The following is a 115,343-nucleotide window of genomic DNA, read 5'->3' as shown; positions in this document are numbered from 1 at the left end:
ATCAAGGTAAAAGTCATTGCTATGGTGGCGGTTACTATCGGCGCGGTCATTTGAATAATGCCCTGGTATATGACCAACAATGGCATGTCAGTAAGGTACTGAATCCAGACAATGCCAGTATCGATTATACAATAGGTCTTACCGGGCCATTCGCCGTCGGCAGCCCAGTGGTGATGTGCTTTCGTACACAGATTTTCGTCACCCGCAGTGACGTGGTTCTGGTCGGCGGGATCCAGTCTGGTCAGCCCACATTACTCGGGATTTATGATAGCCAGGGGAATACTATTCCCACGCCACCGGGCAGGAGGGGTTATGAGTAAGTTTATCGTGCTGGTCATTGACAGCTTTGGCGTAGGGGCCATGCCCGATGTCGCTGAAGTTCGTCCACAGGATATAGAGGCGAATACCTGTGCCCATATTTTGCAGACCTACCCCGAATTGCGTTTACCCAATTTGGAAAAAATAGGGCTAATCAATGCGCTACATATTGGTTCGCCAGATTTTCACGGCAGCGTGATGCAAGATAACCCCGAGGCCAGTTTTGGTGTCGCGCTGTTGCAACATGAGGGTGGAGACACCTTTATGGGCCACCAGGAGATCATGGGCACCCTACCCCGCTCACCTTTAAGCATGCCATTCTCCAGTGTAAAAACGCGTGTGGCTGATGCATTACGCCAGCAGGGTTATCAAGTTGAAGAGCGCAGTGCACCTGATGATAGCAGCAATTTGCAATTTCTATGGGTCAATAACTGCGTCGCAATTGGCGATAATCTTGAAGCAGATTTAGGCCAAGTATTTAATATTTGTGCTAATTTAGATGCTATTAATTTTGAGCAGGTCGAAAAGATAGGTCGGATAGTGCGGGGTTGTGTGGCAGTTAACCGCGTCATTGCCTATGGGGGGGGGCTGATGAATAGCCACGCAATCATCAGCGCAGCTGAAGTTAAGCAACAACATTATATTGGTATTAACAGCCCAAAATCAGGTGTTTACGATAATGGTTTTCAGGTTATTCACCTCGGTTATGGCGTTGACGCCGATGTTCAGGTACCTCATCAGCTTGAAAAAGTGAATATTCCCACAGTGCTGGTGGGTAAAGTCGCTGATATTGTTGCCAACTCAGCAGGGCGAAACTACCAGCAATTGGTTGATTCACAAACCATTCTGGATATTACATTGGAAGAAGTGCAACGTGCAGGTAGTGCCTTCATCTGCACTAATATTCAGGAAACTGACCTGGCGGGCCATGGGCAGGATGTTGCGCGCTATGCAGAATGTCTGCAATTGGTCGATAACATGCTAGGCAGAATAACTGCAGCTATGTTGCCAGGTGATTGCCTGGTCGTGATGGCAGATCACGGCAACGACCCGACAATCGGCCATAGTAAACACACCCGGGAACAGGTGCCGCTGCTGGTCTATCATGCGGGAATGGCGCAATCGCCGCAAAAGGCCATTCGCTTGGGAAGCCGAGAAACAATGTCAGATGTTGGTGCGACAGTCTGTGAGTTTTTTGCGGCAACTGCACCACAAAACGGCCACTCTTTCTGGCGGCAGCTCACTGGCACTAGCAAATAATGGGATATATTCAGGATACTTAAGGGGAAGTAAGAATGCTTAAAATCGCTATTGGTGGGCAACTGAATAAAAACGAAATACGAGATTGTTTAGCTAAATATGGCGCAGATAAAATTTCCTGTGAAATTTTTACTGACATGGATGCCGCCATGAAAGTCAAAAATGGCAGTTTCGACTATTACGTGGGCGCTTGCCAAAGTGGTGCCGGCGGCGCTCTTGCTATGGCTTACGCCCTGATTGGCCGCGATAAGTGCGCCACAATAGCGAATGCTCTGACCCAGCCCTCAGAAGCCAATATCAGCCAATTGATAGATCAAGGTAAAAAAGCATTTGGCTTTACCAATGATCGCGTTGAAAACTCTGTTAAAGCCTTATGCGCCGTTTTATTGGTGGACAAATAACGCTGTGAATATATACAGTAAGCCACTTTGACTGAAAAAGACTGACGCAATTGACAACAATAATAAACAAATTAGCCGGGGGCCTATTGGCCTCGATGGGGTCGTGATATGGAATCGTTTAATTTAGTTAAGATTATTCTTTTCGCTCTAATGGGAGGGTATGCCACTTTTCTTGCCAACAAGTCTATCGCGGTTTATCACGATGGATTGCGGCCTATTATGCCGGAGTTTATGAACGGCAATATGAGCCGAAAAGAGCTGGCGGGTATCTCCTTTGCTATCAGTATTGGGTTCATCACCGGTTTCGCCATGCCAATTACGTTGGCAACGGGGATTATTGTCATTCATATTGTTTTGCTGACAGCGGATATTATTGGTGTATCACTGAATAATACTAAGCTAGCCGTATTAATTGGTACTGTTTATGGGGCGTTAATCACTATCGCGCTGGATGGGCTGATTAAGGGCTTCAGTTATCTACCCGTCAATTTCCTGGATGCCCTCGCGTCAGTAGGCGACCCAATAATTTATGCGTTTGTCGCCTTCCCTGCTATTGCCGTCGGTTATCAATTCGGCAAAAAAGCGGGGTTAATCACCATTATTATCGCCTTCCTGGCCCGTGTTGTGATTGAACGAATTAACCCCGTCACTATTGCGGGTAATGAAGTGGCACTCAGCCCAGAAGGCATTGCGATGCTGTTTGGCATGATTTGCTTACTGTTCTTTGCTTCCCGTGATAAACGCCACGGCGAAGAAATAGAACATAGCTTGTTTGACGACAATATTAAGCGCATTCGGAAAAACGCGATTTATCTACTCCCAATGGCGGCATTAATCACCATCACTGCCCACTACCATTGGATTGCCGGTGAGCCAATTGCAGCAGCATTGCTTGGAAAAGGGCAAATTACCTCAGCAGCTATCGTCGCCATTGTTCAAGCTCTGGCTTTCATGCCACTAATTATCACCACCGCAATGATAAGTGGCGTATATGGCACCAACGGCTGGTGTGACTGGTTCCTCGGCTTAGGCTACCTTGCGCCTAACCCAGTGGTTGCAGGCATACTTGGGGCTGGTGCTATGGGCGTTGAAATTACCAGTCTGAGCCGAATTGGCAAGGCGATGAACCGTTTCCCATCGTTAAAAATGTCCGGTGATAATATTCGTACCGCCATGACGCAAATTCTTGAAATTGCACTTTTGGTGGGCGGGGTTAATGCCGCAAATCAAATCTGGCCCGGCACCGGCATTTTTGTAGTCGTCAGCTTGTATATCCTCAACGAGATTTGTGGCCGCCCGGTCATGAAACTAGCGGCAGGCCCTATCGCGGCTATTATCGTAGGTATTTTGGCGAACATTTTTGCTGTTTTGGGGTTGCACGTGGTCGCTTAATCGCAAGCAAGCACCTCACCCACTTTAAAAAAGTCCGCAAACTTCGGTTTGCGGTTTTTTTTATTTATTCGGACTTGAAACTCGGACTTGAAAGTGAAAAACGAATGGAGCATAATTATTGTTATAGTATAACATAACAATTGGAGTTTTTATGAAACCTGGCATCCACCCTAATTATCGGACTGTGGTTTTTCACGATACCAGTGCGGACACTTATTTCACTGTCGGGTCAACCATCGCCACATCGCGAACCATTGAACGCGATGGGCAGACCTATCCATATGTCACACTGGATATCTCCTCGGCATCGCATCCGTATTACACCGGTAAACAAAAAGAGTTTTCAAAAGAAGGCAGCACTGCGCGTTTCCATAAGCGGTTCGGCAGCTTCCTGACGCCAAAAAACAGCTAATTCTGAGAGTTAATTATGCAAGTATTGAGTTCATTGAAATCGGCAAAAAACCGTCATCCCGATTGTAAAATCGTCCGTCGCCGTGGTCGGGTGTATGTTATTTGCAAAAGTAATCCACGTTTTAAAGCCGTTCAGGGAGGTACTCATAAAAAACGGTGATGTTGAATATGTTGCAGTCAAAAGCCCCGTTGCTGCCCAACGGGGCTTTTCTATTTGTCATAAAGGATTGATAACTCAGCCCCTTAGTTTCCCTTGAGGCTGAGAAATTTTCTTCCGATAACTACTTCATGCTACCCACAATAGTGTCCACATTGTGTTTAAAGGCTTGTGTGTAAGTCGCTGCTGGGCCGTCGGCTACAGATAATGCCTCGGGATAAAGCTCTCCGCCAGCTTGTGCGCCACTGGCTTCAGCAATTTGTTTAACTAGCCGAGGATCAGTTTGGTTTTCAATGAAATAGGTTTTTATTTTCTCTTTTTTGATTTGATTAATCAGCGCAGCAACTCCACTGGCACTGGCTTCAGATTCTGTAGAGAAACCAACAGGTGATAAGAAATTAACCCCATATTCCTGACTAAAATAACCAAATGCATCATGGCTGGTTAGAACCTTGCGCTGCCCAGCGGGGATCGCGGCAAACTGCGCCTTGGCATAAGCATCCAATTTCTCCAGTTGTTGAATATATTCCCCCCCGCGCTTACGGAAATAATCTGCATCTTCAGGATCGGCGATAATCAATGCATTCATTACGTTGTTAGCATATTTAATACCATTCGCCATACTGTTCCAGGCATGAGGGTCGGTCACCATTTTGCCCTCTTCATCCATCTTGCGGGTATCAACCCCGGTTGACGCGATGACGACCTGCCCTTTATAACCGGAGGCTATGATCAGCCGTTCTAACCAGCCTTCCAGCCCTAACCCACTGACAAACACCACATCGGCTTTGGACAATTGCTTACTATTTTTCGGCGTGGGTTCAAAACCATGGGGGTCCCCATTTGGGCCAACTAAGGTCACCACATTGACATGTGAGCCTCCAACCTGTTTGACGATATCACCTAAAATAGAAAAACTGGCGACAGCCTCGACCGTTTTCGCCATTGCCAGCGGACTTGACAGTAGAGCAGCTACCGCCAAACTAATAGGTAAATACTTCATTTAACTCTCCTTTAATGACACGGGGGTTCTTAATAAGAAATAGTTCTCAACGGCGCGCAGTAGCTAAAACTCCACCGCGCCTTCCAAATAAAATAGATAAAAAGAAAATCAGACTGGCACTCAGGACAATAGCTGGCCCGGCCGGCAATGAGGCGTAATACGACCACAGCAGCCCGACGAGACTGGCAATCATGCCAATCGCCATGGCAATGCCCAAGGTTTGAGGTAAGTTTTTGGCCCAAAAACGCGCACTGGCGGCGGGGAGCATCATTAGCCCGACTGACATCAGCGTGCCCAGAATTTGAAATCCAGCCACTAAATTAAGCACGACTAATGACAGAAACAGCGCATGAACCACCATCAACCAATGCCCCATACTGACCCGCAGGAAAACAGGATCAAATGACTCCACCACTAGCGCGCGATAAATAGCCGCTAAAGCCAACATAGAGAAAGTGGTTATTACCCCAACCATGGTCATGGCGTTGGCATCAACAGCGAGAATAGAACCGAATAACACATGGAGCAGATCCATACTGGAGCCGCGCAAAGAGACTAGCGTGACCCCTAAAGCCAAAGAACCCAGATAGAAACCGGCAAAACTGGCATCTTCTTTTAACAGTGTTCGGCGGCTCACCCATCCCGACATCATGGCAACCGCCAGCCCGGCAATAAATCCCCCGACGCCCATGGCCACCAGTGACATACCCGAAATCAGGTATCCGATAGCCGCCCCAGGTAATACTGCGTGCGACAGAGCATCACCGACTAAACTCATTCGTCGTAATAATAAGAAAACCCCCAATGGCGCAGAACTGAGTGACAGAGCTAAACACGCGATCAATGCCCGGCGCATAAAGCCAAAATCCAAAAAAGGATCAACAAGTAAATGAAGCAATATCATGGATTGATCGCCCTCAGAGAGTTGGGCGGTGCGGAAAACGGGCAAGATGAACCCTGAGAGTGGTGCCACTGGGCTAAAACCTGATCAGAGGATTGCCAGCAATAGCCTTGAGATGTTAGCCGCAATGCATGAGGGAAATGGTCGGCCACCATCGACATATCATGCAGGACAGCAATTATGGTTCTCCCCTCATTATGTAGCTGATGAATAACCTCAAGTAACAACCCGACAGTTTGGCTATCAATACCAGTGAAAGGCTCATCCAACAAAATCAGTTGCGCTTGTTGTACTAAAAGACGAGCAAATAGCACCCGCTGCAATTGTCCACCCGAAAGCTCACCAACCGGCTGGCGAGCCATATCCTGCATTCCGACCGCACTTAATGCCTGTTTGATTCGTTGCCGTGATTGGTGATTAATTCCACCCAATAATCCACTTTGTGGCCAACACCCCATCGCCACTACATCTTGGACAACAATAGGAAACTGCCTGTCTAACTCAGCTTGTTGAGGAAGGTAGGCTATTTGCGGGGATCTCCCGCCAGTAAATGTCACTTTCCCCGCAACAGCTGGTTGTAAGCCCGCCAAAGTTTTAAGTAAAGTGGATTTACCCGCCCCATTGGCTCCAATAATTGCAGTAAGCGAACCTGCGGAAAAACAACCATTAATTGATGGTGTTAGGGCACGGTTTTCATATCCAATCTCAATATTTCTCAAATTTATCATGGCAATACATTCGCCCAATAAATGGCACACCACAACAACACACAAAGTAAGGCAACACCGACAATGCGCTGTAAGGAAGAAAGTGAAAATAACGTCCAGTGCGGTAGCGGGGTAAATCGAGCAGAGAATTTATTCATGTCAGAGAAGAATAAGCGATTAATGATATATTATAACATCACATTACTTAGTCAAATTCAAGTGTGCATCTCTACCATAAATATTTCAAAGGTAACAATTCATGACGGGGTATCGATACAACATCAACAGAGGTGGATAAAAATCCGGTGCTGTTGATAAAATAAGCAGTGCGAACATGCTTAGTTACAGCAAATTAAAGTATTTTTACTAATATCTTACTGGTGAGGGTGGGCATGATTTTGGTACTCTAGCAGCAGAACTCTTCGTTAACGCTCGCAAAACGGTAATTTACACAATAGAAAACCAGCCTTACGGGAGTCCCTCCTCTTGATAAAACCGGCATAGCATTCTAAATTAATAGAAGTAGACTGAGTTAAGCGTGAGTAATAACCTTAAATATGCAAAACTCTATTTAAGTTTTTTAATTTTATTGTCGAACAGTGTTATTGAATACGACCTTAATAACGTCACTCAATGCTAACTAAGCGGTTTAGTAGATAAATCTCATTAAATTTGAAATTTTTACTTCAAATCATGCGAATAGTTACTGAAAACAGATATCATCGCATTTTTTGTAACAATGGCAGTGTGTTAATGAATTAATCTTGTCACCATGAGCGGACAATTAATGAACAATGAAATAGCTGGGGACTTTTTCTCAGGGCGTTACCCGATTTCATTACTGAGGAATGTTATCAAGAATAACATAGGTGAAATTGAAGAAAGCTTGGTTTCTGGGTTAATGTATTATTCGGAGAATGCCCAGTACACCACTGGTTCATTAGAAATTCTTGATATTATAAATTTGAAAGATAACCATTATTCAATGACTTACTCTTATCAGTGGTATATTTTCAACTCCTGCTTAGATATCAATACTGAAGAGTTGTTAACAAATACTGTAACATTTATTGTACACCCAGAAAAAATCACTTTTGATATAATTAACAATGACAGACCTTCAACCGCTGATGAATTGTAAGATTAAGTAATAAAGTTGCGCGATGAGCGGAGAAATGATTTATATTTATAGCAAGAAACGTTTATTTACTTTACCGATAAGCTTTTGCATTTATATGATTACCGATCTACTCACATTGTGTTATCAACACCGAATTAAGCGTTTACGGAGGGGATGATATGGATGAGTACTCACCGAAGCGGCATGACATTGCCCAATTGAAGTTTTTATGTGAGAGTTTGTATGATGAAGGCATTGCCACCCTTGGTGACAGCCACCATGGTTGGGTAAATGACCCGACTTCTGCCGTAAATCTACAATTGAATGATTTGATCGAGCATATAGCTTCATTTGTGATGAGTTTTAAAATAAAATACCCTGATGGCGCAGACCTTTCAGAGTTAGTGGAAGAATATTTAGACGATACATATACTCTGTTTAGTAGTTATGGGATCAATGACCCTGAATTGCGTCGCTGGCAAAAAACCAAAGAGCGTTTATTCAGACTTTTCTCAGGGGAATACATCTGTACCCTGATGAAAACTTAAAGAATAGTTTCACTATATTATTTTTATATCGAGAAGAAGATTCACCATGACAAAAACTGACTACCTGATGCGTTTAAGAAAATGTACAACTATTGATACATTAGAACGTGTAATTGAAAAGAATAAGTACGAACTTTCAGATGATGAGCTGGAATTATTTTATTCAGCTGCAGACCATCGCTTAGCTGAGCTCACAATGAATAAACTTTATGATAAAATTCCACCTACTGTGTGGCAACATGTGAAATAGTCTGCTTAACGCTGGTTAAGACACACAACGTTGAGCCGATAATTGTTATCGGCTTCAATGCAGTCAGCGGGTTGTAAGTGTTCAATTTGAGATAAAACACCCAGGTATTGAAGGTTAACTTTAATCCCGCGTTATTGCGCATCTGTGTTTAAATGAAGCGTGTCTAGATGAAGTCATGGGGGTTTATCAGAACATTGAAGTGATGCTGTATTGTTGTGCTATTTAATTTATCAAATCCTCCTGGCCACTAATAATTTAAAAACATTATTAGTTATAGACCAAATCTAAGATGCAAATTAAAAATCTAACTTGCAAATAAATAAGAAAATTCTTGTATTAACTTTCAATAAACGGTCGGTTAGCACTATAGACATGGGGGGCAAAAAGATTTATCGCTGATAATGATTAGTTGATAACTACTGGTTGATAACTACTGGTTGATATTGTGCTGGCGAAGAGAGTTGATAAGCCGAATGATTTTGATAATGAATGACTCGCCAAAATTGGTGGAGGCCCTGCCAGCTACATCCCGGCACACACCTCGCCTGCTACGGCTGCTTCCTTCCGGATCTGACCGAGTTCACAAGTTAGTGTTGCGGGAGAACCAACAGGACCTCCATTGACGTTAACGGCTCCTTTTACTCTGGAGCGGTGGGCATTATCGACTATGGACCTCGAAATAGCAAGACAACACGCGCTAACTGATTATTTCTTGCCCAGCATACTTAATCTTCGGGCGAAATCTATTTTCTTGTGGCAAAAAAATCTCTGATGATGTTATTTATTCTCCTCATTCTATTTATATCACTCTCATTTTCTCTATCGCGCCACACTATTTGCTAACACAGATAACCAATAAGAAAGAGGACGCAGTGACATCACCAAGAACTGAGCTATCAAGCCCGGATGACGCTGAAACGCTAAATGACGCAGCAGAGCAAAATCACCCGCCAATAATCGACAGCTTCCGTCAGCGAGTATTTCAGGTTGTGGCGGCGATTCCATTTGGGCAAGTGACCACTTATGGCGATATTGCCCGGTTGATAGGCTCACCCAGAGCTGCGCGGCAAGTTGGCGGCGTTCTGAAACGCTTACCTGAAGGCTCTACATTACCTTGGTATCGGGTGATTAATCGTCACGGGGAGATATCGTTAATCGGAGAAGATTATCTTAGACAGAAAAATGCATTGCTGGCTGAAGGTATTGAAATAAGTCCCGCTGGGTGTATTGATTTACAGCAATATCGCTGGCGCTACAGTGAGCTTTAGCGCCACAGTTCAAGACACTGCAGCGCATAAAGCGGCATGAGAATTACTGTATCGTCCCAGTACCGGTCGTTGTGGCTGTAGGTGCAGTTTCAATTGCAACAGAGGTCACTGGAACCAGTAGCAGATTCGCCTGAGTGCCAGTGCCGTTGTTAATCACTTCTTGAATGGTATCAGTGATAAACAGAAGCTGACCATTACGTGTAATAGCCGCACTTACGATGATACGGGCATTTGGCTGGATCTCAGTTGGGTTAAACGGCAAGGTAAAACTAAACGGAGCCTGTTTACCCTCAGTACGAATTGCTTTCTGAGAAATAACCCGAGTTGGCGCATCAGCCAGTGAAGCATCCGACAGCGTTACCGTGACGATAGCATCAGGTGGCAAAGCAATACGCTCGCGGATATTCACTGTCCCCTGCACAGCAGGTTGAGCAATAGGTGCCGCAGTGGCTCCTGCGGATGCCGGAACGGGAACATCAGCCCCTTTGTGGGCGCACCCCGCTAAACTAACGACCAATGCTGCCCCACCCACTATCTGCCAGAATTTCATTAATTGCCAAGGTTTCATAGGTCGCACTCCTTCTTATTATTAAGATGCCAGCTATTCATATAAGAGTTGGCGTTTAATAAGTGGCTTCAACCACCTAGCAAGCTAATTATAGCACAATCATCTACTCCCTGCCGATTCTCTCCCAATTGAGCCATTTATCAGACTATTCCTTATCAAGCTATCTTCAATCGTACAGCTGTTTCACAGCAATATATTGACGACCGCCCAATGGATTCCGCACACTGTGTATGAACTCAATCATCAGGGACTACAACATGAGCCAGGCATTAGAAAAACTGCTCGATCTGCTCGATTTGGAGAAAATTGAAGAAGGGATCTTCCGGGGCCAAAGTGAAGATCTGGGCTTGCGCCAGGTATTTGGTGGTCAGGTTGTCGGTCAGGCTATTTATGCGGCAAAACAAACCGTCCCTATTGATCGGCTCGTCCATTCATTTCACAGCTATTTTCTGCGCCCAGGGGACAGCAGCAAACCCATCATTTATGACGTAGAAACATTACGCGATGGCAATAGTTTCAGCGCCCGTCGGATCAGCGCGATTCAGAATGGTAAACCTATCTTCTATATGACGGCGTCGTTCCAGAGTCAGGAAAATGGTTTTGAACACCAAAATACTATGCCAGATGTCCCACCGCCGGAGGGATTGATGTCGGAAACCGAGATTGCCCGCCAATTTGCTCATCTGATCCCCGAAAAAGTGCGGGAGAAGTTTATTGGCAATCAGCCGATTGAAATGCGCCCGGTGAAATTCCATAACCCACTGCAAGGTTCAAAAGCAGAACCTAACCGCTACGTCTGGTTCCGCGCCAATGGCCAAATGCCGGATGACTTGCGCGTTCACCAGTATTTGCTGGGTTATGCTTCTGATTTCAATTTCTTGCCAACGGCCTTACAGCCTCACGGCATTGGCTTCCTTGAACCAGGCGTGCAAATTGCCACCATTGATCATTCCATGTGGTTCCACCGCCCATTCCGGCTTGATGATTGGCTGCTATATGCAGTAGAAAGCACTTCAGCCTCTGGGGCTCGTGGTTTTGTTCGCGGGCAAATCTATAATCGGGAAGGAGTCTTGGTCGCCTCTACCGTGCAGGAAGGTGTAATTCGTTTACATCGGTAATCGCCATCAATAATAAGGGGCGATGTCGCCATCGCCCCTGTTGCTACCATCATTATTATTTATTCTGCTGCCATTCTTAGTTTACTGATTATAGGCATTTTCGCCGTGGCTATTAACATCCAGACCTTCGCGTTCTTGCTCTTCGGGTACCCGCAGGCCAACCACCAGGTCAGCAATTTTGTAGGCGACGAAAGCAACGACACCAGACCAGACCAAACACACACCCACGCTAAATAATTGCACACCGACTTGATGCCCCATGGTGACGCCAGCCGCGTAACCGGTACCGCCTAATGAAGCAGAGGTGAAGACGCCGGTCAGGATACAACCGACAATCCCGCATACACCGTGGACACCAAACACATCACAGGTATCATCCACCCGCAGCCATTTCTTCAGCAGAACCACACCCCATAGACCGGCAACACCACCCACCAGGCCGATAATCAGTGCGCCGCCAACACCGACAGTCCCTGCCGCCGGTGTAATCGCCACCAAACCGGCGATACAACCTGAACAAGCACCTAACAGTGATGGTTTACCACGTAAAATCCACTCAGCAAATACCCAAGAAAGAATGGCACCCGCTGTCGCGACAACTGTATTCAAGAAAGCTAATGCAGCAATTTCGTTAGCGGCGCTAGCTGAACCGGCGTTGAAACCAAACCAGCCGATATACAGAATTGCAGTCCCGGTGAACACCATCGGTAAGTTGTGTGGTTTGAAAGCTTCTTTACCAAAACCGGCACGTTTACCCAGTAAGTAAGCCCCTACCAACCCGGCAATCGCGGCATTAATATGCACCACTGTGCCGCCCGCGAAGTCCAGAGCGCCGTCCAGTGCCAGGAAACCGCCGCCCCAGACCATGTGCGCCATTGGCAGGTATGAGAAAGTGAACCACAACACGGCAAAAATAAGCACCGCAGAGAAGCGGATTCGCTCAGCAAATGAACCGACCACCAATGCAACTGTGATACAGGCGAATGAAGCCTGGAACACCACATGGATATATTGGTAGAAAGTGCCACTCAAGCTAGTCAGGCCAATACCTTTGAGCATCGCCATATCAAAGTTACCGAAGAATGCGTTGCCGGTACTGAACGCCAGACTGTAGCCATACAAAATCCACAAAACACAAATCAGCGCAAAGGTCACCATGACCTGAGTCATCATCGACAATACGTTTTTGGAACGCAGCAGGCCGCCGTAGAACAGGGCAATACCGGGGACCGTCATAAACAGCACCAACGCGGTGCAAATCATCATAAAGGCATTATCTGCTTTGTCAGCTACCACCGGTGCAGCAGCCATTGCCAAAGAGGGCAGCATTGCTACCGAACTCAGGCCCAACACGGATAAAAGTTTTTTCATCATCAACCCATCCCTATTCACTAAATTTGAGCCTGCAAATTACAGTGCTGCTTCGTCTGTTTCGCCGGTACGGATGCGAATAACACGTTGCAATTCAGCAACGAAAATTTTGCCGTCACCAATTTTGCCGGTATAAGCGGCCTTACTGATAACATCAATAACTTCATCCAATTGATCATCAGCAATCGCGATATCAATCTTTACTTTGGGTAAAAAATTGACGCTGTATTCCGCTCCCCGATAGAGTTCTGCATGTCCTTTCTGGCGACCAAATCCTTTCACTTCGGTTACGGTCAACCCTTGAATACCTACAGAGGACAAGGCTTCACGCACATCTTCTAGCTTAAATGGTTTGATAACCACGGTAACCAGCTTCATATTTGCCCCTTCTCGAATTAAATTGAATTCATGTCTGCCACAAAAGAAGTAAAGCAAAGGCTATGCCATAAATAATATTGACGAGAATTTAATGCAAAAATGGCGGGTTGATGGGGGTTGAGATGTACAGCACGACAGCGGTGTCACTAGATAGAGAGGATTGAACAGTTTTTACGCACCAAATTAGTGCGACGCGCGTCGCAAAAGTGCACCACGATATCTTCGCGCGCTTGTGTTGTCTGATCGATCGCGTTGTCTGATTATGGTGCGGCAATGCTTCTTGATAGGTATTCGCTGGGCTATTGGCTGAAAGAAAAATAACAGAAATGAAATGGAAAATAGCGGGAAGCTGCGAGGACATCGCCCCCGCAGCTTATTCTTTAACTTATCGTAGTTTCGATTTGGTCAATGGCCGCCAAATCTTCACTGACTAATTGCAATTGATACATTTGATAATAGCGCCCATGTGCCGCCAGCAACTCTTGATGCTTACCCTGCTCAACGGCTACACCACGGTGCAATACCAAAATAGTATCCGCCTCGACAATGGTCGAAAGGCGGTGAGCTATCACCACCAAAGTGGTGTTTTTGCGGATCAATTGCAAAGCTCGCTGAATGGCTTGCTCTGTGCCAGAGTCAATATTAGCCGTCGCTTCATCCAAAATAAGAATCTGTGGTGCCTGCACCAATACTCGTGCCATCGCCAAAAGCTGCTTTTGCCCGACTGACAAGGTGTTGCCCTGCTCTCCAAGCAAACTGTGCAACCCATCTGGCAATTCACGGACCAGCGGAGCCAATTGCACAGTTTCCAGCGCATCCCACACTTGCTGCTCACTAATATCACGGCCTAATGTCACATTAGCAAAAAATGAATCGGCTAATACCACTGGATCTTGTTGCACCATAGCCACACCCTGGCGCAATGTTTGATGTGATAATTCAGATAGTGGCCGACCATCAAGTAAAATCTCACCTTGCTGCACCGGATAATAGCCCATCAACAAATTTGCCAGGGTGCTCTTGCCACTGCCAGTATGCCCAACCAGCGCGATAAACCCATGCGAAGGCACATCCAGGGAAATATTTTGCAGCACCATTTTATCGTGGCGATAAGCAAAGCTGACATTATTAACCTGAATACGGCCGCTCGTCAGTGGACGGTCATCAGTGCCATAGCCTTGTTGGGCGCTGTCCATCAGCTCGAAAATACGCTCCCCTGCAACCACTGCTTGCTGCATGACCGACTGCTGTGATGTCAATTCAATCAATGGTTCATTGAGACGACCAAGGTAGTTGATAAACGCATACAGCACCCCGACCCCCACAGAACCCTCTGGACTGAAGCCGAAAAGCAGCAATAAACCACACAACACCATGGCTGAAAATAGACTCAGCAATGGGCGCAATAAAAAACCTTCCAGACGCAACGTTTGCATCCGCGCCTTATAATGAGCGAGATTGGTAGACGCCATGCGCTCACCAAAACGTACTTGCTGGCGAAACTGTTGGATAACGCCCATTCCGTTAATGACTTCATTAAAACCGTCATTAATATCCGCTAAATAGGCTCGAACCCGGCGGACGACCGGTGTGCTATAACGTTGATAAATCGCCATAACCACCAGCACTGCGGGAAAAATACAGATCGAAATCAGCGCCATGCGCCAATCCAGGCTGAACATTGCCACCAGCATCGCGCCAATTAGTGCCGCACTTTTCAATACCGTCGACACCACCATCACATACAAATCTTTTATGACTTCGGTGTCGTTCGTTACGCGGGAAATCAATTGCCCGACAGGTTGGGTATCAAAAGCACTGAGAGGCTGGCGCAAAGCTGCATCCATCACTTCAATCCTGAGCCGTTGAACCACACCGACTGCCGCGCGATTAAACAATAATGCTTGAAAATAGTGCAATGTGGCTGCCAGTAATTGCAGTAGCAAATAAGCCAAAGCCAACCCACTGACCAACCCCAGCGGCAAAGTGCCTTTCGCCACCACGTGGTCAATGAAATAACTGATCAACAGTGGGCCACTGACCTCAGCAGCCGCAGCAATCCACAGCATCAGAACCGCCAACCCTAATGGCTTGCGATAAGGGGAACCATAGGAAAGCAGGCGTTTTAGTGTCGGCCAAAGTTGCTTAACTTTACTCATCGGTTTTGGCCTCCGACTCACCGTCATCCAATGCCGCCTCCAATTGCTGATAGCGATACATTTCCCGATACCACCCAGACTGATTCACCAAAACATTATGAGTACCGCGTTGCATCACCCCGCCGTGCTGCATCACCAGAATTTCGCTGGCTTCAGTTAAGGCAGAAAGGCGGTGTGCGCTGATAATCACGGTACGATGTTCGCCCCACTCGCGCAGATTCTTTAAGATTTCATGTTCGGTTTGACCATCAACCGCAGAGAGCGCGTCATCGAGGATCAGAATTTCAGTCTCCAATAGCAGCGCTCGGGCGATAGAAATCCGCTGTTTTTGTCCACCGGACAACATCACACCGCGCTCGCCCACTTCCGTGTCATACCCCTGAGGAAGACGTAAAATATCTTCATGCACACTGGCTAAGCGGGCAGCCCGTTCGATTTGATCTTGGGTCGCATCAGGTTTACCCAGTGCAATGTTGCCCGCGACGGTATCAGAGAATAAAAATGGCGTCTGGCTGACCACGGATAAGCGCCCACGCCAGTCATGCAAACGGATATCAGACAGCGGATGCCCTTGATAGCAAATCGCGCCGTCATCAATATCAAATTGCCGCTGAATAAGTGCCAGCAAGGTGCTTTTGCCAGACCCCGTTGGCCCACATAACCCAAGTATCTGTCCTGGGGCTAGTTTCAGTGCGACATCATGCAGAGCGGGCTGTTTGGCTTCTGGATAATAGAAATGACGAATATTCACCGCCAAAGTACCGCGCTCGCTCGACAGTTCGATGTCACCATCTTTCACCACTGGCGCTTCTTCCAGCAAACTACGAATACGGCTATAAGCAGCACTGCCGCGTTCAACAATATTGAACATCCACGCCAGCGCCAACATCGGCCAAATCATTAAGCCTAAATACATAACAAAGCTGGTCAACTGCCCCAAGGTGATGCTGTGGTTAACCACCATCCAGCTACCACCGCCAATAGCCAATAAATTTGCGATACCGATAGCAATATAAATTGTCGGATCAAAACGAGCATCAATGCGGGCGACATACATATTTTTAGCACCCGCTTCTTCAGCAACCCGCGCAAATTGTTGTGATTGGTTCTCTTCCAGGCCAAAAGCTTTAATCATGCGAATGCTGGTGAGGCTTTCCTGCGCCTGATTATTAAGCGCAGAAAATGCCCCCTGAGCTGATTTGAAACGCTGATGCAGTTGGTCGCCGTAATATTTGATGACCACCGCCATGACCGGCATGGGGAGCAATGACAGCAAAGTTAATTGCCAGCTGATTTGGGTGCTCATGACAATCAATACCGCACACCCCATCACCAGCGAATCCACCAGTGTTAATACCCCCTCACCTGCGGCAAAGACCACGCGATCGACATCATTGGTAGCGCGCGCCATTAAATCACCGGTGCGGTGACGTAAATAAAAACCTGGGGCTTGTCGGCTAAGTTGGCGATAAAAATTGCCGCGTAATTCCACAGCCAATTGATAGGAAGCACCAAAAAGTAAAACGCGCCAAACATAACGCAGCAGATAGACCACGATAGCCGTCACTAGCATCACGCAAACCCAGACCAATAACATATTGGTCGACATCTGTTTTGTGCTGATGCCATCAACAATTACCCCTACCAACTTAGGTGGTAATAATTGCAGGATAGCAATAATGATCAGCAATAGTACCGCTCCCACATAGCGGCGCCACTCACGGCGGAAATACCAGCCTAATTGTGCAAACAATCTCACTCAGTTTTATTCCATGGTCTGACACCGAATAACATCGGTATTTGCTCGCTAAATGCGACAGGGCAGTAGAATACCATCGTTAAAATGGTTTTTTATACCCAATAGATGCCAAGCAACCCACACTCCGCAGTTTGAAAAATGACAGGAATCACTCAGGTACAGGCAACGCAGTGGTGTATTTAATTTTTTCCATTGCAAAGCTGGATGTTACATCAATCAACCCCGGCACACCGTTCACCATGCGTTTGTAAAAGTTGTCATAACTCTTCATATCAGCGACTTCAACCTGCATCAAATAGTCGTACTCCCCCGCCATTCGATAAAATGCCAGCACCTCTGGCATTTGCTTGGTGAACTCGACGAACTCCTGATACCAATCGCTATTATGCTGCTGTGTTTTGATCAGCACAAATGCCGTGAGTCCTAATCCTAACTTTTCGCTATCTAACAATGCCACTCGCCTGCGGATAAACCCATCATCCTCAAGGCGCTTCAAACGTTTCCAGCAAGGTGTAGAAGTCAAATTGACAGCTTCGGCCAGCACTTGCAGTGATTGCGTGCAATCTTCTTGCAACATACACAGGAGCTTACGGTCAGTTTTATCTAACATAGCGAATAACCATAGAATAAATTTCTACCATTTGGCGATAAAGAAGTAAAAATGGCAACGTTTTTTTCTTTGATAACCGTTAACCTAGTCATCATTAGTTTACTACCTACATCGCAGGCCATAAAATGACCAACACTTGGGTAAAAAATGCTATCAGTGAAATAGAAGCTGATTTTCAACGCTCCGCTGATACCCACCTAATCCGCTTAAATCTGCCCGAATTTCCCGGCATTTATCTCTATTTAAAAGATGAAAGTACACATCCAACCGGTAGCTTAAAGCACCGTTTGGCCCGCTCTTTGTTTCTCTATGGCCTATGTAATGGCTGGATCAAAGAAGACACCACAATAATAGAAGCCTCATCAGGGAGCACCGCGGTGTCAGAGGCCTATTTTGCCCGCCTGATTGGTTTGCCATTTATTGCAGTAATGCCAAGTTGTACTGCTCGACGTAAAGTGGAGCAAATCACTTTCTATGGTGGGCGCTGCCATTTTGTCGACCATGCCGGGCAAATTTATGCTGCATCCGAGCAATTGGCACGTGAGCTTAACGGCCATTATATGGACCAATTCACTTATGCTGAGCGGGCAACTGATTGGCGTGGGAATAATAACATTGCCGATAGTATCTTCCGCCAAATGGCCCGCGAACCACACCCAACTCCTAACTATATTGTCATGAGCGCCGGCACTGGCGGCACCTCCGCCACTTTGGGGCGCTACATTCGCTATCAAGGGCATGACACCCAACTGATGGTGGTCGATCCGGAAAACTCAGTTTTTTATGATTGTTTCTGTCACCGTGACCGTACAGTTACAGGCAGTTGTGGTAGCCGGATTGAGGGGATTGGTCGGCCACGTGCTGAGCCTTCATTCATCCCAGAAGTGATCGACAGCATGTTACGGGTTCCTGATGCCGCCAGTGTTGCCACCATCCATTGGTTGGAGGGTATATTGGGCCGCAAAGTGGGTGCATCCACCGGCACTAACGTTTGGGGAGCATTACAATTAGCTAAACAAATGCGCGAGCAGGGCCAAACAGGTGCTATCGTGACGCTACTCTGTGACAGCGGCGAGCGTTATCTCGATACTTATTACGATCCTCAGTGGGTAAGCAACAATATCGGCGATTTAGCATCTTATCGCAATGAATTAAACAACCTTTAACTCATTGATAAAAGGGCCTTAATATAGGCCCTTTGAGGAAGAAAAAAAACCGGATGGTTATCCGGCTGGCTAATAGCTACACCCAAGGTTCAGTTTGAAGAACCAAGGGCATATGACCTCAGAATTCGGGGGAATAGGTGAGGTGTGGTGAACTTAGCCAATGTTGCAAATAGTGAGCTACGCCTTGTTCCTCGCAGCGACCAATAATCTGTAATTGAGGTAACTCTTGCTTCAATTGCGGTAATGCATTTCCCATCACTAGCCCACGGCCGACTCGCGACAACATTTCTTTATCATTCATCGCATCGCCAAACGCCATGCAATCAGCCAAGGTTAAATCAAGATGATGGCTTAATCGCTCTAAAGCCGCCCCTTTATTACAACCACGAGGCAACATTTCGAGGCACTCCTCGGCCGAGAAACAAAAATCAGCTTTGTCGCCCATTTGCTGCTCAAGCTGAATCTTAAGTTCAGCTAGCTCTTGATGTGACGCAATAAAGCAAACTTTGTGATTACCCGTCATCGGTAATGCATCCAGCGTGGTCAGTTGGAACTGAAAACTACTGGTTTTATGGGCCGCCAGTAATGCTGGATCATTGTAATTAGTGAACCAACCATCATCACGGAAGATATGAACACTGGCATTTGTCTGCCATGGGGTACGCAGCACAAACTCCACCAGCTCTGCCGGTAAATCCATACCATCTAAATGCACTCCATCCATGTCACACACTCGAGTGCCATTGCCAGTAATTAAATAACCGTTAATGCCTGAATGAGACAGAATACCTTTCATATCAAGGTAATGCCGACCAGTGGCAAATGTCAGGATCACTCCGCTCTCCACTAACTGGTGTAACGCATTCAATGTCGCGCCGCCAATCTTATGGTCGCGCATTAGCAAGGTTCCATCCATATCAAAAGCGGCTAAACGGTACATTTAAAACCTCATAAAGAGTGAAACTGGTGATATGTATAAAATTATGGCGTAGTATTTACGGAACTAATAGTGAACAAATAATTTAAACTATTCCGGATTTAATTATGCGCATTATACATCGGCTCACCCAATATCAGCGCCTATACCAAAAGTTCGGAGATAACTTAGCGGCGACTACCGTCGGTGAGGTTGCTGGTCTGCTGTTTTGCAGCGAACGTCATGCTCGTACCTTAATACAACAGCTACAGGCTAATGAGTGGCTCAGTTGGCATTCACAGGTGGGTCGGGGAAAACGGGCACAACTGCAATGTCTGAAAAACCCCGATGCACTTCGGGCAGCCTATCTACAGGTGTTTCTCGAACAAGGTGATAGCCAGGCTGCACTCGAATTGGCTCAACTGGCACCCGACCGCCTACAAGCCTTGCTGAACCCTCATATGGGCGGGCAATGGCAAGCAGACAGCCCTGTATTGCGTATTCCTTATTACCGTACACTTGAACCCTTAAACCCACTCACCACCATAGGGAGGGCCGAACAACACCTGATTTATACCTTACACGCGGGCCTGACCCGTTTTAACACCGGTGACCCTCAGCCCAAACCGGATCTGGCTCACCACTGGCAAGTCAGTGATGATGGTTTAACCTGGCGCTTCTTTTTGCGCAGTCAGTTGCGTTGGCATAATGGGGAACGCCTTCACGGCCAGCAATTATTGCAGACGCTGATGTTACTGCGGGAAAATACGCGCAGCCAACCCAGTTTTGCCAATATCCTGACCATCACCCTCCCCCACGCTTTATGTTTGCAATTTACACTTTCTCAGCCGGATTACTGGTTAGCTCATCGATTGGCTGATTTACCCTGCCGCTTATTTCATCCAGACCACCCCCTGCTAGGCGCAGGTCCTTTTAAGTTGGCGACTTTCGAGCAGCATCTGGTACGGCTAGAACAACATGAATTCTACCATTTGCAGCACCCTTATCTGGAGATTATCGAGTATTGGATAACCCCGAGTCTGATGGAGCACTCAGCCGACGGGGGTTGCCAACATCCGGTGCGTATTACCATCGGCCAAGAAGAGGACTTCCCTTTAGCACGCCCCGTACAGCGCAGTATGAGCCTGGGATTTTGTTATCTGGCAATTAATCAGCACCGCTGTGATATGACTTCGCATCAAATAGCCAAGTTGCTGATGTTAGTGCAAACCTCCGGCATATTGGAGGAGCTATCAATCCGACGCGGAATCATAACGCCAAGCCATGAAATGCTGCCGGGCTGGCCAATCCCGAAGTTTAAGGCTGATGAAGACCCCCAGTTGCCAGCCCATCTGATACTGATATATCAGCCACCAATGGAGCTAAAAAGTGTCGCTGAGCAACTAAAAACAGTATTGGCAGCACAAGGTTGTACATTAGAAATCCGTGCTAGCGACGATAAACAGTGGAAAGATACCCGCCAAATTGAAAAGGCAGATTTATTATTAGCAGACCATTTAGTCGGTGAATCACCTGAAGCCGCAATGGAAAGCTGGCTCCGGCTTGATCCACTGTGGCGTGGCATACTCTCACCACAGCAACAGGAACAGCAGCAAGACACGTTAGCTCACATTCAGCAAATCGAACTGGCTCCAGAACGTTTTCGCCAATTACGGGAACACTATAATAACCTGATGTTGTCCGGGCTGATTCTGCCGCTGTTCAACTATCAATATCAGGTCAATGCCCCACCACGAATTAATGGTGTAATATTAACAGCTTACGGTTGGTTCGACTTCAGCCAAGCATGGTTACCCCCACAACAACCTGATAACCAAACTCAGGCAGCTACCTTTTCTAGCACTATCTGAGTACCATACTGCCAGTTTTTAATTTTGCTGTGAGATTAGCTAGTTAAAGCTCACAGCCGTACGAGGTAACAGTATGAAACGTGCCGTAGTTGTTTTTAGTGGTGGGCAAGATTCCACAACCTGCTTAATTCAAGCATTACAGCAGTATGATGAAGTCCACTGCATAACGTTCGATTACGGGCAGCGACACCGTACAGAAATCGATGTTGCTCGCGATTTGGCAATTCAACTGGGTGCTAAAGCGCACAAAGTGTTGGATGTGACGATGCTCAATGAGCTAGCGGTCAGCAGCCTGACTCGAGACAGTATTCCCGTCCCAATCCACAATGAAGAGGCTGGAGATTCACTTCCCAGCACATTTGTTCCTGGCCGTAATATTCTTTTTCTGACCTTGGCGGCCATTTATGCTTATCAGGTACAAGCCCAAGCGGTTATTACTGGCGTCTGCGAAACAGATTTCTCCGGTTACCCAGATTGTCGGGATGAATTCGTTAAGGCTCTTAACCATGCAATAGATTTAGGTATAGGTCGAGATATAGCATTCATCACCCCGCTGATGTGGCTTGATAAAGCCGAGACATGGGCATTGGCAGATTATTATCAGCAACTTGATCGCGTCCGTCATGACACCCTAACCTGCTACAATGGGATTCAGGGTGATGGCTGCGGTCAATGTGCTGCCTGCCACTTACGCGCCAAAGGGCTAGAGTTCTATCTGGCTAATAAATCTAAAGTTTTATTGAGCTTAAAACAAAAAACCGGGCTGGTTTGATCTTGTACTCCAGTGTGACTACCTGAGCGAAATCACTGCCCTGCGCTCACGACCTCGCTCAATCAGAGCGAGGTAGGTCTAGATTAATCACAGTTTCCTTTTAGCGCCCTCGATTAACAAATTCCTGAAGCTTTTCGTGCAATTCCCCATCAATGGGTAATGCCTTTTGGCTATGCAGGTCGATACAAACAAAAGTCAACTCTGCATCAGCTATCGGAATTAACTCAGGTTCCAGCGTGACAATTTGTTTCATCACACCACTTTTCCCATTCAACTTTAACAGTTGGCTATCTATCCGCAATAGGTCACCCAAGACTGCGGGTTTACGATAGTTAATATTGATATTAACTACGATAAAAGCGATTTGATTTTCAGCCATCCATTGCGCGGCTGGCTCCCCTTCAAGCCATTTCCAACGCGCTTCTTCGAGAAACTCTAAGTAGCGGGCATTATTAACATGTTGAAAAACATCAATATGGAAACCCCTGACTTTGATATGAGTATGCATGGCAACGAGTTTCTCCAAACAGTTAATCGTAATAATAAAGTGACAACCACAACTGGTATGACCTCGAAAGAAAGACTAGCAGAGGAAAGTCACTTCATAGAATGCTTACTATATAATTAGGATTAACATCACAATAATTCAGATTAACGTCACAGTTTTACCGGACAGTTGCGCCTTACATTATGGAATACTGGGCATTGTTTGTGATGAAAGAGCCAGACAAATACTCACTAATACCCGTCTGACTCTTTTATAACTGACGTCTACATTCTCAGCTTGCCGCGATTTCTCTCTAAGAAAGAGGGGCCAATACCCGGAACTTCAAGTAATTGTTCTGCATCAGTGAAAAAACCGAACTGCTCGCGATAGTTCACAATGGCTTCGGCTTTCTTCCTGCCTATCCCGTTGAGGGACTGTGCCAACTGTTCCGCATCAGCGCTATTAATATTGATTTGGCTCTGTGTGTTATCCAACGGATTGCCCACCGTAGCAGTTACAATCATTTTATCATGTGTGGTTTTTACCGGGGTTTTGGGTGCAAGATTACTCTTGGCCGTGATTTTGTCGGATGGGTTGAGAGCTTTACCCTCCGAGAGGCTGGGAGCGGCATAAGCCAAAGGCTGGATATTAAAACCTGCTAATAATGCGGCTATGACAAATAATTTTCCGATGAATTTCATGCTGTATCCTCCTTGTGTTTGACAGCATACCTACCTTGCCTCAGCCTCCGATTTGCCGCAAAGGGCAGATTTTAGATATGCGAAAGGCCGCCAAAGCGACCTTTCGTTGTTACATCGAATTGCAAATCAATGCGGAGCTTATTGCAATGATGACTTTATTGAGGTTGTTGTTGCTCCGCAGGACCCATCTTAATAGTGGCCTGTTTGCGCAAGTTCGCCATCAGTGCATCAAAGGTCACACCGCTAGACCCTTCTTCCATCTTCGCGACGAAGGCCTTCATCTCGCTTTCCGGCAATTTACCCGGAGTCACCGATAACAGCTCGATCAAGACGATATTTTCTTGACGGTCCTGAGACAAGCCATACACCGGCTGGTCTTTTTGCGGATGAGGCAAGCTAAAGATAGTCTGTACTAATTGGTCATCATCTAGTGCTCGTGACAAGGTTTTCTGCTCACCGAAGCTAATACCAGCGGCTTTCATCGCTTCTTCGCCTTTGCCTTGCTTCAGCGCAGTCAGGATCTTCTCACCATCAACACGGGCCAATTGTTCTGCTTTCTGACGTTTTACCAGCTCGGCAACCTGATCACGAACTTGATCAAATGGCTCAATACCTTCAGGTTTGTGGCCGTCAATGCGGATAACAAAAGCACGGTCGCCATCAACGGTGATGACATCAGAGTTGCTGCCAGGTGCGCCATTCTCACCCACTAAGCCACCCTCAAAGATTGCTTGCACCACAGGTTTGAAATTAACCTCAGCTGGCACAGCATCACGGGTGAACCAGTCAGTTTGCTTAGCTTTAGCACCTGCGGCTTCTTCTGCCGACGCCAGAGATTCGTTGTCACTGGTAGCAGCTTCGCTTACTTTTTGCTGTAAGGCGTAATAAGCATCAACTGCTTTTTCCTGCTTAACCTGTTTAGCCAGTGCATCATGAACTTCTGACAACGGTTTTACCTGTGCAGGTTTGATATCGTTAAGACGAACAATCAAATAACCCACAGAAGATTTCACCACATCAGACAACTGACCTTTTTCAGTCAGATTGGCTTGTTTCAGCTCATCCGCGGTGGTTTCCGGCTCCAACCAACCCAATTCGCCGCCATTTTTGCGGGAAATAATGTCAGTCGATTTCTCTTTTGCCATAGCGGCAAAATCAGCGCCTTTTTTCAACTCATCCAATGCAGTTTTGGCTTCAGCTTCAGTTTTAAACTGAATAACACTGTAGTTACGTCGCTCTGGCTGGGTATAGGTGCTTTTATGCTGCTCGTAATATGCGGCGATATCTTCTTCAGTGATCGTGATTTTGTCCTGCATCGCAGCGGCATCCATCGCAATGAAACTGATTTTCATTTGTTCAGGTGCAATGAAGCTATTTTTATTCTGGTCGTAATACGCTTGCAGTTCTTCATCAGTGACTTTCTGCTGCGCTTGAAGAGCTTTAAGGTCTAGCGTTGCCAGACGGACGTCACGCTGTTGTAAAATCAACGCTGACATCGCCTGTGCTTCGACAGGCAGTACAAAGCCAGTATCACCAAAGGCTTGTAGCAATTGCTGATTAACCAGCTGCTGGCGCTGTAATTGAGCGAATTGGTCTGGGGTATAGCCCATGCGATTAACCAGCTCAAGATATTTGCTGTTGTCAAACTTACCATCAGTCTGGAAATAAGGTGCCTGGCGGATGGCATCTTTCACTTGTTCGTCACTGGCAGTCAGGCCTAATTTTTTAGCATATTGGTCGAGCAACATATTGTTGACCAATTGCCCAAGTACCTGCTGACGCAGTTGTAGCATGTAGCCTTCATTCGCAGCCAATGCGGAGAACTGTTCACCTAATTGCTGTTGCAAGCGGCCACGTTCACTCTGCACAGCCTGTTCTAACTGACCACGACTAATCTCTTGGCCATTAACTTTGGCTGCAAAGTCGTTGGAACCGCCAATCAAATAGCTGCCAACCCCAGTCAGGATAAAGGACAACATGATCAAGGCTAGAATGATTTTGAGCACGACGTTATTAGCAGCCGCGCGTAAATTGTCCATCATAATGTGACAATACTCCGCTGTAATATGGATAAAAACTGTTGCGCAGGTCTAAATAAACCCAGCATTCCTTGCGACAGCCCTTCATGCTGCTGCGCGAAAAAAAAGCGCATCATTAACGATGCGCCTTGTATCTTACCTTACCAGCTCAACTGCGTCAGGTTATTGTTTGCGTCAGGTTATTGTTTAACACAAACAATATTCGGCTACAGGTGATAATTGGCGCGGCAATCAGTTTACAGCGTCTTTCAAGCCTTTACCGGCGCGGAAACCTGGAACTTTAGCGGCTGGAATACTGATTTCTTTGCCTGTCTGAGGGTTACGGCCAGTACGTGCAGAACGCTCACGTACTGCAAAAGTACCAAAACCAACCAGAGCTACGTCATCCCCTTCTTTCAAAGATTCAGTAACAGAAGCAATAATTGCGTCCAACGCGCGTCCAGCGGCCGCTTTAGAAATATCAGCACCTGCGGCAATTTTGTCGATTAGTTGTGACTTATTCACTCTTTCATCCCCTTTAGAATTCTATTGTCGCGCCGAAAATCCCTACGGACAACACGACAGCGCAGCTGTTATATCAACCCTGCCCGACCTTAGCAAGCAGCCCAAAGGCTTAAACTTTTGTCAGACAGATGAACTAACTTAGCGGCACAGAAAATAGCTGGCAAGTAGCATTTCACTTCCCAGCATCAGTTTTATCAATACTTTTTGCGATCCGTCACTATTTTGACGCTACCGGCTGTGCCCCGAAGGCTGGATTTTGCAAAGCAATGGCTAAAACATCATCAATTCGTTTAACCGGATGAATTTCCAGATCGGCGATAACATTGTCCGGAATCTCTTCCAAATCACGTTTGTTATCATCTGGAATCAGCACCACTTTGATCCCACCACGGTGAGCCGCCAGCAGTTTCTCTTTCAAACCACCGATTGGCAATACCAAGCCACGCAAAGTGATTTCGCCAGTCATGGCAACATCGGCACGCACCGGGTTACCCGTCAGACAAGAAACCAGCGCGGTACACATCGCAATACCTGCGCTTGGGCCATCTTTCGGCGTCGCGCCTTCAGGCACATGCACATGGATATCGCGTTTTTCGTAGAAATCAGGGTTAATGCCTAATTTATCCGCACGCGCACGCACCACGGTCAATGCAGCCTGAATGGACTCTTGCATAACTTCGCCCAGTGAACCGGTATAAGTCAGTTTACCTTTACCCGGCACACACGCGGTCTCGATGGTCAGCAAATCACCGCCCACTTCTGTCCATGCTAAGCCCGTCACTTGCCCTACACGGTTTTCAGTATCAGCACGGCCATAATCGACTTTCTGTACACCCAAGAAGTCTTTCAGGTTGTCGCCAGTGATTTCAATGTGCTTAACCGTTTTATCCATCAGCAGGTTTTTGACTGCTTTACGACACAGTTTGGAGATTTCGCGCTCCAGACTACGCACCCCAGCTTCACGGGTGTAATAACGGATAATACTCATGATCGCGCTGTCATCAATGGTCAACTCACCTTTCTTGATGGCATTACGCTCAAATTGTTTTGGCAGCAAATGCTGTTTAGCAATATTGAGTTTCTCATCCTCGGTATAGCCAGATAGACGAATAACTTCCATACGATCCAACAACGGGGCTGGAATATTCATGGAGTTAGAGGTCGCCACAAACATCACATCCGAGAGATCGTAATCCACTTCTAGGTAGTGATCGTTAAATGCCACGTTTTGTTCTGGATCTAACACCTCCAGCAATGCAGACGCTGGATCGCCGCGCATGTCAGACGCCATTTTATCAATCTCATCCAACAGGAAAAGCGGGTTTTTCACCCCGACTTTTGCCATTTTCTGGATCAATTTACCTGGCATGGAACCGATGTAGGTACGGCGATGACCGCGAATCTCCGCTTCATCACGCACGCCACCCAATGCCATACGCACATACTGACGGCCTGTCGCCCGAGCAATAGATTGCCCCAAAGAGGTTTTACCCACCCCAGGAGGCCCCACCAGACACAGGATTGGCCCTTTGATTTTGCTGACTCGGCTCTGTACTGCGAGGTATTCTAAAATACGATCTTTAACGCGTTCCAAGCCGTAATGGTCGGTATCCAGAACTTCCTGCGCTTTTACCAAGTCTTTTTTAACTTTGCTACGGCTGTTCCACGGCACCTGCAACATCCAATCAATGTAACCACGAACTACAGTGGCTTCAGCCGACATCGGCGACATCATTTTCAGTTTTTGCAGTTCAGCTTCGGTTTTTTCACGCGCATCTTTCGGCATTTTAGCCGCTTCAATTTTGCGTTTTAGCGCTTCATGCTCATCAGGTGCATCGTCCATCTCGCCCAGTTCTTTCTGAATGGCTTTCATTTGCTCATTCAAATAGTACTCGCGCTGGCTCTTTTCCATCTGCTTTTTGACACGATTACGAATCCGTTTTTCGACCTGCAACAGATCGATTTCAGACTCCATCATCGCCATCAGATATTCCAGACGTTCGGTCACATCGAACATTTCCAGAACAGCTTGTTTATCATTTAACTTCAACGGCATATGAGCCGCGATAGTATCAGCCAGGCGTGCTGCATCATCAATACTGTGCAACGAAGCCAGGACTTCTGGCGGGATCTTTTTATTCAGCTTGATGTAGCCTTCAAACTGATTAATCGCCGTGCGAACCAACACTTCCTGTTCACGATCGTCCATCACCGGCGATTCAAGATATTCCGCCTGCGCAGCAAAATGCTCGCCGCTGTCGGAAAGCGTGGTGATACGCGCACGCTGTAGCCCTTCAACCAGCACTTTTACCGTGCCATCAGGCAATTTCAGCATTTGCAAAATAGAGGCTACGGTGCCGACTGAAAACAGATCATTGATACCAGGCTCATCCGTCGAGGCTTCTTTCTGTGCAACCAGCATGATCTTTTTATCATGGTCCATTGCAGCTTCCAGGCACCGAATTGACTTTTCCCGGCCAACAAACAGTGGGATCACCATATGCGGATAAACCACCACATCGCGCAGAGGCAATACGGGGATTTCTATGCGTTCGGAACGCTCAGGGTTCATAGAGCTCTCTCTTAGTTTAGCTTCCGCCAGATTACTGGGAATCTCGTGAAACACGAGTCATCACGAGTTTCACTAAATAGGTAATTGAGTATATGGGGACGAATGTCTTACATTCAACGATTACAATGCGAGGAAAAAGAAATGGGGGATAAAATCCCCCATTGTCATACTAACCATCTGGATTATTTGGCTAATTATTCGCCAGAAGCTTGAGCTTCAGGCTGGCCATAAATCAGCATCGGTGCAGATTGGCCAGCAATAACTGACTCATCTACCACTACTTTTTCCACGCTGTCCATAGACGGCAAATCGTACATGGTATCGAGCAAAGCACCCTCTACGATAGAGCGCAAACCACGAGCACCGGTTTTACGTGCCATCGCTTTCTTAGCAATCGCCGTCAGCGCTTCATCACGGAATTCAAGTTCAACGCCTTCAAGATTGAACAATGCCTGATATTGTTTAGTCAGCGCATTTTTCGGCTCTTTCAGAATCTGAATCAGGGCGTCTTCGCTCAATTCACTCAAGGTTGCAACCACTGGCAAACGGCCAATAAATTCAGGGATCAAACCGAATTTAATCAGATCTTCCGGCTCAGCCTGGCTCAATAATTCGCCTTCTGTTGCCTTTTCTGATTTGCCTTTTACCGTAGCGCCGAAACCAATACCCGTTCCGGTGTTAATGCGCTGCCCGATAACTTTGTCCAGACCCGCAAAAGCACCACCACAGATAAACAGAATTTTAGAGGTATCAACCTGTAAAAACTCCTGCTGTGGATGCTTACGACCACCTTGTGGTGGTACGGCAGCAATTGTCCCTTCGATCAATTTCAGCAAGGCCTGCTGCACACCTTCGCCCGAAACATCGCGGGTGATTGATGGGTTATCAGACTTACGTGAAATCTTATCAATTTCATCGATATAGACGATACCGCGTTGCGCTTTCTGAACGTCGTAATCACATTTCTGCAATAGCTTCTGAATGATATTTTCAACATCTTCGCCCACATAACCGGCTTCGGTCAGTGTGGTCGCATCTGCCATGGTAAATGGCACATCCAGGAAGCGAGCTAATGTTTCCGCCAGCAGCGTTTTACCACTACCTGTCGGGCCGATCAGCAGAATATTACTTTTACCCAACTCGATACCATTGCTGGTGTCGCCATTGCGTAAACGTTTGTAATGGTTATATACCGCAACGGCCAACACTTTTTTCGCCGGCTCTTGCCCGATGACATAATCATCCAGGTGGCGACGAATCTCGTGCGGCGTTGGCAGCGAACTACGCTCCCGGTGCGGCGCAACTTCTTTGATCTCTTCGCGAATAATGTCGTTACACAAATCGACACATTCATCGCAGATATACACTGACGGCCCGGCAATTAGCTTACGCACTTCATGCTGGCTTTTGCCGCAGAAAGAGCAATACAGCAGCTTTCCAGAACCGTCTTTGCGCTTATCTGTCATCAGTAAACCTCTTCTTCAGTATCTGTCACACCTGAAACCATGCGACAGGGAGACTATTCTCGCTATTTCTGTACGCCACGTTAGCTTGCAACGGACAGCCGATATAATGAGTAGGGCACAAACAATACGCAATTGGCTTTATGCAGCACTACGATTTGTTCTATTTACATTCACTATCTATTTATACTAACTATAGTATATCGGCTCACAGAAATAAGTCGTTAGTCACGACGGGTGAACACAGAATCAACTAAACCGTATTCTACAGCCTGTTCAGCAGACAGGAAACGGTCACGCTCAGTGTCTCTCTCTATTTCTTCAAGAGATTTTCCCGTGTGAAGTGCCATCAGCTCATTCATACGCGATTTCACTTTTAAAATCTCTCTGGCATGAATTTCAATATCTGTAGCTTGGCCTTGGAAACCACCCAACGGTTGGTGAATCATGACCCGTGAATTCGGCAAGCAGAAACGTTTACCCTTAGCGCCCGCAGTCAACAGGAATGCTCCCATTGAACACGCCTGGCCCATACAGATAGTGCTAACATCTGGCTTAATGAATTGCATGGTGTCATAAATTGACATCCCAGCAGTAATCACCCCGCCTGGCGAGTTGATATACAGGAAGATGTCTTTTTCTGGATTCTCTGCTTCCAGAAACAGCATTTGTGCTGTGATCAAGTTGGCCATATGGTCTTCAACTTGGCCAGTCAGAAAGATAATGCGCTCTTTAAGCAGACGGGAGAAGATATCGTAAGAACGCTCTCCACGTGAAGTCTGCTCAACCACCATAGGCACCAGAGCCATGTTAGGTGCAAATTGATCTCGTTCGCCACTGTATGACATTACCGTCTCCTAATAGAATTTACTTTGGCGCCATTCATAACCGATTCTACTTGAGATAAGCAATGATGACTATGTTCATGCGTGCAAACAGCCCGGTTATACCCGTCATACTTCAAGCTGCATGTGCGTTGGCTACACTCAATAACCCGAATCACTTACAACAGTAAGCTCATCGGGGTTATCTCCCTTGCCGCTTTCCTGCAACTCGAATTATTTAGGGTAGATACAGACTCATTCGACGGTGGTAATCAACCAGTGTTTCAGATGAACGTCTGTTAGATTAATTGGGGGATTAATATTCATTTTCAAGCCCCAATGAAACTTTTTTTTAGTCTAACAACCCTCTTTTTAACCTGAAACTCACTCACAATCTCTGCCGTAGTCCCGACGCCCTAGTGATTATTTACCGGTTAACACTTTTCAAATATAGCGCAAATTACAGCTAAAGATGTCAGATTAATCATACTATTGAAGGATTATTGTTACTAAAAGAAAAAGCCCGCGACCAGAAGGCTACGGGCTTTTTCAATACACCAGATAAATTATATCCAGTTTGATGCGCTAAAAAACATTACGCAGTAGTGGTCTGATTCATCAGCTCACTAAAGGTCGTTGGTTTTTCAGTAACTTTGGCTTTAGCTAGCAGAGTTTCTACTGCTTGTTCTTCCAGAGCGACATTACGCATATTGTTCATCAGCTCTTTGTTCTTGCTGTAGAACTCAACAACTTCTTGCGGATCTTCGTAAGCAGATGCCATTTCTTCGATCAGCGCTTTAACACGATCTTCATCAGCTTTCAGTTCGTGCTGACTGATAACTTCGCCCAGCAACAGACCAACAACAACGCGACGTTTAGCTTGTTCTTCGAACAATTCACGTGGCAATTCAGCAGCTTGTTTCTCGTTACCACCGAAACGCTGTGCAGCCTGACGGCGCAGAACGTCGATTTCACTTTCTACCAGTGCAGCTGGAACGTCGATTTCGTTAGCGCTAACCAGACCGTCGATTGCCTGAGTTTTAACACGGTTGCGTACCGCGCCTTTCAGCTCGCGCTCCATGTTTTTACGCACTTCAGCACGCAGACCTGCTACTGAACCATCAGCAACGCCGAAACGTTTGATGAATTCTTCAGTCAGTTCTGGCAACTCACGCACTTCAACTTTCTTCAACACGATGTCGAATTTAGCTGATTTACCTTTCAGGTTTTCTGCGTGGTAATCTTCTGGGAAGTTTACGTCGATGGTGAACTCTTCACCGGCTTTGTGGCCGATTACACCTTCTTCGAAACCTGGGATCATACGACCCTGGCCCATTGCTAATACGAAATCAGTTGCTTTACCGCCTTCGAAAACTTCACCGTCGATAGAACCGGTGAAATCCAGAGTTGCGCGATCTTCAGCAGTTGCTGCGGCGTCAGTTTCTTTCCAGGTTGCTTGTTGCTTACGCAGAGTTTCCAGCATGGTATCAACGTCAGCGTCGTTTACTTCAACAACTGGCTTTTCTACTTCAATGCTTTCCAGATCTTTCAGCTCAACTTCCGGATACACTTCGAACTCAACGGAATAAGTAAAATCTTCACCCTCTTTGTACTGGCCTGGCACATAGTTAGGTGCGCCAGCTGGGTTGATTTTTTCTTTAATGATCGCATCAACGAAATTACGTTGCATCAGATCACCCAGAACGTCCTGGCGAACAGATGCGCCGTAGCGCTGCTCAACGATGTTCATCGGCACGTGGCCTTTACGGAAACCGTCGATACGAACATTTTTAGCGGCTTTCACTAATTCGCTTTTTACGGCTTTTTCAATGCTGTCAGCAGCAACAGTAATTGTTACACGGCGGCCAAGGCCTTGGGTGGTTTCAACAGAAACTTGCATCTTGTTACCTCAAAAAAATCACAGTGCTCGGTCAACTCCAGAAGCTGCCAACGAAGCAGCACCACACCCTTTCCAGGAATGATGCAAACTTTGAAAACACCCTCTAAGAACCGGGACGGCCGCATTATACAGAACCGAGTATCCCAGATGTCAGAAGCGTCCCGAAACCATTCCGGAAAAATAAGACGCGACATTATAGCGGCGCACAGGTTATGAGTCGAGGAAAGCAAGCGAATGTTGTCGCGGTAAAATTCACGCGTGAATCGTTCCCTCGGCTAAAACTCCTGTAGCGCACTAATAAAATAAAGGTGTCGCCTATACAGAAACACAAGCGGCCCTAAGGCCGCCTGCAAAATTCTCATCTACTAATACCCTAAATCAGGCCAGAATGACTACTGTTATCAAGCTTGATTTAATTTATCTGACCGTTTAAGCCAATGTTCCTGCTCCGCGGCAAGAGGGTGAAGCCGGTACGGTATCTTGTAATCCAGCCCACTCTTTCAGGGTGTAAGTGTGCAAAGCCAGCGCATGAACCGTACTCGCTAACTCTTCAGCCAACGCACTATAAATCGCGCGGTGGCGAGTAAGAAAGCGTTGGTCTTGAAATTTATCGCTAACGATCACAATTTTAAAATGACTTTCCGAACCCGCAGGAACATTGTGGCGATAACTTTCATTAATGACCTCCAGATGAGCCGGTTCGAATGCCGCTTTTAGTTTTTCTTCAATTTGTTCTCGAATCAAAATCATCATGATCTCCTTACTGCTAAGGCAGAAAACCGCCTACTCTCTATTACAATTAGGTTCTATTGCAATACAGGTTCTATTGCAATATTAGTGTATTTTCGCTGTTTTATAACATTTCAGATACAAAATATCCTGAATATCTCACCGCTATCGGCTCAAACGAAGGGGCTAATCTCCTCATTCAACCCAAATGCTATTTGTAAGAACTTTGAAGTAAATAAAAGGTCACTTGGGGGAAAACGTATTTTTTGGTGAAATTCTCTACATCAGGATCTTCCACCAGCCACTCGCAGTGCTATGATGTCGCCACTGCAAACTCGCAAAATAACATGGCTGCTATCCCGCTCTGATTATTAAAGAATTCCATAACTATTGAGAAAGTGAACATGCTAAAGAAAATTCTTTTCCCGCTGTTAGCTGTTTTTATTCTGGCGGGCTGTGCTGCCAGTAACAACACATTGAATGTCACTCCGAAAGTGGTCTTGCCACCTCAAGATCCAACCCTGATGGGGGTGACTATCAGCATTAATGGGGCTGATCAGCGCCAAGATGCTGCGTTGGCTAAGGTGAATCGTGATGGTCAGTTGGTGGTATTAACGCCATCGCGTGATCTGCGTTTCCTGTTACAAGAAGTGCTCGAAAAGCAAATGACGGCTCGCGGCTATATGATTGGTACTAATGCGCCAGTTGACTTACAAATTGTTGTCAATCAACTGTTTGCTGACGTACAGGAAGGTAATCTTCGCTATAACATTACCACCAAAGCCGACATTTCGATTACTGCTACCGCGAAAAACGGCAATAAGCAGGTTAAAAACTACCGCGCCAGCTATAACGTCCAGGGCGCCTTTACTGCGACCAACGAAAAGATCACTGATGCCGTTAATACCGTGTTGAGTGATGTGATTGCAGATATGGCGCAGGACACCAGTGTCAGCAGCTTTATCAAACAAAATGCCCGCTAATCTGCCGTTTGCTTAATATCATTATTACTGCTTAACAGAATGCTCTGCCCCGCTCATGGGGTTGAGCATGTAGGTCTCACATGCCCAATCGCTATTCGAACCTTTTTACCCAACGTAATTCTCTTGTTCTTTTGTTGTTGGGATTTGCCTCAGGCCTGCCTTTAGCCCTGACCGGCGGGACATTGCAAGCTTGGATGACAGTCGAAAACGTCGACCTGAAAACCATTGGTATTTTTTCCTTAGTCGGCCAAGCTTACGTTTTTAAGTTCCTTTGGTCCCCATTAATGGACCGCTATACCCCTTCATTTTTGGGGCGTCGCCGAGGTTGGTTGATAATCAGCCAATTGCTATTAATCATCGCCATTATCGCCATGGGCTTTATGGAGCCGGCTAAACATTTATGGTGGCTGGCCGCTATTGCTGTGCTGGTTGCATTCTGTTCTGCATCGCAAGATATTGTTTTTGATGCCTACAAAACCGACTTACTCACGGCAGAAGAGCGCGGCACCGGTGCCGCAGTTTCCGTGCTGGGTTATCGCCTTGCCATGTTGGTATCTGGCGGGCTGGCGCTGTGGATAGCGGATCGCTATCTCGGTTGGCAATCCACTTACTGGCTGATGGCAGGGTTGATGCTCATTGGGGTATTTACCACCTTATTAGCCCCTGAACCCGACATTCGAATTGCTCCGCCGAAAACACTGGAACAGGCAATCGTCGAACCATTGCGCGATTTCTTTGGTCGCAACAATGCATGGCTAATTCTGCTGCTAATCGTGCTGTACAAAATGGGCGATGCCTTTGCCGCCAGCTTGAGCACCACTTTCTTGATTCGTGGAGTGGGATTTGATGCAGGTGAAGTCGGACTGGTCAATAAAACCCTAGGATTAATCGCCACAATTATTGGTGCACTGTATGGCGGCCTGCTGATGCAGCGCCTGAGTTTATTCAGGGCATTGATGATATTCGGCATTTTACAAGCCGTATCCAACATTGGCTATTGGCTATTATCCATTACAGACAAAAATATACTCTCCATGGGTAGCGCCATTTTCCTGGAAAATCTGTGTGGTGGGATGGGGACGGCGGCGTTTGTTGCTCTGCTGATGACGCTGTGTAATAAATCTTTCTCCGCGACACAATTTGCTTTGTTATCAGCATTATCCGCAGTGGGCCGTGTATATGTTGGCCCAATCGCCGGATGGTTTGTTGAAACACATGGCTGGCCTCTCTTCTATTTATTCTCCATTGCTGCGGCCATTCCTGGCCTGATATTGCTTTATATCTGCCGCAAGACGTTGGAGCATACGCAGAAAACAGATGAATTTATGCCGCGAACGGCGTTTAAAACGGCTTATCGCTGGGCATTACGCTTTTTGACAATTGGTTGCGTATTACTCGCTGCATGGTTGATTTTACTGATAAGTAATGCGCTAGATTGGACCGCAGCTACCCAAGTGGCTGACATGTTGCTGTTACGGGGTATTCAGCTCAGCGTGCTCGGTATGGTTCTCGGTGGGGTATTAGATTATCTCGCACTCAGGCGCGAAAAGTTAGCTTAATAAACCGCATTAAATGACAAAAGCCGGTATTTATACCGGCTTTTTTTATGGTTACAAAATAAGCTATCCGAATACTCCCCATCTGATTTGTTGAGCTTAATCACAAATCCAAGCAACAATTGCAAAATATTATTCACAAAAAGAGATCTGTGTCACTTTCAACTATTTATCCTTTCGTGCTCTGAGTCTATGATGAGCGCACTTTTTGTTAGGGATTGTGTCCTTTTATTTCTCCTGACATCTTTCAACCACACAGAGGCATTTATGCGTAAAATTCTTATCGGTGCTGCGGCGCTGGCTGCGATCACCTTGGCTCCGGCTGTGCAAGCTGAATACCAATGGGGATTTGCTAATATCAGCATGAACTACTTAGACTGGACGCGCAGTACGACGCATAAATCAGGTAATTCTTCGCATAAAGATGACTTCGCATATATTGAGTTGGAAGGTGGGGCAGGTTATAGCTGGGGCGAAGTTTACGGCTTCTTTGACTTAGAAAACCCGTTCAATTCAAAAACGGCACAACCTGGTGATAACCAACGTTATACTTTCAAAACAACCGGGCGTTACTACTTAGGCGATACCGGTTTCAACCTGTATGGCCACCTTTACGGAACTTACTCACTGCCAAGTGCAGAAGGTAATAATTACAGTAACTTCCATGAAGTGAATACTTTGTACGGCATCGGCTATAACGCAACGGTTGCTGGCGTGTGGATGAAACCCTTCGTTGCACTGCATTATGTTGATCAAACCTATTACTCAGGCAATAACGGTTATGTTGTCGGTTGGGTTGCAGGTTATGACTTTACTGCATTCGATGAGAACTTCAGCATCACCAACTGGAATGAATTGGAGTTCAACCGCGCTGAGCGCTACGCCGCAGGTAACGGTGGCCGTGACGGGGTGAACGGAGCCATTGCGCTTTGGTGGACACCAATTAAGCAATTCACTACTGGTATTCAGTACCGTTATGCTTATAACAAATTAGGCGAAGATTTTTTACAAGATGGTATCGTTTATTCCATTAAATATAACTTCTAACTAAATGATTCCGGAGCAGCTATTTATAGCGCTCCGGAATATATTTAAATTTACCATTGCATCACATATTATTTACATAAAATAAGCTTACGAAATAATTAAAAATCAGTATTTACCACGAATAAAACGCCAATTACCGTTGTTTTTCCTTAACATCCTCAGTTTCACTCCCAAGCACTTTCGCCAACATATTGTTGCCATTAGTAAATTATCACGCTGCACAACATCTGTGACCCCCTTAACATAAAGTGTCAACAAGCCGCTGACACAATCTGATGTATGTTTACAGTCCTGCAACCTTCCCGTAAAATGCCCGCACACATGAAACGACAATAGAGCCCTTTTGTAATTGAGGTCGTTAGATGAGACTTAAGAAATACATTAAAAATATGGGTATGTTGTCTTTATTAGCAGCCACGGTAATGCTCAGTGGTTGCGATATGGTATTGATGAACCCCAAAGGCGCAATCGGAGTCGAGCAAAAAACACTGATACTCACTGCTATCGGTTTAATGTTGATCGTCGTAGTTCCGGTTATTTTTATGGCGTTTGCTTTTGCATGGAAGTACCGCGCGTCCAACAAAAGTGCGACCTACACCCCAAACTGGTCCCATTCCAACAAAATTGAGCTTGTTGTTTGGGCTGTTCCAATCATTATCATTGCTATTTTAGCCACGATAACTTGGAAAACCTCCCACGAACTTGACCCGTTCAAACCGCTCGAAGTGGCTGGTAAAGAACCGATCACTATTGAAGTGGTTTCCCTTGACTGGAAATGGCTGTTTATCTATCCAGAACAAGGTATTGCTACAGTAAATGAACTGGCTTTCCCTACTGACGTTCCGGTGAATTTTAAAATCACCTCCAACTCAGTAATGAACTCGTTCTTTATCCCTCAGTTAGGCGGGCAGATTTATGCGATGGCTGGGATGCAAACCAAATTGCATCTGATTGCTAACGAAGCCGGTAAATACAATGGTATTTCCAGCAGCTTCAGTGGCAAAGGCTTCTCTGGTATGAAATTCACTGCGATCGCAACACCTACGCAGGAAGACTTTAACCAGTGGGTCGCACAGGTGAAAAAATCGCCGAACACCCTGAATACCACTGACGATTTCAATAAACTGGCTGAACCGAGCGAAAATAACCCGGTTGAGTATTTCTCCAGTGTTAAACCGGAGCTGTTTAAGGGAATTATTGGCAAATTTATGGGCGATATGAACATGCACAAGAAAGGCGATGATACCCATAAAGGTATGGATATGAGCCAGGGCATGGATATGGGCGAACACGCCGCTCACGCCGGAGCCGAGGAATAAAACGATGTTGGGAAAATTAACACTTGATGCGGTTCCGCTACACGAACCAATCATTATGGTTACCGTTGCTGCAATTGTTCTGGGTGGGCTGGCTCTTGTCGCTGCCCTGACCTATTTCGGCAAATGGAAATGGTTATGGAGCGAATGGCTGACTTCGGTTGACCATAAAAAGATCGGTATCATGTACATTCTGGTCGCCATGGTCATGCTTTTGCGTGGTTTTGCCGACGCCATCATGATGCGTAGCCAGCAAGCACTTGCTTCCGCTGGCGAGGCCGGGTTCCTGCCGCCTCATCACTATGACCAGATTTTCACCGCTCACGGCGTTATCATGATTTTCTTCATGGCGATGCCTTTTGTGGTGGGTTTGATGAACGTGGTCGTACCGCTACAAATCGGTGCTCGTGACGTTGCCTTCCCGTTCCTGAACTCCCTGAGTTTCTGGTTCTTTGTCGTCGGGGTGGTGTTAATCAACATCTCTCTGGGGGTCGGTGAATTCGCGCAAACCGGTTGGTTGGCCTATCCGCCACTGTCAGGTAAAGAGTACAACCCAGGTGTCGGGGTCGATTACTGGATCTGGAGTCTACAGATTTCTGGTTTAGGGACTTTGCTGACCGGTGTTAACTTCTTCGCCACTATTTTGAAAATGCGTGCGCCTGGCATGTCGATGATGAAGATGCCTGTCTTCACATGGGCGGCACTTTGCACCAACATTTTAATTATCGTTTCTTTCCCGATCCTGACTGTGACCGTCGCGTTGCTGACTCTGGACCGCTACCTTGGCACCCATTTCTTTACCAATGATATGGGTGGCAACATGATGATGTACATCAACCTGATTTGGGCCTGGGGCCATCCGGAAGTGTACATTCTGGTTCTGCCGGTATTTGGGGTATTCTCCGAAGTTACCGCGACTTTCTCCAGAAAGCGTCTGTTTGGTTACACCTCTTTAGTGTGGGCAACCATCGCGATTACCGTACTGTCGTTTATTGTTTGGCTGCACCACTTCTTCACCATGGGGTCAGGTGCCAACGTTAACGCCTTCTTCGGTATAGCGACCATGATTATTTCCATCCCAACTGGGGTGAAAATCTTCAACTGGCTGTTCACCATGTACCAAGGCCGTATTCAGCTTAACTCCGCGATGTTGTGGACTATTGGCTTCATCGTCACCTTCTCTATTGGTGGGATGACCGGCGTTCTGTTAGCTGTACCGGGCGCAAACTTTGTACTGCATAACAGCTTGTTCCTGATTGCCCACTTCCATAACGTGATTATCGGTGGTGTGGTGTTCGGTTGCTTCGCTGGCCTGACCTATTGGTGGCCTAAATCCTTCGGCTTCACGCTGAATGAGAAATGGGGTATCCGTGCATTCTGGTTCTGGATTATCGGCTTCTTCGTTGCCTTTATGCCACTGTATGTACTGGGCTTTATGGGCATGACCCGTCGTCTGAGCCAGGACATCAACCCAGAATTCCACGCGATGTTAATGGTGGCAGCTGGCGGTGCAGTGCTGATTGCTTGCGGTATCTTGTGCCAGGTTATCCAGGTGTTCGTCAGTATCCGTGACCGCGAGCAGAATCGTGACCTGACCGGTGACCCATGGGGTGGCCGTACGCTGGAGTGGTCTACCTCTTCCCCACCGCCGTTCTATAACTTCGCTGTTGTTCCTGAAGTGACAGACCGTGACGAATTCTGGGATATGAAAGAGAAAGGCGAAGCATACAAACGCCCAGCGAAATATGAAGAAATCCACATGCCGAAGAACACCGGTGCAGGTGTGATTATTGCTGGCTTCAGCTTGATCTTCGGCTTTGCCATGATCTGGTACATCTGGTGGCTGGCCATCGTTGGCTTCGTCGGCATGATTGTGACCTGGATTGTGAAAAGCTTCGACGAGGATGTTGATTACTATGTGCCAGTTGCAGAAGTGGAGCGCATTGAAGATCTTCATCATGAACAAATCAGCAAAGCAGGCGTGAATCATGTCAACTGAAACTCTGACTAACCATAACGTCGCCCATGCAGAGCATGGGCATCACGATGCAGGAGCGACGAAAGTATTCGGCTTCTGGATCTACTTGATGAGCGACTGTATTTTGTTTGCGACCTTGTTTGCAACTTATGCAGTGCTGGTAAACGGGACCGCTGGCGGCCCTTCAGGCCGGGATATCTTCGACTTGAACTTTGTTCTGGTCGAAACTTTCCTGTTGCTGTTTAGTAGTATTACTTACGGCATCGCGATGCTGGGCATGAACAAAGGCCACAAAAACCAGGTTAATACCTGGTTAGGTCTAACTTTCCTGTTCGGCCTGGGCTTTGTGGCAATGGAAATCTATGAATTCCATCACCTGATTGCTGAAGGTTACGGCCCGGATCGCAGCGCGTTCCTGTCTAGCTTCTTCGCACTGGTTGCCACCCACGGTATTCACGTTACCGCTGGCCTGGTTTGGATCATCATTATGATGATTCAAGTAGCAAAACGCGGCCTGAATGAAACGAACCGTACCCGCCTGATGTGCCTGAGCTTGTTCTGGCACTTCCTGGATGTGGTCTGGATCTGCGTATTCACCGTTGTCTATCTGTTAGGAGCTATGTGATGAGCCATCCAACATCTAGTCATTCAACAACGACTCACGGTGGAGCCAGCCACGGTAGCTTGAAGTCATATATTATTGGCTTCATTCTGTCGGTCATTCTGACTGTTATTCCATTCGCTATGGTGATGAGCGGTACCGCCTCCCATACGACTATTCTGGCCACAGTGGTCGGTTTAGCCGTGGTGCAGATTATCGTGCACCTGGTGTACTTCCTACATATGAATGGATCGTCCGAGGAACGTTGGAATCTGGTGGCTTTCCTGTTCACCGCTATGATTATCGCAATCGTTGTTGTGGGCTCACTCTGGATTATGTACAACCTCAACATCAATATGATGGTTGACTGAAGAGCTGCATGTGATGATTAAGCAATACCTGCAAGTAACTAAACCAGGAATTATTTTCGGCAATTTAATTTCTGTCGTTGGGGGATTTCTCCTCGCTTCCAAAGGCGTGATTGATTACCCCCTTTTTCTCGCCACCCTGTTCGGTGTCTCGTTAGTTGTTGCCTCCGGGTGCGTTTTTAACAACTATATCGACCGTGATATCGACCGCATCATGGAGAGAACGAAGAATCGTGTCCTGGTAAAAGGGCTTATCGATCCGAAAGTGAGCCTGATTTATGCAACAGTGCTGGGTATTGCTGGCATGCTGCTGCTCTATGTTGCCGCTAACCCATTAGCCATGTGGCTGGCTGTGATTGGTTTCGTGATTTATGTCGGGGTTTATAGCCTCTATATGAAACGCAAATCCGTCTACGGCACATTGATTGGCAGCTTGTCAGGTGCCGCCCCACCGGTGATTGGTTACTGTGCCGTTACTGGGCAGTTTGATATGGGTGCCTTGATCCTGCTGCTTATTTTCAGCTTGTGGCAAATGCCGCATTCCTACGCCATCGCGATTTTCCGCTTTAAGGATTATCAAGCTGCCAACATTCCGGTTCTGCCGGTGATAAAAGGAATATCGGTCACCAAAAACCATATTACCCTTTATATTTTGGCATTTATGGTCGCCACCTTGATGCTGACCTTAAGTGGTTATGCCGGTTACAAATACTTGGTTGTAGCTGCTGCGGTGAGTGTCTGGTGGTTGGGGATGGCATTACGCGGTTACAAGGCAACCAATGACATCGTATGGGCGAGAAAACTCTTTGTATTCTCTATCATTGCCATTACGTCATTGAGCGTCATGATGTCTGTTGATTTCAATGTCCCTGCCTCGGCTGGATTACTGACTTACGTCGGGTAATTTCAATCCTGTTGCTCTGAAAATGGCTGTGACCTACAGCCACTTTTTATTTCTGCTTTGCCCTCCCCTGCTGTTAACTAAAAACTCGCCTGTAATACATTCTAAACATCAATAGATTTACTGGCTGTGCCCAACATCATTACAATGGGAGAGAATGTTTTTTTGAGGTGGTAATGAACGACAATAAAATGACCCCACTGGAGCTTCGGGCGACCTGGGGGCTGGGTACAGTATTCTCTTTGCGCATGCTCGGCATGTTTATGGTTTTGCCGGTTCTCACCACCTACGGCATGGCGCTTTCCGGTGCCAGTGAAGCACTGATTGGTATCGCTATTGGCATCTATGGACTGTCTCAGGCCATTTTCCAGATCCCATTCGGGCTAGTTTCTGATCGCATCGGCCGTAAGCCGTTAATCGTCGGCGGCCTGTTGATTTTTGCTCTGGGTAGTGTCATTGCGGCCATGAGTGATTCAATCTGGGGCATCATTCTGGGCCGTGCGCTGCAAGGCTCCGGAGCGATCGCCGCCGCCGTCATGGCGCTGTTATCAGATTTGACTCGTGAACAAAACCGCACTAAAGCGATGGCATTTATTGGTGTCAGCTTTGGCGTCACTTTTGCCATCGCCATGGTGCTCGGGCCAATTGTCACCCATGCTTTTGGCTTGCAAGCCCTGTTTTGGAGCATCGCCCTACTCGCGCTATTGGGCATTGTTATAACCTTAGCCGTGGTGCCGGATGCCGATAGCCATGTGCTGAATCGCGAATCCAGTATCGTCAAGGGCAGTGTGAGCAAAGTGCTCAACAATAGCCGGCTACTCAAACTCAATTTTGGCATTATGTGTTTGCACATATTATTGATGTCGAGCTTCGTGGCCTTGCCACAGATGATGGCCAGTGCGGGCTTAGCGCCTGCTCAACACTGGATTGTCTATCTGGTGACCATGTTGGTCTCCTTCGCCGCAGTCGTACCGTTTATTATTTATGCTGAAGTCAAACGCCGCATGAAACAGGTCTTTATGGGCTGTGTCGCAGTACTGTTTGCCGCCGAAGTGGTGCTGTGGTCTGCCGGGCAACAACTGTGGATTATCATTGCTGGCGTGCAACTATTCTTTATTGCTTTCAATGTGATGGAAGCCATATTGCCGTCATTGATCAGTAAAGAATCGCCAGCCGGCTATAAAGGCACTGCAATGGGGATTTACTCCACCAGCCAGTTTATTGGTGTAGCTATCGGCGGCAGTTTAGGTGGCTGGATATTTGGTATGGAAGGGGCAAGTATGGTGTTTGCGGGTGGTGCAGTTGTTGCGCTGGTGTGGTTTGGCGTCAGTGCCACCATGCAAGAGCCACCTTATGTCAGTAGCCTGCGCATTACCTTGTCAGAATTGGCAGTAAAAGATTCAGCCTTGGAAGAGCGGATCAGAGCACAACCCGGTGTCACGGAGGCCGTGGTGGTAAGAGCCGAGCGCAGCGCTTATGTCAAAGTCGATACCAAAAAAACCAATCGCAATCAGCTAGAAGAATTAGTTAACGCGATATAACCCAAATCAGGTACAGAATTTTGTACCTGATTTAGCTAAGTATCAGTCGCGGAAGTTATTGAACTGGAATGGTTGGCCCAAATCAGCACCACGAATCAATGCCATCACACCCTGCAAATCATCACGCGCTTTACCGGTAACCCGAACTTGTTCACCTTGAATCTGTGCCTGAACTTTCAGTTTGCTGTCTTTAATCAGCTTAACCAGCTTCTTAGCCTGAGCACTTTCAATCCCTTGCTTCAATTTGGCATCCACACTGTAGGTTTTGCCACTGCGGTCCATTTCTTCCGGGATTTCCAATGCCGCCCCTTCAATGCCGCGTTTGGTCAATTGAGCACGCAAAATATCCAGCAGCTGCTCAACCTGGAAATCAGATTCACTGGCCACTTTGATACTTTCGTTCTTTTCATTTAACTCAAAACTCGCAGGAACATTACGGAAATCCCAACGGTTTGCCAGATCACGGGTGGCGTTTTCCACTGCGTTGCGCACTTCTTGCATATCAATTTCAGATACGATGTCGAAAGATGGCATATTCCCTCCTCCTGATAAAATGAATGGCTAGCATAATAACCGCTTTATCCCAACAGACAAAGCCAAGTGCTGCCAATGGCTCAATTCCTCTACGGTTCTGGGTGAAGCCGGTTTGTAGCTAACTCTTCGTTTTGTGACCCAAAAGTCTATAATCAGAGCATAATACTGAGAAAACACTGTATATCCCCAAGTGACTTCGAGATGCAGGTAGGCGGCAACCGAGTAAATCTCCAAGAGCTTAGATAACTAAGTGACTGGGGTGAGCAAGGGCAGCCAACACCCCTGCATATTGAAGGGCGACGGGTATATTTCCGCCCATACCAAGGAGGTCTCAATGAAAATTACTGTGCTTGGTTGCGGAGCTCTCGGGCAGTTGTGGTTATCAGCGCTATACCAGCAAGGCCACGATGTGCAAGGCTGGCTTCGTGTGCCACAGCCCTACTGTTCAGTTAATGTCATATTGTTAGGTGGCGAAGCATTCAATCAGAACCTCCCCACTAATGATCCTGAGCATCTGTCAAAAAGTGAATTATTATTGGTTTGCTTAAAGGCATGGCAAGTATCCAGTGCCATCACCGGCTTACTGCCCAAACTTAACCCCGAATGTAAGATTTTACTGTTACATAATGGGATGGGCACACAGGAAGAATTACCACGGGATGACCATCTTTTTCTCCATGGTGTGACTACCCATGCTGCGCGCCGGGATGGCAACACCATCGTCCATGTCGCCAGCGGTATTACTCATATAGGCCCAATGTCCCCCATTGCGACCAACATCAGCCAGTTGGCCGACATTTTGCATCAGGCCCTGCCGGACGTCGCCTGGCATGACGACATTTCTGCGGCATGTTGGCAAAAACTGGCGGTAAACTGTGTGATTAATCCGCTTACCGGCCTATATAACTGCCGCAATGGGGATCTGCAACGCTATCCAGAACTGATTGAGAAATTATGTGCTGAGGTCGCCAGTGTGATGGAGATGGAGGGCTACCATACCTCAACCAGCAGCCTGTTAAGCTATGTCAATGATGTTATCCAGAGCACCGCCAATAACATCTCATCACTATTACAGGATTTACGCTGCCAACGGCACACCGAAATAGACTACATCACCGGCTATTTACTGAGGCGCGCGCGCAGTCACGGCATGACCTTGCCGGAAAATGCCCGGTTGTATGACTTAATTAAACGTAAGGAAAACGAGTATGAGCGTATCGGCGCTGGTTTGCCTGGCTCCTGGTAGTGAAGAAACCGAGGCTGTCACAACAATTGATATTCTGGTGCGTGCGGGCATTAACGTCACGACCGCCAGTGTTGCTAGTGACGGCGCACTGGAAATAGTGTGTTCACGTGGCGTCCGGTTACTGGCTGATACTCGCCTGGTGGATGTAGCGGATCAAAAGTTTGATGTGGTAGTGCTTCCCGGCGGGATTAAGGGCGCAGAATGCTTTCGCGACAGCCCATTGTTAGTCGCCACTGTAGAACAAACACATAAAGAGGGCCGTTTGGTCGCCGCCATTTGCGCCGCACCCGCCTTAGTCCTTGAGCATCACCAGTTATTCCCGGTTGGCAATATGACTGGCTTTCCGGCATTAAAAGACAAAATTGATCCAACAAAATGGATGGATCAACGTGTTGTTTATGACCGTCGAGTCAATCTGGTCACCAGCCAGGGGCCAGGAACATCCATCGATTTCGCGCTAAAGATTGTTTTTTTACTGCTCGGACGAGAAAAGGCCGAAGAGATCGCCTGGCAACTGGTACTACCGCCAGGGATTTATAACTATACCCTTCGGACTTGAAGCCGCAGAGTTGTTAGCTACACGCGCTCACCCGAATCACTTACCTGAGTAAGCTCATCGGGATGAGTTTGCTGGCTGCCTACCTGCAACTCCAATTACTTTGGGTATATAATGAATATGATCATAGCAACCACTGCGCAAGCCCAGAATGGCGAAGCGCAGTAGCCGTTAACATCCCGCAACAAGGCGTAGCGAGCGAAAGGAGTTTGAGTGCGCACTGCGCGCAGAACCCGGAGCGTACACGTAGTACGTGAGGAGTTCGAGTACAGCGCAAGCTCAAAATCCACACGCGCAGTAGCCGTTAGCTTATTACCTTTAAGGGCGGTAAACTTTCACATTGGTATAGCCCTGCTCGCGCAGATATAAAGCCTGCAAACGGCTCATTACACCGCGATCGCAATACAACAAATAGTTTTTGCTCTGATCCAAATCGGCAAACTGAGAACTCAGTTTATAGAACGGCAGCGCCCGGACTTCAATCCCGTCTAACTTCAGCGGCTTTTCATCTTGCTCATCGGGCGCACGAATATCCAGCAACACATCGGTATCCGCCAGCTCGGCGACGGTTTCAACTTCAACCACCTGCTCACGGCTTTGTTCAGCAATTTCACGGATATCGACGTTTTTAGCTTCATTGACTACTCGGTCCAAAATGGAGAAATCAAAGTGAGATTCCTCTTCTTCAATTTTGGCTTTGACCGCTTTCACCGTCGGGCTTTTTGAAATCACACCGCAATATTCTGGCATGGTTTTAGCAAAATCTTCGGTGCCGATTTCACGCGCCAGATTGATGATGTGCTCTTTATCATGAGAAATAAGTGGCCGTAAAATCAAGGTGTCAGAGGCATTATCAATTAAACGCAAATTGGTCAGTGTCTGGCTGGAGACCTGCCCCAGTGCTTCACCGGTGACTAACGCCTGCACGCCGTAACGTTCTGCAACCTGAGACGCCGCGCGCACCATCATGCGTTTTAACACCACGCCCATCTGGCCATCTTCGACTTTCTCGAGAATTTCGCCCACCACTGGCTCAAAATCAATAGCAACAAAACGCACCCGATGGGAGCTACCAAAACGGTTCCACAGATAATGAGCGACTTGCTTCACCCCAATTTCATGGGCTGAGCCACCAAGGTTGAAGAAGCAATAATGCACGCGGCAACCACGGCGCATCAGCATATAGCTGGAGACACCCGAGTCAAAACCGCCTGAAATCAGAGATAAAACATCTTCCTGCGTCCCAATCGGGAAACCACCCAATCCTTCATGACGCGCTTTGATCAGTGTCAGTTTGTCCTGATCAACTTCTAAATGAACCGTTACCTGAGGATGAGTCAGTTTAACTTTTGCACTTTCAATATGTTGATTCAGACCGCCGCCAACATATCGCTCAACATCACCCGATGAAAACTCATGTTTACCACGGCGTTTCACCCGAACACAGAATGTTTTCCCGATCAGAGTTTCACGATAAGCTTCCAGCGTTTGCTCGAAAATATTGTGCATATCAGTGTAGCTGCGATCTTCCACTTCGAGAATATGGTGGATCCCTGGGACACGGGTCAGAGCATCACAAATCTGTGGGCCAAGATTGTCATCTTTAGTACGGATTTCAATATGATCCCAATGGCGAACCACCGCGAGGGTATCGTCCTCAAGGTTTTTCAATACATTGCGGATATTGGTTGTGAGGATCTTAATGAAGCGCAATCGCACAGATTGACTCTTGATGGTGATTTCTGGGAACAATTTAATGATAAACTTCATGGCGGTCTTTAGTTGTCTGGTTATGGAGTGATGGCGTTGCTAGTGAGAGCAACAGTCAAAAGTGTTAGCGAAAACATGCAAGCCGAGGAGTATATCACTATATGATGTGCTGCTGCGTACTAAAAACCGGACTTAAACGTCACGATTTCCCCTTCATTATCCGCTAGAATAGCCGGTAATAAACTTTTGACCTGAAGTTGACCTGAAGAGTTGCTCTCTGTAAGCAGGGAGACGTTACGCGCCATCAAGGTTACGTTTCATAAAAATACCGAGTCGAATAAAAACTATGCCGAAAAAAGCCGCATCACCTGAAACCAAAGCTGCCAGTTTTGAGACATCACTCAGCGAACTGGAACAGATTGTTACTCGCCTGGAGTCCGGCGAGCTTCCGCTGGAAGAGGCATTAAATGAGTTTGAGCGCGGGGTGCAATTAGCACGTCTTGGGCAGCAAACCTTGCTGCAAGCTGAACAACGCGTTCAAGTTCTGTTGAGCGACGATGTTGATGCGCCATTAACCCCTTTCACTCCAGATACTGAGTAGCCTTATGTCTAACATTCACTCCTCAGTGGACTTCAATCAGCAGCTTGCCGCGCACCAGCAGCGAATCAACCAAGCTCTGTTGGATTTCATTGCGCCGCTTCCTTTTGGCAACAGTGATTTGGTTGAGGCGATGCGCTATGGTGCCGTGCTGGGTGGTAAACGGCTGCGCCCTTATTTGGTTTACGCCACCGGCCAAATGTTCGGCCTGCCACTGACCTGTTTGGATGCCCCTGCGGCGGCAATTGAATGTATCCATGCTTATTCATTAATTCATGATGATTTACCGGCGATGGATGACGATGATTTGCGCCGTGGGCAGCCAACTTGCCATGTGAAGTTTGGTGAAGCCAATGCCATTCTGGCCGGTGATGCATTGCAAACACTGGCATTTTCTATCCTGGCAGAAGCCCCAATGCCCGGTGTGGCAGATAAAGACCGCCTGTCGATGATTGCAGAATTAGCCCATGCCAGTGGTGTGGCGGGCATGTGTGGCGGTCAGGCTTTGGATCTGGAAGCAGAAACTCGCCAGATTGCACTCGCTGACCTTGAAAAAATCCACCGGCATAAAACCGGAGCATTGATCCGTGCAGCCATGCGTCTCGGCGCTTTGGCAGCCGGTGCCCCTGGCCGCGAAGCATTGCCATTACTTGACCGCTATGCAAACGCCATCGGTCTGGCCTTTCAGGTGCAAGACGATATTTTAGATGTTATTGGTGATACCGCTACAATTGGTAAGCGCCAAGGGTCAGATCAGCAACACGGAAAAAGCACCTATCCAGCACTTCTGGGGTTAGATTGCGCCAAAGCCAAAGCCATGGACCTTTATCAGGAAGCCGTTAGCGCCCTGAATGAGTTGTCAGAGCAATCCTATAACATAGCGCCACTACAGGCTTTAGCCTGTTTTATTATTGAGCGTGATAATTAGAAATATACTGGCAGTCCGTGAGTGCCTACTTAAACTTTTGATATGAGCATCGAATGAGTATTGATATAGCCAAATACCCGACATTGGCACTTGCTGAGAATCCTGAAGAACTGCGCATGTTGCCGAAAGAAAGTCTGCCGAAGTTATGTGATGAACTGCGGCAGTATTTGCTTGCCTCTGTCAGCCGATCCAGTGGGCATTTTGCTTCTGGGTTAGGCGTGGTTGAGCTGACTGTCGCGTTACATTACGTCTACAATACGCCGTTTGATAGCCTGGTGTGGGACGTTGGCCATCAGGCTTATCCGCACAAAATATTAACCGGCCGCCGTGAGCAGATAGGTACCATTCGCCAGAAAGATGGTTTACATCCTTTCCCATGGCGTGATGAAAGTGAATATGACGTACTTTCTGTCGGCCACTCCTCAACCTCCATCAGTGCGGGTTTGGGGATGGCGGTTGCCGCCGAGCGTGAAGGCAAAGGCCGGCGTACCGTGTGTGTGATTGGTGACGGTGCCATTACTGCCGGCATGGCTTTCGAAGCGATGAATCATGCCGGGGATATTCATTCAGACATGCTGGTTATCCTTAACGATAACGAAATGTCTATTTCAGAAAACGTAGGCGGCCTGAACAACCATTTGGCCCAGCTATTATCTGGCAAACTCTACGCCAGCCTACGAGAAGGCGGAAAGAAAGCACTTTCGGGTTTACCGCCAATTAAAGACTTGCTGAAACGCACCGAAGAACACCTGAAAGGCATGGTGGTACCCAGCACCTTATTTGAAGAGTTGGGTTTTAATTATATCGGCCCGATTGATGGCCACGACGTGCAAGCCTTGACACAAACATTGAAAAACATGCGCAGCCTAAAAGGCCCGCAACTGTTGCATATCATGACCAAGAAGGGCAAAGGCTACGCCCCAGCTGAAAAAGATCCCATTGGCTGGCACGCTGTGCCTAAGTTTGATCCGGCCTCTGGCACCTTACCGAAAAGTCAGGGCAACCTACCCACTTATTCTAAAATCTTCGGCGAATGGTTATGTGAAACCGCCGCTAAAGACAGTCAGTTAATGGCAGTAACACCCGCAATGCGTGAAGGTTCGGGGATGGTGCGCTTCTCGCGTGAATATCCACAACAGTATTTTGATGTGGCGATAGCCGAACAACACGCCGTGACCTTTGCTGCTGGCTTAGCTATTGGCGGCTACAAACCGGTCGTTGCTATCTACTCGACTTTCCTGCAACGGGCTTATGACCAGCTGATCCACGATGTTGCTATCCAGAATCTGCCAGTATTATTCGCCATTGACCGCGGCGGTTTAGTGGGGGCGGATGGCCAAACCCACCAGGGCGCATTCGATCTATCATTCATGCGCTGCATCCCTAACATGGTAATTATGACCCCTAGTGATGAGAACGAGTGCCGCCAAATGCTGCACACCGGCTATCACCACCAAGGGCCTGCGGCAGTGCGTTACCCGCGAGGCAATGGCACTGGCGTAACATTAGAGCCACTAGAAATAATGCCTATTGGTAAAGGGATCGTGCGCCGCGAAGGTGAAAAAATTGCCATCCTGTGCTTTGGGACATTACTGGCACAGGCGCAAATGGTAGCCGACAATCTGAATGCCACACTGGTAGATATGCGTTTCGTTAAACCATTGGATGAAGAATTGGTACTGGAACTGGCTGCCAGCCACGAGGTACTGGTTACTGTAGAAGAAAACGCCATTATGGGCGGTGCAGGCAGTGGTGTGAATGAACTGCTAATGGCAAAACGCCAGTTAGTGCCAGTATTGAATCTCGGTTTACCAGACAGCTTTGTTCCACAAGGTGAACAAGATGAAATGCGTGCTGAATTTGGTCTGGATGCTGACGGAATTCAGCGCCAGATTGAAGCCTGGTTGGAGTAACTCAGACAGATAACACCGTGAGCCAAGGGCGACCACTCCTACGGGCCCGCTACGACCCGAACGGAGTGTTTCCCTTGGTTCGGCTTTTAACTGCAATTTTAAAAATGACCACACATATACCCTATAGATTTCAAGGTGCAGGAAGGCGGCAAGTAAGCGTATCCCGATGAGCTGACATAAGTCAGTGATTCGGGTGAGAGAACGCAGCCAACACACCTGCAATTTGAAAGATGACGGGTATCAGTAGAACAAATCGATTGGCCAGTAGTGCCCGATGACAAAAATAATCGCGGCAGCAACCACACCGGCAATAATATCATCCACCATGATGCCCATGCCGCCATGAACGTTGCGATCAAACCAGCGAATCGGCCAAGGCTTCCAGATATCAAAAATACGAAATGCGACAAAACCAGCGGCGACCCATTGCCAATCATTGACCGGCAATGCCATCAAAGTAATCCACATCCCAACAAATTCATCCCAAACGATACTGCCGTGGTCATGAACTTGCATATCTTTGGCGGTACGGTGACAGATATAAACACCAATGCAGATGCTAAACATCACGGCCAGAGAATAGAGTTGCCAGGGTAACTGAATCAATAACAGCCAGAAAGGAATGGCAGCAATAGACCCCATGGTGCCCGGAGCCCACGGCGATAATCCGCTGCCAAAACCCGTCGCCAACAAGTGCCACGGATTAGATAATCGCAGACGACGTTTGGCTTCATCCATGCTATTACCTACCATGAGGGTTACCTGCTGAGAAATGATCAAAACCACGCAAATTCATCTCAACCGCCTTACCCTCACGGAAGAATTTAACCCCTTCCGTTTGTGGCCCAATCTGACCAATACAGGTGTAATTTGCGCCCGTGTGACTCAATGCGACTTTCAGCGCCCCCCGGTTTATCTCCGGTACGGTAAAGCATAGTTCGTAGTCTTCACCGCCGCTCAACGCCCAGCGCAGAGCTTGCTCGGCATCTACCTGATTTTTTAGTGCATCAGAATACGGCAAAGCATCCAGCTCAATACGTGCGCCGCAATGACTGGCTTTCAGAATATGTTGTAGGTCAGAAATGAGACCATCAGAGATATCAATCGCCGAGCTGGCAAGATCGCGCAAAGCCTGTCCCTGCAAGACTCGGGGCTGTGGCCGTAAATGGCGATGAACTAGCGTCGCCCTGTCTGTCTCATCATCAACCCGCAACTCATTTTGTAAAATTGCCAGACCAGCGGCACTGTCGCCTAATGTACCGGTTACATAAATCCAGTCACCAATCCGAGCGCCAGCGCGTTTCAATGCTCGCCCTTCAGGGACTAAACCTTGAATGGTCAATGTCAGGCTTAGCGGCCCACGCGTGGTGTCACCGCCGATCAATTGCATACCGTAATAATTAAGTTGATCAAACAAGCTATCACTGAATGATTGCAGCCAATCTTCATTGACATTAGGGAGAGTCAGAGCAAGAGATAACCAAGCAGGATCAGCTCCCATAGCCGCTAAATCGCTAAGATTTACTGCTAAAGATTTGTATCCGAGATCAGCCGGATCGATATCCGGAAGGAAATGAACGCCCGACACCAGTGTATCTGTACTGATGGCCAACAGCTGTTTCTCTGCCACTGTAAGAAGTGCGCAGTCGTCTCCAATACCCAGTTCTACATCCCGGCGATTACTTCTGAACCGGTCAAAGTAGCGGGCAATGAGGTCAAATTCGCCACATGCCATAATACAATTCCAGAAATGTTAACTGATCAATAAATTAAGGCCGGAATCCGGCCCCAATTCAAGTCGTTAATGCAACGAATTATTTTCGTTTACGCACCATCGGAGCCACCTTATCCAGCACTCCGTTGACGAACTTATGGCTATCTGCAGCGCCGAAAGTTTTGGCTAATTCGATCGCTTCATTGATTGCCACTTTATAAGGGACATCATCACGTTTGCTCAGTTCAAACAGCGCAATACGCAGAACCGCTCTTTCAACCTGACCTAATTCTTCGAGCTGGCGGGAAAGAACAGGCGCCATTAGCGCATCCAGAGATGCGGCATTAACGGCAACCCCGGACAGCAATTCGCGAAAATAGGCGATGTCTACATCTTTGACATCCTGCTCAGACAGGAACTGTAATTCAACATCAGCGATGTCGTTTTTAGACAACTGCCAAGAGTAGAGCGCTTGAACAGCGCACTCACGAGCGCGGCGACGAGCAGCAGGTTTCACGGAATTCCCCTTAACTTAACTAAATTCAGCCTTTAATAGCTTTGATTACATTAATCATTTCAAGCGCGGTCAGGGCAGCTTCTGCACCTTTATTACCCGCTTTAGTACCCGCACGCTCAATTGCCTGCTCAATACTTTCTGTGGTCAGCACACCAAAGGCTACCGGGATATCGCTGTTCATGGCCACACTTGCCAGACCAGAACTCGCTTCACCAGCAACATATTCAAAGTGCGCAGTGCCCCCACGGATAACTGTACCTAGCGCAATTACCGCATCGTAACGATTTGTTTTTGCTAACACATTAGCAACCAGCGGCAGTTCATAAGCCCCCGGAACCCAAACAACAGTGATGTTGTCGTCGGTTACCTGACCAATGCGCTTCAGGGCATCAATCGCACCTTCCAGCAGGCTGTCGTTGATAAAGTTGTTAAAACGCGCAATTGCAATCGCCACGCGGGCATTAGGAGTAGCAACAACACCTTCGATAACGTTCATAGCTTTCCTCAATATAGGTTCATACCCCGCAGGGGGGCGGATTCTATCATATTCTTTCACGCCCCGCCCCTGCGCATTTGTAAAACGCAGGCAAGACTATGATTAGCAGAGTGAATCCCTGCCGGATAATTCATTAATACTTCGGTTTCAAGCGCAGGCGCAAGTCTGGCCCCACCTGGCGTACATCACTGAATACAAACTCTGGGGCATCTGAGAGGCTGGTTAACCCCGCCAACTGGCATAATCCTCGGGCATCACTGCCTAACAATTTGGGCGCGATATAAAGAATTAACTCATCAACCACACCAGCCTGCAACAAAGCACCGGCGAATTGTGGCCCAGCTTCAACCCAAACAGAATTAATTTGCCGCTTACCTAATTGCATCATTAATAAGACTAAATCGACCCCATTGCCATGACGTGGTAGCAACAATTGCTCGACATTGTTAGGCCATGACTGCTCATCTGCCTCAACTCGAGCTAACCAGCACGGGCCGTCTTGCTGTATGACTTTATGCTCTGGCGTCACGCGGTTATGGCTATCGACGATAACGCGAACCGGCTGGCGCAGTGTATCTTGAGGATAGCGCGCTTGGGTGTCTGCATCTAATTCCTGCCAGCGCACGGTAAGCGAAGGATCATCGGCCAACACAGTGGCACTGGTACTGAGGATGGCGGAGCTTTGCGCCCGAAAACGCTGCACATCCTGACGCGCCTGTGGTGAAGTAATCCACTGGCTCTCGCCGGAAGCCATCGCCGTGCGGCCATCCAAGGATGCTGCCATCTTTAGTTGCAGATAAGGAAAACCGGTGCGCATACGCTTCAAGAAACCGAGATTGACGGCTTCGGCCTCTGCCAGCATCAAACCGTGGTCGACTTCAACCCCAGCCTGTTTTAATTTATATAACCCGCGCCCGGCAACTTGCGGATTAGGGTCCTGCATCGCGGCTACCACGCGTTTTACACCGGCAGTAAGCAAAGCATCAGCACAGGGTGGCGTACGCCCGTGATGGCTGCATGGCTCAAGAGTGACATAGGCGGTAGCGCCACGCGCTTTCTCACCCGCCATACGCAGGGCATGCACCTCGGCATGAGGCTCACCGGCACGCAGGTGATAACCTTCACCAACAATCTCGCCGTCCCGCACCACCACACACCCGACATTCGGGTTAGGTGACGTGGTAAAACGCCCTAACCGCGCCAACTCAAAGGCACGGGCCATATAAAACTCATCGGGCTGCATGGCTTTCCTTAGTTTTATGCCCGTCATACTTCAAGCTGCATGTTCGTTAGCTACACTCAGTCACCCGAATCACTTACCGATGTAAGCTCATCGGGATTTATTCGCTTGCCGCCTTCCTGCAACTCGAATTATTTAGGGTATATATTGTAATATTTAACGTTGTGTAAAGAATATTTTGATAGTAAAGATACGCTGACTAGTCCTGTAAACGGGCAATTTCTTCGCCAAATTCGCGAATATCTTCAAAACTGCGATACACCGAAGCAAAACGGATATACGCCACTTTATCCAAGCGCTTTAGGGCTTCCATCACCAGATTACCGACCATTTTGGTCGGGACTTCACGTTCGCCGGTGGCGCGCAACTGAGATTTAATATGACTGATTGCCGTTTCGACATCATCAGAGCTGACAGGGCGTTTTTCTAATGCTTTCAGCATGCCGCGGCGTAATTTCTCTTCATTAAAGGGTTCGCGCACCTCATCACTTTTAATCACGCGCGGCAACACCAGTTCAGCCACTTCGAAAGTGGTGAAGCGCTCATTACAATCTAAACACTGGCGGCGACGGCGCACTTGCGAACCATCGCTCACCAGACGGGAATCAATGACTTTGGTATCCACAGCGGCACAAAAAGGGCAATGCATAGCGCTTCCTGATGGGTGAGCTTAAACTTAGCGACAGTTTACCGCGAACTGCCGCGACAACAAAGGGCGGAAGCGGCAGTTTATGTCGATCAACTATGACGAAAGCTTTGGTTCATCGGATTTAGGTTCAAGAGGCTTCAACCATTCCTTTTGCAGTTCTAGCCAAACTTTACGGTCTGGGGATAACACGCCGAGAGGATCGAAAGGGTATTGGGCTGGTGTGCCCTTAACTAACATCTGAGTCACTAATCCATAGAGCCACTTTGCTTTCATCAGGTTTTCATAGCCTGGTTTATGACTTAAATCAGTTATTAGCTCCTTCAAATTTATTATGTTTCCCACGAATTGCATTTTTTCACTCTCTCTGTTTTTAAATAAGTTGGGAAATAGAAAAGAAGCAATAATATTAACAACCCGAGTCCTGATGGTTTTTTCTTTATAGGATAAATTTTCTATCAGAGTGTTTATCATTTTCGCTGCATCACGAACACCCTCATTTTTAACAGACTCTAAATTCTCATGGAATTTTGGCAGTTCTTCCATATTCAAATACATATTATCGATATAAAGCTTTTCCAGTCCCTCCAACTGTTCAATATGTTCTTTAAGTTCTATTAAACAACTTGAGTCTATATTTTTACTCTTCAAAAAATCGTGTTTCTTTTTTATTTTATCTGAACCTGAGAATGTTTTACATTCAAATACTACATCACTAACTGCGACTAAACCACGGAATATAGTATCTCGATGTTCTAACTTTCCCAAATTTTTATTGATACGTTCTATTTCTTTTTTTAGTTCTTTCTTTTCTTGTAACTCTTTTTTTATCTTTTCCTCATTAATTATTCTATCATTCTGCTTTTGTATTTGACTCTCTTTGTATCTAACTTCCTCATTAACTTCAGATGAACATACATCATCCACGACATATTTTCTGTCGATGAATTGATACAACCCTTTACGATTCTTCTCTAGTGTATAATTTTTATTAAATTCCGAACCTTGGTCTTTTTCTATATTTGAAATGAAATCCTTACATCTTTTGGTACCTTCACCTTCCTTTAGATACTCATTTACATTAATTATTACATTTCCCATCCTAGTTTCGTTTGTGTTTTTTTCTATTAGACGACTTATTTTTGAATTTGCATTATATTCTATCCCCGTAAAAGCAGTCACTATCTCTAGTTTTATTTTTTCCAACGTAATGTTATTGCTATCAGGCTTATCCTTTTGATCATCATTAGAAATTACAACTTGAGTATTACTCGTAGCACTCGAAATAACGGTCATTACCCCCCCTTAAATTTCAATGTAAACCTTAATATATAAAACACGTCTGTTACCGCCTCAACAATCGGTTAAAATTGAGTGGTTAGATATTAAATAAAGGGAAATACTCATAAAAAAAACAACTTAATGACTTATTATCCTTATTGATTTCACATGACAATTAAAATAAAAAACACATTTACACGGCAAATAATTAAAACAGTAATATATTTTAATAGAAGCGCTAAAAGGAAATCATATAAATTAATGGATAATGAGTTTTACTGTAAGGAAATAACCGCAAAATCACTAAAACCACAACAAAAAGCCCTGATACCGGCTATACCAGTATCAGGGCTTTAATCTTGTATTCTATCGATTACAAGCTATTACGGCAGGATTGAAGGCTGATCTGCACCTTCTTTCTCAACTTTTTGCTGCAACATATGCTCACGTTTCATACCCAGTTTCAACGCCAGCGCAGAGGCCACGTAGATGGATGAAACTGTACCGATGGAAACACCGATCAGCATCGTCAGTGAGAAGCCTTGCAGCATCGCACCACCGAAGATAAACAGCATCAAGACCACCATCAGCGTAGTTGCAGAGGTCATAATGGTACGGCTTAAGGTCTGGGTCAAAGACACGTTCATGATTTCGTAAGGCGTACCGCGACGGATCTTGCGGAAGTTCTCACGAATACGGTCTGATACCACGATACTGTCGTTAAGCGAGTAACCGATAACCGACATCAATGAAGCGATGATGGTTAGGTCAATCTCAATATGGAACAACGACAAGATCCCCATGGTAATGACCACGTCATGCGCCAAGGCGATAACCGCCCCCAGCGCCAAACGCCATTCAAAACGGAAACCGACATAAACCAGAATACTCAGCAACGCGACCAACAATGCCATCCCGCCTGCTTGGGCTAAATCACTGCCCACACTCGGCCCGACGAATTCGATGCGCTTTACCGATGCATTCTTATCAACTGACTCATTGATAATCGAGATGACTTTGTTACCCAATTCCTGCCCGGCAGTGCCGGTTGCAGGTGGCATACGAATCATAACATCACGGCTGCTACCAAAGTTCTGCAAGATTGGCGATTCAAAACCAGCCGTTTCCAATGTGTCGCGCAGTTGATCCAGATCCGCCGGTTTTTCCAGGTTAATTTCAATCACCGTACCACCGGTGAAATCCAGACCCCAGTTAAACCCTTTAACGGAGATAACCGCAATGGATGCTACCAACAGCAGCAACGAGATACCAAAAGCGACGTTATCCCAGCGCATAAAGTCATAAACTCTACGGCCATAGTTCAGTTGTTCAACAGTATAATCCTGTGCCACAACGTACTCCTCAAATAGACAGCTTGTTAATGCGCTTGCCGCCGTAAAGCAGGTTGACGATGGCACGAGTACCGACTATTGCGGTGAACATTGACGTTATAACACCGATTGCCGTTGTAATGGCAAAGCCTTTAATCGAACCAGTACCCACAGCATATAGAATAATCGCAGTGATCAGTGTCGTTACGTTCGCATCGACGATACTCGAGAAGGCACCTTTGTACCCTTCATGAATCGCTTGCTGGATCGTCCGCCCGTTTCTGTACTCTTCTTTTATTCGCTCATTAATCAGCACGTTAGCATCAACTGCTACCGCCAGCGTCAATACGATCCCGGCAATACCCGGCATGGTTAATGTCGCCCCTGGTAACAGAGACATCACGCCCACGATCAACACCAAGTTAGCCAACAGTGCAGTACTGGCAATCACACCAAACTTACGGTAGTAAACCACCATAAACAGGATAGAGACCGCCAAGCCCCACAAGCAGGCTTCCAGACCTTGGGTAATGTTCTGAGAACCCAAAGTTGGCCCGATAGTGCGCTCTTCTACAATCTGGATTGGTGCAATCAATGCACCCGCACGCAGCAGCAGAGAAAGCTGACGAGCTTCAGCCGGGTTATCAATGCCGGTAATACGGAAACTGTTACCTAAGCGCGACTGAATGTTGGCGATGTTGATAACTTCTTCCTGCTTAACCAGAATCGCTCGGCCATTCGCATCTTTTTTACCGCTGTCTTTATATTCTACAAACAAAGTCGCCATCGGCTTGCCGATATTGTCTTTGGTAAAATTAGACATAACAGACCCCCCCGCACTATCGAGCGAGATATTAACCTGAGCCTGGTTATATTCGTCGGTGCTGGAGGTTGAATCGGTAATATGATCACCGGTCAGGATGACGCGCTTGTACAAGACAACCGGACGGCCTTCACGGGTATTTTTGACTTCGGAATCGCCCGGTACACGACCGGAGGCTGCAACAGTGGCGTCAACATTGCTGTTTACCAGACGGAATTCCAGAGTCGCGGTCGCGCCAAGAATTTCTTTAGCCCGTGCTGTATCCTGAATACCCGGTAACTCAACCACAATACGATCTGACCCTTGGCGCTGAACCAACGGTTCGGCTACACCTAATTGGTTAACCCGGTTACGCAGAATAGTAATGTTTTGTTGAACGGCATATTCGCGCGCTTCCCGCAGACGATCATCGCTCATCACAGCTTTTAATGTATTGCTGCCATTGGAGCCAATCACCAAGTCGCGGTGGCGAGAAGAAAGGTAGCTGATAGCATCATCGCGAGTTTTATCATCGCGGAAACGCACTTCAACACCATAGTTATCTAGCTTACGCACAGTGGCATACGGGATATTTTTCTCACGCAAATCACTGCGCAGGGTATCCATCGTTTGCTCTTGCAGCTTGCCCAGCGCGGTATCCATGTCCACTTCCATCAAGAAGTGCACACCACCACGTAGGTCAAGACCAAGCTTCATCGGCTCTGCACCCAACTTAGCAAGCCAGGATGGCGTTGCCGGAGCCAGGTTTAAGGCGATAACGTATTTGTCTCCCATTGCTTCCATCAGTGCCTCACGGGCACGCAACTGGACATCGGGATCTCTAAAGCGAGCCAGGATTGCACCGTTTTCCAGCGCAATAGACTTGCTCGCTATGTTGTCTTTTTCTAAAACGTCACGGACTTGGACCAGCGTTGTTTCACTGGCGGCGATTCCTCGCGCACCAGTGATTTGAACAGCCGGATCCTCACCATAAAGGTTGGGAAGTGCATATAGCAGACCGATGAAGATCACAGCGATCAGCATCAGATACTTCCACAAAGGATAACGGTTTAACACGGCAATTCCCTTCGGGAAAATCGAAAATTACAGAGCTTTCATTGTACCTTTCGGTAAAACGGCAGCAACGAAGTCACGTTTGATCATCACTTCAGTGGTGTCGTTCAGCGCGATGACGATGTAGCCCGTTTCCGCAACTTTAGTAACACGACCCAGTAAACCACCGGTGGTTAAAACTTCATCACCTTTACCGATAGAATCCATCAGTTTTTTGTGTTCTTTGGCACGTTTTTGCTGTGGACGCAGGATCATGAAGTAGAAAATCAGACCAAATACCACCAGCATAATCACCAGGGAGTACGGGCTGCTCTGAGCCGGAGCCCCAGCGGATGCGACAGCATCGGAAATGAAAAGACTCATTAAAATTCCCTCATTGTTATCAATATCAGTAGTGTGAAATCAGTGCGATAAAACAGAAACGGTGAATCGTAACTGTTAGACCGACAAATACAAAGGTAATAATTTTAAAATCAAACGCTTACTTGTGGAGATAATGGCGGAACAGGTTTCCCTATCCGACCATAGAAATCTTCAACGAAGTTCTCTAATTTACCCTCTTCAATAGCCTGACGTAAACCCGCCATTAAGCGTTGGTAGTAACGCAGGTTATGAATGGTATTCAGCCGCGCACCCAGTATTTCGTTGCAACGGTCAAGATGATGCAAGTAGGCACGGCTATAATTGCGACAAGTATAACAATCACAATGCTCGTCCAGCGTTGCAGTATCACTCTTATGTTTGGCATTACGGATTTTTACGACTCCGTCAGTGACAAACAAATGACCATTACGGGCATTACGCGTTGGCATTACACAGTCAAACATGTCGATACCGCGACGTACACCTTCAACCAAATCCTCAGGTTTCCCCACGCCCATCAGGTAACGGGGTTTATCCTCCGGAATCTGTGGGCAAACATGCTCCAGAATGCGGTGCATATCTTCTTTTGGCTCACCAACCGCCAGGCCGCCCACAGCGTAACCATCAAAACCGATATCTACCAGCCCTTTTACGGATACATCACGTAAATCTTCGTAAACGCCGCCCTGAATAATACCGAACAATGCATTTTTATTGTTCAGTTCATCAAAGCGTTGGCGACTACGGGCAGCCCAGCGCAATGACATTTCCATCGAACGCTTCGCATAATCCCAGTCTGCTGGGTAGGGTGTGCATTCGTCGAAAATCATCACGATATCAGAGCCGAGATCATTCTGGATTTCCATCGATTTTTCTGGGCTGAGAAAAACTTTATCGCCGTTGATAGGGTTTTGGAATGTCACCCCTTCTTCTTTGATTTTGCGCATCGCACCCAAGCTGAACACTTGAAAACCGCCAGAGTCTGTCAGGATAGGGCCATGCCATTGCATAAAGTCATGCAAGTCGCCGTGCAACTTCATGATTTCCTGACCCGGACGCAACCACAAGTGGAAAGTGTTCCCCAACAAGATTTGCGCACCGGTTTCGGCAACTTCTTCCGGCGTCATCCCTTTTACTGTGCCGTAGGTGCCGACAGGCATAAATGCCGGGGTTTCTACTACACCGCGTTCAAAGATCAGACGACCACGACGGGCGCGCCCATCAGTTTTTTGTAATTCGTACTTCACATAACCTCCAGCATCAGAGAAACAGTCTGATGCGTGATTAAAAGGAGCGCATCATAACAACTGTCTAACCCGCTACACAAGCCAGCCAGCTTAAGTAGCACTTATCGTTATCTGCGTTATTTTGCAGTTTTGAGTCATATCTTTGGCATAAATCGGCCACATTCCACCTCACCGAACCCCCTCACCTACTCCCCACATACCGCGCTGTGGCTATAGTGTCGAACATATGCAATATGTTACATCGAATGAGAAAGTTGCACGAGTTAGACCTGCACCCGCCATTCTCAGAGTACAAGACCCATGGGGATATACTTGGACATGTGTGGGGGCGAGCTATGAAGTTAAATCCGGGCAACACCAGTGCAACAAAGAATTACCAGCCAACTTACACATTGCGCACGAATATTTATCCTTAGTCTGACAATCCTCCTTAAATATTTCCTTTCTCCTGCCGATAAAGATCTAAATAAGATTGAAACCGTATATTTACCTTATTGCTCAAACAGTTGGAGTGAAACCCATGATGGTCATCTTCGGGCATACGTCACTTTAGCCATTTCCGCTGTAACCAATAAATAGCCATTTTTAACTCGAAGGAAAACCATGAACAACACCCATAATATTGTTTTAAATGGAAAATCTCATTTTTTACCCGCACCGCCCCAATTTCGACTTAATCCGATCGTGCTTGCTTGCGCTGCCGCATTGGCATTTGGAGCCGCCATATCCTCCGCGCAGGCTGCTAGCTGCATTGCAAATGGCACCACTTATGCTGATTGTACAGTGGGCCAGGCAGGAACCGCCGGTGTTGATGCCTCCGGTACCTCAGGCGCGACAGGAGCAATGGTAACACAGCAGGGAACCCCGGTAATTCTGGGGCTAATGGCAGTCACGGTTTAGATGCCACCAATACCGCAACATCAGGCGGAACAGGTGACGTAGCCGTAACCGGCGGTACTATCGACGTCACGACGGGTAATTTACTTGCCGGTGGCGCAGGCGGTTCTGGTGGCAATGCCAACGGCGGCAATGGCAGAGATGCTGGTCTGGCTGGGGTCGCCGAAAATGGCGGCATGGGCGGCAACGCGATGACAGGGAGTGGGTTCAACCTAAGCAATGACGGCTCAATCATCGGTGGGTCGGGCGGTGCCGGTGGTAACGCTTTCGGTGGTGCCGGTGGCCGAGGGGGACAGGGTGCAAACAATTCCGGTCGTTCCAGCGATGGTGGTGATGGAAGTTCTGGTGGGACTGCTGGGAACGGGGCTGCGGGTGCCACTGCCGTGACAGGGAGTAATTTTCAGTTGGTCAACCGGGGTATTATCAACGGTGGAAATGGAGGGAGAGCCGGTTTAGCGACCGGTGGATCAGCGGGTGATACAGACTATGCTGGCGCGCCCCTAGGCACTATAGGTTCAGTAGGACAGGCTGGGGCCGAGGGTACGTCAGGGACTTATGGTGCCGCCGGGGTCGGTGTTGTGTCTACTGGCTCAAGCACCATCACGACATCAAATCTTATCGCTGGAGGGCTGGCGGGCAATGGAACAACGCAGGCTAACGCGATTGAATTTTCCGGCGGAAATAATACGCTGACCCTTGAGTCCGGCTACAGTTTTGTTGGTAATGTCATTAGCAGTGGTGGGGACACGCTGGCGCTAGGAGGAGATACCAATGGCAGTTTCTTTGTCTCCAGCCTCGCGGCAACATCACCGCCCTCATGGTCAGGTGCCGTGCAATATTATGGTTTCAACGACTATGTAAAAACCGGTAACAGCACCTGGACACTTAACGGTTCAACCACGGAAGTCACAGCATGGAATATCAATGCCGGTACTCTGTCAGTATCGAATGATAGCAACCTCGGAGCAGCAGAGGGTGGGCTGACTTTCAATGGTGGCACCCTGGAAAATACCGCAGCAATAAGTACAGCACGAGACATGCTGCTGAAGACCACTGGAACACTTCAAACCAACGCTAATTTAACTGCGACGGGGCTAATTTCAGGCTTGGGCTCGCTGGTCAAAACAGGCGCAGCAACACTTACTCTCACTAGTAATAACACCTATTCCGGCGGTACCACTATCAACGCGGGGGCCCTGCAAATTGGTAACGGCGGCACCACTGGGTCAGTGGTCGGAAATATCATCAACAACATAACCGCAGTGATGCACTGACTTACGGCGGCGTGATATCCGGCTGAGGTTCTGTGGTTCAGACTGGTAACGGCATGCTTATCCTGGCTGGGAAAAACACCTACACCGGTGGCACTGTTCTCAATTCGGGTACGTTGGTTCTGCAAGGCGTGAACGCGGCTGGAACCGGCGGGATCACCAATAATAATGAGATGATATTTCTGGACACGAAAGGTGAATTTAGCCATGAAATCAGCGGGACAGGTAATATCACGCTCCATGGCGGTTCAGAGGTCAGAGCTAATGCTACGACCAGCGTGTCTGCGGTAAATATCGACAACAGCAGCAAACTGACGTTGCTGGACTCTACGGTGTGGCGGGCCGGGAACGGATTTTCGAACGCAGGAACCCTCGAGCTTAATCACCTGAGCAGGTTGTCAGGAAACGTGAATAACAGCGGCGTACTGACATTGTCAAACCAGCAATATGTCACCTCATACATCGACGGCCATTTCAATAACCGCGGCAGTATGGTGCTTAATCCCACAGCAACCAGCGCAGGGAATAACCTGATAATCAACGGCGATTACGTCGGCGTACAGGGTAGTTCAGTTTCCCTGGGCGCAGTGCTTGCAGACGATGACTCGCTGACCGACCAGTTGACAATACTGGGGAATTCCTCCGGCACAAGCACACTTTACCTAGTCAATGAAAAAGGCCACGGCGCACAAACGCTTCTGGGCCTCAAGCTGATTACTGTGCAGGGTGACTCGGATGCCGTCTTTACGCAGGGTAACCGGATCTCCGCTGGGTTATATGAATACTCTCTCGTGAAAAAAGAAAATGATTGGTATCTGGATAGCCATAGCAATCAGGTAAGACCTGAAGCTGCCAGCTACGCGACCAACCTTCAGGCGGCAAATACACTGTTTACGCTGAGTTTGCACGATCGTGCTGGAGAGACACAGTACGAGGACCTGGTCACCGGTGAAACGCGTTCAATCTCAATGTGGATGCGTAACGAAGGTGGGCGCAATAAGGCATCGATGACGGATGGTCAGAACAAAACCAGCACTAACCGCTATGTCCTGCAACTGGGTGGCGACGTGCTGCAAGTATCATCCGAATCCTTAGGCAAATTTAACCTAGGGGTGATGGGGGGCTATGCTAACGCACAAGGCCAAACCTATAACAGCCAGAAAGGCTACAGCTCACGTAATACCATAACGGGTTATAGCACGGGGATGTATGGTTCCTGGTATGCGAATAACCGGGAAAAAGGAGGCTTGTACGCTGACAGTTGGCTGCAATACAACTGGTTCAGAAATCAGGTGAATGGTCAAGATATGGCAGAAGAAAAATATGACAGCCAGGGTATGACCGCATCACTTGAAACGGGCTATGATTGGCTGGTAAATAGCTGGACGACGGCCCACGGAATCAGAAACACCTTGTGGCTGCAACCGCATGCCCAGGCAATCTGGATGGGGGTTAAGGCTGACGATCATACGGAAAATACAGGTTCATACGTGCAGGGTCTGGGCAACAATAACGTGCAGACCAAGCTGGGTCTGCGTGCTTATCTGAATGGGAAAAGTGCGTTAGATAAGGATACTGAGCGCAAGTTCCAGCCTTATGTCGAAGCTAACTGGGTGTATAATACTAACCAGTATGGCGTGCGAATGGACGGTGTGGATGACCATATCAAAGGAGCGCGTAACGTCGGAGAACTCAAGACCGGGGTGGAAGCTAAGCTGACAGCTAACCTGAGCATTCAGGGCGGCATTTCAGGGCAGATTGGCGACAACAGCTACTCCGATATCGCCGCTTCTCTGGGTGGGAAATTTAACTTCTGATTCACACCTAAACTCTTTTTTTGAGTGATATAAGCGCGGTCTGATAACAGACTGCGCTTTCATCCTAATAACCCATAAAACCAAATACTTTCAAAATCTTATAAAAAATTCTCTTACCCTTTGCCCGTCACTCTATTATTTACGGGGTGACCGGCTCTTGCGGTGCCCGTGGATTACGGCTGATAAACATAGCATCGCCGTAACTGAAAAAGCGATATTGCTCTGCAACCGCCTGCTGGTATGCATTCATAGTATTTTTATAACCAGCAAAAGCAGAAACCAACATTATCAATGTTGATTCAGGCAAATGGAAATTGGTTATTAATGCATCCACAATCTGATATTGATAACCCGGATAAATAAAGATGCGAGTATCACCAAAGAAAGGGGCTATCAGGCCATTATCGCAGGCCTTAGCGGCACTTTCCAATGAACGCACTGATGTCGTGCCCACTGCGACGACGCGATTACCACGGGCCTTACAGGCTAAAACCGCATCAACCACCTCTTGCGGCACTTCTGCATATTCAGAATGCATGATGTGCTCTTCAATGGTATCAACTCGCACAGGCTGGAACGTCCCCGCACCAACATGCAAAGTCACAAAAGCCATCTCAATGCCTTTTTCCCGCAAAGCCGCCAACATCGGTTCATCAAAATGTAAGCCAGCGGTTGGCGCTGCGACTGCCCCAGGGCGCTGGCTGTATACCGTTTGGTACAGTTCGCGATCAGCATCTTCATCAGGGCGGTCAATATAAGGTGGCAAAGGCATATGGCCGACTGCATTCAAGATAGTAAAAACATCTCGCTCATCGTCAAAACGCAGCTCAAACAGTGTGTCATGACGCGCCAACATGGTGGCCCGGATGCTCTCATCATCGCCTAACAGTAACTCAGTGCCGGGTTTAGGGGCTTTTGACGCTTTGACATGAGCCAAGACGCGATGATCATCCAACACGCGCTCTACCAGCACTTCAAGTTTGCCGCCACTGGCTTTGCGACCAAATAAACGCGCCGGAATAACCCGCGTGTTATTGAACACCAGCAGATCACCGGGCACCAGTTTATCCAGCAAATCAGTGAAAATGCCGTGCGTTAATGTTCCCGTAGGGCCATCCAATGACAATAAACGGCAACCGCTACGCTGGGGCTGGGGGTAATGGGCAATTAAAGATTCTGGCAGCTCAAAAGAAAAATCGGCAACACGCATGGCTTTCCACTTCATATCAGAACAGACCCGGCCAACAGATATAAGAGGCCGGTTCACAAAAACAGGCGGCTAGTCTAGAGCCCTCAAGGGCTGGCTGCAAGAAATAAGCATATTTAGCCTTTATTTGCATTATACTCAGCGAATGAATTTTCTTGCTCACCTCCATCTTGCAACACTGGCTGACAGCTCTTTATTGGGCAATTTGCTGGCTGACTTTGTGCGCGGTAATCCACAAGGGGAATACACCCCGGAGATAGTCGCTGGCATCATGATGCATCGGCGCGTTGATGTCATGACGGATACATCGCCACTCGTTAAAGAGGCCCGAGGTTATTTCAGTGCAGATTATCGCCGGGTTGCCCCTATTACTCTGGATGTACTGTGGGATCATTTTCTGGCACGCAATTGGGATAAACTGGTACCTGCCTGTTCGCTGCCTGACTTTATTGAGCATGCGCAATGCCAAATTTTGCCACATTTGTCACTGACACCGGCCCGTTTCCAGAACCTTAATGCTTATCTATGGCCGGAGCGTTGGCTGGAACGCTACGCTGAACTACCCTTTATAGCTGATGTGTTACAAGGTATGGCTAACCGTCGGCCTAAATTAGTCGCGCTTGCAGGCTCTTTTCACGACATAGAACAACACTATCAGCCGCTAGAAAGACTCTTTTGGGATTTTTATCCTGCAATGATGCAACAAGCACAGCATAAACAAATTTAGACAAAAACATTCCTATCTATATGGTTATTGACTCTAAGTCACTTGCGCTTTCTGTCAGAATGGGTATCTTAGCAAGAGTACGAAACTAAAATCGTTGTAACAATAGGTAAAAGCTATCACAGCGATTGGTATTTATCTCTTTATTCATTGCGTTTAAATACCTATGCTGTGCCGATACTTTTGAGACAAATGGTTAATCCATCCCTAATTAACAGGAGTAATTTATGGTTCTGGTAACTCGTCAAGCCCCTGATTTTACAGCAGCTGCTGTTCTTGGTAGCGGCGAAATCGTTGAAAACTTCAACCTGAAAAAACACCTGAACGGCCGCCCTGCCGTCCTGTTCTTCTGGCCAATGGACTTCACTTTCGTTTGTCCTTCAGAGTTGATCGCTTTCGACCACCGTTACGAAGAATTCCAGAAACGTGGCGTTGAAGTTGTTGGTGTTTCTTTCGACTCCGAGTTTGTACACAACGCATGGCGTAAAACTCCGGTTGATAAAGGCGGTATTGGTGAAGTTAAATACCCAATGGTTGCTGATATCAAACGCGAAATTCAGAAAGCCTACGGCATTGAGCACCCAGATGCTGGCGTTGCACTGCGTGGTTCTTTCCTGATCGACAAAAACGGTGTTGTTCGTCACCAAGTGGTTAACGACCTGCCACTGGGCCGTAACATTGACGAAATGCTGCGTATGGTTGATGCACTGCAATTCCACGAAGAACACGGCGACGTTTGCCCTGCACAGTGGGAAAAAGGTAAAGCAGGTATGGGCGCATCTCCAGATGGCGTTGCTAAATATCTGTCTGAAAACGCCTCTAAACTGTAATAACAGTTTATGCCACCCCTGATTGACTCGGGGGGTATCAAGCCAGTCAGTTCACACTGACTGGCTTTTTCTTATCTGCTTTATGGCAACATCTGCTCCATATCTGTGCATCTATTCCTGATTCGAGAATACCCAAAGCAGACAGCTTCAAGCACCCGCCGCAGAATTTATATAATAATCAGTTTTATTCCCAGCTGATCAAATTTGATAATGCATCAATATTTTCAATTGGTTATTTCCATTCACCTGAACTTCAACTGAGTAAAAATCACCCTGTCAGTGTCAGTAAAACTCTCTCCCTCCCCTCCGGTTACCAATTAATTAGCAGCCATAAACATTAATTCTGCTATTAATTATTACTGGCGTGTGTTTTGCACACACCATAAGCAGCGCTTTTAAGCTGCCAGACAAAAATGACCGGGTAACCCCTGGCGGGCAGGAAATAACAGGAGTCAGAATGCATTTGAAAAAATGGAACAAACCCTTGGCTGCATTGGCTTTACTGGTCAGTGGAGCATTGCATGCGGCCTCAACACCCGCAGTGGAAGCGAAAAATGGCATGGTGGTGACATCCCAGTATCTGGCTTCACAGGTTGGGACTGACATCTTAAAAATGGGTGGGAATGCCATTGATGCTGCGGTGGCCGTGGGTTATGCCCAGGCGGTAGTGAACCCTTGCTGTGGCAATATTGGCGGTGGCGGTTTTATGACCATTCACCTCGCGGATGGGACGGATACATTCATAAACTTCCGTGAAACCGCCCCTGCCGCCGCCAGCGCCGATATGTATTTGGATAAAGAGGGTAAAGTCACTAAAGATGCCAGTCTGTATGGCTATCTGGCCGCGGGCGTGCCCGGCACAGTCTTGGGAATGGACAGCGCACAGAAGAAATACGGCAAATTAACTCGCCAACAGGTCATGGCTCCGGCAATCAAACTGGCACGGGAAGGATTTGTATTGACCCGCGCCGATACTGATATTTTGGACACAACGGTTAAGCACTTCCGTCAAGATCCTGAATCGGCTCGTATTTTCCTACGAAAAGACGGTGAAGCTCTACAACCGGGTGACCGCCTGATTCAAGCTGATCTGGCTGATACTCTGACGGCTATCTCGGAGAAAGGGCCAGATGCTTTCTATCAGGGGAAAATACCGCAAGCCGTTGAAGCCGCAGCTAAAAAAGGCGGGGGTATTTTGACTGCTGCCGATTTTGCCAATTATAAAATCACAGAAACCGCCCCTATTACCTGTAGCTATCGTGGCTATAAATTCGTGTCGTCCCCTCCACCTAGCTCCGGCGGCGTGACCTTGTGCGAAACTTTAAATGTCCTTGAGGGCTATGACCTGAAGAGTATGGGTTTTAACTCTGCTGCTTACATCCATACACTGACAGAAGCTATGCGCCATGCCTATATGGATCGCAATACTTTCCTCGGTGATCCCGAGTTTGTTAAGAACCCGACTGATCGCCTGTTGAGTAAAAGTTATGCCGCTGATATTCGTAAACAAATCGTCGCCAACAAGGCCACGCCATCAGTAGAAGTTCAGCCGGGCATGCAACCGCATGAAAAACCTGAAACAACGCATTATTCCATTGTCGATCATGATGGCAATGCCGTCTCCACTACCTACACCGTGAATGGCCGCTTTGGCGCGGTAGTGATTGCACCCGGCACAGGCTTTTTCCTGAATGATGAAATGGATGATTTTACCGTCAAAGTCGGTGAGCAAAATCTGTATGGTTTGGTTCAGGGAGCCACCAACTCTATCGCCCCCGGTAAGCGCCCACTATCGTCTATGAGCCCGACACTAGTGACCAAAGACGGTAAGACATTTATGGTCTTAGGCTCACCGGGTGGCTCGCGGATTATCACCATTACCTTGCAAACTGCATTGAACGTCATTGACCACGGTATGGCACCACAAGAGGCCGTGGATGCGCCTCGCATTCATCATCAGTGGTTACCCGATGAAGTCTATTATGAACAGCGTGGTGTGTCCGCAGATAGTCTTAATCTACTGAAAAATATGGGATATAAAATGGTCGAGCAGAATCCATGGGGCGCTGCGGAGCTAATTTTGGTTGGTTTAGCGGGAGTTGAGGGCGTCAGCCCTGCTAACTCGGGTAATGATTCTGCGTTCTCAGGGAAAGTCCGCGAGGGCTATCTGTATGGGGCTAATGATGTTCGCCGCCCTGCGGGTGCGGCCATCGGCTACTGATAGCGATTGATTACCAATGCTATTCATCCCCCATCAATATATCGACGGGGGAATTTACTGGTTTATTTATGTCACCACGGCAATGTATGCCCTTGATAATCAATAAAGCCGTGACCGCCCTTACCGGAAGCGCGCTCAATTTGGTCGACAACCCCCTTCACACTGGTCGCAATCGTCAGTGGCGCAGCATCCCCACCCATATCCGTTTTTACCCAACCCGGATGAATGGATAATACCGTCAGTGACGGGTCGGCTACCTCAGCAACCAAATTGCGCGTCATCATATTCAATGCTGCTTTACTAGCTGAATACAAAGGCTTATGGCCGGAAGCATTATGCCCAATACTCCCTAACTGCGAAGACATAAAGGCTAAGACACTGCGGTTTGGATTACGCTGTGCCAGCAGGTGCTGGGCAATACGAATCGGTGAAATCGCATTGGTTTGGAATAATTCGAGGATCTCCTCCGGTTTGGCATCAACCGCTGATTGATGTTTCGGCCCAGAGATACCGGCATTAATAAATATCAGATCAAAGACCTGCCCCTGCACCTGTGGTAAAAAGGCTTTAATACTTTCAGGCTGGTTAATATCCAATGTTAACCAATGGGCCGCATGTGCAGCGCTATCTTTTGCTACACCGCGAGTCGTCGCCGTCACTGACCATCCTCGACGGTTAAGCTCATCAGCCAACCCCAGACCCAAGCCCCGAGAGGCCCCGATAATCAATGCCTGTCTTTTAGTTGTGCTCATCATATTTTCCCTTTGGTGGATTTACCTGACAACTGTCTATACCCGTCATATACATCATATCTCACCCAAAGAAAAAGCGGCGCTTAGCCGCTTTTAATATCTTTATCCTGCGGGGCCAACTCTTAAGTTAGCACTCACTATGGCTAATAACTAAGATTGACCACGCCACAATGTGACATTCTCGCCAGACAATTGCAGATTGATGCCCGCGTCAGTGATATTCAGCTCGGACGCCCCCTCCAAACGTTGCCATTGCGTAACATTCAGTAAAGGAGAAACCGGTAGGAAGACATCACTGGCATGATTGCGTTGTATGGCGACCATCACCCGTTCGCGCTGATAACTGCGAATAAAGACCAGAGAATCGCCATTGGCGTGAATAACCTGACAACCGCCGCGCCGCAATGCCAAACTCTTGTGCCGTAAGGCCGCCATGCGCTGACATAATTTCAGCAGATCGCTATCCCACTGCGCCTCATCCCAAGGGAAAGGTTTACGGCAGAATGGGTCATTACCACCATCCAAGCCGATTTCATCGCCATAAAACAAACACGGCACACCAATCCAGCTAAATAACCATATTAGCGCCATTTGCATTCGCGTTTTATCGCCATTCAGCAAAGTGATAAAACGGGCGGTATCATGGCTATCCAATTGATTAAATGAACGCAGCTGATGACCATGAGGCAATCCGGCACGATATTCATCCATCCAATAGGCACAATCCTCGGCGCTGAGTTTTATGGGATGATAGGCAACATCACAGCCCGCCAGGAAGCTGCGTACCGGCAAAGCAAATCCCATATAATTCATTGCCGCGTCTTCCACTCCGGCATGTAACCAATTTCGTGCATCGCCAAAGTGTTCGCCCAGAATATAGGCTTGAGGATTTTCCTCTTTCGCCGCCTGATAAATACCCGCCAGATGATGTAAATTCCCTTTTGCACCGCCGTTTTCCCCCAGCATATGCACCACATCCAGCCGCCAGCCGTCAATACTGTAAGGCGGCTTCAACCAATGGCGCACCACACTGTCTTCAGCGCGATAAATTTGATTGACCACCTCTTCATTAGCGAAGTTAAGTTTTAGCAAGCTGGCATGACCTTTCCAATCCAGTGCCCGCCCATCGGGGAAGAAATTAAACCAACCCCGATAAGGTGAGTCCGGGTGATGACAAGCACCATTTTCCCCTTGCTGATGGCGATCAAACCAATGGTGGGAATCACCGGTATGATTAAACACGCCGTCGAGCACCAATTTGATACCGGCATCGCGAGTGGCGCTGCGTAGTTGTAGAAATGCGCTCTCGCCGCCCAAGTAGGGATCAACCTGATAATAATCTTGCGTATCGTATTTATGCACACTGGGCGCGGTGAAAATCGGGTTGAGATAGAGCGCGGTCACCCCTAATTGTTGTAAATAGGGGAGTTTTTGGCTGATACCGGCTAAATCACCGCCGTAGAATGTCGAGGCGGCATTCACATCATCCAGTGGCTGTTGCCAGTCACGGCGTGCTACCGGATGACCGGCGGCATGATGAATATAACTGCCATTTTGCACCCCATGCTCACCCTGGCTGCTGGCAAACCTGTCGGGGAAGATTTGATAAAAAATCTGGTCGGCCACCCAGTCTGGGCCGCTATCGGGTAACTCAATAGCAAACTGAGCCAATTGCGCCGGAGGAACGACTGAAAATCCTAATGGGCCGAACCACAGTTGGTCATCATCCCACAACAGTTTGAAGCAATAACGCCGCGCGGGCTGGCCTTCATGTAACGGTAATTTCGCGCGATAACGCCAGAAACCATTGATCAGTTCGCCCTTCATACTGAGTAGCCATTCTTCATTATCTGGCTCACAGCGTAAGAAAACCTGTGCTGGTAAATTATCACCTTGTAGCCACTCTCCATGTAACCACAGTGTGATATGTAATGCATCGCCGCGCTGACGGACAAAAGGCGCGACCGGTAAATGCCAACCACTAAGCATAAAATTCTCCTGCTTTAACCAAAACGCTTGCTGTTAAGGCTATCTGGTGCAGACATTAACGCCGCGACACATTCACCTGTATAAATAAATCGGTATCAACAATGCCATGTTGTGAATATTTATCCCTCATCTATCAGCATAAATATTGAGGATGAGGGCGGGGGCGGAGAGAGCCAAATGAAAAATATCATTTTAAAAATAAAAAAGCCGGGACATTTCCCGGCTTGATACTCGATGTTGACTCAGTGTTATTCTGCGGTTTTCAGCGCCGCCGCTTTCTTCTTCTGATAGCTGACCTTAAAGTAATATCCCACCAGCAACAGGACAATCCACACCAGTCCGACATACAATGAGATGCGCGTTGCTGGGAACCAACCAATCAGCCCAATGATAAACACCAAGAAAATGATAGCCACCACCGAAGTAAAGGTGCCACCACGCAGCGGGAAATCCAGCGCCTTAATCTTTTCTTTGCTCAACGAGCGGCGGAAACCAATTTGGGAGAACAGGATCATAATCCACACCCAAACAGTCGCAAAAGTCGCGAGCGAAGCAATCACCAGGAACACATTTTCCGGCATAATGTAGTTGAGATAGACCGCCGTTAGCATCGCCCCCATCATCACTAACACCGTGACCCACGGCACTCCGCGTTTAGAAATGGCAGCAAAAGCTTTCGGCGCGTGGCCCTGCTCGGCCATTCCGTTAAGCATACGGCCCACCCCGAACACATCACTGTTAATGGCTGATAATGAGGCGGTAATCACCACAAAGTTCAGAATCCCAGCAGCAACCGTAATCCCCATGTGCTGGAAGGTCAGGACAAACGGACTGCCGTTAGTGCCGACTTGGTTCCACGGGTAAATAGACATGATGACAAACAAGGTGCCGACGTAGAACATCAAAATACGCCATGGCACTGAGTTGATGGCTTTCGGAATAGACTTTTTCGGGTCTTCTGCTTCACCGGCAGTAATACCGATAATCTCAATCCCACCATAAGCAAACATCACCAGTTGCAATGACAGAATCATGCCGACAAAACCGTTGCTGAAGAAGCCGCCGTTAGTCCATAAGTTATGAATACCGGTCGGCTGCCCGCCATTACCAATACCCCAAACAATGATACCAATACCCGCTAAAATCATGATGATGATGGTGGCAACTTTGAAGAATGAGAACCAGAACTCCAGTTCGCCGAACACCTTAACACTCATCATATTGACGGCACCAATGATGAGGACAACACTTAGCACCCATATCCAATGAGGCACATCCGGGAACCAGACCCCCATATAGATACCGAATGCGGTCACATCAGCAATCGCAACAATCAGAATCTCAAAACAATAAGTCCAGCCGGTGATATAGCCCGCCATTGGCCCAAGGTAATCTTGTGCATAACGTGAGAAAGAACTGGCTTGCGGATTATTGACTGACATCTCGCCCAAGGCCCGCATGATGATAAATGCCACCACGCCACCAATCAGGTATGCCAATAATACGCTTGGCCCCGCCATTCTTATTGCATCAGCCGAACCATAGAATAAGCCGGTACCTATTGCTGACCCCAATGCCATAAAGCGGATGTGGCGTGTCGTCAGGCCGCGTTTCAGCTTATTTTTGACTGGTAATTCCATGAACTTTATCCCGTCTTTTTTCAGCAAAAAGCCACGGGGATGAGCCGTGGCTAAAAATATCCGATGACCGTGCCGTTATTGCTTAGCAGCAATTTCCTGGCGACAGCACAGGCGATCGTACAACCCAATGACGATGAATACCAGTAGGGATGGCGACAACCATGCCAGACCTTGCTCAGCTAACGGCAGATTTTGAGTCCATTCCGGTAGGTAATGTGCAAAAGTCGAGGCTTTTACCGCATCAAGGATACCGAACAGCAAGCTGACCAACATCACCGGAGCCACAATACGGGAAGCATTATGCCACCAGCGCAAAGTGAAACTCATCAACACCAATACAATGCAGGGTGGATAAATTGCAGTCAGCACTGGAATGGAAATCTGAATCAGATGGCTTAGCCCCAGATTCGACACCATCATTGAGAAGATACCGAGGATAAACACCAATGCGCGATATGACAGCGGCAAGTACTGAGCAAAGAATTCAGCACAGGCGCAGGTCAGGCCCACAGCGGTCACTATACAGGCGATGAAAATTAATGCAGCCAGGAACACGCTGCCCAAACCACCAAAGGTGTGCTGAACATAGGCATGCAATACCACCGCCCCATTTTGGGCATCGGGTACCAAAGCACCACTACTTGAACCCAGCTTAAACAAGCTCAGGTAGACCAACGTCAACCCGACACCGGCAATCAAACCCGCCCAAATGGTATAGCGCGTCAGTAATCCAGCAGAAACCACACCTCGTGACCGGGCAGCATTGACGATGACGATACCGAACACCAACGCGCCCAAGGTATCCATAGTCAGATAGCCATTAACGAAACCAGAAGAGAAGGCGGCATTCTGATAAGCATCAGTAGCGGGAATCAATGGGCCAGCGGGCCAAATCAAAGCCGCAATACCCAAAATAGCCAGCGCTAAAATTTTCAGTGGGGCCAGAATATGCCCGACCGTATCGAGCAAACGCCCTGGATACAAAGAAATCCCAATAACCAATGCGAAGTAAACCACACTGTAAATAAACAGCGGCAACGGGCCATCACCGGTTAAAGGCGCGATACCCACTTCGAAGGAAACAGTGGCAGTACGCGGAGTAGCAAACAGAGGGCCAACGGCCAGATAGCAGACGGTCGCCAGCACCAAACCAGCACCGCGGCCAATGGGAGAACTCAGAGCATCAATCCCTCCGCCCACTCGAGCCAGCGCGATGACGGTAATGACCGGCAATCCAACCGCGGTAATCAAGAAGCCCAGAGCGGCCCACCACACATGTTCACCCGACTGTAAACCGACCATCGGCGGGAAGATGATGTTGCCAGCTCCAACAAATAAGGCAAAGGTCATAAAACCTAATGCAATAATATCTTTAGATGATAAACGATGACTCATAGTGATGTGCGTTGCCTAGTTAAATGATCAAAAGAAAAAGTCCTTGAGTTGTGGTCTTTCCTACGTGATCGAAACGACACAAAGCTCTGATAAACGCAAACTCCGGCGGTTAATAAGCAATCTATTTCGTCAGTATGCAGTGTTTTTGGAGTTATTTGCAGGTGGAATAGGCCAACAACGGCGGTAAGTAGACCGTTTATAGCGGAGAAAGGCAAGTCAGGATCACAAAAGCAGAGTCTTCATCTATACAATTTATACAAACTAGTTAATCGTGCCAGATTTATAGAAATACACACCATATGATTTGTATCATTTATATCCAACCGTTAACAATTTATGGCCGATACACTCAAACAAACCCAGCTAATTTAATCGGCGAAACCCAGATCTTTTTGAGTGTGATTCAGGACATCTGGCGGCAAGGGTAAATAACCGTCATGGGTCACGCGCTTTTGCCCCTCTGGCGATAAAACGCGCTCAAGAAAGGCGGCAGTCAGCGGTTCTAGCGGCTGGCCCGGTACTTTATTGATATAAATATACAGATAGCGCGACAAGGGATAGCGGCCAGCTTTGACATTCTCGGCCGTCGGCATCACATAATCCTGACCATCCGCCGACAGTAACAGGGGTTTAACACCGCTGTTGCGAAAACCAATACTGGCATAACCCATTCCATTTAATGAACCGGCGACAGCTTGCACTACAGAAGCAGAACCAGGCAATTCATTGATATTGTTCGTAAAATCACCATCGCAAAGCACTCGCTGCTTGAAGAAACCATAGGTTCCTGAAGCTGAATTTCGGCTATAGCGCTGTAAAGTGCGCTCCGCCCACGGCCCTTTCAGGCCCAGTTCACCAAAGCGCTGGATCGGATGAGATTCTCCACAAAGGCGATTTTGCGAAAAAACAGCATCAAGCTGAGATAAAGTGATTTTACTCAGTGGATTATCCTGATGGACAAAAACCACTAAGGCATCCACTGCCACAGGGACAGCAAGCGGCGGATAGCCATAACGCTGGGTGAATGCGGCGATTTCAGCCGCTTTCATTGGGCGGCTCATCGGGCCGAGTTGAGTCGCCCCTGCCGCCAATGCTGCAGGAGCAGTAGAAGAACCTGCCGCCTGTATTTGCAAATTAACGCCGGGATAATGATGATTAAAATCATCTGCCCATAAAGACATCAAGTTCGCTAAGGTGTCTGAGCCGACACTGGAAAGATTGCCGGATAGGGTATGTGGTTTTGGCGATTGAATCTCTGTAGCAGGTGAAACCGCTACAGATTGTGCTAAAACGCCGTAGCTAAACCCGAACAGGGCATGCAACAGCGCCAGTTTTCCCCATCTCATCAGCTTGATGTCCATGCAGTCTTAGGATTTGACTGCATTCTCGGTTAAAACCGTCGGAACAATCAATCGATTCGGCAAGGTAAAAATAAATCTCGTCCCCAAACCGACTTCACTCATGACATCCAAACGTGCGTCATGGTGGCTCAGAGCATGCTTCACAATTGCCAGCCCTAATCCACTGCCCCCGGTTTGCCGAGAGCGGGCCTTATCTACCCGATAGAAGCGCTCAGTGAGGCGCGGCACATGCTCAGGGCTAATTCCCGGCCCATTGTCACTCACCTGAAATTGTGCGCCTTGCGCAGTTTTCTGCCAACACACTTCAATTTTAGTGCCATCAGGCGTGTGATTGACGGCGTTATAGACCAGATTAGACACCGCGCTGCGCAGTTGGTCTTCGTTACCAAATACTTTCAGTTGATCATTAACCCGGAAAGTAATTTCATGACGCCCACCACTCAGCGCTTGCACTTCATGCTGTAATATCTTCAGCATTCGTGGAATATCAACCTGCTCATTCAGATCTACATTAGGAGCGGCTTCAATGCGCGACAACGTCAATAATTGTTTGACCAACCCATCCATTCTCTTGGTCTGTTCCTGCATCGTTCCCAGTGCTTTATCCCGCAATGGCCCCGCCAATTCTTGGTCGTGCATCATTTCCAGATACCCCTGTAACACCGTCAGGGGGGTGCGCAGTTCGTGGCTGACATTAGCAAAGAAATTACGCCGCGCCCCTTCTAACTGACGCATTTGGGTAACATCACGGGCCACCATCAATAATTGCCCTTCTGAATAAGGCATTACCCGGAACTCAACGTAATAGCCATTATTGAGTTGCAAGGTGAGTGGGCGGGAAAATTCTTGCTGCTGTAAATACTGGCTGAATTCGGGATAACGCAGCAAGTTGAGAATATGCTGACCATTATCTTCCGGCCAGCGGAACCCCAGTAATTGCTGAGCCAGACCGTTACACCAGAAAATATTGCCGTCAATGGTGGTCATCACCACAGCATCGGGTAAAGATTCAGCGCCACTGCGGAACCGTTTGATAAGTAAGGCTAATTCACGCCGCCGCCGCCGATTTCGCAGTTGCATCTGATATAAGCCATAAAATAAAGGTTCCCAACTCCAACGCCCTGAAGGCGGAGTCATGCTGCGGTCTAACCACAGCCAGTGAGATAATTTGAGTTGGTTATAGAAATTCCAGACCAGCGCCGCAACCACTGAGACGAGTAATAGCCAAGGAAGATACCCGATAAAGGCACCTAGCAGTAATGCGGGCAAACAAAAAAGAGCCAGCTCTAAAGCCAGCGTTTTCCATGATAAACGTTCTAACACAACGAATTCTCCGGCACTGAAAACTCAGTAGCGCGTTGAGAAGCGGTACCCGGTTCCCCGGACAGTTTGTACCATTTTGTCATGGCCATCAGTTTCAAGCGCCTTGCGTAGTCGACGAATATGTACGTCAACGGTGCGATCTTCTACATAAACGTTAGTGCCCCAGACATAATTAAGCAACTGTTCACGGCTATAAACTCGCTCTGGATGGGTCATAAAGAAATGCAATAATTTAAACTCGGTCGGCCCCATATCCAGTGCTTGCTCATTGGCCATAACCCGATGTGAAGAGGGGTCAAGACTCAGTCCTTGCATTTCAATCACTTCTTCCACCGCCATTGGCGATATCCGGCGCATGACTGCTTTAATCCGCGCCACCAGCTCTTTGGGTGAAAAAGGCTTGGTAATATAATCATCAGCGCCCACTTCTAAACCGCGAACTCTGTCTTCTTCTTCACCACGGGCGGTCAGCATCATCACGGGAATATCTCGGGTCAATGCTTCGCGTTTCATATGCTTAATAAACTGAATCCCCGACCCCCCTGGTAACATCCAATCCAGCAACACTAAATCAGGGTAAGGCTCAGATAATCGAGTTACTGCGCTGTCATAATCCTCGGCTTCTAACGGTTGGTAGCCATTTTGTTCCAACACAAAGCACACCATCTCACGGATTGGAGCTTCATCCTCCACTACCAGTATGCGTCTTGCCATCATCAACCCTGCCAGTAAGTTAGTGGTCACTATTTGATTTCGGGAGCCATTATGCGTCAGTTTTGTGACATTTTTATGAAAAACATCGCGCTCTTGCAAGCAATAAGCATAGTGATAAATTTTATGATAATTGCAAAATGCAGTACTCAAGTTTGCGAAGCGTCTCGGAGATTTCATTCACACTATTTTTTTAGCCGCGACATCCGGCGGGCAGTGTTTATAATCAGCGCCAATATCTTTGGAAAACAACCTGCCCTAGCGGGAGATTTATGCGCATTATTCATACCTCTGATTGGCATTTAGGCCAGCATTTCTTCACCAAAAGCCGTGCGGCTGAACATCAAGCATTTCTGCACTGGCTCATTGAACAGATCAAAGAAAATCAGGTAGATGCGCTGATTATAGCCGGTGATATCTTTGATACTGGCTCCCCACCCAGCTATGCCCGTGAGCTGTATAATCGCTTCGTGGTCGAGCTTCAATCAACAAATTGCCAGTTAATTGTTTTGGGGGGGAATCATGATTCAGTCTCAACGCTGAATGAATCTCGGGGTTTGCTTTCTTATCTGAATACCACGGTCATATCCTGCGCCAGCAGTGATTTAGCCCAGCAAGTTATTATTTTGAAAAACCGTCAGGAGCAACCTGCGGCCATACTGTGCGCCATCCCCTTTTTGCGCCCACGCGATTTAGTCACCAGTCAGGCTGGCGAATCCGGCGGACAAAAGCAACTGGCATTACAAGAAGCCATTGCGGCCCACTATCAAGCGCTCTATCAGCGGGCCGTTGAGTTGCGCGCTGAGCTTGGCCTGCCCTTACCTATTATTGCCACTGGGCATTTAACCACGGTGGGGGTTACCACCACAGACTCGGTTCGAGATATTTACATCGGCACATTAGACGCTTTCCCAGCCCAAGCTTTCCCCCCGGCGGATTATATTGCTCTGGGCCATATTCACCGTGCTCAGCAAGTCGCTAAAACCGAGCATATTCGCTACAGCGGCTCGCCAATTGCCTTGAGTTTTGATGAATTGAGCAAAGAGAAAAGTGTTTATTTGGTGGAGTTTGCCCAGCAAGCATTAGCATCAGTGACCCCGCTATTCATCCCACAATTTCAGCCGATGCAGTTAATCAAAGGCGATTTAACACAAATAGAGCAACAGCTGGCTGCATTTTCTGGCCATCAGGGGTTACCGGTATGGCTGGATATTGAAGTCGCCACAAAAGACTATCTCACTGATATTCAAAGGCGAATTCAAGCACTAGCCGCAGAACTTCCGGTGGAAGTGGTATTATTGCGCCGCAGTAAAGAACTGCGTCATAACAGCATTGAGCGGCAGGAAAAGGAAACACTCAATGAGTTGAGTGTCACTGATGTATTTGAACGCCGGCTGGCGCTGGAGGCGGATTTAGCCGAACCTCGTCAGGAACGCATGCGCCAAATGTTCAATCAGGTGGTTGAGGATATATCGCAAGGTAAAGATGCCGCAGAGGAGCAACCAGCATGAGAATTTTGAGCCTGCGTCTGAAAAACATTAATTCTCTACAGGGCGAATGGAAGATTGATTTCACTGCCGAGCCTTTTGCCAGCAATGGGTTATTCGCAATCACCGGCCCGACAGGCGCCGGTAAAACCACCCTCCTCGATGCTATTTGTCTCGCGCTATACCACCAAACTCCGCGTTTGACTGTCTCACCGGGCCAAAATGAGCTGATGACCCGCCATACTGCGGAGTCGCTAGCTGAAGTTGAATTTGAGGTAAAAGGCACGCGTTATCGGGCATTTTGGAGTCAGCGCCGTGCTAAAAATAGCCCGGAAGGGAATCTGCAAGCCCCCAAAGTTGAGCTGGCACTGTGCGAGAATGGCAAAATTCTGGCCGATAAAGTGCGCGATAAACTGGATATGGTGGCGGCAATCACCGGGCTAGATTTTGGTCGTTTTACTAAATCCATGATGCTGTCGCAGGGGCAATTTGCCGCTTTTCTCAATGCCGATGCCAATGACCGTGCTGAATTATTGGAAGAATTAACCGGCACCGACATCTATGGGCGGCTATCTGAACATGTATTTGAACAACATAAGTTGGCCAAGACTGCGCTGGACGCATTGCACCAACGCGCCAATGGTATTGAACTGCTAAATGAAGAGCAGCGTTTAGCCCTGGCAAAACAATTAAACTCGCTCGAAGAACAAGAAAAGCAGCTTTCCTCAGAACAGCGGGTGAATCAAAACCAAATAAATTGGCTCACCAGTTGGCAGCAGCAGCAAAAAAATGCATTGGAATATCAACAACAACAGAAGCTTATTGAGCAAGAATATCAACAGGCGCAGCCCGAACTGCAACGGTTGGCCCGCAGTGAGCCGGCAGAAAAGCTGCGCCCCCTGTTGCGCGAGCGCTCGCGCAGCCTACAGGATTTGCAACAAATACAACTGCGCATCACTACATTAACCGGGCAACAGCAACAACTTCAGACGCAACTCACACCACTGACTCAGGCGCTGGAGCAAGCCAATCTTGCTCGCCAACAACAAGCCGCCCAGCAGCATGAACAAGAAACACTGATCGAGCAAAAGGTCGTTCCGCTAGATAATCTTATTGCTCAGCACCAACACTCATTAATGCTGCTTGGCACGCAATTACAACAGTTACAAACTAAAGAGCAGCAAGGCAAACAGCAGCTTGAGCTGAACGAACAGCAGCTAAAGCAAACCCAGCAGCGCCTACAACAACTGACTGAGTACAGCCAGCAATATGCCCACCATCAGCACTGGGAAAAGAACTTGCCTTTATGGCGTGAACAGTTCCGTCAATTACACATACAGCAACAACAAGCGATTGACAGTGAGCAGCAGTTACAGCAACAGGTTGCATTAATCACGACCTTACAGCAGCAAATAGACACACTGAATAAACAAGATAAACAGCAGCAAGCGGCATTAGTGCAAGCCCACTTACAGACAAGTAGCATTCAGCAACAATTGACCGCACTTGAGCAACTGCAACCCTCGGCGCAGCTACGCCAACAACTGTTCGAACTCCAGCAACAACGGCCAGTGCGGCAACAATTAGCGGCATTATCACCATTGGTGCAGCAAGTTCAGGCGCAGCATGATAAACAACAACAGCAAGCAGTCAGCCAGCAACAACAACTCATACTACTCGAGCAGCAATTGGCCGAGAAACGTCAGTTATATAAACAACAAAAACAACATCTGACGACTCTGGAAACTTTGCTGGAACGCGAAAAACACATAGTCAGCTTAGAGGCAGAAAGAACCAAACTGCAACCGGGAGAAGCATGCCCGCTATGTGGTGCATTGGATCACCCGGCCATTACGAAGTATCAGGCGGTAAAGCCCTCAGAGACAGCTATCCGTGTTGAGGAACAGCGCCTACAGGTTGAGCGGCTATCAACTGAGGGTTCCGAACTCAATGCCCAGACTCAAAGCTTGCTTCAGCAGCTCAAACATCTGGAACAAGAGTTACAGCACAGCAATCAGCAGTTGGCAGATTACCAACAGCAATGGCAAACACTGACCCAGCCATTAGCCCTGAGCTTTGCTTTAAATGAACCGGCAGCCTTAATAATCTGGCTCGAGCAACAGGAACAATCAGAGCAAAGCTGTCAGCTAAAACTGGCTGAATATGAGCAGCTGAATCAGCAATATCAACAGGCCAAAGATATTCTGACTCAAGCAGAACAGCAGCAACAAAAACATCAACAGCAATTGGCATTAATTGCTCAACGCCAACAAGATACGCAAGAATCCCAGCAAAAATTGCTTACACATCATCAGCATCAACTCGCTGAGTTAGCAAAAGTGCATCAAAACTTCAGCCATGCTCTGGCTGAGCTATCACTCTCATTGCCTGAAGCAGATCAACAACAAAGTTGGCTTTCATCACGGGAAGAAGAGAATCAACGCTGGCACCAATATCAGCAAGAACAACAACAGCTGGCGCTGGGGCAAAAAGCACTGGAAACGCAGATTGAAAATGAGCGTCACCATTTACAAGAATGCCGAGAACAATTATCTCTGCTGACTCAACAACATCAACAAACTGAAGCGCTGTTACAACAACAAAAGCAACAGCGCCAGGCTCTGTTTGGTGACGGCAATGTTATTGAGGTACGTCAGTTATTACGCCAACAACAGCAACAAACGGAGCAGGCGCTGCAAAATGCAGCACAAACCCTGCAACAAGCGCAATCTCAACTTAATTTACTCTCTGGTGAGCTCGCAGGTCTGGAACAGCAACAGCACCAATATCAGCAGCGCGCGGCGGCGGCTCAAGCGGAATTACAACAAACACTGACAAGCAGTGAATTCGACGATGAGGCCGCCTTAACCGCCGCTCTGCTGAGTGAAGAGGAAAGGCAACGTTTGCAACAATTGAAACAACAATTGAGCGAGCGGCAACAACAAGCACACATCCGCCAGCAGCAAGCCAGTGAGGCAATGGATCAACTTATACAATCCTGCCCAGTGGGGGTCAGCCAAGCATCTGAATTGGTTGTATTACAACAGCGGTCAGAGCAATTACTCGCCCAACTAAAAACCAATACATTACAGCAAGGCGAATTACGCAATCAGTTAGAAAGCGACACTGTTCGGCGTAGCAACCAACATGCGCTGTTTGAGCAAATTGAACATAGCCAGCAGCAATATGATGACTGGAGCTATCTCAATCATTTAATAGGCTCCAAAGAGGGTGATAAATTCCGCAAATTTGCACAAGGTTTAACCCTCGACCATTTAGTTTATCTGGCAAATAATCAGCTCAGTCGGCTGCATGGACGCTACCAATTACAGCGTAAAACCAGTGATGCTCTGGAGCTGCTAGTGGTGGATACTTGGCAAGCGGATGCTATGCGTGACACTCGCACATTGTCAGGGGGCGAAAGCTTCCTGGTGAGTTTAGCGCTGGCTTTGGCGCTATCAGATCTGGTCAGCCACAAAACCAGTATTGACTCACTGTTCCTCGATGAAGGATTTGGCACGCTGGACGCAGAAACACTGGATACTGCGCTCGATGCCCTTGATAGCCTGAATGCATCTGGTAAAACCATTGGTGTTATCAGCCATGTTGAGGCAATGAAAGACAGAATCCCGGTGCAAATTAAAGTTAAAAAAGTCAATGGATTGGGGGTTAGCCGGTTAGATAATATCTTCCGAGTCAATCAAGACTGAATATAGGCCGTCCAGAATGAGGTGCATGAGCGCTGCTAACAACGCTGTAGCGTCAAGGCCGAAGGTATTACCCAAAGACATTGGCGTTACAGCTAGGCGGCAAGTGAGTAAATCCCGATGAGCTTACTCAAGTAAGTGATTCGGGTGCATGAGCGCTGCTAACAACGCTGTAGCGTCAAGGCCGAAGTTATTACCCAAAGTCATTGGCGTTACAGCTAGGCGGCAAGTGAGTAAATCCCGATGAGCTTACTCAAGTAAGTGATTCGGGTGCATGAGCGCTGCTAACAACGCTGTAGCGTCAAGGCCGAAGTTATTACCCAAAGTCATTGGCGTTACAGCTAGGCGGCAAGTGAGTAAATCCCGATGAGCTTACTCAAGTAAGTGATTCGGGTGCATGAGCGCTGCTAACAACGCTGTAGCGTCAAGGCCGAAGGGTAGGCCACAACCAGGCGGCACCCCGCACCCCACTAGAATCCCCATGCAAAGCTTTACGGATTGGGGTTTCGCACTCGCCACCAAATACCCAAGGGCTGATTAAGGTAGGTAATGTTTTATACAGGCGGTCAACATTACTCATTCCCCCGCCTAACACGATGATATCAGGGTCAAACAGGTTAATGACATGAGCTAATGACTTAGCCAAACGTCGCTCGTAGTTAACCATTACCTGTTCAGCCAGCACATCACCTTGTTCAACCAACTCCATGATTTCATGCCCCTTGAGCGGCTGCCCGCTCAAACGAAAATAATCAGTGGCAAAGCCAGTGCCGGAAACAAAAGTCTCAATACAGCCTTTTTTCCCGCAATAACAAGCAACTTCCTGCTGATACTGCCGCTCTTCATCATCTTGCCAGGGTAGCGGATTATGTCCCCATTCACCGGCAATACCATTACCGCCAGCATGTACACACCCGTTAATGGCAACACCTGAGCCACAACCAGTCCCAATAATGACCCCGAATACCAGGTGCTTTCCGGCTCCCGCGCCATCAGTTGCTTCAGAAACAGCAAAACAGTTGGCATCATTAGCCAGATGCACCTGACGGGAGAGCAACGTTGACAAGTCTTTATCTAACTCTTGTCCATTTAGCCAAACAGAATTGGCATTTTTTACCTTGCCAGTGAAAGGAGATAGCGTGCCCGGGATACCCACACCAACACTGCCCTGCTCCCCAGTAGCTTCTTCTGCATCAGAGACTAACGCCGCGATCGCCTGCAAAGTTTTTTGATAATCATGGCGCGGGGTAGAAACCCGTTTACGGAAAAGCTCCTGCCCATTATTGGCTAAAGCAATGACTTCTATTTTGGTACCACCCAGATCTATACCAATGCGCATAGCGCCTTACCTCATCGACAAGATTGTTTGTTGTTTATGGCAACTGATTTTAACGATAAACATCCTTCGATATACCAAGACAATGACAATAATAAAAACCTTATTCTTACAGTTTGTGACCGTGCGCTGTAACGCCACAATATTTGTCACTCACTATTGGGTATTTGATGGTGATTGAATCCCAGCAAAGAGGAATAGGGTTATACAAATTGCGAGCTGGCTCTGTTTTTTTCTTATTCTTTTTACTAGGGACAGGCGCGTCAATTCGTTATCATGCCGCACTGCGTCTGATTAACTCGCGCGCTTAAAGCGCGCCCGAGCCAGGGATAACACTATGTTGTGGTTTAAGAATTTAATGGTTTACCGTTTAAGCCGGGAAGTTTCTCTATCTGCGGATGAAATGGAGAAACAGTTAAGCGCCCTCAGTTTCACCCCCTGCGGCAGTCAGGATATGGCAAAAACCGGTTGGGTATCACCGATGGGTTCACATAGCGATGCATTAACCCATACGGTTAATGGTCAAATCGTCATTTGTGCGCGAAAAGAAGAGAAAATATTGCCATCGCCGGTGATTAAACAAGAGTTACAAGCCAAAATTGAACGCCTCGAAGGTGAACAACATCGCAAACTGAAAAAAACTGAAAAAGACTCATTAAAAGATGAAGTTCTGCACAGTTTATTGCCACGTGCATTCAGTCGCTTTAACCAAACCTTCTTGTGGATTGATACCGTCAATGATTTGATTATGGTCGATGCCGCCAGTGCAAAACGCGCTGAAGATACCCTGGCATTGCTACGAAAAAGCTTAGGTTCCTTGCCGGTGGTGCCACTGACATTAGAAAATCCGATTGAGCTGACCTTAACTGAGTGGGTTCGTAGCAAAGAATTACCTGCTGGCTTTGCACTGATGGATGAAGCTGAACTGAAAGCCATTTTGGAAGATGGCGGCGTGATTCGCTGTAAGAAACAGGATTTATTCAGTGATGAAATTGCGGTGCATATTGAAGCCGGTAAGCTAGTCACTAAGTTGGCCCTGGACTGGCAAGAGCGTGTTCAGCTAGTTCTGTCCGATGACGGCTCGCTGAAACGCCTAAAATTCTCTGACACCCTGCGTGAGCAGAATGAAGATATCGATCGGGAAGATTTTGCACAACGTTTTGATGCCGATTTTATTCTGATGACCAGCGAGTTGGCTGCTCTGATTAAAAATCTGATTGAAGCCTTGGGTGGCGAAGCTCAGCACTAATATTGGCTGGCATTGATAACGAAAAATATCGCCCTCTCCATATTTGAGAGGGCAAGGTCGATGAGTAAACTAGCTCAAATATTTACACAAATATGAAGATGCTTCAGCAACTTGCAAGTTAAACTCACTTTCCGCTGGGATATAGAAAGTCTCACCTGGTTTGAAAACTTCCCAGCCTGATGAGCCAGGAATCAGCACTTTTAAGCTACCGGTAATCACTGTCATTTCTTCCGCTTTCGCTGTACTGAAAGTGTACTCGCCCTTTTCCATCACCCCAACACTAGCTGGCCCAATACTGTCACTGTCAAAACCAATAGATTTCACTTTCCCGGTAAAATACTCATTAAATTTCAGCATAGTTTTGCACCCGCGTCTTAATCAAGATTGAGCTTTCATATTAGGGTCACTATAAATGTTCTGTCACTGATTATTATGAGGAAATGCGATCATAACCGAATTCACTGCTATGGTTGCGGATAAAGCATACAATTTTGCCTCCGTCGGCCCTATCTCCACCGGTAAAAAGTCGCTATTCGGCTAAAATGCAGGAAGCGACAAATCCCTTCACCGCACAAGGTGAAAGTTGATAAGTCGAAAATGAAGAAATATTAGAGATTGCGTAGAATGTACAGCGCCAGCGAAGTTTCAAAAACAACAATCAATATTGACCAGAATGCTGGCATAAAATTGGTATGTTGCTGGATAAACGATTTGAAGGTTTTCATCGGCCCGCCTTGGTGGCCTTGCCTTAAGTGGCATTAATTGACGCAAATAATTTACGTCGAAATGATTACGCAGGTGATAATTGTACGCTTCGTATAATTAACAGGCAATCAGATAGGCGGGCAATTCTTGCTATAAGTTAGAAATAGCAAATTTTACAAATTTAGTTAAAGGCCTATTGGGCCGTCTGACAACTTCACCTTTTCATTGGCCAAAATCTGCAAAATATGTTCAACGACCTCTTCAGGGGATTGAGTAGCATCTAGCACATGGTGAGCAACCTCCTGATATAACGGCTCCCGACTGGCCAGGACATCCCGCATTTCCTCAACTATTGGCTTACCCGTCAGACTTGGCCGTTGGGCATCCTCTGGATCTTCCGCCAGACGTTCTGCCAGTACATTGGCTGATGCTCGCAAATAAATAACCGCCCCTTGTTGGCGCATAAATGTACGGTTATCAAGAGATAACACCACGCCTCCTCCAGTAGCAACCACCGTTTTAGGCGCGGTTACGGTCTGTAGGGCTATGCTTTCTCGCAGACGGAAACCATCCCACCCCTCGCGGGCGACTATTTCGGCCACGCTCGATTGCAAAGTTTGCTGCATAAATAAATCTGTATCGATAAAACGGTATCCCAACGCCTGCGACAACGCTTTCCCTATTGTTGTTTTACCTGCACCGCGCGCGCCGACCAAAAAGATAGTCTGTGTCATTACTTGAAAGTCCTTTCGTATCCACTTTTGAGGATAAATTCTCGACATCAAAAAACCGGCCACTTTGGTTGACCGGTAAAACTGGATAACACTCAGCCGTGCAAATCATACCGATAATTGAGAGTAGTGCAAACTTTACAACATTGTAAAATTAACGATACAGATGATAGATAGCATATTGCACCATCACCTGATGTACAGCATCAATTTATATCGGGTAATAACCGTAATTAGAAATCAACACTGGCACGCAAAACAAACTGCCAAGGTTCGCCAACAGCAACGCGTAAATTACCGCCACTTGGTGGGTAATAAGTTTTATCAAAAAAGTTATTCACATTGAGTCGCTATTTCACCCGATAATTATTAATCGGTAATGAATAGGAAATAAAGGTATCAGCCACGGTGTAATCATCTAAAGTAAAACTGTCGGCTGCATCACCAGCACGCCGTCCAACATAGAGTGCTCTCGCCCCCATTCGCAAATCATCACCGCTCAGCCAACCTGTAGACCCCAATGCTTGCGTCAAGCATATGGACGCTCTATTACGCAACACATTGACCATCCAATTACCTTTATTATCAGGATCTTCCGTGACTCTGGCATCAGTATAGACATAAGTGGCAATCGCACTTAAGCTATCCATCAATTGCCCTGTGACATCTAATTCACCCCTACAAACATACTCGGCCCGTGGTGCGGGTGATGGTTTCACCATTCACTAACTCATTGACCATGACATTACGTTTTGCAATATCAAACAATGCCAAAGTCCCCGTTACCCCATTAACTCACTCCACTTTGCTACCCACTTCCCAGGATTGGACTTGCTTCGTTGGCAGCAAATCTATTTGGGGGGCGATAGATGAGTTAGTCTTGAAAGACTCACTGTAACTGCCATATAAAGAGACTTCGGGGGTCAGCTTATAAACTAAGCCAGTACGGGGAACTAATTTGCTGTCAGAACTATCAGTGTTGATGATGAAAAGCTGGCCTTTACCCGCGAACACATCAAAACGATCGTAACGTAAACCTGCCAGTACAATCCATTTATCCGTCAGCTCAATGGAACCTTGCATAAACCAGCTATAACTTTTCAGATTCTCGCGCTAGTCACTGTCTTTAGCACTGACGGCGGTTGAAGGCGGCATCAAGCCGTATACCGGGTGATAGATATCAAAGTCTGAGTTCTTTTTACCGCGAATCATATCGCTATGATATATAAGGTTATCTTCATAATCGAAACCAAAGATCATCTAATGGCCCATCCCCTCAAACCCAGATCGCCATTAAGAGTCATTTGCACTGCCTGGGCTCGGCTAACCGCACTGACCGTTGCGTCCGCTTAACGAGTTAATACCCCGGTAATCGGATTGAGTAATAATGCCCGTTAAAGACTGCGCCTTTAACGAGGCTGGCAAATATAGACTAAAGCTGGCGGGAAATTACGCACCACGCGTATCTTTTTCCAAGTGAAATAGCGGGATAATAAAGGCTCGGAAAGATGGCTGTATTGGAATAAGACCAAAACGCCCTTGTTTGCCCGTAAACGCTGCTGGGCCTGCTGTAATATCCTGATACTTATCTTGGTCGGGATTGATAACAGTGGCAGACAGCAAAACACCACATCGTAATCTTGATCCAATTGTTCGGCGGATCGAAAAGCGACCTGCAAACGTGGGTCATTAATCTGATGCAATGAATGTACAAAATGTGGCTGAATCTCGTAAGCCTGCAAGCGGGAGCTTTCTGACATGTGCGACAAAATTCGTTTTGTGAGCACCCCATCAGCTGCCCCTAGCTCAGCTATATTAAGGCTTTTTTTCCAATCTACCTGGTTCAGCATCGCCTGACATAACCAAGGCGAAGAAGGTGCCAATGTCCCCACCGTGCGGGGTGAAGCAATAAAACGCTGTAAATAAGAAAACTGACTTTTAAAATTACGCCGGACAGTGTTTAGCATGGCCACTCCTCGGAAACCCGGATGGACTACAATAACACCTTATTTTCATTAAGTTCTCATTAAGATTGCTCTAATAGTTAACTATTTTCTGCATATTTTTAGAAGAAATTTATCTTTATGAATACCCGCAGCGCTGAAACAATCAAGCCCGATAAAACAATGAATTACCATTGTTACATCGGGCTTATAATCAATACCAATACTGTATCTAACTATTTCATTAATTTTCACTTATGGTGAAAGATTAACGGTAAATCTCAGCGCTGGCACTGTAATTACTCGAGTCACCTGGGTTACTAATACCAATGACTCGGTAGTGGCTGGCGCCATCTGCATCCGCTTTCGCATTCAGTGCCGACTCCACATCCGTCGGTGAACCACTGATATTAGAAAGAGAAATAACCCCCATGCTTTGCAATTTAGTCGCTTGTGCTGGGCTAACTTCTTGTGCAGCCATAGTGGCGAATGAGGCGGTAGCAATAAGTGCAGCGGCGATGATAGGTAATAGTTTCATAATATGCTCCAACTAACGGGTGATATATAATGTCTTTGTGAGGTTAATTATGAGCGAACCAATGCAAGGGGACGTAATGCTATGTAAAGAACATCAATCATTGTGAGGAGAATAAGGAGGAAATAAATTAATCTATGTCGCACGGAAAAATAAAGAGGAATAACCAAGTGTGGGCGTCGATATAATATACCGCCGCCCAATTTTTGATATATTTAGCTACATTTTGCAACAATCATCATAATATCGCTGGTAAATGAACCATCTGCTTGAATCTCATAATGGTTAATTACGCTATCAGAGGCTAGTTTTTGTAACTCGCTGATTGCAGTAGAAAAATGTTCTGGTGTGCGCATTCTGGCAATCCAACTGCTGAACTCCAAATATAACCGATCGGAAGTCACTTCATTAATGGTCAGTCCGGCCTCGGTAAACAGTGCCAGCCATTCTCCCGGCGCATAATTACGGACATGCGAGGTATCGCGTAACACCTCCACCGTTTGTAGATAAATATCTAACACTGGATGACCGGGGGAAACTACGTCCATAAAAATAACTTTGCCACCGGGCCGTAATACCCGCTTAACTTCGCGCAAAGCCTGGCCGACATCATGCCAATGATGGGCTGAATAGCGGCTGATGACAACATCAAAGCTCTGATCATCAAAAGACAAGGATTCAGCCAGCCCTTGTTTTACCTCAATATTGGTCAGTTTTTTATCCACCGCAGCTTGGCTGACGACAGTTAACATTTGTGCGGAGAGATCATAAGAGACCACAGATTTCACCACGGCCGCAGCGGCGAAACTGGCATGCCCGGCACCACAGCCGAGATCAAGCAGATGGGCATCACCGTGGGGTTGCAGTAGGGTCGCCAGGCGCTGTAAATCTTTACCCTGAGCATGCACTGCACTGGTCAAATAAGCATTTGCCTGATCACCAAACTGCCTTTCAACCGCATCTTTATGGCTATTTTGTGTTGTCATAACATTCCCACTGATGATTTATTTTATATATTTTACTATCTGAAAAGCGTTACTCTGTGTTTTCCGAATTAAATTTACTCGGCCTAAGACTGAATAATCACAATAGCGCGTTTCATTAGGAAAAACATCATGGTCACACTCAGAGCAATGCGCACTGACGAACTCTGCAACTATCGGAATTTATTTATTGCCGAGTATGCACAAGATTTATCATCCAACAGCGGTTATAGCGCCGAACAGGCCGTGGCTCATGCTACACACCTCTTTGATAGCTACCTACCAGACGGTGTTAATAGCTCTGGCGATCATTTGTTTTGTCTCGATAATAAAAGTGACACTGAACTCGATGAACAACTGGTGGGCTATTTGTGGTTTGGTTTGGGGGTAAATGATAGCGCAGCCTTTATTAAAGATTTCTATGTGCTGCCACAGTATCAGCGCCAAGGTTATGGCTCGGCCTGTTTACAGGAATTGGAAAAACTGCTGGTTGCCCAAGGTATATTTGAAATAAAACTGCGTGTCGCGGCAGATAACCCACAGGCGAAAAGATTATATGAGCAAATGGCATTTGTAGTGACGGGATTTAATATGTCTAAATCGCTGAAATAGGATGAACAATTCATCAGGCATTGCGCCTGCTGTTCTCTGACCAATCAGTCTATACCCTAAAAATTACACCATTTTGTCATTGCCCATCTGTTGCAGTTGATCCTTGTAAGATTTTACTTTCTGGCGTTTTTTCATCCAGATTGAGAATGACACCACAAAAATCCCACCCGCTAAGGTTAACACACCCAATTCATGCTGATAAAACAGCATAATAATGAAATAGATAGCAGAGATAATTGCTACCCATTTAGCCGAATGACCAATCGAGCTTTTTTCATCAGTCAAACGGCGGATACTCTCTTCTTCGCTGATCCCCATACTTAATCCTCCTTATTATTCTACTTATAATATTGGGGCAATCGCATGATAATTCAACATATTTTTTAGTTTTTATTTTGTTAAGTTGAGATAGCGCTGATTGACTCGTTGGCTGAATCAGTCGTGTCTATCTCGACTCAGTGAATAACCGCTACAAAACGATAATCAGTTCGTATTCCCCCCCATCCAACGCGACCCGCAATCCATCGAGCTGATAGGAGAGAGGAGAACCATTCAATGTCGCTGAACTGATCCCTTGGCAGCGCTGCGCCGGACTTTCAACACGGATAGCATAGCGCGTATTCGCAAGATTGATGGTCGCTTCGAACCCCGGCCAACTAGCTGGAATACAAGGATTAATCACCAACTCTTGCCCTTCGCGTCGGATACCCAGAATGCCCTCAATACCCGCACGATGCATCCAACCCGCTGAGCCAGTATACCACGTCCAACCACCACGCCCGACATGCGGCGCGACAGAATAGACATCAGCGGCCACCACATAAGGCTCTACTTTATAACGTGCAATCCTCTCTGGAGTATCTCCATGATTTATAGGATTAAGTAAGGCAAACAAATCACGCGCTTTATCCCCTTTTCCCAACTCGGCAAAAGCAAGAATCACCCACATTGCAGCATGGCTATATTGCCCGCCATTTTCACGCAATCCTGGCGGATAACCTTTGATATAGCCGGGGTCATCCGGCGTTTTATCGAAAGGAGGAGTGAACAACAACGCCATCCCATCATCTGGGCGAATGAGATGCTGCTCCAGCGAGGCCATCGCCTGCACCGCCCGCTGGGGATCCGCCGCTCCAGATAACACCGCCCATGATTGAGCGATAGAATCTATGCGACACTCTTCGCACTCTTTGGAACCCAACCAACTGCCGTTATCAAAAGTGGCACGCCGATACCAATCGCCGTCCCATGCTTCCCGTTCCAATGCCGCAATTAAGCCGGTGAGATGGTGCTGCCACTGGCTGGCCCGCAGCGGATCACGCTCTTGCGCCAACGGAATAAACATTTTCAGTGTCGCCACCAGCAGCCAACCGAGCCAAACACTTTCGCCTTTTCCCTCTTCACCAACCCGGTTCATCCCATCATTCCAGTCGCCGGTTCCCATCAATGGCAAACCCAGCTCACCAGTCAGTTCAATGCATTGATCCAGCCCTTTAGCGCAGTGTTCAAACAGAGAGGCAGTTTCTTGCGCCACTAATGGCTGGAAGAAAGCATCGTGTTCGCCCGGATGCAATATCGGCCCTTCGAGGAAAGGCACGATTTCATCTAATACCGCAGCATCACCGCTGGCAAGTATATAAGTGGCGGTCGCATAAGAGAGCCAAACCCGATCATCAGAGATTCGGGTGCGCACCCCCTGCCCTGAATGCGGCAGCCACCAATGCTGAACATCGCCCTCAATGAATTGCCGCCCGGCAGCCCGTAGCAGATGGTGGCGAGTTGTCTCCGGCAGAGCAAAGGTGAGCGCCATGCCATCTTGTAGCTGATCACGGAAGCCATAAGCGCCACTGGCCTGATAAAACGCCGACCTTGCCCAAACTCGGCAGGCCAATGTTTGATACAGCAGCCAACCATTGAGCATGATATCCATTTGCCTGTCCGGCGTTTTCACCTGAACCGCTTCCAATACCGTGCGCCAGTAATCCGTGACTTCCGTCAGCACCGCATCCAGATTTGCGGCGCGGTAGCGCGTAATCAATGTCTGTGCATCGCTCACTGAGTCGCACTGGCCGATAAACCAAACCACTTCAACCTGCTCACCGGCGGCCAGTTCAAGTGTCTGCTGTAGCGCACTGCATGGGTCAAACCCCGCGCCTGTCGCACCTGATAGCGGTATTTTTGCCAACAATGAAAGCGGCGCGGCGCTATTGCCATAATGGCCGAGGAACTCGCTGCGGTCAGCCGTCCAGCTATTTTGCTGACCATTAAGGTCAGCAAAAGAAACTCTGCCGGGGAATGCGGTGCTCCATGGATTACGCGCCAACATCGCGCCGGTCGATTCATCCATCTCGGTGATGATAAATGGCCCGGAGGCACCGCGCGACGTCGCTAATACCCACTCGGCGTAAGCCGTGACTGAGATACGCCGTGGTTTATCCGACATATTATGCAATGTCAGCCGAGATATCTTGATGGGGTCTGCCAGCGGCACATATTGCAGCAGCGCCATACCAATGCCATTGGCCTGATGCTCAAACCGGCTGTAGCCATGGCCATGGCGAGCAATGTAAGTGCCGCCATCACGGATGGGCTGCGCCGTCGGACTCCACACTAGGCCGGAATCTTCATCACGCAAATACAGGCATTCACCGGACGAATCGATGACCGGATCATTCAGCCACGGCGTTATCTGGTTTTCCCGGCTATTTTCGGCCCAGGTATAGCCACTGCCGGTAGCGGAAACTTGGAAGCCAAAGGTTTGATTTGAAATAACATTGATCCAAGGCGCTGGGGTATTTTCCCCATCATTGAGGTAAGTGACATATTCCCGCCCCTGTTGGCCAAAACCGCCCAGCCCATTGAAAAACTCCAGATTGTCTGGCTGCGGTAATAATGTTTTCGCTAACGGCAATGGAGAATTTGCTGGCGAATTGGCCGATTTAATCAGAGAGAAACCTGTTTTTTTATCTTTTTCAATCAATCGGTTATCAGATAAGGATGTTTTTTTGTCTGATACGAATAGCTTTTTATCTGATGCAAATCGCTTTTTATTGGACGGCAGCACTTTTTTATCGAGAGCGAACAATAGATGATTCAGTTGATTGCCCAAGGTGCCATAACGAGCGGACAGCACCACTCGCGCAACCGAATATAATAACGCGCGCGTTTCTGCACTCATCAAATCAGCCCGCAAAGCATATGCCGACCCCTGGCGCAGTTCATCACCAAAACGAGGGCGCGATTGGCTGCTACGCACCGCGGTTTCAATCGCAATTTGCAAATCCTGCACATAAGAAGAGGCCCGCTCATTGATGATAACTAAATCAACAGCCAAGCGTTTCATGCGCCAGTATTCGTGCGCGCGCAGTAATTGCCGCACTTGCTCAATGTCCTCAATGTCTTCAATACGCAGCAAAACGATGGGTAAATCGCCGGAGATTGATTGCGCCCATAACATTGACTGGACCCCCGCCCCGCGCATGATAGTCGTGGACGGCGAGCGGAAACGAGCATCGGCATACAGAATCGGCGCAGCCAATTGCTGAAAATCGGCCGCTTCTTCCGCTTTGATGTCCAGATGGCGCAATTGTACCTGAGCCTGAGTCCAGGCCAGTGTTTTCGCCCGGTCATAGGCGCTGCGGTCACGGTGTCGATCCACACTGTCCAGCAGCGCTTCTTTCGATGATGCAATTAATGTCCAGAAGGAGACGGTGACAGTCTTACCGGCGGGAACCAATAAGCTTTGGCGCAATGAGAATATCGGGTCAAGCACCGTCCCCAGGGTATTCGACAGTGACTCCCCCACTTGTATCGCTGTTGAGGTCGCCACCCGGTTACCGCGGCCAATAAATTTCGCGCGGTCGGTTTCATATTGCAATACTGACACTGGCAAACCATCGGCTACCATGAAATGTGCCGCCCAGACCTGAGGTTCCTGCGCCGTGCGAGGCCGCCGCGTCGCAATTAATGCCCCCAGCTCCGGTAAGAATTCAGTGACCACAAACATTTTGGCGAATGCCGGATGGGCATTGTCGGCTGCCGCCGCAGTGAGCACCATTTCAGCATAAGAAGTCAGTTCAATCTCCCGCGCACGGCGGCCCGTGTTCAGCAATGAAACTCGGCGAACTTCACCATCGTCTTCACTGGAGATCAGCACATTCATGGTGCTGGTGAGTGTGCCGTCGCGGCAGATAAACTCAGCATGATCTTCACCAAAGATGACCTCGCGATGCGCATTATCACTGGCGGCTAATTGCGCCCCTGCCGACCAACTGCGGCCACTGCGCAAATCACGCAGGAAAATAAAGGAACCGTAATCATCACAGGTGGCATCCTCCCGCCAGCGGGTGACCGCGACATCCAACCAACGGCTATAGCCAGCACCGGCGGTGGTCAACATCACGGCATAACGGCCATTGGATAACAAATGAGTAATAGGCGGCCCGATAACGGGTGCCCCTATAACAGATGAATGAAAGCGGCGCATGGTGGGCAACGCGTTATCTGCCACGGCGGAAAGCAAGACTTCCTCGGTACGCGGGTAAGCAATGGCCACATTGCGCGGCATACGTTCTTGAAGCAATAATTCACAAGCTTGAATCATCGGCTCACGATGGAAGCGGTTGCGCATCCGCCCCTGCTGGACAGTATTGGCGATAGCCACAATGGTCATCCCCTGATGGTGTGCCATATAGTTGCGGACAATCGCCACCGGCTGATTTTCCGGCAATCGGGAGCGCGTAAAATCGAGTGCTTCATAAAAACCATAGCGCCCCAGCGCCCCCATCTTGGCCAGCCGCTCATAATTTTGCAGTGCGCCATGGGGGTCAATCATGGTTGCCAAGCCGGTCGCATAAGGCGCGATGACGGTGTTTTCTGATAAGCCGCGTTTTAGCCCCAACCCCGGTACGCCAAAGTTAGAATATTGATAGGTAAACTCGATATCGCGCGCATTGTATGCCGACTCAGAGATCCCCCATGGAATATTCAAACTGCGCCCATAAGCCTGTTGCCGCTCCACCACTAACTGATTGGTTTGATCCAATAAACTCCCCGCCGGCGCTCGCATCACCAATGATGGCATCAAATACTCGAACATCGAACCAGACCATGAAATCAGCGCGGCCCCTTTGCCGATGGGGGTTGCCGCTCGCCCTAAACGGAACCAATGCCGGGTAGGCACATCGCCTTTGGCGATAGCAAACAAGCTGGCGAGCCGAGCTTCAGATGCCAGCAAATCGTAGCAACTTGGATCAAGGCTGTTATCCACCAGCGAGTAGCCGATAGACAGTAATTTGCGTTCAGGATCAAGCAGGAAAGCAAAGTCCATCGCCAACGCCATATGACGGGCTTCGGCCGCTAACTTTAGCAACCGGTCAGCGACCTGTTCCTGCATCTCTTGGGTCAATCGCTGGTCATATTCATGTTCAGCGGCGGCCACAATCAGTGTTTCAATCCAATAACTTAAATCAATAAATGCATTGTCATCGATTGGACGAGCAACGCCATGCACCATCGCGGAGGCTTTCGCCAACAAAGGTTTCAATGTCAGCGGCAGCATTTCCGCTTCACCAACATGTTTTAAATCCATGCGGATTTGCGCCAGAATCGCCCAGAGTTTGCGTTTAAAATCATCATCTCCCGGCGGTAACTCTCTGAATGCGGCTTTCGCTAATAACAGATTATCCATCAACCCCTTAGCACCGTTAGCTGCTAGCGGTTCTGCCGCCCACTCTTCACAAGTATTGGCCAATACAATCAAATGCCCAGCCAGATTCCCACTGTCGACGGAAGAAACATAAGCCGGTTCCAGCACCCGCAAATCCTGGGTGTCATACCAGTTAAAGAAATGCCCACGGAAAAGAACCAATTTATGAAATGTGTCAAAGGTGGTTTCCAGCCGCACCAACGTGCGGTACGTCCCTGCCCAACCAAAATCACGCGCCACCAGGGTCGAGAGCAAATACAGGCCCATGTTAGTCGGCGATGTTCGGTGTGCCACCACCGGTTTTGGATCCTCCTGAAAGTTATCAGGCGGCAGCATATTTTCGTCGGGTGTGACAAAGGTTTCAAAGAAACGCCAGGTGCGGCGGGCGGTTAAACGCAACTCAAGAATATCGTCCGCGGTTATCGGGTTATGCTGCACCACCTGATAGGTGCGGCTGGCCCACAATGCAATCGCGGGTGCAAACAACCAAAGTACCGCAAAGGGCAAAATCAACGGCCAAGCATTTGGGGAGGAAATGAATGCAATGACGGACATCACCATACCGAATAATGCACCACCAGCCATATGCCGATAAAAACCGGATAAACCGGGGCGCGGCTGCCCTGCGGATTGGGCCGCCGTCATCCATTCCAATAAGTTTCGATGAGTAATAAACAAGCGAATCAGTGTTCGACCAATAGCATCCGCCATTTGCCAGGCATGGTCGGCCAAAAAGACCAGCGAAAGGAATGTTTGGCTAGCGGCGCGTTTGGTATCGTCGAATAAAGAGCGAAAATGGTTACTAAGCCGAGTATTTGGGGCCGGCCACAAGGAGCATAAAATCGGCAAAAAAGCGGGTAAAGCGGTCAATACGATGACCAACAGCACGCCGACCCACGCCGCGGGCATCGGTAGCATCCAACTGATCCCCAGCAACAGCAATGTGAAGGGCGCAACCAGCGAACGCCGCAGGTTATCAACCATTTTCCAGCGGCCCAACAGCGGAACACTTTTGCTGTCGGGGCTATGTTTGGTATTAGCGGGTGTGGTATTAGCGGATTTGATAATAGATGACTTGATAATCCATGGCAGTAATTGCCAATCGCCCCGCGTCCAGCGATGTTGGCGTTTGCTGACCACGTCATAGCGTGCCGGAGATTCCTCAACCACTTCAATATCCGAGGCTAAGCCCGCCCGGGCAAAAATCCCCTCAAACAAGTCATGACTGAGCAAAGTATTATCCGGCACCCGGCCCAGCAATGACGCTTCAAATGCATCAACATCATAAATACCTTTGCCGGTGTAAGAGCCTTCACCAAAGATATCCTGATAAACATCTGAAACCGCGGCGGCATAAGGATCCATCCCCCCCGGGCCGGAAAAAACCCATTGATACAATGAGCTACCCTTACCCATCGGCAATGCCAATGTCACTCGAGGCTGGAGAATACCGTAGCCATCAACCACCCGTTGTTGATCAGCACTAAAACGCGGCCGATTCAGCGGATGTGCCATTTTGCCAATCAAACGCAGTGCCGCATCGCGAGGAAGGCGGGTATCGGCATCCAGCGTAATGACATAGCGCACATCCGCGGGCACCTGTGGCTCACCGGCGGCGGTAGCAATAAATGAAGTATCTGTTGCTCCGCGTAACAGGCGGTTAAGCTCATGCAACTTACCCCGCTTGCGCTCCCAGCCCATCCAGCGATTTTCGCTTTCATTAAATATTCGCTGCCGGTAGAGCAGCAGGAAACGCGGGCCAGCCGGGCCGGGGCCATATTGTTGATTAAGCCGGGCAATAGCTTCATTAGCCAAAGCCAAGAGCGGGCCATCACTCGCGACCACCTGAGTATCTGCATCCACCCCATCCAGCAATAGGGCAAAAGTAAGAGAGCCGGTCGTGCCCGACAAATGATGAACTTCTAGTTGGTCAATTTGCTCCAGTAAATCTGCCTTACTGGTCAGCAATGTCGGCACCACCACCAAGGTACGCAACTCATCGGGTACGCCGTTGGTCAATTCCAACCCCGGCAAAATAGTGGCACCGAAGCTCCAGGTAATAACGCGATTTATCAGCACAGTCGCCACTTCAGTGGCCGGAATAAAGCCAACGAAGGCCAATAACACCAGCCATCCGGTAGCCAAACCGGGGAAAGAGAGCGCCCACAGCGCCAATGCCAGTAATCCAGCCGTGACCAGTAAAATCGCCCCCATATAGCCGCCAACCCCGAGGTGGATGCTCAAGCGGCTAAACCACAATCGTATTGATGGGCTGAATCTGACCTGCTCTTCCAATTCACGCCGCCCAGCACTAATCAAGTGATAACCGGGATCGCGGCAGCGGTCGACGTTTTCAGGTTCTGCCGTAGCGGCGGCATTCTGCGCTGCTTGCAAAGCAAGGCGGGCAATCTCCAGTTCAGTGAAAGTCGAACCACGGCATAATTGTTCGATAGCACTGCGGTACAGATTGCGGGTTTGAAAATCCATGCTAGCAAAGGCGCTTCCCTGCCGTAAGCATTCGTCTACCAGACTGACACTCTCAAACAAATCAGCCCAATCAATATCCGAAATCAGCCGCATACTGGTTATCACATTTCGGACTGAAACGTTGGAAGCCCCTTGCCGTAATTGGGCATTCTGCACCACCTCACTGACCGTTACGCCTTGTAATTTCAGGCGATCCTCCAGCCATCCTAACGCGGGGGTGGTACGCGGATCTTGGTCTCTAAGCCGTTTTGCCAACTGAGATGCAAATTGCTCAGATAAAGGCTCCGTGGAGCGCATTGCAATATCGGACTCCAGCGCTAATCGGCTGTCTCCTGTTTTTAATAGCTTATTTGCCAGCACCTCAGCATCTGCACGCGCTTTACGCCCTTGTGTTATTTGATCGGCAAGGCGACGTAAGTTCTCTATCAGCACGATACGCAAAGTGATCGCGACCGCCCATAACTCACCGATGGTCAGCGGTTGAACACGCTGATACGCCATAATAAAACGACATAAAGCATCGGGATCCAAGTGACTGTCAGTGTGCGCCACAAATGCCCAGGTAATCCCCAAAACACGCGGATAACCGGCAAAGGGCCCATCGGCTAATTTCGGCAATTGACGGTAATAACCCGGCGGCAAATCATCGCGAATCTCGCGGATCTGTTCTTCGACCAGATGATAATTATCCAGCAACCACTCTGCCGCAGGGACGACTGTGCGGCCCTTTTCCAACTCTGCGGCACTGGCCCGATACGCCGCCAACAAGGTATTGGCGTTATCATCCAGACGGGCATGCAAAGTAGATACCCGTGGCGGGTGGGTAGTTATCGACTGAGCTTTGGCGAGGCTTTCAGCATGCTGCTCCAGCCTCTCCACACTGAATAATTCTTCCCTAACCGGGGCAAAATCATGCCAAGGAGTGACTGTTGTTCGTGATCCCCACATGGGGCGCTGTCCAAGAATAGTCTTAAGAAATAATTTCATAGGTACCTTCTGGTCCGGTGCTCATACAATCTTATGGCGATCTACATAACAAAAAATCGGGGATAGCTGGATAAAAGCCTATCCAAACGAATTGCTCAGGTGAGCCGCCTGAGCGGTGCGAGCCGCGTGATATTGAGCAGGAAACGCCACTGCAGTAGAATGCTGTCAAAAATGCTGAGTGAAGATGGAAAACAAAAGGCTGACACGTAAAAATGTTCAGTCAAAAAAGAGGTAGGTAAAGACTGACAATACGCATGAAGATGCAAGAGCAATAAAACTGAAAAGTATTAATTATAGCCCAAAGAAAAAAACAGGGATGCGGGTATGAAATGAGGAAGAAAAAACAAACAGTTATAAACATAACCAGAAAGGAAATTGAAATACCTGCTGCCTGCCGACAATAACACAAACAGCGGGTCATCACCCATATATCCGCATACTTCAAGCTACATTTGCGTTGACCGCTTTCCTGTAACTCAAATTATTTAGGGTATAGTTTCAAAAACTAAATTCCATCCTGAAATTTTCGGGCTTTGGCGGTTTGTTGTTTTTCCAGTTCAAAAATAGCCCGTTGCAATCCTTTTTCTTGAATTGGGCTTAAGCGAGGGAATTTAAAACTCAAGCGCTGCACGGTGAGGGTTTCACCTTTGTTATTTACCACTTGTTTATCGATAGCTCGGATAAATTGCAAATCCAATTTAAAAATACCAAAGCCACATAAATCAACTGACACATCACGCAAAATGCCGCACCCTTGAACCGGGAACTCGCTACCTTTAGCGGCATAAACCCCCATTCCTCCCAAAGAAACATCCGCTAATGTGTAAGAGAATTTACTGCCGTCGGCGAATTTCCCTGCACAATAATAAGCAGGCCATTGAGGAATACTTACCCGGAAATATTCCCGACGTTGAATAAAGTAAAGGCTTTCAGGAATGAAAGTGCTGAAAGCGGGTAAAGATAAATACGTTATTTCTTTCAGTGGATTGCAGGTAAATTCAATTTTAGCACCGGTAGGCTCTGCAATAATTTTCAGTTGGCTAGCAGCCAGTGCTGCGATGTTCTCATGACTGACACTGCCAAAATCAAAAATAAATTGATCCGAGTCAGGAAGCACATCCAGAATGCGGCTAATGAATTGCCCACGGGCATGAGTGACCATCACTGCGGTATCGTTCTTCTTTAGATCACGAAGAATTGCACAGATTGCTAATTTATTGGTTTTTACAAAGTTCTCTTTAGACGTTTCGCTCACCTGCCATTCCCCATCTTTAATTTATTGCTCTGGCTAACTAGATTATGATTAAAAGCATATAAATATCAGACATTAGTATCGGCAGATTGCGGAAATACTTTAATGAGTATTTTATAAAACGTGAATCCCTGGTGTTGGTCTCACGCGGATTTGGCACACCGTTACAATCCCAATAGACCATAACGGTGTTTAGTCATGGCTAGTTCAGCGTCCAATAGGATTTATTAGCTTCAATTAAATCATCTAAAATCAGCTTCGCCACTTTGGCACTTGGAATAGTTTTAGACAATGTCAGTGCTTGCCACAATTTTTGGTAGGACTTTTCAATCCAAGCATCTACCACTAATTTTTCTACTGCATGCTGTTGATATAACAGGCCACGCTGGAAAGTCGGAATATCGCCAATAGCTAATGGCTCAACCCCTTCCGCACCTACCAGACAAGGTACCTCAACCATCGCATCATGATCAAAATTACTGATGATACCTTTATTAGGCACAATCAATAACATGCGGCGCTTGGTATTAAATGCAATAGCCTGTGCTAAATCAACGATATAAGACGCATGTTCATCAATTTTAAGTTGAGTATTTTCCGCACTGCCTTCAGCAATAATTTTACGGCATTCATCAAACACAAACTTTTCTCGGCCTTCCATCACTTCATTTGCGCGGGAATAGTCTGGTGAGGTATGTGCTACCATATCGTCGCCGTACAGATAATATTGCAAATAGGTGTTTGGGAAGCTGCCAGGGTCTAATGCAAAACTATCGCGAGCTTTAGCAAAAGTTTCATTCCAACTTATTTCTTCTTTACCCTCGCCTTGCTCATCAGCATAACCATATTGGCGTACGTGTTCAGCCAATTTTGGCATTAAATCTTCGCCGGTAGCTTTATCACGCACAGAACTCCACCAGCCAAAATGATTGAGCCCGTAATAACGAGTTTCTAAATCTTCCGCGGAAGAATAATGCAATATTTTAGCCATTGCCTCTTCAATACTGATAGGCATATCGCAAATATGATAAATACGGGCAGTAGGACGTAAGCGACGAGTGGCCTCGGCAACAATAGCGGCCGGATTAGAGTAATTAAGCATCCAGGCATTCGGGGAATATTCTGTCATATAATCAAGAATTTCCAGCACTCCACTAATAGAGCGCATACCATAGGCAATTCCCCCCGCACCACAGGTTTCTTGCCCAACACAGCCGTATTTCATTGGGATTTTTTCGTCTTTTTCACGCATCGGAAGTTTGCCCTGCCGAATATGTGCCATCACGAAATCAACCCCGCTAAAAGCAGCTTGAGGATCGGTGGTGTAGGAGAACTTTATTCCGCTGGATTGTTCACGCAAAATAATCTCACAAGCTTTGGCGATAACTTCTTGGCGAGGGCCATCATCGTCATACAGTTTTATTTCCGAAATAGGGAAACGGTGTAAATTATCCAACAGCATAAGAATAATGCCATGGGTATAGGTTGAACCACCACCAGCAATCAAAATGGATGATTTTTTCATCTAAAAACTCCTTAATTCATCAACTCTGCAAATTGTTCATAAATATGCGTTACATTGTTGCCAACAATTACCTGTACATCATTACCATTTTTATAAACCTCAATCGCGGAATAGGCTTTGAATGCTGTACTTGGTTGAACACGACTCATGTCTTTTACAACTAATCTTAAACGGGTAAAGCAGTGGGTATAGCTGGCAATATTGTCTTTCCCACCTGCAGCTTCTAAATAAGCACTGGCGCGCTGTTGGAACTCATCACCCTGACTTTCGCCTTTCTGCTTGTAATCTTGTTTTGAATAAAGCTTGAGATCACTGTCTTCACGGCCCAATGTTTTGAAATTAAATTTGAGAATCAAAACACGGAATATCAGGAAGTAGACGCCACTGAAAATAACACCAACAATAATTTGAGTTATCATGACATTGGCATGGTGACTGAACATCGGTATCCAGTTTTGTGTCGCCCACTCGAGTATTCCAGAACCAAAGTTCCCCACGACACCTAAGCTATACATCACGACGGTCATGGTGGCTGAAAGCATGGCATGCACCACAAATAGCGCCGGAGCAATAAACAGGAAGGTAAAGTCCAGCGGTTCAGTAATACCAATAAACATGCTGGTAATTGTTGCCGGAATTAGCAAGCCCGCAACTTTGGCTTTATTTTCCGGCTTTGCCGTGCTGTATATCGCCAACGCCATTCCTAAACCACCAAATACCGCACCATTACCCTGCATAGCAAAACCACCTGCTAGGAACAGCTGTTTTAAAGGTTCAGTAGATTGGCTGAATTCTTGTAAATGCGTGAGCCAATACAGGGTAGTACCACCGGGCACAGCAACATCCGTATATTGGAAAGGGCTATAAACAAAGTGATGAAGACCAGTAGGTAGTAAAATTTTTTCCAGGAAGATATAACACCAGATACCAAAGTTACCGGCATGCAAAATAAAACCTTGCAATGAAATCATGCCTAACTGCACTTTTGGCCACAGCATTAATGTTATAAAAGCCAGCGGTAACATAACAATAAAACCAAGAATATTAACGAAAGCTGCGCCTTGGAAGATACTGATATAGTCAGGTAATTTGGTTGAGTAATAACGGTTATGAATCCAGGTAACCAAACTGCCACACAAAATTGCGCCAATCACACTGGTATCCAGTGTTTTAATACCGCCAATCATCGCCAGACCGCTGGTGCCACCTGTTTCTTGTGCAAAATTAACACCCCAATGTGCGCCCCAAACTTCACACATTGCCCCGAGAAAAGCATTGAAGGTCAGATAGGTAATTAAAGAAACCAAACAGGCTGACGCTGGCGCTTTATTTGCTAATTTAATAGGTAAGCCAACAGCGAATAACAATCCCATATTGTTAAATACAGTCCAGCCACCGGATTCAATGATTTTTAATAATTGGAAAAATAAACCATCTGGACTGGCAAAGGTTGGATTTTGCAGCACCAAAGATAGCCCGACTATCATCCCAGCAAAAGGAAAGAGTAGCACCGCACCGAGCATTGCCCCGCCAAACCGATTAAACGAACTTAACATGACAGCGTCCCTCTTGAGTGTGAACAGTCATCACTCTATGGAATAGGAAGGTTATGATTTGGCGATTGATAAAAATATGTGACCAATATTGCATTAAATCGTTAGTCGCACTTGTATATTATTTTCTTAAAAGTTAGACGTTTTAACTTTTTTTCATACCGATTGAGTTTTACTGATTAATTATTAGTATGTTATGAAAATACTTGTGATGAACATCTCCATCCAAATAGGTATAAAAATGGTATATAAAAATCTAGTTACCAATATTCGAAAGTTAATAAATCATCAAGATGTTTCTGTGGGTGATTGCTTACCCTCTGAAATTAAGTTAGCTGAACGTTTTTCTGTATCACGAATGACTGTCAGAAAAGCATTGGATGTTTTAATTCAGGATGGTTTATTAGAGCGCCAGCAGGGTCGAGGCACTTTTATTATCGGGAAAGATCTTAAACACGACAATAATCATCTGAACAGTTTTACTGAACATATGAAAATGCTTGGCAAGACACCTCACACAGAAGTGTCTGAATTCAAAATCATTAGGGCTCCACAGGCTATAGCCAGTCAGTTAAATATCCAACAAGATGACAAAACCTATTATATCAAGAGATTACGCTATGCGGATAAACAGATTATTCAAATAGAAGAAAGTTATCTACCTGTCATTCTGATGCCGGATTTAACCTACCATCATCTTGAATCGTCAAAATATGACTTTATTGAAAAACAGGCTAATTATCAGATTGAGGGTTGCCGACAAACATTCTTACCCATTGTTGCCAACCAGGAGTTCGCTCTACAACTCCATTGCGACCCACGAACCCTATTAATGCAATTATTGGCCGTGTCTAATACTACTGATGGGGTGATTGTGGATTTTTCGGTGATTACCTTTAATCCGGCTGATTATAAAATCAGTTATTACCTCAAGCGCCATACGTTAGATTAAATATAAAGTAAGTGCACTAACCCATAGATTGGTAGATTAATGCACTCAGTGTTATATTGACCTAATGATATTGCTTATCATCCTACCCCGGCAATAAGCTCCCCAGACCAATAAACAAACCGGCAATAGTGGCACTCATCAAGTTAGATAATGTAGCCGCTAATAATGCACGGAATCCTAAGCGGGCAATTTCAGAGGCTCTTTCAGGAGCAACGGCGCTAAATGCCCCCACGACCACAGCAATCGAGCCAAAGTTGGCAAAACCACACAGAGCAAAAGAAATAACAGCAATAGTTTTTACATCTAACGTCCCGATAGTTTCTTTCAGATAAGGAGAGAAACTCAGATAGGCGACAAACTCATTAATTGCTAATTTTTGGCCAATAAAACCGCCAGCCAAAGAAGCATGTTCCCACGACACCCCCATAATATAAGCCAGAGGCGAGAACACATAACCAAGCATACTTTCAAGACTAAGGTGCTCAAAACCAAATAAGCCACCGATACCGCCAATAATACCATTAATTAATGCTATCAACGCGACAAAGGCCATCACCACAGTAGCCACCCCAACTGCAATTTTCAGCCCCAGCATCGCACCATTAGCGGCGGCCTCTATAATACTGGCTGGGCGTTTATCACTGAAAGTCATTTCATTAAATTCTACTTTTGACTCCTCAGTCGCAGGGCTGATAATCCGAGCAAACAGTATCCCACCAGGGATAGCCATCAATGATGCCGCCAATAAATATTCAATTGGAACACCGAGGCCAGCATATCCAACCAACATAGAACCCGCGATGGATGCCATGCCGCTACAAATCACGGTAAACAACTCATTGCTGTTCATCTTATTAATAAAGGGTTTTACTACGGCAGGAATTTCATTCTGCCCCAGGAAAATAGTCGTTACCGCGGCAAATGATTCAACTTTGCTGATACCCAGTAATTTTTGAAAAATAGAGCCGAGAATGTTGATCAACCAGCCCATAATCCCCAAGTAATAAAGGATGGAAATTAATGATGTTATAAAAATAATGGCGGGTAATACATGGAAAGCGAAAACAAAACCTGCGCCATCAAATAACTCATTCATTTTTGGGCTAACCAAACCACCAAAAATAAATGCGCTACCGGCGTCACTATAAGAAATAACTCTATTAACTGTATTAGCGATAGAGGAAATAAACCACTTCCCGGCAGGGACATAGAGCATCACTGCACCTAACGTTATTTGTAGTAATAATGCCGCTCCCACCGTCCTTAATCTTATTTTTCTTTTATTTACCGAGAAAATATAGGCGATAAGTAATAATATGCACATCCCTGCCAAACTACGCAATAAATCCATAAATCCCCCGAAGTATCTATATAGATAGGCCCATGCTCGAAAAGGTGCCCCTCGGACAACAAATGTGTCAGGGCACCTCAAGAATATGAGCTATTATTTAGCAACTGTAATAAGGACACTATTTAAGGCGTATTACCTTTCTATACATTAAATAACATTCTGATATGAACAGGCGATTTGGGCTGCCAACTTCGCATTATTAAATACCAGCTGAATATTGGCGTTTAAACTGTCACCACCGGTTAGTTCAGCTACTCTGGCTAATAGGAATGGTGTACTTTCCTTACCGATAACGCCCTGCTCTTCTGATTCTTTAACTGCCTGCTCAATAGCAGCATTAATCATACTTTCTGATAGCGCATATTGTTCAGGAATTGGATTAGCAACAACCATTCCCCCGCGTAGCCCCATTCCCCACTTGGCATTCATTGCTGCAGCAATTTGTTCCGCTGTGTTTAAAGTAATACTGACCTCAAATGGACTGGTACGGCAAAAGAATGCAGGTAGTGAGCGAGTTTGATAACCAATAACCGGAACGCCATTGGTTTCCAGATATTCAGTTGTTAAACCTAAGTCTAAAATAGATTTAGCCCCTGCACAGACCACGGTTACATTTGTTTTCGCCAGTTCTTGTAAGTCTGCTGAAATATCAAATGTCGTTGCCGCGCCCCGGTGTACACCGCCGATACCTCCAGTTGCAAAGACTTTAATATTGGCCATTTCCGCAATAATCATGGTGGAAGCCACTGTTGTTGCACCATGTTGCCCATTAGCCACCACAAAAGGTAAATCACGGCGGCTGACTTTCATGATGCTATGACCTTCCTTCCCCAACAATTCTATTTCATCACGGGATAAACCCGCTTTCATTCGGCCATTTATTACAGCAATTGTGGCAGGGATTGCGCCATTTTCACGAATTTTCTGTTCAACAAGTAAAGCCGTTTCAACATTTTGTGGGTAAGGCATCCCATGAGAAATAATAGTGGATTCCAATGCCACGACGGCTTTATTTTGCGCCAAGGCCTGCGCAACTTCTGGTGAAATATCTAAATAAGATTGTGCCACTTCATTATTTTTCATGGTTGTAATTCCAATAGTTTTTTGACACTGCCATTCGACAGATTGGGGTTATTGGTCAGTTCAGAGGAAAGCGTTAATGCTGAACACCCTTGAGCAAAACGAATACTTTCAGCAAACTCCATATCATCGAGCCAGCAACTTGCTAACCCTGACATCATGGCATCTCCGGCACCGGTCACATTAACAATGTTGATATTCAGTGGCAGTGACCAGCCGGTCTGCCCATCAATTTCGCTGAAATAAACGCCATCTTTACCCATACTCAGTGCCAACCGTTGGACACCTTGTTGATGGAACCAATTCGCTACGGCTGGAATATCATCGCGGCTATCAATCTTCATACCACTCAATATTTCTGCTTCAAGGCGGTTAGGTTTCAATGTATGAATATGAGATAGCCAGTTCTTAATTCTGGGAGCTTTGAATGCGGATACCGTATCGACAAAGACCGGTACATTACCGGCATTGGTAAATATCCATGAGAGCGATTCTTCTGTTAAATTACAGTCAATAACGAGAATTCCAGCATGCTGAATTAATTCTTTGGTGGTAGCCAATAATGATGGCGTTAATTTTTCTAAAATACGCATATCATTAATCGCCACCAACATTTCCCCACTATTATCCAGTAGCGAAACATAAGTTGAGGTATTTTCCCCATGAAGGCTGTGGCAATTGCTGACATTAACACCGGCTCGTTTGGCCTCATCAACCAATGTAGCACCGTAAAAGTCATCACCCACCACTGAAATTAAATGACACTCTTTTCCTAATAAAGCGATATTTTCGGCAATGTTTCGACCAACCCCACCCGGAGTACATTTTATTTTTCCCGGATTAGAGTCTTCATAAATAAGTTTGCTGGCAGCATAGCCACAAACATCCATATTGACAGATCCAATCACCACCACGTAGCTGTGCTCAGATAATATATATCCCTTCCCTTTGATATAGCCCTTTTGCATCAGATTCATAATGTGACCGGCAACACCCGAGCGACTTATGCCTATAATATCGGCAATTTCTTGCTGGGGGATCAACGGATCTCGTCTCAGAAGCTGCAATATTTGTTTTTCTCGGCTGGTCATAATGGACACTTGTTTGTTTTTAAACATGTGTCTGTTTTATTATTTTGTTCGGATAGAGTAAAGCATATTTTATTAGTCTGTTTCAAAGTTGGGAGAATGATCGTAAGCACGTTTTCAAGCAGTTACAGCCACTTTTTTGTGAAGTAACTCAAGTTATTCCTATTATTAAATTAAATTTAAACAGTAATAATCTTATATGCAGAATATCCACCTAAAAATAAAGATAGATAATCAACAAGATAAGTATTAATCAACAAATAACCAAACAAATGTTTGGTTGTCTATTTTTCAGGAAAGAATGTTATGAATAGCTATAACTGTGTTTTATCGAATAATGATCTATTTCACAATATAGAGGGTTTATTATCTCAGATTTTCTGCAGTGAAAAGTGGCAGGATAAAAATAAAGCGACATCGGCAGGTGCCAAATGTCGCTTTAAAGTGATTAAATATACCGGATATCTTAGATACGGATTAAATCATCGCCGTAACCAATCCACTTATAAGTTGTCAGTGCATCTAATCCCATTGGGCCACGGGCATGAAGTTTTTGCGTGCTGACTGCCACTTCTGCGCCCAAACCGAACTGGCCGCCATCAGTGAAACGCGTACTGGCATTGACATAAACAGCAGAAGAATCAACCGCACGAACAAAATGTTCGGCGCTACTCAATGAGCGGGTCAAAATAGCATCAGAATGGCTGGTGCCATGTTCACGGATATGGTCGATGGCAGCATCGATATCAGCCACAATATCCACATTGAGATCCAGAGATAGCCATTCATCGTCATAATCAGCGGCTTTCACAGGCACAACCTTGGCTTTACCTTCCGCCAGATACGGCATAGCTTGCGAGCTGGCATGCAGTGTCACACCCAAAGCATGCATTCTGGCACTTAACACCGGCAGGAAGCGCTCGGCGATTGCCTGATGAACCAACAAGGTTTCCAATGAGTTACACGCACTTGGGCGCTGAACTTTAGCATTTTCGATCACCAGCAGCGCTTTTTCAAAGTCGGCACTTTCATCGACAAAGGTATGGCAAACACCAATACCTCCGGTGATAACCGGAATAGTCGATTGCTCACGGCACAGTTTATGTAAGCCCGCGCCCCCACGTGGAATCAACATATCGATATAGTTGTCCATGCGCAGCAATTGAGTGACCAACTCGCGATCCGGGCTTTCGATCGCCTGTACTGCAGCGGGCGGTAAGCCACATTGCTCCAGCGCTTGCTGGATAACTTTCACTGTCGCCTGATTAGTATGGTGTGTCTCTTTACCGCCACGTAAAATAACTGCGTTGCCGGTCTTTAAGCATAAGCTAGCCACATCAATTGTAACATTAGGGCGCGCTTCATAAATGACACCAATGACACCCAGAGGTACGCGGCGGCGCTCCAGCTTTAAGCCACTGTCGAGCAAACTGCCGTCAATCACGCGGCCTACAGGATCATTCAGCCGGCATACCTGGCGCACATCATTTGCAATGGCGGCTAAACGCGTGGGGTTGAGCAACAACCTATCCAACAGCGCCTCACTCATGCCACTGTCACGTGCAACTGCCATATCTTGTTCATTAGCCTGTAAAATGGCCTGACTTTCAGACTCAAGCAGATTGGCTATCACGACCAAAGCCTGATTTTTCTTTGCCGTACTCAGCATCGCCAATTGCCAGGAGGCCTGTTTAGCGGCTTTCCCCATCTGTTCCAGCATGCTCATACTTGCTCCTTAGCTGACAATCATATCGTCACGATGAACAGCCACCGGGCCGTATTCATACCCGAGAATTTCACTGATTTGTTGCGAATGATGCCCTGCTAACATACGCAAAGCATCGCTGTTGTAGCGCGACACACCATGAGCCAAATCGCGCCCACTAAGATTGCGGATACGAATAACTTCGCCGCGCGAGAAATTCCCCAGCACACTGCGAATACCTTTTGGCAGTAGCGAACTGCCCCGTTCAATAATAGCAGTAACAGCACCATCATCGACGGTGATTTCACCCGCTGGCGGTGCGCCAAAAATCCAGCGTTTACGATTTTCCAGTGGTGTTTCCAGCGCGTGGAATCGGGTGCCAACCGGCGTCCCCTCAATCACATCAGCAATGACACCCACCTGACTGCCCGCAGCAATCACAACATCAATACCGGCACGACACGCCACATCCGCCGCCTGTAATTTTGTTGCCATGCCGCCCGTGCCCAAGCCAGAGACGCTATCGCCCGCCACCCCGCGCAAAGCATCATCGATACCATGCACTTCGCGGATTAATTCAGCTGCTGGATTATTACGTGGATCGGCGGTGTACAACCCGGCCTGATCAGTCAGTAACAGTAGCTTGTCAGCACCGGCCAGAATCGCGGCCAGTGCCGAGAGATTATCATTATCGCCCACTTTGATTTCAGCGGTAGCCACGGCATCGTTTTCATTGATTACCGGCACAATACGGTTATCCAGCAAAGCATTCATGGTGTCACGGGCGTTTAAGAAACGCTCGCGATCTTCTAAATCAGCACGGGTCAGCAACATCTGGCCGATATGGATACCGTAGATTGAGAACAACTGTTCCCAGAGTTGAATAAGCCGACTTTGCCCGACCGCGGCTAATAATTGCTTCGAGGCAATAGTGGCGGGTAATTCCGGATAACCCAAGTGTTCACGTCCGGCCGCAATGGCTCCAGAAGTAACAATAACAATACGATGACCTTTTGCGTGTTGCTGGGCGCATTGGCGCACCAATTCAACAATATGGGCACGGTTGAGACGACGGGAGCCGCCGGTCAGAACACTCGTCCCCAATTTCACAACCAAAGTCTGGCTGCCACTCATAATTTTTCTGCCGTTGGGATGAAGAATAAAAGAAAGGGTATAGGAGTCTTTTTAACAGGCGGGAGCCGTTATGCCAAGTATTTTGCGTATCAGCTTCTTAATTGGCATTGCAGGTTGGATATACGCCTGCAATGCCCGTTAAACAAGTCTATTTTTACGCCAACAACTTAACCGGCTGTTCGCTGAAATCTTGCGCTGGCTCCAATCTCATTTCAATGGAAGTCAGCATCTCGGCGAGGCGTTTATGGAAACCACGCAGCGTGGTCTCCAGTTTCTCTTGTACTTCAGGATCTTTAATCTTTTCCGCTTTCCAGTTGCCATCTTTATTAAACAGACCAAACTGGTAAACATAGGTAAAATGATCAGCCGCCGGTTCCAGTTCTATCCACCATCCCCAGAACTCACGCTTCTCTGGAGCAAGCTTCACATTGACGCACACAGCTAAGCAATCAAAGAAAAATCGGTCATTCTGGCACTGCCCTTCACGCAGGTATGGCCCTAAAGCGGCAAAACGTTTCATAAGCTTACTTTTAGGATGAGCACTGGTTGACGTCATTCTTAAATCTCCTTATGTAGGCCCACCTTTTTAGCAAACTGTTAAAAATTAGCAACTCATTAACGCATTTTATCTTCTAACCACTGACTGGTTTGCAATAATGCACGATGGAAATTGTCATATAGTGGTGTTGATGATATGGGTAATAATTTGCCATCAGCGGAAGAAGAACAAATCAGTTTAGCTTCCTCTTTCGGACTGAAAGGGTCATTTTCCCAAAAGCCTGCCAACATTGGTGTTTGACAGCGTCGCCCCAATAACCCCTGCGTTTTCAAAGAATAGCGGTTCATTTCTGCTCTGAGTATTTCATCCGCAGCATCTGCCATTCCCAAGCGGCTAGCCATCACATCCATATACATGTCGGGCATTTTGCGCTGACTATCGGCATTACACAGAAGATGGTGCACAAT

97 protein-coding genes, 1 other RNA gene and 1 pseudogene (2 of these 99 cut by a window edge) are annotated in these 115,343 nt (G+C 47.2%); 39 read left to right on the top strand and 60 right to left on the bottom strand.

Translation table 11 applies throughout. The features are described from left to right. The 6 genes from OVO64_RS07620 to ykgO all read left to right on the top strand — a co-directional run. On the top strand, positions 1 to 320 hold the final stretch of the coding sequence (locus OVO64_RS07620; RefSeq protein WP_050291372.1) for a YhfX family PLP-dependent enzyme. It extends 859 nt beyond the left edge of the window; only the last 320 of its 1,179 coding nucleotides appear in the window; its start codon lies beyond the left edge, outside the window; its stop codon occupies positions 318 to 320. Beyond that, positions 313 to 1,578 carry a phosphopentomutase gene (locus OVO64_RS07615; protein WP_145540622.1) on the top strand — a complete coding sequence of 422 codons (1,266 nt, stop codon included), beginning with the start codon at positions 313 to 315 and terminating at the stop codon, positions 1,576 to 1,578. Before OVO64_RS07620 ends, OVO64_RS07615 begins: the two co-directional genes overlap by 8 nt. A 35-nt stretch (positions 1,579 to 1,613) precedes the next feature. After that, positions 1,614 to 1,979 carry a DUF2620 domain-containing protein gene (locus OVO64_RS07610; RefSeq protein WP_145509613.1) on the top strand — a complete coding sequence of 122 codons (366 nt, stop codon included), beginning with the start codon at positions 1,614 to 1,616 and terminating at the stop codon, positions 1,977 to 1,979. 108 nt (positions 1,980 to 2,087) lie between these two features. Further along, positions 2,088 to 3,371: a YhfT family protein gene (locus OVO64_RS07605; protein ID WP_038631550.1), complete on the top strand. Its 1,284-nt coding sequence runs from the start codon at positions 2,088 to 2,090 to the stop codon at positions 3,369 to 3,371. A 151-nt stretch (positions 3,372 to 3,522) separates the two neighbouring features. Further along, positions 3,523 to 3,783: a type B 50S ribosomal protein L31 gene (locus tag OVO64_RS07600; protein ID WP_038631547.1), complete on the top strand. Its 261-nt coding sequence runs from the start codon at positions 3,523 to 3,525 to the stop codon at positions 3,781 to 3,783. Positions 3,784 to 3,798: 15 nt separating this feature from the next. Beyond that, positions 3,799 to 3,942 (top strand): type B 50S ribosomal protein L36, encoded by a 144-nt coding sequence (gene ykgO / locus OVO64_RS07595; RefSeq protein ID WP_050113290.1) that lies wholly within the window; start codon positions 3,799 to 3,801, stop codon positions 3,940 to 3,942. Positions 3,943 to 4,063: 121 nt separating this feature from the next. On the opposite strand, the gene OVO64_RS07590 is transcribed toward ykgO, so the two are convergent. The 3 genes from OVO64_RS07590 to OVO64_RS07580 are packed head-to-tail and all read right to left on the bottom strand — an operon-like array spanning position 4,064 to position 6,571. Beyond that, positions 4,064 to 4,942 (bottom strand): metal ABC transporter substrate-binding protein, encoded by an 879-nt coding sequence (locus tag OVO64_RS07590; RefSeq protein ID WP_038631545.1) that lies wholly within the window; start codon positions 4,940 to 4,942, stop codon positions 4,064 to 4,066. A gap of 46 nt (positions 4,943 to 4,988) precedes the next feature. Then, on the bottom strand, positions 4,989 to 5,846 hold the full coding sequence (locus tag OVO64_RS07585) for a metal ABC transporter permease (RefSeq protein ID WP_038631544.1): 858 nt from the start codon (positions 5,844 to 5,846) through the stop codon (positions 4,989 to 4,991). After that, positions 5,843 to 6,571 (bottom strand): metal ABC transporter ATP-binding protein, encoded by a 729-nt coding sequence (locus OVO64_RS07580; RefSeq protein WP_267248694.1) that lies wholly within the window; start codon positions 6,569 to 6,571, stop codon positions 5,843 to 5,845. Before OVO64_RS07580 ends, OVO64_RS07585 begins: the two co-directional genes overlap by 4 nt. Before the next feature lie 766 nt (positions 6,572 to 7,337). Between OVO64_RS07580 and OVO64_RS07575 the strand changes: the two genes are divergently transcribed. From OVO64_RS07575 to ymoA, 3 genes are all read left to right on the top strand, one after another. Beyond that, positions 7,338 to 7,691 (top strand): hypothetical protein, encoded by a 354-nt coding sequence (locus OVO64_RS07575; protein WP_145509614.1) that lies wholly within the window; start codon positions 7,338 to 7,340, stop codon positions 7,689 to 7,691. 158 nt (positions 7,692 to 7,849) lie between these two features. Beyond that, the gene (tomB, locus tag OVO64_RS07570; protein ID WP_038631539.1) at positions 7,850 to 8,218 is read left to right on the top strand and encodes an Hha toxicity modulator TomB; all 369 of its coding nucleotides are present in this window, start codon (positions 7,850 to 7,852) and stop codon (positions 8,216 to 8,218) included. Positions 8,219 to 8,264: 46 nt separating this feature from the next. Next, positions 8,265 to 8,468, top strand: a complete 204-nt coding sequence (gene ymoA / locus OVO64_RS07565) for an expression modulating protein YmoA (protein WP_002208622.1) — start codon at positions 8,265 to 8,267, stop codon at positions 8,466 to 8,468. Between the two features lie 513 nt (positions 8,469 to 8,981). Here the strand turns inward: ymoA and ffs are convergent. Further along, positions 8,982 to 9,078: signal recognition particle sRNA small type (gene ffs, locus OVO64_RS07560), an RNA gene on the bottom strand. Positions 9,079 to 9,340: 262 nt separating this feature from the next. On the opposite strand from ffs, the gene OVO64_RS07555 reads away from it, so the two are divergent. Next, positions 9,341 to 9,736: an MGMT family protein gene (locus OVO64_RS07555; RefSeq protein WP_038631536.1), complete on the top strand. Its 396-nt coding sequence runs from the start codon at positions 9,341 to 9,343 to the stop codon at positions 9,734 to 9,736. A gap of 43 nt (positions 9,737 to 9,779) precedes the next feature. Here the strand turns inward: OVO64_RS07555 and OVO64_RS07550 are convergent, their stop codons facing one another. Next, on the bottom strand, positions 9,780 to 10,304 hold the full coding sequence (locus tag OVO64_RS07550) for a YbaY family lipoprotein (RefSeq protein ID WP_038631533.1): 525 nt from the start codon (positions 10,302 to 10,304) through the stop codon (positions 9,780 to 9,782). A gap of 257 nt (positions 10,305 to 10,561) precedes the next feature. Here OVO64_RS07550 and tesB point away from each other — a divergent pair, with 257 nt between their 5' ends. Then, positions 10,562 to 11,422 (top strand): acyl-CoA thioesterase II, encoded by an 861-nt coding sequence (gene tesB, locus OVO64_RS07545; RefSeq protein ID WP_038631531.1) that lies wholly within the window; start codon positions 10,562 to 10,564, stop codon positions 11,420 to 11,422. An 81-nt stretch (positions 11,423 to 11,503) separates the two neighbouring features. On the opposite strand, the gene amtB is transcribed toward tesB, so the two are convergent. The 5 genes from amtB to OVO64_RS07520 all read right to left on the bottom strand — a co-directional run bounded on the left by amtB (position 11,504) and on the right by OVO64_RS07520 (position 17,699). Then, positions 11,504 to 12,793, bottom strand: coding sequence for an ammonium transporter AmtB (gene amtB, locus OVO64_RS07540; RefSeq protein WP_038639390.1), 1,290 nt, complete (start codon positions 12,791 to 12,793; stop codon positions 11,504 to 11,506). A 39-nt stretch (positions 12,794 to 12,832) separates the two neighbouring features. Further along, positions 12,833 to 13,171: a P-II family nitrogen regulator gene (gene glnK, locus OVO64_RS07535; protein WP_002208627.1), complete on the bottom strand. Its 339-nt coding sequence runs from the start codon at positions 13,169 to 13,171 to the stop codon at positions 12,833 to 12,835. 380 nt (positions 13,172 to 13,551) lie between these two features. Continuing rightward, positions 13,552 to 15,330 carry a SmdB family multidrug efflux ABC transporter permease/ATP-binding protein gene (locus OVO64_RS07530; protein WP_042562459.1) on the bottom strand — a complete coding sequence of 593 codons (1,779 nt, stop codon included), beginning with the start codon at positions 15,328 to 15,330 and terminating at the stop codon, positions 13,552 to 13,554. Then, the gene (locus tag OVO64_RS07525; RefSeq protein WP_038631526.1) at positions 15,323 to 17,089 is read right to left on the bottom strand and encodes a SmdA family multidrug ABC transporter permease/ATP-binding protein; all 1,767 of its coding nucleotides are present in this window, start codon (positions 17,087 to 17,089) and stop codon (positions 15,323 to 15,325) included. Before OVO64_RS07525 ends, OVO64_RS07530 begins: the two co-directional genes overlap by 8 nt. Before the next feature lie 148 nt (positions 17,090 to 17,237). After that, positions 17,238 to 17,699 (bottom strand): Lrp/AsnC family transcriptional regulator, encoded by a 462-nt coding sequence (locus OVO64_RS07520; RefSeq protein WP_038631524.1) that lies wholly within the window; start codon positions 17,697 to 17,699, stop codon positions 17,238 to 17,240. A 125-nt stretch (positions 17,700 to 17,824) separates the two neighbouring features. Between OVO64_RS07520 and OVO64_RS07515 the strand changes: the two genes are divergently transcribed. Continuing rightward, complete coding sequence (locus OVO64_RS07515) at positions 17,825 to 18,865, top strand: PLP-dependent cysteine synthase family protein (protein ID WP_038631521.1); 1,041 nt, start codon at positions 17,825 to 17,827, stop codon at positions 18,863 to 18,865. Between the two features lie 118 nt (positions 18,866 to 18,983). Here the strand turns inward: OVO64_RS07515 and cof are convergent, their stop codons facing one another. Then, on the bottom strand, positions 18,984 to 19,805 hold the full coding sequence (gene cof, locus OVO64_RS07510) for an HMP-PP phosphatase (RefSeq protein WP_038631518.1): 822 nt from the start codon (positions 19,803 to 19,805) through the stop codon (positions 18,984 to 18,986). Positions 19,806 to 19,909: 104 nt separating this feature from the next. Here cof and OVO64_RS07505 point away from each other — a divergent pair, with 104 nt between their 5' ends. Together OVO64_RS07505 and queC are read left to right on the top strand one after the other, a co-directional pair. Further along, a complete protein-coding gene (locus tag OVO64_RS07505) occupies positions 19,910 to 21,652 on the top strand; it encodes an SgrR family transcriptional regulator (RefSeq protein WP_050291375.1) in 1,743 nt (580 codons plus the stop codon). Between the two features lie 73 nt (positions 21,653 to 21,725). After that, on the top strand, positions 21,726 to 22,424 hold the full coding sequence (queC, locus tag OVO64_RS07500; RefSeq protein WP_038631516.1) for a 7-cyano-7-deazaguanine synthase QueC: 699 nt from the start codon (positions 21,726 to 21,728) through the stop codon (positions 22,422 to 22,424). 100 nt (positions 22,425 to 22,524) lie between these two features. Here queC and OVO64_RS07495 read toward each other — a convergent pair whose 3' ends face one another. The 9 genes from OVO64_RS07495 to bolA form a co-directional block, all read right to left on the bottom strand. Further along, positions 22,525 to 22,932, bottom strand: a complete 408-nt coding sequence (locus tag OVO64_RS07495; protein ID WP_038631514.1) for an acyl-CoA thioesterase — start codon at positions 22,930 to 22,932, stop codon at positions 22,525 to 22,527. 263 nt (positions 22,933 to 23,195) lie between these two features. Beyond that, complete coding sequence (locus OVO64_RS07490) at positions 23,196 to 23,612, bottom strand: ComEA family DNA-binding protein (RefSeq protein WP_050291376.1); 417 nt, start codon at positions 23,610 to 23,612, stop codon at positions 23,196 to 23,198. Positions 23,613 to 23,767: 155 nt separating this feature from the next. Next, a complete protein-coding gene (ppiD, locus tag OVO64_RS07485) occupies positions 23,768 to 25,654 on the bottom strand; it encodes a peptidylprolyl isomerase (protein WP_038631510.1) in 1,887 nt (628 codons plus the stop codon). A gap of 228 nt (positions 25,655 to 25,882) precedes the next feature. Further along, the gene (gene hupB, locus OVO64_RS07480) at positions 25,883 to 26,155 is read right to left on the bottom strand and encodes a nucleoid-associated protein HU-beta (RefSeq protein WP_004392663.1); all 273 of its coding nucleotides are present in this window, start codon (positions 26,153 to 26,155) and stop codon (positions 25,883 to 25,885) included. Between the two features lie 217 nt (positions 26,156 to 26,372). Continuing rightward, positions 26,373 to 28,727, bottom strand: a complete 2,355-nt coding sequence (lon, locus tag OVO64_RS07475; RefSeq protein WP_004707582.1) for an endopeptidase La — start codon at positions 28,725 to 28,727, stop codon at positions 26,373 to 26,375. Between the two features lie 194 nt (positions 28,728 to 28,921). Further along, complete coding sequence (clpX, locus tag OVO64_RS07470) at positions 28,922 to 30,193, bottom strand: ATP-dependent protease ATP-binding subunit ClpX (protein WP_004714578.1); 1,272 nt, start codon at positions 30,191 to 30,193, stop codon at positions 28,922 to 28,924. A 221-nt stretch (positions 30,194 to 30,414) separates the two neighbouring features. Further along, positions 30,415 to 31,038 carry an ATP-dependent Clp endopeptidase proteolytic subunit ClpP gene (gene clpP / locus OVO64_RS07465; protein WP_004392666.1) on the bottom strand — a complete coding sequence of 208 codons (624 nt, stop codon included), beginning with the start codon at positions 31,036 to 31,038 and terminating at the stop codon, positions 30,415 to 30,417. A gap of 571 nt (positions 31,039 to 31,609) precedes the next feature. Continuing rightward, the gene (tig, locus tag OVO64_RS07460) at positions 31,610 to 32,914 is read right to left on the bottom strand and encodes a trigger factor (protein WP_004393494.1); all 1,305 of its coding nucleotides are present in this window, start codon (positions 32,912 to 32,914) and stop codon (positions 31,610 to 31,612) included. Positions 32,915 to 33,343: 429 nt separating this feature from the next. Next, complete coding sequence (gene bolA / locus OVO64_RS07455; protein WP_072076219.1) at positions 33,344 to 33,664, bottom strand: transcriptional regulator BolA; 321 nt, start codon at positions 33,662 to 33,664, stop codon at positions 33,344 to 33,346. 383 nt (positions 33,665 to 34,047) lie between these two features. On the opposite strand from bolA, the gene OVO64_RS07450 reads away from it, so the two are divergent. The 9 genes from OVO64_RS07450 (at position 34,048) to OVO64_RS07410 (ending at position 43,934) form a co-directional block, all read left to right on the top strand. Next, positions 34,048 to 34,626: a lipoprotein gene (locus OVO64_RS07450; protein ID WP_038631507.1), complete on the top strand. Its 579-nt coding sequence runs from the start codon at positions 34,048 to 34,050 to the stop codon at positions 34,624 to 34,626. Between the two features lie 80 nt (positions 34,627 to 34,706). Continuing rightward, positions 34,707 to 36,185 (top strand): muropeptide MFS transporter AmpG, encoded by a 1,479-nt coding sequence (gene ampG / locus OVO64_RS07445; RefSeq protein WP_038631505.1) that lies wholly within the window; start codon positions 34,707 to 34,709, stop codon positions 36,183 to 36,185. 264 nt (positions 36,186 to 36,449) lie between these two features. Then, positions 36,450 to 37,229: an outer membrane protein OmpK gene (locus tag OVO64_RS07440; RefSeq protein WP_038631503.1), complete on the top strand. Its 780-nt coding sequence runs from the start codon at positions 36,450 to 36,452 to the stop codon at positions 37,227 to 37,229. Positions 37,230 to 37,591: 362 nt separating this feature from the next. Beyond that, complete coding sequence (gene cyoA, locus OVO64_RS07435; protein ID WP_050291377.1) at positions 37,592 to 38,548, top strand: cytochrome o ubiquinol oxidase subunit II; 957 nt, start codon at positions 37,592 to 37,594, stop codon at positions 38,546 to 38,548. A gap of 4 nt (positions 38,549 to 38,552) precedes the next feature. Continuing rightward, entirely contained in the window at positions 38,553 to 40,544 is a 1,992-nt protein-coding gene (gene cyoB / locus OVO64_RS07430; protein ID WP_050291378.1) for a cytochrome o ubiquinol oxidase subunit I, read from the top strand. Further along, positions 40,534 to 41,148, top strand: a complete 615-nt coding sequence (locus OVO64_RS07425) for a cytochrome o ubiquinol oxidase subunit III (protein WP_005163525.1) — start codon at positions 40,534 to 40,536, stop codon at positions 41,146 to 41,148. The genes cyoB and OVO64_RS07425 overlap by 11 nt, the downstream gene beginning before the upstream one ends. After that, positions 41,148 to 41,495 carry a cytochrome o ubiquinol oxidase subunit IV gene (locus OVO64_RS07420; RefSeq protein WP_005163527.1) on the top strand — a complete coding sequence of 116 codons (348 nt, stop codon included), beginning with the start codon at positions 41,148 to 41,150 and terminating at the stop codon, positions 41,493 to 41,495. Before OVO64_RS07425 ends, OVO64_RS07420 begins: the two co-directional genes overlap by 1 nt. A 13-nt stretch (positions 41,496 to 41,508) precedes the next feature. Continuing rightward, a complete protein-coding gene (gene cyoE / locus OVO64_RS07415; RefSeq protein WP_186377422.1) occupies positions 41,509 to 42,396 on the top strand; it encodes a heme o synthase in 888 nt (295 codons plus the stop codon). Between the two features lie 173 nt (positions 42,397 to 42,569). After that, complete coding sequence (locus OVO64_RS07410) at positions 42,570 to 43,934, top strand: MFS transporter (protein WP_038631495.1); 1,365 nt, start codon at positions 42,570 to 42,572, stop codon at positions 43,932 to 43,934. A 42-nt stretch (positions 43,935 to 43,976) separates the two neighbouring features. On the opposite strand, the gene OVO64_RS07405 is transcribed toward OVO64_RS07410, so the two are convergent. After that, positions 43,977 to 44,468 carry a YajQ family cyclic di-GMP-binding protein gene (locus OVO64_RS07405; protein WP_004393506.1) on the bottom strand — a complete coding sequence of 164 codons (492 nt, stop codon included), beginning with the start codon at positions 44,466 to 44,468 and terminating at the stop codon, positions 43,977 to 43,979. A 334-nt stretch (positions 44,469 to 44,802) separates the two neighbouring features. On the opposite strand from OVO64_RS07405, the gene panE reads away from it, so the two are divergent. Continuing rightward, positions 44,803 to 45,714: a 2-dehydropantoate 2-reductase gene (panE, locus tag OVO64_RS07400; RefSeq protein WP_145509737.1), complete on the top strand. Its 912-nt coding sequence runs from the start codon at positions 44,803 to 44,805 to the stop codon at positions 45,712 to 45,714. Next, the gene (gene yajL / locus OVO64_RS07395; protein WP_145509738.1) at positions 45,677 to 46,273 is read left to right on the top strand and encodes a protein deglycase YajL; all 597 of its coding nucleotides are present in this window, start codon (positions 45,677 to 45,679) and stop codon (positions 46,271 to 46,273) included. Before panE ends, yajL begins: the two co-directional genes overlap by 38 nt. 315 nt (positions 46,274 to 46,588) lie before the next feature. Here yajL and thiI read toward each other — a convergent pair whose 3' ends face one another. Beyond that, the gene (gene thiI / locus OVO64_RS07390) at positions 46,589 to 48,040 is read right to left on the bottom strand and encodes a tRNA uracil 4-sulfurtransferase ThiI (RefSeq protein ID WP_267248693.1); all 1,452 of its coding nucleotides are present in this window, start codon (positions 48,038 to 48,040) and stop codon (positions 46,589 to 46,591) included. Positions 48,041 to 48,326: 286 nt separating this feature from the next. Here thiI and xseB point away from each other — a divergent pair, with 286 nt between their 5' ends. The 3 genes from xseB to dxs are packed head-to-tail and all read left to right on the top strand — an operon-like array spanning position 48,327 to position 51,419. Continuing rightward, positions 48,327 to 48,581, top strand: coding sequence for an exodeoxyribonuclease VII small subunit (xseB, locus tag OVO64_RS07385; protein ID WP_038631488.1), 255 nt, complete (start codon positions 48,327 to 48,329; stop codon positions 48,579 to 48,581). 4 nt (positions 48,582 to 48,585) lie between these two features. Beyond that, entirely contained in the window at positions 48,586 to 49,506 is a 921-nt protein-coding gene (gene ispA, locus OVO64_RS07380; protein ID WP_038631486.1) for a (2E,6E)-farnesyl diphosphate synthase, read from the top strand. 53 nt (positions 49,507 to 49,559) lie between these two features. After that, entirely contained in the window at positions 49,560 to 51,419 is a 1,860-nt protein-coding gene (dxs, locus tag OVO64_RS07375) for a 1-deoxy-D-xylulose-5-phosphate synthase (protein WP_267248692.1), read from the top strand. A 240-nt stretch (positions 51,420 to 51,659) separates the two neighbouring features. On the opposite strand, the gene pgpA is transcribed toward dxs, so the two are convergent. From pgpA to tgt, 11 genes are all read right to left on the bottom strand, one after another. After that, positions 51,660 to 52,157 (bottom strand): phosphatidylglycerophosphatase A, encoded by a 498-nt coding sequence (gene pgpA, locus OVO64_RS07370; protein WP_049557824.1) that lies wholly within the window; start codon positions 52,155 to 52,157, stop codon positions 51,660 to 51,662. A gap of 4 nt (positions 52,158 to 52,161) precedes the next feature. Beyond that, the gene (thiL, locus tag OVO64_RS07365) at positions 52,162 to 53,154 is read right to left on the bottom strand and encodes a thiamine-phosphate kinase (RefSeq protein ID WP_032821118.1); all 993 of its coding nucleotides are present in this window, start codon (positions 53,152 to 53,154) and stop codon (positions 52,162 to 52,164) included. 79 nt (positions 53,155 to 53,233) lie between these two features. Further along, on the bottom strand, positions 53,234 to 53,650 hold the full coding sequence (gene nusB / locus OVO64_RS07360; RefSeq protein ID WP_004393185.1) for a transcription antitermination factor NusB: 417 nt from the start codon (positions 53,648 to 53,650) through the stop codon (positions 53,234 to 53,236). Positions 53,651 to 53,675: 25 nt separating this feature from the next. Further along, positions 53,676 to 54,146: a 6,7-dimethyl-8-ribityllumazine synthase gene (ribE, locus tag OVO64_RS07355; protein ID WP_004393184.1), complete on the bottom strand. Its 471-nt coding sequence runs from the start codon at positions 54,144 to 54,146 to the stop codon at positions 53,676 to 53,678. A 133-nt stretch (positions 54,147 to 54,279) separates the two neighbouring features. Further along, positions 54,280 to 55,389: a bifunctional diaminohydroxyphosphoribosylaminopyrimidine deaminase/5-amino-6-(5-phosphoribosylamino)uracil reductase RibD gene (gene ribD, locus OVO64_RS07350; protein ID WP_145512115.1), complete on the bottom strand. Its 1,110-nt coding sequence runs from the start codon at positions 55,387 to 55,389 to the stop codon at positions 54,280 to 54,282. Between the two features lie 196 nt (positions 55,390 to 55,585). Further along, positions 55,586 to 56,035 carry a transcriptional regulator NrdR gene (gene nrdR, locus OVO64_RS07345; RefSeq protein ID WP_004393175.1) on the bottom strand — a complete coding sequence of 150 codons (450 nt, stop codon included), beginning with the start codon at positions 56,033 to 56,035 and terminating at the stop codon, positions 55,586 to 55,588. Between the two features lie 93 nt (positions 56,036 to 56,128). Further along, entirely contained in the window at positions 56,129 to 57,328 is a 1,200-nt protein-coding gene (locus OVO64_RS07340) for a hypothetical protein (protein WP_145586044.1), read from the bottom strand. 368 nt (positions 57,329 to 57,696) lie between these two features. Beyond that, the gene (secF, locus tag OVO64_RS07335) at positions 57,697 to 58,665 is read right to left on the bottom strand and encodes a protein translocase subunit SecF (protein WP_049557837.1); all 969 of its coding nucleotides are present in this window, start codon (positions 58,663 to 58,665) and stop codon (positions 57,697 to 57,699) included. Positions 58,666 to 58,675: 10 nt separating this feature from the next. After that, the gene (secD, locus tag OVO64_RS07330) at positions 58,676 to 60,523 is read right to left on the bottom strand and encodes a protein translocase subunit SecD (RefSeq protein ID WP_267248691.1); all 1,848 of its coding nucleotides are present in this window, start codon (positions 60,521 to 60,523) and stop codon (positions 58,676 to 58,678) included. A 27-nt stretch (positions 60,524 to 60,550) separates the two neighbouring features. Then, complete coding sequence (gene yajC, locus OVO64_RS07325; RefSeq protein WP_005166605.1) at positions 60,551 to 60,883, bottom strand: preprotein translocase subunit YajC; 333 nt, start codon at positions 60,881 to 60,883, stop codon at positions 60,551 to 60,553. A gap of 110 nt (positions 60,884 to 60,993) precedes the next feature. Then, entirely contained in the window at positions 60,994 to 62,130 is a 1,137-nt protein-coding gene (gene tgt, locus OVO64_RS07320; protein WP_038631469.1) for a tRNA guanosine(34) transglycosylase Tgt, read from the bottom strand. Positions 62,131 to 62,733: 603 nt separating this feature from the next. Between tgt and OVO64_RS07315 the strand changes: the two genes are divergently transcribed. From OVO64_RS07315 to OVO64_RS07305, 3 genes are all read left to right on the top strand, one after another. Next, positions 62,734 to 63,030, top strand: coding sequence for a hypothetical protein (locus OVO64_RS07315; RefSeq protein ID WP_038631466.1), 297 nt, complete (start codon positions 62,734 to 62,736; stop codon positions 63,028 to 63,030). A 188-nt stretch (positions 63,031 to 63,218) separates the two neighbouring features. Continuing rightward, a complete protein-coding gene (locus OVO64_RS07310; RefSeq protein ID WP_267248690.1) occupies positions 63,219 to 64,301 on the top strand; it encodes an autotransporter-associated beta strand repeat-containing protein in 1,083 nt (360 codons plus the stop codon). Positions 64,302 to 64,333: 32 nt separating this feature from the next. Then, on the top strand, positions 64,334 to 66,115 hold the full coding sequence (locus OVO64_RS07305) for an autotransporter outer membrane beta-barrel domain-containing protein (RefSeq protein WP_267248689.1): 1,782 nt from the start codon (positions 64,334 to 64,336) through the stop codon (positions 66,113 to 66,115). A 139-nt stretch (positions 66,116 to 66,254) separates the two neighbouring features. Here the strand turns inward: OVO64_RS07305 and queA are convergent, their stop codons facing one another. Next, positions 66,255 to 67,325 carry a tRNA preQ1(34) S-adenosylmethionine ribosyltransferase-isomerase QueA gene (gene queA / locus OVO64_RS07300; RefSeq protein WP_038631461.1) on the bottom strand — a complete coding sequence of 357 codons (1,071 nt, stop codon included), beginning with the start codon at positions 67,323 to 67,325 and terminating at the stop codon, positions 66,255 to 66,257. A 142-nt stretch (positions 67,326 to 67,467) separates the two neighbouring features. Between queA and OVO64_RS07295 the strand changes: the two genes are divergently transcribed. The 3 genes from OVO64_RS07295 to ggt all read left to right on the top strand — a co-directional run bounded on the left by OVO64_RS07295 (position 67,468) and on the right by ggt (position 71,097). Next, positions 67,468 to 68,049, top strand: coding sequence for an ACP phosphodiesterase (locus OVO64_RS07295; RefSeq protein ID WP_038631459.1), 582 nt, complete (start codon positions 67,468 to 67,470; stop codon positions 68,047 to 68,049). A 224-nt stretch (positions 68,050 to 68,273) separates the two neighbouring features. Beyond that, on the top strand, positions 68,274 to 68,876 hold the full coding sequence (locus OVO64_RS07290) for a peroxiredoxin C (RefSeq protein WP_004707520.1): 603 nt from the start codon (positions 68,274 to 68,276) through the stop codon (positions 68,874 to 68,876). Positions 68,877 to 69,333: 457 nt separating this feature from the next. Continuing rightward, positions 69,334 to 71,097, top strand: coding sequence for a gamma-glutamyltransferase (ggt, locus tag OVO64_RS07285; RefSeq protein WP_267248688.1), 1,764 nt, complete (start codon positions 69,334 to 69,336; stop codon positions 71,095 to 71,097). Positions 71,098 to 71,168: 71 nt separating this feature from the next. Here ggt and OVO64_RS07280 read toward each other — a convergent pair whose 3' ends face one another. The 7 genes from OVO64_RS07280 to phoB all read right to left on the bottom strand — a co-directional run bounded on the left by OVO64_RS07280 (position 71,169) and on the right by phoB (position 80,271). Further along, positions 71,169 to 71,849, bottom strand: coding sequence for an SDR family oxidoreductase (locus OVO64_RS07280; RefSeq protein WP_050291387.1), 681 nt, complete (start codon positions 71,847 to 71,849; stop codon positions 71,169 to 71,171). Positions 71,850 to 71,999: 150 nt separating this feature from the next. Next, positions 72,000 to 73,838: a maltodextrin glucosidase gene (gene malZ, locus OVO64_RS07275; RefSeq protein WP_267248687.1), complete on the bottom strand. Its 1,839-nt coding sequence runs from the start codon at positions 73,836 to 73,838 to the stop codon at positions 72,000 to 72,002. Between the two features lie 248 nt (positions 73,839 to 74,086). Continuing rightward, positions 74,087 to 75,478: a proline-specific permease ProY gene (gene proY, locus OVO64_RS07270; protein WP_038631448.1), complete on the bottom strand. Its 1,392-nt coding sequence runs from the start codon at positions 75,476 to 75,478 to the stop codon at positions 74,087 to 74,089. A 75-nt stretch (positions 75,479 to 75,553) separates the two neighbouring features. After that, entirely contained in the window at positions 75,554 to 76,873 is a 1,320-nt protein-coding gene (gene brnQ, locus OVO64_RS07265; RefSeq protein ID WP_038631446.1) for a branched-chain amino acid transport system II carrier protein, read from the bottom strand. Between the two features lie 368 nt (positions 76,874 to 77,241). After that, positions 77,242 to 78,219 (bottom strand): PstS family phosphate ABC transporter substrate-binding protein, encoded by a 978-nt coding sequence (locus OVO64_RS07260; RefSeq protein WP_038631444.1) that lies wholly within the window; start codon positions 78,217 to 78,219, stop codon positions 77,242 to 77,244. 21 nt (positions 78,220 to 78,240) lie between these two features. Next, positions 78,241 to 79,557 carry a phosphate regulon sensor histidine kinase PhoR gene (gene phoR / locus OVO64_RS07255; RefSeq protein ID WP_038631442.1) on the bottom strand — a complete coding sequence of 439 codons (1,317 nt, stop codon included), beginning with the start codon at positions 79,555 to 79,557 and terminating at the stop codon, positions 78,241 to 78,243. A gap of 24 nt (positions 79,558 to 79,581) precedes the next feature. Then, positions 79,582 to 80,271: a phosphate response regulator transcription factor PhoB gene (gene phoB / locus OVO64_RS07250; RefSeq protein ID WP_038639373.1), complete on the bottom strand. Its 690-nt coding sequence runs from the start codon at positions 80,269 to 80,271 to the stop codon at positions 79,582 to 79,584. A gap of 269 nt (positions 80,272 to 80,540) precedes the next feature. Here phoB and sbcD point away from each other — a divergent pair, with 269 nt between their 5' ends. Next, positions 80,541 to 81,779 carry an exonuclease subunit SbcD gene (sbcD, locus tag OVO64_RS07245; protein ID WP_038631440.1) on the top strand — a complete coding sequence of 413 codons (1,239 nt, stop codon included), beginning with the start codon at positions 80,541 to 80,543 and terminating at the stop codon, positions 81,777 to 81,779. Continuing rightward, positions 81,776 to 85,465, top strand: coding sequence for an AAA family ATPase (locus OVO64_RS07240; protein WP_145509922.1), 3,690 nt, complete (start codon positions 81,776 to 81,778; stop codon positions 85,463 to 85,465). Before sbcD ends, OVO64_RS07240 begins: the two co-directional genes overlap by 4 nt. Positions 85,466 to 85,886: 421 nt before the next feature. Here the strand turns inward: OVO64_RS07240 and mak are convergent, their stop codons facing one another. Further along, positions 85,887 to 86,801, bottom strand: coding sequence for a fructokinase (gene mak / locus OVO64_RS07235; RefSeq protein ID WP_038631436.1), 915 nt, complete (start codon positions 86,799 to 86,801; stop codon positions 85,887 to 85,889). 334 nt (positions 86,802 to 87,135) lie between these two features. Here mak and rdgC point away from each other — a divergent pair, with 334 nt between their 5' ends. After that, a complete protein-coding gene (rdgC, locus tag OVO64_RS07230) occupies positions 87,136 to 88,047 on the top strand; it encodes a recombination-associated protein RdgC (protein ID WP_004392281.1) in 912 nt (303 codons plus the stop codon). 69 nt (positions 88,048 to 88,116) lie between these two features. Here the strand turns inward: rdgC and ppnP are convergent, their stop codons facing one another. The 6 genes and pseudogenes from ppnP to OVO64_RS07185 form a co-directional block, all read right to left on the bottom strand. After that, positions 88,117 to 88,404, bottom strand: coding sequence for a pyrimidine/purine nucleoside phosphorylase (ppnP, locus tag OVO64_RS07225; RefSeq protein WP_004392282.1), 288 nt, complete (start codon positions 88,402 to 88,404; stop codon positions 88,117 to 88,119). A gap of 533 nt (positions 88,405 to 88,937) precedes the next feature. After that, the gene (aroL, locus tag OVO64_RS07220; protein ID WP_038631434.1) at positions 88,938 to 89,486 is read right to left on the bottom strand and encodes a shikimate kinase AroL; all 549 of its coding nucleotides are present in this window, start codon (positions 89,484 to 89,486) and stop codon (positions 88,938 to 88,940) included. Positions 89,487 to 89,716: 230 nt separating this feature from the next. Beyond that, positions 89,717 to 90,877, bottom strand: a pseudogene (locus tag OVO64_RS20505) (TonB-dependent siderophore receptor); the annotation flags it as partial. Positions 90,878 to 90,892: 15 nt separating this feature from the next. Further along, entirely contained in the window at positions 90,893 to 91,450 is a 558-nt protein-coding gene (locus OVO64_RS07195; protein WP_145587502.1) for a class I SAM-dependent methyltransferase, read from the bottom strand. 244 nt (positions 91,451 to 91,694) lie between these two features. After that, complete coding sequence (locus tag OVO64_RS07190) at positions 91,695 to 91,964, bottom strand: DUF1471 domain-containing protein (RefSeq protein WP_004392288.1); 270 nt, start codon at positions 91,962 to 91,964, stop codon at positions 91,695 to 91,697. 212 nt (positions 91,965 to 92,176) lie between these two features. Beyond that, positions 92,177 to 92,947 carry a class I SAM-dependent methyltransferase gene (locus tag OVO64_RS07185; RefSeq protein ID WP_145586054.1) on the bottom strand — a complete coding sequence of 257 codons (771 nt, stop codon included), beginning with the start codon at positions 92,945 to 92,947 and terminating at the stop codon, positions 92,177 to 92,179. 129 nt (positions 92,948 to 93,076) lie between these two features. Between OVO64_RS07185 and OVO64_RS07180 the strand changes: the two genes are divergently transcribed. Beyond that, on the top strand, positions 93,077 to 93,556 hold the full coding sequence (locus OVO64_RS07180; RefSeq protein ID WP_038631428.1) for a GNAT family N-acetyltransferase: 480 nt from the start codon (positions 93,077 to 93,079) through the stop codon (positions 93,554 to 93,556). Between the two features lie 63 nt (positions 93,557 to 93,619). Here OVO64_RS07180 and OVO64_RS07175 read toward each other — a convergent pair whose 3' ends face one another. The 5 genes from OVO64_RS07175 to OVO64_RS07155 form a co-directional block, all read right to left on the bottom strand. After that, the gene (locus OVO64_RS07175; RefSeq protein WP_038631426.1) at positions 93,620 to 93,874 is read right to left on the bottom strand and encodes a hypothetical protein; all 255 of its coding nucleotides are present in this window, start codon (positions 93,872 to 93,874) and stop codon (positions 93,620 to 93,622) included. 151 nt (positions 93,875 to 94,025) lie between these two features. After that, a complete protein-coding gene (locus OVO64_RS07170; protein ID WP_267248683.1) occupies positions 94,026 to 102,737 on the bottom strand; it encodes a GH36-type glycosyl hydrolase domain-containing protein in 8,712 nt (2,903 codons plus the stop codon). A gap of 505 nt (positions 102,738 to 103,242) precedes the next feature. Next, the gene (locus OVO64_RS07165; protein ID WP_038631422.1) at positions 103,243 to 103,992 is read right to left on the bottom strand and encodes a flagellar brake protein; all 750 of its coding nucleotides are present in this window, start codon (positions 103,990 to 103,992) and stop codon (positions 103,243 to 103,245) included. Between the two features lie 199 nt (positions 103,993 to 104,191). Then, on the bottom strand, positions 104,192 to 105,514 hold the full coding sequence (locus OVO64_RS07160) for a 6-phospho-alpha-glucosidase (protein ID WP_038631420.1): 1,323 nt from the start codon (positions 105,512 to 105,514) through the stop codon (positions 104,192 to 104,194). Positions 105,515 to 105,525: 11 nt separating this feature from the next. Continuing rightward, positions 105,526 to 107,070: an alpha-glucoside-specific PTS transporter subunit IIBC gene (locus tag OVO64_RS07155; RefSeq protein ID WP_145586058.1), complete on the bottom strand. Its 1,545-nt coding sequence runs from the start codon at positions 107,068 to 107,070 to the stop codon at positions 105,526 to 105,528. Positions 107,071 to 107,308: 238 nt separating this feature from the next. On the opposite strand from OVO64_RS07155, the gene OVO64_RS07150 reads away from it, so the two are divergent. Continuing rightward, a complete protein-coding gene (locus OVO64_RS07150) occupies positions 107,309 to 108,019 on the top strand; it encodes a GntR family transcriptional regulator (protein WP_042562463.1) in 711 nt (236 codons plus the stop codon). An 82-nt stretch (positions 108,020 to 108,101) separates the two neighbouring features. On the opposite strand, the gene OVO64_RS07145 is transcribed toward OVO64_RS07150, so the two are convergent. From OVO64_RS07145 to frsA, 7 genes are all read right to left on the bottom strand, one after another. Next, positions 108,102 to 109,370, bottom strand: a complete 1,269-nt coding sequence (locus OVO64_RS07145; RefSeq protein WP_038631416.1) for a NupC/NupG family nucleoside CNT transporter — start codon at positions 109,368 to 109,370, stop codon at positions 108,102 to 108,104. A 147-nt stretch (positions 109,371 to 109,517) separates the two neighbouring features. Then, entirely contained in the window at positions 109,518 to 110,453 is a 936-nt protein-coding gene (locus OVO64_RS07140; RefSeq protein ID WP_050291396.1) for a pseudouridine-5'-phosphate glycosidase, read from the bottom strand. Continuing rightward, positions 110,450 to 111,541 (bottom strand): PfkB family carbohydrate kinase, encoded by a 1,092-nt coding sequence (locus OVO64_RS07135; protein WP_230852374.1) that lies wholly within the window; start codon positions 111,539 to 111,541, stop codon positions 110,450 to 110,452. The genes OVO64_RS07140 and OVO64_RS07135 overlap by 4 nt, the downstream gene beginning before the upstream one ends. 463 nt (positions 111,542 to 112,004) lie before the next feature. Continuing rightward, positions 112,005 to 113,258 carry a glutamate-5-semialdehyde dehydrogenase gene (gene proA / locus OVO64_RS07130; protein WP_267248712.1) on the bottom strand — a complete coding sequence of 418 codons (1,254 nt, stop codon included), beginning with the start codon at positions 113,256 to 113,258 and terminating at the stop codon, positions 112,005 to 112,007. A 15-nt stretch (positions 113,259 to 113,273) separates the two neighbouring features. Beyond that, positions 113,274 to 114,377: a glutamate 5-kinase gene (gene proB / locus OVO64_RS07125; RefSeq protein WP_038631410.1), complete on the bottom strand. Its 1,104-nt coding sequence runs from the start codon at positions 114,375 to 114,377 to the stop codon at positions 113,274 to 113,276. A gap of 154 nt (positions 114,378 to 114,531) precedes the next feature. Then, positions 114,532 to 114,933 (bottom strand): sigma factor-binding protein Crl, encoded by a 402-nt coding sequence (crl, locus tag OVO64_RS07120; RefSeq protein ID WP_038631408.1) that lies wholly within the window; start codon positions 114,931 to 114,933, stop codon positions 114,532 to 114,534. 59 nt (positions 114,934 to 114,992) lie between these two features. After that, on the bottom strand, positions 114,993 to 115,343 hold the 3' end of the coding sequence (gene frsA, locus OVO64_RS07115) for an esterase FrsA (RefSeq protein ID WP_145510232.1). Its footprint extends 897 nt past the window's final position; 351 of the gene's 1,248 nt are visible here — the last part of the coding sequence; its start codon lies beyond the right edge, outside the window — the gene reads right to left on this strand; the stop codon is at positions 114,993 to 114,995.

This window comes from Yersinia sp. Marseille-Q5920 (assembly GCF_946902935.1).
GTDB classification, from domain to species: domain Bacteria; phylum Pseudomonadota; class Gammaproteobacteria; order Enterobacterales; family Enterobacteriaceae; genus Yersinia; species Yersinia rochesterensis.
Note: the sequence above shows the minus strand (reverse complement) of the source record. Positions and strands in the feature narration are given on the sequence as shown.

Excerpts from the sequence above, each read along its gene's own strand:
- ampG (WP_038631505.1), top strand. The coding sequence starts at position 34,707 with ATGCCCAATCGCTATTCGAACCTTTTTACCCAACGTAATTCTCTTGTT.
- OVO64_RS07150 (WP_042562463.1), top strand. The coding sequence starts at position 107,309 with ATGGTATATAAAAATCTAGTTACCAATATTCGAAAGTTAATAAATCAT.
- OVO64_RS07140 (WP_050291396.1), bottom strand. The coding sequence starts at position 110,453 with ATGAAAAATAATGAAGTGGCACAATCTTATTTAGATATTTCACCAGAA.
- ppnP (WP_004392282.1), bottom strand. The coding sequence starts at position 88,404 with ATGCTGAAATTTAATGAGTATTTTACCGGGAAAGTGAAATCTATTGGT.
- ppiD (WP_038631510.1), bottom strand. The coding sequence starts at position 25,654 with ATGATGGACAATTTACGCGCGGCTGCTAATAACGTCGTGCTCAAAATC.
- OVO64_RS07490 (WP_050291376.1), bottom strand. The coding sequence starts at position 23,612 with ATGAAATTCATCGGAAAATTATTTGTCATAGCCGCATTATTAGCAGGT.
- OVO64_RS07530 (WP_042562459.1), bottom strand. The coding sequence starts at position 15,330 with ATGAGTAAAGTTAAGCAACTTTGGCCGACACTAAAACGCCTGCTTTCC.
- OVO64_RS07505 (WP_050291375.1), top strand. The coding sequence starts at position 19,910 with ATGCGCATTATACATCGGCTCACCCAATATCAGCGCCTATACCAAAAG.
- tomB (WP_038631539.1), top strand. The coding sequence starts at position 7,850 with ATGGATGAGTACTCACCGAAGCGGCATGACATTGCCCAATTGAAGTTT.
- cyoB (WP_050291378.1), top strand. The coding sequence starts at position 38,553 with ATGTTGGGAAAATTAACACTTGATGCGGTTCCGCTACACGAACCAATC.
- clpX (WP_004714578.1), bottom strand. The coding sequence starts at position 30,193 with ATGACAGATAAGCGCAAAGACGGTTCTGGAAAGCTGCTGTATTGCTCT.
- OVO64_RS07420 (WP_005163527.1), top strand. The coding sequence starts at position 41,148 with ATGAGCCATCCAACATCTAGTCATTCAACAACGACTCACGGTGGAGCC.
- thiL (WP_032821118.1), bottom strand. The coding sequence starts at position 53,154 with ATGGCATGTGGCGAATTTGACCTCATTGCCCGCTACTTTGACCGGTTC.
- lon (WP_004707582.1), bottom strand. The coding sequence starts at position 28,727 with ATGAACCCTGAGCGTTCCGAACGCATAGAAATCCCCGTATTGCCTCTG.
- OVO64_RS07550 (WP_038631533.1), bottom strand. The coding sequence starts at position 10,304 with ATGAAACCTTGGCAATTAATGAAATTCTGGCAGATAGTGGGTGGGGCA.
- proB (WP_038631410.1), bottom strand. The coding sequence starts at position 114,377 with ATGAGTGGCAGCCAGACTTTGGTTGTGAAATTGGGGACGAGTGTTCTG.
- proA (WP_267248712.1), bottom strand. The coding sequence starts at position 113,258 with ATGCTGGAACAGATGGGGAAAGCCGCTAAACAGGCCTCCTGGCAATTG.
- glnK (WP_002208627.1), bottom strand. The coding sequence starts at position 13,171 with ATGAAGCTGGTTACCGTGGTTATCAAACCATTTAAGCTAGAAGATGTG.
- dxs (WP_267248692.1), top strand. The coding sequence starts at position 49,560 with ATGAGTATTGATATAGCCAAATACCCGACATTGGCACTTGCTGAGAAT.
- OVO64_RS07520 (WP_038631524.1), bottom strand. The coding sequence starts at position 17,699 with ATGTTAGATAAAACTGACCGTAAGCTCCTGTGTATGTTGCAAGAAGAT.
- brnQ (WP_038631446.1), bottom strand. The coding sequence starts at position 76,873 with ATGAGTCATCGTTTATCATCTAAAGATATTATTGCATTAGGTTTTATG.
- OVO64_RS07575 (WP_145509614.1), top strand. The coding sequence starts at position 7,338 with ATGAACAATGAAATAGCTGGGGACTTTTTCTCAGGGCGTTACCCGATT.
- cyoE (WP_186377422.1), top strand. The coding sequence starts at position 41,509 with ATGATTAAGCAATACCTGCAAGTAACTAAACCAGGAATTATTTTCGGC.
- phoB (WP_038639373.1), bottom strand. The coding sequence starts at position 80,271 with ATGGCAAGACGCATACTGGTAGTGGAGGATGAAGCTCCAATCCGTGAG.
- pgpA (WP_049557824.1), bottom strand. The coding sequence starts at position 52,157 with ATGGATGAAGCCAAACGTCGTCTGCGATTATCTAATCCGTGGCACTTG.
- proY (WP_038631448.1), bottom strand. The coding sequence starts at position 75,478 with ATGGAATTACCAGTCAAAAATAAGCTGAAACGCGGCCTGACGACACGC.
- OVO64_RS07425 (WP_005163525.1), top strand. The coding sequence starts at position 40,534 with ATGTCAACTGAAACTCTGACTAACCATAACGTCGCCCATGCAGAGCAT.
- OVO64_RS07585 (WP_038631544.1), bottom strand. The coding sequence starts at position 5,846 with ATGATATTGCTTCATTTACTTGTTGATCCTTTTTTGGATTTTGGCTTT.
- OVO64_RS07295 (WP_038631459.1), top strand. The coding sequence starts at position 67,468 with ATGAATTTTCTTGCTCACCTCCATCTTGCAACACTGGCTGACAGCTCT.
- thiI (WP_267248693.1), bottom strand. The coding sequence starts at position 48,040 with ATGAAGTTTATCATTAAATTGTTCCCAGAAATCACCATCAAGAGTCAA.
- OVO64_RS07440 (WP_038631503.1), top strand. The coding sequence starts at position 36,450 with ATGCGTAAAATTCTTATCGGTGCTGCGGCGCTGGCTGCGATCACCTTG.
- ribD (WP_145512115.1), bottom strand. The coding sequence starts at position 55,389 with ATGCAGCCCGATGAGTTTTATATGGCCCGTGCCTTTGAGTTGGCGCGG.
- OVO64_RS07515 (WP_038631521.1), top strand. The coding sequence starts at position 17,825 with ATGACCAACACTTGGGTAAAAAATGCTATCAGTGAAATAGAAGCTGAT.
- OVO64_RS07405 (WP_004393506.1), bottom strand. The coding sequence starts at position 44,468 with ATGCCATCTTTCGACATCGTATCTGAAATTGATATGCAAGAAGTGCGC.
- OVO64_RS07180 (WP_038631428.1), top strand. The coding sequence starts at position 93,077 with ATGGTCACACTCAGAGCAATGCGCACTGACGAACTCTGCAACTATCGG.
- queA (WP_038631461.1), bottom strand. The coding sequence starts at position 67,325 with ATGCGTGTTGCCGATTTTTCTTTTGAGCTGCCAGAATCTTTAATTGCC.
- tesB (WP_038631531.1), top strand. The coding sequence starts at position 10,562 with ATGAGCCAGGCATTAGAAAAACTGCTCGATCTGCTCGATTTGGAGAAA.
- OVO64_RS07155 (WP_145586058.1), bottom strand. The coding sequence starts at position 107,070 with ATGTTAAGTTCGTTTAATCGGTTTGGCGGGGCAATGCTCGGTGCGGTG.
- OVO64_RS07185 (WP_145586054.1), bottom strand. The coding sequence starts at position 92,947 with ATGACAACACAAAATAGCCATAAAGATGCGGTTGAAAGGCAGTTTGGT.
- OVO64_RS07190 (WP_004392288.1), bottom strand. The coding sequence starts at position 91,964 with ATGAAACTATTACCTATCATCGCCGCTGCACTTATTGCTACCGCCTCA.
- OVO64_RS07590 (WP_038631545.1), bottom strand. The coding sequence starts at position 4,942 with ATGAAGTATTTACCTATTAGTTTGGCGGTAGCTGCTCTACTGTCAAGT.
- OVO64_RS07315 (WP_038631466.1), top strand. The coding sequence starts at position 62,734 with ATGAACAACACCCATAATATTGTTTTAAATGGAAAATCTCATTTTTTA.
- OVO64_RS07195 (WP_145587502.1), bottom strand. The coding sequence starts at position 91,450 with ATGCTAAACACTGTCCGGCGTAATTTTAAAAGTCAGTTTTCTTATTTA.
- bolA (WP_072076219.1), bottom strand. The coding sequence starts at position 33,664 with ATGATTTTGATTCGAGAACAAATTGAAGAAAAACTAAAAGCGGCATTC.
- OVO64_RS07600 (WP_038631547.1), top strand. The coding sequence starts at position 3,523 with ATGAAACCTGGCATCCACCCTAATTATCGGACTGTGGTTTTTCACGAT.
- sbcD (WP_038631440.1), top strand. The coding sequence starts at position 80,541 with ATGCGCATTATTCATACCTCTGATTGGCATTTAGGCCAGCATTTCTTC.
- malZ (WP_267248687.1), bottom strand. The coding sequence starts at position 73,838 with ATGCTTAGTGGTTGGCATTTACCGGTCGCGCCTTTTGTCCGTCAGCGC.
- panE (WP_145509737.1), top strand. The coding sequence starts at position 44,803 with ATGAAAATTACTGTGCTTGGTTGCGGAGCTCTCGGGCAGTTGTGGTTA.
- yajC (WP_005166605.1), bottom strand. The coding sequence starts at position 60,883 with ATGAGTCTTTTCATTTCCGATGCTGTCGCATCCGCTGGGGCTCCGGCT.
- ykgO (WP_050113290.1), top strand. The coding sequence starts at position 3,799 with ATGCAAGTATTGAGTTCATTGAAATCGGCAAAAAACCGTCATCCCGAT.
- OVO64_RS07175 (WP_038631426.1), bottom strand. The coding sequence starts at position 93,874 with ATGGGGATCAGCGAAGAAGAGAGTATCCGCCGTTTGACTGATGAAAAA.
- OVO64_RS07160 (WP_038631420.1), bottom strand. The coding sequence starts at position 105,514 with ATGAAAAAATCATCCATTTTGATTGCTGGTGGTGGTTCAACCTATACC.
- OVO64_RS07610 (WP_145509613.1), top strand. The coding sequence starts at position 1,614 with ATGCTTAAAATCGCTATTGGTGGGCAACTGAATAAAAACGAAATACGA.
- OVO64_RS07410 (WP_038631495.1), top strand. The coding sequence starts at position 42,570 with ATGAACGACAATAAAATGACCCCACTGGAGCTTCGGGCGACCTGGGGG.
- OVO64_RS07615 (WP_145540622.1), top strand. The coding sequence starts at position 313 with ATGAGTAAGTTTATCGTGCTGGTCATTGACAGCTTTGGCGTAGGGGCC.
- OVO64_RS07280 (WP_050291387.1), bottom strand. The coding sequence starts at position 71,849 with ATGAGCACAACTAAAAGACAGGCATTGATTATCGGGGCCTCTCGGGGC.
- mak (WP_038631436.1), bottom strand. The coding sequence starts at position 86,801 with ATGCGCATTGGTATAGATCTGGGTGGTACCAAAATAGAAGTCATTGCT.
- aroL (WP_038631434.1), bottom strand. The coding sequence starts at position 89,486 with ATGACACAGACTATCTTTTTGGTCGGCGCGCGCGGTGCAGGTAAAACA.
- OVO64_RS07495 (WP_038631514.1), bottom strand. The coding sequence starts at position 22,932 with ATGCATACTCATATCAAAGTCAGGGGTTTCCATATTGATGTTTTTCAA.
- OVO64_RS07260 (WP_038631444.1), bottom strand. The coding sequence starts at position 78,219 with ATGAGATGGGGAAAACTGGCGCTGTTGCATGCCCTGTTCGGGTTTAGC.
- yajL (WP_145509738.1), top strand. The coding sequence starts at position 45,677 with ATGAGCGTATCGGCGCTGGTTTGCCTGGCTCCTGGTAGTGAAGAAACC.
- OVO64_RS07450 (WP_038631507.1), top strand. The coding sequence starts at position 34,048 with ATGCTAAAGAAAATTCTTTTCCCGCTGTTAGCTGTTTTTATTCTGGCG.
- ggt (WP_267248688.1), top strand. The coding sequence starts at position 69,334 with ATGCATTTGAAAAAATGGAACAAACCCTTGGCTGCATTGGCTTTACTG.
- OVO64_RS07580 (WP_267248694.1), bottom strand. The coding sequence starts at position 6,571 with ATGATAAATTTGAGAAATATTGAGATTGGATATGAAAACCGTGCCCTA.
- ribE (WP_004393184.1), bottom strand. The coding sequence starts at position 54,146 with ATGAACGTTATCGAAGGTGTTGTTGCTACTCCTAATGCCCGCGTGGCG.
- OVO64_RS07145 (WP_038631416.1), bottom strand. The coding sequence starts at position 109,370 with ATGGATTTATTGCGTAGTTTGGCAGGGATGTGCATATTATTACTTATC.
- rdgC (WP_004392281.1), top strand. The coding sequence starts at position 87,136 with ATGTTGTGGTTTAAGAATTTAATGGTTTACCGTTTAAGCCGGGAAGTT.
- clpP (WP_004392666.1), bottom strand. The coding sequence starts at position 31,038 with ATGTCATACAGTGGCGAACGAGATCAATTTGCACCTAACATGGCTCTG.
- OVO64_RS07240 (WP_145509922.1), top strand. The coding sequence starts at position 81,776 with ATGAGAATTTTGAGCCTGCGTCTGAAAAACATTAATTCTCTACAGGGC.
- OVO64_RS07340 (WP_145586044.1), bottom strand. The coding sequence starts at position 57,328 with ATGACCGTTATTTCGAGTGCTACGAGTAATACTCAAGTTGTAATTTCT.
- cof (WP_038631518.1), bottom strand. The coding sequence starts at position 19,805 with ATGTACCGTTTAGCCGCTTTTGATATGGATGGAACCTTGCTAATGCGC.
- ymoA (WP_002208622.1), top strand. The coding sequence starts at position 8,265 with ATGACAAAAACTGACTACCTGATGCGTTTAAGAAAATGTACAACTATT.
- queC (WP_038631516.1), top strand. The coding sequence starts at position 21,726 with ATGAAACGTGCCGTAGTTGTTTTTAGTGGTGGGCAAGATTCCACAACC.
- nrdR (WP_004393175.1), bottom strand. The coding sequence starts at position 56,035 with ATGCATTGCCCTTTTTGTGCCGCTGTGGATACCAAAGTCATTGATTCC.
- amtB (WP_038639390.1), bottom strand. The coding sequence starts at position 12,793 with ATGAAAAAACTTTTATCCGTGTTGGGCCTGAGTTCGGTAGCAATGCTG.
- ispA (WP_038631486.1), top strand. The coding sequence starts at position 48,586 with ATGTCTAACATTCACTCCTCAGTGGACTTCAATCAGCAGCTTGCCGCG.
- xseB (WP_038631488.1), top strand. The coding sequence starts at position 48,327 with ATGCCGAAAAAAGCCGCATCACCTGAAACCAAAGCTGCCAGTTTTGAG.
- OVO64_RS07290 (WP_004707520.1), top strand. The coding sequence starts at position 68,274 with ATGGTTCTGGTAACTCGTCAAGCCCCTGATTTTACAGCAGCTGCTGTT.
- tig (WP_004393494.1), bottom strand. The coding sequence starts at position 32,914 with ATGCAAGTTTCTGTTGAAACCACCCAAGGCCTTGGCCGCCGTGTAACA.
- OVO64_RS07135 (WP_230852374.1), bottom strand. The coding sequence starts at position 111,541 with ATGACCAGCCGAGAAAAACAAATATTGCAGCTTCTGAGACGAGATCCG.
- cyoA (WP_050291377.1), top strand. The coding sequence starts at position 37,592 with ATGAGACTTAAGAAATACATTAAAAATATGGGTATGTTGTCTTTATTA.
- OVO64_RS07605 (WP_038631550.1), top strand. The coding sequence starts at position 2,088 with ATGGAATCGTTTAATTTAGTTAAGATTATTCTTTTCGCTCTAATGGGA.
- OVO64_RS07170 (WP_267248683.1), bottom strand. The coding sequence starts at position 102,737 with ATGAAATTATTTCTTAAGACTATTCTTGGACAGCGCCCCATGTGGGGA.
- crl (WP_038631408.1), bottom strand. The coding sequence starts at position 114,933 with ATGACGTCAACCAGTGCTCATCCTAAAAGTAAGCTTATGAAACGTTTT.
- OVO64_RS07310 (WP_267248690.1), top strand. The coding sequence starts at position 63,219 with ATGACAGGGAGTGGGTTCAACCTAAGCAATGACGGCTCAATCATCGGT.